The 85,519-nt window shown below is 69.3% G+C and carries 78 protein-coding genes, 1 tRNA gene and 1 other RNA gene; 45 read left to right on the top strand and 35 right to left on the bottom strand.

Annotation, left to right across the window (positions count from 1 at the left end; all coding sequences use genetic code 11):
- Window positions 1–195: 195 nt before the first annotated feature.
- From ABLI39_RS11985 to ABLI39_RS11965, 5 genes are all read left to right on the top strand, one after another.
- Entirely contained in the window at window positions 196–819 is a 624-nt protein-coding gene (locus tag ABLI39_RS11985) for a hypothetical protein (protein WP_349413652.1), read from the top strand.
- 121 nt (window positions 820–940) lie between these two features.
- Entirely contained in the window at window positions 941–1,750 is an 810-nt protein-coding gene (locus tag ABLI39_RS11980) for a YcnI family copper-binding membrane protein (RefSeq protein ID WP_349413657.1), read from the top strand.
- 131 nt (window positions 1,751–1,881) lie between these two features.
- The gene (locus tag ABLI39_RS11975) at window positions 1,882–2,523 is read left to right on the top strand and encodes a DUF4232 domain-containing protein (RefSeq protein WP_349413651.1); all 642 of its coding nucleotides are present in this window, start codon (window positions 1,882–1,884) and stop codon (window positions 2,521–2,523) included.
- Between the two features lie 72 nt (window positions 2,524–2,595).
- On the top strand, window positions 2,596–7,659 hold the full coding sequence (locus tag ABLI39_RS11970; protein WP_349413650.1) for an Lhr family helicase: 5,064 nt from the start codon (window positions 2,596–2,598) through the stop codon (window positions 7,657–7,659).
- Window positions 7,652–8,497 (top strand): DNA-formamidopyrimidine glycosylase family protein, encoded by an 846-nt coding sequence (locus ABLI39_RS11965; RefSeq protein WP_349413649.1) that lies wholly within the window; start codon window positions 7,652–7,654, stop codon window positions 8,495–8,497. Before ABLI39_RS11970 ends, ABLI39_RS11965 begins: the two co-directional genes overlap by 8 nt.
- 29 nt (window positions 8,498–8,526) lie before the next feature.
- Here the strand turns inward: ABLI39_RS11965 and yczE are convergent, their stop codons facing one another.
- Complete coding sequence (gene yczE, locus ABLI39_RS11960; protein WP_349413648.1) at window positions 8,527–9,174, bottom strand: membrane protein YczE; 648 nt, start codon at window positions 9,172–9,174, stop codon at window positions 8,527–8,529.
- Between the two features lie 61 nt (window positions 9,175–9,235).
- Between yczE and yczR the strand changes: the two genes are divergently transcribed.
- Entirely contained in the window at window positions 9,236–10,768 is a 1,533-nt protein-coding gene (gene yczR / locus ABLI39_RS11955; protein ID WP_349413647.1) for a MocR-like transcription factor YczR, read from the top strand.
- A 142-nt stretch (window positions 10,769–10,910) separates the two neighbouring features.
- Here the strand turns inward: yczR and ABLI39_RS11950 are convergent, their stop codons facing one another.
- Both ABLI39_RS11950 and ABLI39_RS11945 read right to left on the bottom strand, forming a co-directional pair.
- On the bottom strand, window positions 10,911–11,603 hold the full coding sequence (locus ABLI39_RS11950) for an SRPBCC domain-containing protein (RefSeq protein WP_349413646.1): 693 nt from the start codon (window positions 11,601–11,603) through the stop codon (window positions 10,911–10,913).
- Window positions 11,596–12,255, bottom strand: a complete 660-nt coding sequence (locus ABLI39_RS11945) for a helix-turn-helix domain-containing protein (protein WP_349413645.1) — start codon at window positions 12,253–12,255, stop codon at window positions 11,596–11,598. The genes ABLI39_RS11950 and ABLI39_RS11945 overlap by 8 nt, the downstream gene beginning before the upstream one ends.
- A gap of 94 nt (window positions 12,256–12,349) precedes the next feature.
- Between ABLI39_RS11945 and ABLI39_RS11940 the strand changes: the two genes are divergently transcribed.
- Entirely contained in the window at window positions 12,350–13,300 is a 951-nt protein-coding gene (locus tag ABLI39_RS11940; RefSeq protein ID WP_349413656.1) for an RluA family pseudouridine synthase, read from the top strand.
- Between the two features lie 80 nt (window positions 13,301–13,380).
- The gene (locus ABLI39_RS11935) at window positions 13,381–14,025 is read left to right on the top strand and encodes a DedA family protein (RefSeq protein WP_349413644.1); all 645 of its coding nucleotides are present in this window, start codon (window positions 13,381–13,383) and stop codon (window positions 14,023–14,025) included.
- A 10-nt stretch (window positions 14,026–14,035) separates the two neighbouring features.
- Here ABLI39_RS11935 and ABLI39_RS11930 read toward each other — a convergent pair whose 3' ends face one another.
- From ABLI39_RS11930 to ABLI39_RS11920, 3 genes are all read right to left on the bottom strand, one after another.
- Entirely contained in the window at window positions 14,036–14,341 is a 306-nt protein-coding gene (locus tag ABLI39_RS11930) for a hypothetical protein (protein ID WP_349413643.1), read from the bottom strand.
- A gap of 304 nt (window positions 14,342–14,645) precedes the next feature.
- Window positions 14,646–17,465, bottom strand: coding sequence for a phosphoenolpyruvate carboxylase (ppc, locus tag ABLI39_RS11925; RefSeq protein ID WP_349413642.1), 2,820 nt, complete (start codon window positions 17,463–17,465; stop codon window positions 14,646–14,648).
- 141 nt (window positions 17,466–17,606) lie between these two features.
- The gene (locus ABLI39_RS11920; RefSeq protein WP_349413641.1) at window positions 17,607–18,287 is read right to left on the bottom strand and encodes an NADPH-dependent F420 reductase; all 681 of its coding nucleotides are present in this window, start codon (window positions 18,285–18,287) and stop codon (window positions 17,607–17,609) included.
- A gap of 167 nt (window positions 18,288–18,454) precedes the next feature.
- Here ABLI39_RS11920 and ABLI39_RS11915 point away from each other — a divergent pair, with 167 nt between their 5' ends.
- Together ABLI39_RS11915 and ABLI39_RS11910 are read left to right on the top strand one after the other, a co-directional pair.
- A complete protein-coding gene (locus tag ABLI39_RS11915; RefSeq protein WP_349413640.1) occupies window positions 18,455–19,084 on the top strand; it encodes a TetR/AcrR family transcriptional regulator in 630 nt (209 codons plus the stop codon).
- A gap of 16 nt (window positions 19,085–19,100) precedes the next feature.
- The gene (locus ABLI39_RS11910; RefSeq protein WP_349413639.1) at window positions 19,101–19,928 is read left to right on the top strand and encodes a DUF1684 domain-containing protein; all 828 of its coding nucleotides are present in this window, start codon (window positions 19,101–19,103) and stop codon (window positions 19,926–19,928) included.
- Window positions 19,929–19,955: 27 nt separating this feature from the next.
- Here the strand turns inward: ABLI39_RS11910 and ABLI39_RS11905 are convergent, their stop codons facing one another.
- Entirely contained in the window at window positions 19,956–21,122 is a 1,167-nt protein-coding gene (locus ABLI39_RS11905; protein WP_349413655.1) for an acyl-CoA dehydrogenase family protein, read from the bottom strand.
- Window positions 21,123–21,196: 74 nt separating this feature from the next.
- Window positions 21,197–21,994, bottom strand: a complete 798-nt coding sequence (locus ABLI39_RS11900) for an SDR family NAD(P)-dependent oxidoreductase (protein ID WP_349413638.1) — start codon at window positions 21,992–21,994, stop codon at window positions 21,197–21,199.
- Window positions 21,995–22,155: 161 nt separating this feature from the next.
- On the opposite strand from ABLI39_RS11900, the gene ABLI39_RS11895 reads away from it, so the two are divergent.
- The 5 genes from ABLI39_RS11895 to ABLI39_RS11875 all read left to right on the top strand — a co-directional run bounded on the left by ABLI39_RS11895 (window position 22,156) and on the right by ABLI39_RS11875 (window position 29,412).
- Entirely contained in the window at window positions 22,156–23,442 is a 1,287-nt protein-coding gene (locus ABLI39_RS11895) for a glycoside hydrolase family 76 protein (protein WP_349413637.1), read from the top strand.
- A 164-nt stretch (window positions 23,443–23,606) separates the two neighbouring features.
- On the top strand, window positions 23,607–24,656 hold the full coding sequence (locus ABLI39_RS11890; RefSeq protein ID WP_349413636.1) for an iron ABC transporter substrate-binding protein: 1,050 nt from the start codon (window positions 23,607–23,609) through the stop codon (window positions 24,654–24,656).
- Between the two features lie 3 nt (window positions 24,657–24,659).
- On the top strand, window positions 24,660–26,252 hold the full coding sequence (locus ABLI39_RS11885; protein WP_349413635.1) for an ABC transporter permease: 1,593 nt from the start codon (window positions 24,660–24,662) through the stop codon (window positions 26,250–26,252).
- Window positions 26,249–27,424, top strand: a complete 1,176-nt coding sequence (locus tag ABLI39_RS11880; RefSeq protein WP_349413634.1) for an ABC transporter ATP-binding protein — start codon at window positions 26,249–26,251, stop codon at window positions 27,422–27,424. The genes ABLI39_RS11885 and ABLI39_RS11880 overlap by 4 nt, the downstream gene beginning before the upstream one ends.
- A 71-nt stretch (window positions 27,425–27,495) precedes the next feature.
- Window positions 27,496–29,412, top strand: a complete 1,917-nt coding sequence (locus ABLI39_RS11875) for a glycogen debranching N-terminal domain-containing protein (protein ID WP_349413633.1) — start codon at window positions 27,496–27,498, stop codon at window positions 29,410–29,412.
- Here ABLI39_RS11875 and ABLI39_RS11870 read toward each other — a convergent pair.
- Window positions 29,409–30,128: a phosphatase PAP2 family protein gene (locus ABLI39_RS11870; RefSeq protein WP_349413632.1), complete on the bottom strand. Its 720-nt coding sequence runs from the start codon at window positions 30,126–30,128 to the stop codon at window positions 29,409–29,411. The two genes, ABLI39_RS11875 and ABLI39_RS11870, sit on opposite strands and share 4 nt — an antisense overlap.
- 41 nt (window positions 30,129–30,169) lie before the next feature.
- Complete coding sequence (locus ABLI39_RS11865; protein WP_349413631.1) at window positions 30,170–30,787, bottom strand: YdeI/OmpD-associated family protein; 618 nt, start codon at window positions 30,785–30,787, stop codon at window positions 30,170–30,172.
- A 43-nt stretch (window positions 30,788–30,830) separates the two neighbouring features.
- Between ABLI39_RS11865 and ABLI39_RS11860 the strand changes: the two genes are divergently transcribed.
- The 7 genes from ABLI39_RS11860 to ABLI39_RS11830 all read left to right on the top strand — a co-directional run bounded on the left by ABLI39_RS11860 (window position 30,831) and on the right by ABLI39_RS11830 (window position 37,469).
- Entirely contained in the window at window positions 30,831–31,646 is an 816-nt protein-coding gene (locus tag ABLI39_RS11860) for a VOC family protein (RefSeq protein ID WP_349413630.1), read from the top strand.
- 37 nt (window positions 31,647–31,683) lie between these two features.
- Entirely contained in the window at window positions 31,684–32,223 is a 540-nt protein-coding gene (locus ABLI39_RS11855; protein ID WP_349413629.1) for an NUDIX hydrolase family protein, read from the top strand.
- Window positions 32,224–32,343: 120 nt separating this feature from the next.
- Window positions 32,344–33,399 (top strand): DUF6707 family protein, encoded by a 1,056-nt coding sequence (locus ABLI39_RS11850; RefSeq protein ID WP_349413628.1) that lies wholly within the window; start codon window positions 32,344–32,346, stop codon window positions 33,397–33,399.
- 46 nt (window positions 33,400–33,445) lie between these two features.
- The gene (locus ABLI39_RS11845; RefSeq protein WP_349413627.1) at window positions 33,446–34,171 is read left to right on the top strand and encodes an SRPBCC family protein; all 726 of its coding nucleotides are present in this window, start codon (window positions 33,446–33,448) and stop codon (window positions 34,169–34,171) included.
- A gap of 33 nt (window positions 34,172–34,204) precedes the next feature.
- Entirely contained in the window at window positions 34,205–35,503 is a 1,299-nt protein-coding gene (gene tgt / locus ABLI39_RS11840) for a tRNA guanosine(34) transglycosylase Tgt (protein ID WP_349413626.1), read from the top strand.
- Between the two features lie 70 nt (window positions 35,504–35,573).
- Window positions 35,574–36,323 carry a dienelactone hydrolase family protein gene (locus ABLI39_RS11835; RefSeq protein WP_349413625.1) on the top strand — a complete coding sequence of 250 codons (750 nt, stop codon included), beginning with the start codon at window positions 35,574–35,576 and terminating at the stop codon, window positions 36,321–36,323.
- A 183-nt stretch (window positions 36,324–36,506) separates the two neighbouring features.
- Window positions 36,507–37,469: a type IV toxin-antitoxin system AbiEi family antitoxin domain-containing protein gene (locus ABLI39_RS11830; RefSeq protein WP_349413624.1), complete on the top strand. Its 963-nt coding sequence runs from the start codon at window positions 36,507–36,509 to the stop codon at window positions 37,467–37,469.
- A 68-nt stretch (window positions 37,470–37,537) separates the two neighbouring features.
- Here the strand turns inward: ABLI39_RS11830 and ABLI39_RS11825 are convergent, their stop codons facing one another.
- Window positions 37,538–38,950, bottom strand: coding sequence for an MFS transporter (locus ABLI39_RS11825; protein WP_349413623.1), 1,413 nt, complete (start codon window positions 38,948–38,950; stop codon window positions 37,538–37,540).
- 142 nt (window positions 38,951–39,092) lie between these two features.
- Between ABLI39_RS11825 and ABLI39_RS11820 the strand changes: the two genes are divergently transcribed.
- The gene (locus ABLI39_RS11820; protein ID WP_349413622.1) at window positions 39,093–39,956 is read left to right on the top strand and encodes a hydroxymethylpyrimidine/phosphomethylpyrimidine kinase; all 864 of its coding nucleotides are present in this window, start codon (window positions 39,093–39,095) and stop codon (window positions 39,954–39,956) included.
- A gap of 110 nt (window positions 39,957–40,066) precedes the next feature.
- Here ABLI39_RS11820 and ABLI39_RS11815 read toward each other — a convergent pair whose 3' ends face one another.
- The 3 genes from ABLI39_RS11815 to ABLI39_RS11805 form a co-directional block, all read right to left on the bottom strand.
- A complete protein-coding gene (locus ABLI39_RS11815; RefSeq protein ID WP_349413621.1) occupies window positions 40,067–41,341 on the bottom strand; it encodes a serpin family protein in 1,275 nt (424 codons plus the stop codon).
- 143 nt (window positions 41,342–41,484) lie between these two features.
- Window positions 41,485–43,233: a pyruvate dehydrogenase gene (locus ABLI39_RS11810; protein ID WP_349413620.1), complete on the bottom strand. Its 1,749-nt coding sequence runs from the start codon at window positions 43,231–43,233 to the stop codon at window positions 41,485–41,487.
- Window positions 43,234–43,605: 372 nt separating this feature from the next.
- Window positions 43,606–45,117 carry a helix-turn-helix domain-containing protein gene (locus tag ABLI39_RS11805; protein WP_349413619.1) on the bottom strand — a complete coding sequence of 504 codons (1,512 nt, stop codon included), beginning with the start codon at window positions 45,115–45,117 and terminating at the stop codon, window positions 43,606–43,608.
- Window positions 45,118–45,257: 140 nt separating this feature from the next.
- On the opposite strand from ABLI39_RS11805, the gene aceA reads away from it, so the two are divergent.
- Both aceA and aceB read left to right on the top strand, forming a co-directional pair.
- A complete protein-coding gene (aceA, locus tag ABLI39_RS11800; protein ID WP_349413618.1) occupies window positions 45,258–46,574 on the top strand; it encodes an isocitrate lyase in 1,317 nt (438 codons plus the stop codon).
- Between the two features lie 205 nt (window positions 46,575–46,779).
- Window positions 46,780–48,444: a malate synthase A gene (aceB, locus tag ABLI39_RS11795; protein WP_349413617.1), complete on the top strand. Its 1,665-nt coding sequence runs from the start codon at window positions 46,780–46,782 to the stop codon at window positions 48,442–48,444.
- A 268-nt stretch (window positions 48,445–48,712) separates the two neighbouring features.
- On the opposite strand, the gene ABLI39_RS11790 is transcribed toward aceB, so the two are convergent.
- Window positions 48,713–49,015 carry a helix-turn-helix domain-containing protein gene (locus tag ABLI39_RS11790; RefSeq protein WP_349413616.1) on the bottom strand — a complete coding sequence of 101 codons (303 nt, stop codon included), beginning with the start codon at window positions 49,013–49,015 and terminating at the stop codon, window positions 48,713–48,715.
- Window positions 49,016–49,081: 66 nt separating this feature from the next.
- Between ABLI39_RS11790 and map the strand changes: the two genes are divergently transcribed.
- Entirely contained in the window at window positions 49,082–49,864 is a 783-nt protein-coding gene (gene map, locus ABLI39_RS11785) for a type I methionyl aminopeptidase (RefSeq protein ID WP_349413615.1), read from the top strand.
- A gap of 42 nt (window positions 49,865–49,906) precedes the next feature.
- Here map and ABLI39_RS11780 read toward each other — a convergent pair whose 3' ends face one another.
- Complete coding sequence (locus tag ABLI39_RS11780; RefSeq protein WP_349413614.1) at window positions 49,907–51,094, bottom strand: MFS transporter; 1,188 nt, start codon at window positions 51,092–51,094, stop codon at window positions 49,907–49,909.
- A gap of 153 nt (window positions 51,095–51,247) precedes the next feature.
- Here ABLI39_RS11780 and ABLI39_RS11775 point away from each other — a divergent pair, with 153 nt between their 5' ends.
- Both ABLI39_RS11775 and ABLI39_RS11770 read left to right on the top strand, forming a co-directional pair.
- Window positions 51,248–51,784 carry a GNAT family N-acetyltransferase gene (locus ABLI39_RS11775; RefSeq protein ID WP_349413613.1) on the top strand — a complete coding sequence of 179 codons (537 nt, stop codon included), beginning with the start codon at window positions 51,248–51,250 and terminating at the stop codon, window positions 51,782–51,784.
- A 72-nt stretch (window positions 51,785–51,856) separates the two neighbouring features.
- Window positions 51,857–52,558, top strand: coding sequence for a DsbA family oxidoreductase (locus tag ABLI39_RS11770; RefSeq protein WP_349413612.1), 702 nt, complete (start codon window positions 51,857–51,859; stop codon window positions 52,556–52,558).
- 43 nt (window positions 52,559–52,601) lie between these two features.
- Here ABLI39_RS11770 and ABLI39_RS11765 read toward each other — a convergent pair whose 3' ends face one another.
- On the bottom strand, window positions 52,602–52,859 hold the full coding sequence (locus ABLI39_RS11765; protein ID WP_349413611.1) for a hypothetical protein: 258 nt from the start codon (window positions 52,857–52,859) through the stop codon (window positions 52,602–52,604).
- Between the two features lie 200 nt (window positions 52,860–53,059).
- Between ABLI39_RS11765 and ABLI39_RS11760 the strand changes: the two genes are divergently transcribed.
- A complete protein-coding gene (locus ABLI39_RS11760; protein ID WP_349413610.1) occupies window positions 53,060–53,698 on the top strand; it encodes a TetR/AcrR family transcriptional regulator in 639 nt (212 codons plus the stop codon).
- 44 nt (window positions 53,699–53,742) lie between these two features.
- Here ABLI39_RS11760 and ABLI39_RS11755 read toward each other — a convergent pair whose 3' ends face one another.
- On the bottom strand, window positions 53,743–54,423 hold the full coding sequence (locus ABLI39_RS11755) for a LytR C-terminal domain-containing protein (protein ID WP_349413609.1): 681 nt from the start codon (window positions 54,421–54,423) through the stop codon (window positions 53,743–53,745).
- Window positions 54,416–54,715 carry a type II toxin-antitoxin system VapB family antitoxin gene (locus ABLI39_RS11750; RefSeq protein ID WP_175322235.1) on the bottom strand — a complete coding sequence of 100 codons (300 nt, stop codon included), beginning with the start codon at window positions 54,713–54,715 and terminating at the stop codon, window positions 54,416–54,418. The genes ABLI39_RS11755 and ABLI39_RS11750 overlap by 8 nt, the downstream gene beginning before the upstream one ends.
- A 141-nt stretch (window positions 54,716–54,856) precedes the next feature.
- Between ABLI39_RS11750 and ABLI39_RS11745 the strand changes: the two genes are divergently transcribed.
- A complete protein-coding gene (locus ABLI39_RS11745) occupies window positions 54,857–55,768 on the top strand; it encodes a Cof-type HAD-IIB family hydrolase (protein ID WP_349413608.1) in 912 nt (303 codons plus the stop codon).
- A gap of 64 nt (window positions 55,769–55,832) precedes the next feature.
- The gene (locus ABLI39_RS11740; RefSeq protein WP_349413607.1) at window positions 55,833–57,473 is read left to right on the top strand and encodes a stealth family protein; all 1,641 of its coding nucleotides are present in this window, start codon (window positions 55,833–55,835) and stop codon (window positions 57,471–57,473) included.
- 64 nt (window positions 57,474–57,537) lie between these two features.
- Here the strand turns inward: ABLI39_RS11740 and ABLI39_RS11735 are convergent, their stop codons facing one another.
- The 4 genes from ABLI39_RS11735 to ABLI39_RS11720 all read right to left on the bottom strand — a co-directional run bounded on the left by ABLI39_RS11735 (window position 57,538) and on the right by ABLI39_RS11720 (window position 62,045).
- Window positions 57,538–58,482, bottom strand: coding sequence for a phosphodiesterase (locus tag ABLI39_RS11735; protein ID WP_349413606.1), 945 nt, complete (start codon window positions 58,480–58,482; stop codon window positions 57,538–57,540).
- A gap of 207 nt (window positions 58,483–58,689) precedes the next feature.
- Window positions 58,690–59,901: a formaldehyde dehydrogenase, glutathione-independent gene (gene fdhA, locus ABLI39_RS11730; protein WP_349413605.1), complete on the bottom strand. Its 1,212-nt coding sequence runs from the start codon at window positions 59,899–59,901 to the stop codon at window positions 58,690–58,692.
- Window positions 59,902–60,165: 264 nt separating this feature from the next.
- Entirely contained in the window at window positions 60,166–60,651 is a 486-nt protein-coding gene (locus tag ABLI39_RS11725) for a glutathione peroxidase (protein ID WP_349413604.1), read from the bottom strand.
- Window positions 60,652–60,755: 104 nt separating this feature from the next.
- Window positions 60,756–62,045: a M23 family metallopeptidase gene (locus ABLI39_RS11720; RefSeq protein ID WP_349413603.1), complete on the bottom strand. Its 1,290-nt coding sequence runs from the start codon at window positions 62,043–62,045 to the stop codon at window positions 60,756–60,758.
- A 313-nt stretch (window positions 62,046–62,358) separates the two neighbouring features.
- Here ABLI39_RS11720 and ABLI39_RS11715 point away from each other — a divergent pair, with 313 nt between their 5' ends.
- Entirely contained in the window at window positions 62,359–63,270 is a 912-nt protein-coding gene (locus tag ABLI39_RS11715) for an oxygenase MpaB family protein (RefSeq protein WP_349413602.1), read from the top strand.
- Between the two features lie 209 nt (window positions 63,271–63,479).
- On the opposite strand, the gene ABLI39_RS11710 is transcribed toward ABLI39_RS11715, so the two are convergent.
- A tRNA-Ser gene (locus ABLI39_RS11710) sits at window positions 63,480–63,564 on the bottom strand.
- A gap of 385 nt (window positions 63,565–63,949) precedes the next feature.
- Here ABLI39_RS11710 and ffs point away from each other — a divergent pair.
- From ffs to ABLI39_RS11685, 5 genes are all read left to right on the top strand, one after another.
- An RNA gene (gene ffs / locus ABLI39_RS11705) (signal recognition particle sRNA small type) lies at window positions 63,950–64,046 on the top strand.
- 27 nt (window positions 64,047–64,073) lie between these two features.
- Window positions 64,074–66,884, top strand: coding sequence for a DNA polymerase III subunit gamma and tau (locus ABLI39_RS11700; protein ID WP_349413600.1), 2,811 nt, complete (start codon window positions 64,074–64,076; stop codon window positions 66,882–66,884).
- Between the two features lie 51 nt (window positions 66,885–66,935).
- Window positions 66,936–67,535 (top strand): recombination mediator RecR, encoded by a 600-nt coding sequence (gene recR / locus ABLI39_RS11695; RefSeq protein WP_146335883.1) that lies wholly within the window; start codon window positions 66,936–66,938, stop codon window positions 67,533–67,535.
- A gap of 6 nt (window positions 67,536–67,541) precedes the next feature.
- Window positions 67,542–68,120 (top strand): GNAT family N-acetyltransferase, encoded by a 579-nt coding sequence (locus ABLI39_RS11690; RefSeq protein ID WP_349413598.1) that lies wholly within the window; start codon window positions 67,542–67,544, stop codon window positions 68,118–68,120.
- 425 nt (window positions 68,121–68,545) lie between these two features.
- Entirely contained in the window at window positions 68,546–69,904 is a 1,359-nt protein-coding gene (locus tag ABLI39_RS11685) for an aspartate kinase (protein WP_349413596.1), read from the top strand.
- An 87-nt stretch (window positions 69,905–69,991) separates the two neighbouring features.
- On the opposite strand, the gene ABLI39_RS11680 is transcribed toward ABLI39_RS11685, so the two are convergent.
- Window positions 69,992–70,225: a hypothetical protein gene (locus ABLI39_RS11680; protein ID WP_349413595.1), complete on the bottom strand. Its 234-nt coding sequence runs from the start codon at window positions 70,223–70,225 to the stop codon at window positions 69,992–69,994.
- A 107-nt stretch (window positions 70,226–70,332) separates the two neighbouring features.
- Window positions 70,333–70,557: a hypothetical protein gene (locus ABLI39_RS11675; protein ID WP_349413594.1), complete on the bottom strand. Its 225-nt coding sequence runs from the start codon at window positions 70,555–70,557 to the stop codon at window positions 70,333–70,335.
- 75 nt (window positions 70,558–70,632) lie between these two features.
- On the opposite strand from ABLI39_RS11675, the gene ABLI39_RS11670 reads away from it, so the two are divergent.
- The 4 genes from ABLI39_RS11670 to ABLI39_RS11655 all read left to right on the top strand — a co-directional run bounded on the left by ABLI39_RS11670 (window position 70,633) and on the right by ABLI39_RS11655 (window position 73,127).
- The gene (locus ABLI39_RS11670) at window positions 70,633–71,133 is read left to right on the top strand and encodes a MarR family winged helix-turn-helix transcriptional regulator (RefSeq protein WP_349413592.1); all 501 of its coding nucleotides are present in this window, start codon (window positions 70,633–70,635) and stop codon (window positions 71,131–71,133) included.
- 104 nt (window positions 71,134–71,237) lie between these two features.
- Window positions 71,238–71,792: an SSI family serine proteinase inhibitor gene (locus ABLI39_RS11665; protein ID WP_349413590.1), complete on the top strand. Its 555-nt coding sequence runs from the start codon at window positions 71,238–71,240 to the stop codon at window positions 71,790–71,792.
- Window positions 71,785–72,750: a 3-methyladenine DNA glycosylase gene (locus ABLI39_RS11660; protein ID WP_497900271.1), complete on the top strand. Its 966-nt coding sequence runs from the start codon at window positions 71,785–71,787 to the stop codon at window positions 72,748–72,750. The genes ABLI39_RS11665 and ABLI39_RS11660 overlap by 8 nt, the downstream gene beginning before the upstream one ends.
- A complete protein-coding gene (locus ABLI39_RS11655; protein WP_349413586.1) occupies window positions 72,747–73,127 on the top strand; it encodes a serine protease inhibitor in 381 nt (126 codons plus the stop codon). The genes ABLI39_RS11660 and ABLI39_RS11655 overlap by 4 nt, the downstream gene beginning before the upstream one ends.
- Window positions 73,128–73,193: 66 nt before the next feature.
- Here the strand turns inward: ABLI39_RS11655 and ABLI39_RS11650 are convergent, their stop codons facing one another.
- Together ABLI39_RS11650 and ABLI39_RS11645 are read right to left on the bottom strand one after the other, a co-directional pair.
- Complete coding sequence (locus tag ABLI39_RS11650; protein ID WP_497898752.1) at window positions 73,194–76,298, bottom strand: S8 family peptidase; 3,105 nt, start codon at window positions 76,296–76,298, stop codon at window positions 73,194–73,196.
- A gap of 354 nt (window positions 76,299–76,652) precedes the next feature.
- Complete coding sequence (locus tag ABLI39_RS11645) at window positions 76,653–76,838, bottom strand: hypothetical protein (RefSeq protein WP_146335892.1); 186 nt, start codon at window positions 76,836–76,838, stop codon at window positions 76,653–76,655.
- Between the two features lie 228 nt (window positions 76,839–77,066).
- On the opposite strand from ABLI39_RS11645, the gene purS reads away from it, so the two are divergent.
- Genes purS through purL form a run of 3 tightly spaced genes read left to right on the top strand, consistent with a single transcriptional unit; the run spans window position 77,067 to window position 80,408 of the window.
- Window positions 77,067–77,318, top strand: a complete 252-nt coding sequence (gene purS / locus ABLI39_RS11640; protein ID WP_011690410.1) for a phosphoribosylformylglycinamidine synthase subunit PurS — start codon at window positions 77,067–77,069, stop codon at window positions 77,316–77,318.
- A gap of 1 nt (window position 77,319) precedes the next feature.
- Entirely contained in the window at window positions 77,320–78,078 is a 759-nt protein-coding gene (gene purQ, locus ABLI39_RS11635; RefSeq protein ID WP_349413585.1) for a phosphoribosylformylglycinamidine synthase subunit PurQ, read from the top strand.
- 14 nt (window positions 78,079–78,092) lie between these two features.
- Window positions 78,093–80,408: a phosphoribosylformylglycinamidine synthase subunit PurL gene (gene purL, locus ABLI39_RS11630; RefSeq protein WP_349413653.1), complete on the top strand. Its 2,316-nt coding sequence runs from the start codon at window positions 78,093–78,095 to the stop codon at window positions 80,406–80,408.
- A gap of 80 nt (window positions 80,409–80,488) precedes the next feature.
- Here purL and ABLI39_RS11625 read toward each other — a convergent pair whose 3' ends face one another.
- From ABLI39_RS11625 to ABLI39_RS11595, 7 genes are all read right to left on the bottom strand, one after another.
- Complete coding sequence (locus ABLI39_RS11625) at window positions 80,489–80,782, bottom strand: DUF503 domain-containing protein (protein WP_349413584.1); 294 nt, start codon at window positions 80,780–80,782, stop codon at window positions 80,489–80,491.
- Between the two features lie 31 nt (window positions 80,783–80,813).
- Entirely contained in the window at window positions 80,814–81,134 is a 321-nt protein-coding gene (locus tag ABLI39_RS11620) for a putative quinol monooxygenase (protein WP_349413583.1), read from the bottom strand.
- A 64-nt stretch (window positions 81,135–81,198) separates the two neighbouring features.
- Window positions 81,199–81,801 carry a hypothetical protein gene (locus ABLI39_RS11615; RefSeq protein ID WP_349413582.1) on the bottom strand — a complete coding sequence of 201 codons (603 nt, stop codon included), beginning with the start codon at window positions 81,799–81,801 and terminating at the stop codon, window positions 81,199–81,201.
- A 14-nt stretch (window positions 81,802–81,815) separates the two neighbouring features.
- Entirely contained in the window at window positions 81,816–82,364 is a 549-nt protein-coding gene (locus ABLI39_RS11610; protein WP_349413581.1) for a DUF1990 domain-containing protein, read from the bottom strand.
- A complete protein-coding gene (locus ABLI39_RS11605; RefSeq protein ID WP_349413580.1) occupies window positions 82,361–82,774 on the bottom strand; it encodes an MmcQ/YjbR family DNA-binding protein in 414 nt (137 codons plus the stop codon). The genes ABLI39_RS11610 and ABLI39_RS11605 overlap by 4 nt, the downstream gene beginning before the upstream one ends.
- Before the next feature lie 50 nt (window positions 82,775–82,824).
- Window positions 82,825–83,643 (bottom strand): polysaccharide deacetylase family protein, encoded by an 819-nt coding sequence (locus ABLI39_RS11600; protein ID WP_349413579.1) that lies wholly within the window; start codon window positions 83,641–83,643, stop codon window positions 82,825–82,827.
- Between the two features lie 105 nt (window positions 83,644–83,748).
- Complete coding sequence (locus ABLI39_RS11595; RefSeq protein WP_349413578.1) at window positions 83,749–84,174, bottom strand: CoA-binding protein; 426 nt, start codon at window positions 84,172–84,174, stop codon at window positions 83,749–83,751.
- Between the two features lie 337 nt (window positions 84,175–84,511).
- On the opposite strand from ABLI39_RS11595, the gene ABLI39_RS11590 reads away from it, so the two are divergent.
- A complete protein-coding gene (locus tag ABLI39_RS11590; protein WP_349413577.1) occupies window positions 84,512–85,366 on the top strand; it encodes an ABC transporter ATP-binding protein in 855 nt (284 codons plus the stop codon).
- The last annotated feature ends 153 nt before the right edge of the window (window positions 85,367–85,519 follow it).

Below are 85,519 nucleotides of genomic sequence, written 5' to 3'. Positions count from 1 at the left end.
ACTAGCGGGTCTGTCTCAAGGAGGTTGACAAGTTCCGGATCCCCGCAGCGCAGGTCCGTTTGCGCAGCGCGAATCCATTTGCGTAGCGCAGGACCGATTCCGTACCGCAACCCGCCCTAGCCATCCGGGCATCTTTCGACAGCCGGTAGAATTGGGGCATACCGCTGCCACCGTCGAGCCGTGAAGGAGGACTCCGTGCGCACGTCCCACGCCCGGACGCCTTTCCATTCACTCCGGGCAGCCATGGTCGCCACGACGATTGTGGTCCTCGCCGCGGCTGCGCACGTCGTCGGCGGCGGCCAGCTTCCCGCCCCCGCCATCCTGGCCGCGTTCTTTGCCCTCACCGGGCTGGCATCCACCGCGGCCACCCGGCTGAAACTAAACGTTCCCGCCATGACCAGCCTGCTGGGCGCCGGGCAGGTGGTGCTGCACGAAGCCTTCGCGGCGTTCAGCACACCTGTAGCCGGCGTCGGCCCCCTCGGTGCCCCCGGGCACCACGACGGCGTGGTCCCGCTTTTAGTCCCTTCGGCCGGGCCTCTTCAGTCCCACGCCCTGGATTCGGCCCTCGCACTCACCATGTTCGCCGGCCACGCGCTCGCGACGCTCGTCTGCGCACTGCTCCTGGCCCGCGGCGAGGACGCATTGTGGCAGCTCGCGGCGTGGCTCCGGCCGCTGGTCCAGCTCCCGTCCCCGGTAACACCGCGTCCCGTCGCCCTGCGCGCCCTGCCCCTGTGGCCCGCGGAGTCCCTGCCGCTTCCCTGGCGCAACCTCCGGCGCGATTGCCGCCGCGGGCCGCCCGCCGTCGTCGTCCTCTCCTAACCTCCCTTCCGGCAGCGGCCGGTCGTGCCCAAGAACCTGGGCCCCGCCGCGCCTCCCCCATTTCCGCGCGCCGCCCGAGTGCCGCGCGCACGCCTGAAAGGCACCCGTTTTGACGACTGCAATGCCCAAATCCACCCAGCCCAAATCCACCACGCACACCTCCACCCTCCGCCGCGCCCTGTCCGGCGCCGCCGTCGCCGGTGGCACCGCGGCCCTGATGCTCGCCGGCGTCGGCGGCGCCTCGGCGCACGTCGGGGTCTCCCCGGACCAGACCACCTCAGGCTCCCCCGCCCTGCTGACCTTCGCCATCCCGCATGGCTGCGAGACCTCCGGCACCACCAGGGTGACCATCACGCTGCCGCCCGAACTCAACGATGCGCAGCCCAACGTGAACCCCAACTGGACCGCCGCCAAGGTCACGGAGCAGCTGGCCGAGCCCAAGAAGCTGGCCGACGGCACGGCCATCACCAAGCGGACCAGCCAGATCGTCTACACCGCCAAGGTGCCCTTGAGCCCGGAGCTCCGCGACTCGTTGGTGCTCTCGGTCAAGCTCCCGGAGGCGGCCGGGAAGACGCTGTACTTCCCGACCCTGCAGAGCTGCGAAACCGGGCAGGTCGACTGGTCGCAGGTTCCGGTCGAGGGCCAGGACGCCCACGCCTTGAAGTCCCCGGCGCCGTCGCTGACCGTGACGGCCGGCGCCCCGGCAGCCGGCGGGCACGGTGCCGCAACGGACGGCCACGGTGCCGGGCACGCGGACTCCGCCGCCGGAGCGGCCCAGGCCACCGCGGTAACCGACGACGGCGGCCAGCTGCGCAGCTGGGCGGGACTGCTCGCCGGCGTCGGCGGCCTCGGCTTGGGCGGGCTCGCGCTGGCCCGGAGCCGCAGGCCCGCGCCCGCGCGGGTCCCTGCCGCCCCGGCCCGTCCCGAGTAGCCCGGCACCAAAGTAACCTGCACCGACACGGGGCCTGGGTTGGCGCCCGGAAATCACAATCCGGGCGTCAATCCGCGCCCTCTGTCGTGGCGTCGTTGACTCTGCCGTCCGCGCACCATAAAAGTTGAGCCATGAGGCCTCAGCAGATGAAACACAAACTGGTAATTACTTCGGTGACGGCGGCGGCCGCCGCGGCGATGCTGCTCAGCGGCTGTGGCCAGAGCCAGTCCCAGGGCGCCACGATGCCTGCACCGGCGTCGTCATCCCCGTCCAGCCAGACCCCTACCGCCAGCCCGGCCCCGAAGGCGTCCGGCGGGGCTGCCGCTTCCCCCTCGGCCGCCGCAGCGGCCGGTCCTGCCCTTTGCAAGGCCGCCAACCTCACGGCCAGCCTCGATGACAAGGGCGGCGGCGCGGCCGGAAGCGTCTACATGCAGCTGGTCCTGACCAACTCCGGTACGGAACCGTGCCTGCTGAAAGGCTTCGCCGGGGTCTCCCTCACCGCGAACGCCGAGGGCGGCCCGATCGGTGCCGCGGCCACACGCGACGACTCCACCCCCGTAGCCGACGTGCTGCTCGCCCCGGGGAAGGCCGGCAGCGCCACCCTGCGCTACACCCAGGCCGGCAACTACCAGGACTGCACCCGCACGCCGGCCGCAGGATTCCGCGTCTACCCGCCGGAGGACACCGCGTCGCTGTTCCTCACCGCGCCCAAGGACGCCTGCAGCGAAGCGGGCATCAACCTGCTGGCCATCGGGGCCTTCACCGCGAAGTAGCGTCCGCCTGATCGCGCATCATGCCTTAAGGCACCGCCAAATGCTGTCGGTGCCTTAAGGCATGATGGAGGAATGAAGGGGCAGGGACTCGCCGGCGGCACACTCGCAGCCGTTGCCATGGACCGGTTCAGCCGGCCGACCCGGGAGTGGTTCCTGGGCGCCTTTTCCGCGCCCACCCCGGCTCAGAACGGCGCCTGGAACGCCATTTCGTCCGGTGCACATGCCCTCGTGGTGGCCCCGACCGGTTCCGGCAAGACCCTCGCTGCCTTCCTCTGGGCTCTTGACCGGCTCCTGGTCTCCGCACCCGGGGAACCGCCGGAGCTGCCCGGCTTGGACGCCGCTGCCGCGAAGGCCGTCCGGCGGAAGGCACCGAAGCGGAAAACCCGGGTACTGTACATCTCCCCGCTCAAGGCCCTCGGCGTCGACGTCGAACGCAACCTCCGCGCACCGCTGATCGGCATCACCCAGACCGCCAAGCGCCTCGACCTGCCCGCGCCGCTGATCACCGTGGGCGTCCGTTCCGGGGACACGACGGCGGCGGACCGCCGCTCCCTGCTGAGCCACCCGCCGGACATCCTCATCACCACGCCCGAATCCCTCTTCCTGATGCTCACCTCGAAGGCGCGGGAGACCCTGGACGAGGTGGACACCATCATCGTGGACGAGGTCCACGCCGTCGCCGGCACCAAGCGCGGCGCGCACCTGGCCGTCTCGCTGGAACGTCTCGATGCCCTGCTCCCCAAGCCCGCCCAGCGGATCGGCCTCTCCGCTACGGTCGAGCCCAAGGAACTCGTAGCGCAGTTCCTCGCGGGCTCCGCCCCGGTGGAAATCGTGGCACCGCCGTCGAAGAAGACCCTGGACCTGACCGTTTCCGTGCCGGTCGAGGACATGTCCGACCTCCAGGGCGCCGCGGGGGCTTTCGACTCCGGGCCGGCCTCCGGTCTTCAGCCGCACGCCTCCATCTGGCCGCACGTCGAGGAAAAGATCGTGGACCTGGTGCTGGCCAACCAGTCCACGATCGTGTTCGCGAACTCGCGCCGGCTGGCCGAACGGCTCACCGCCCGGCTCAACGAAATTTACGCCGAACGCCAGCTGCTGGCCACCGGCGACGGCTGGGACGAGGCCGGAGGCGCGGCTCCCGACTTCATCGATGTCACGCCCACGTCGACCGCGACGCCGGCACACATGATGGCCCAGGCCGGCAGCACCGCGGGCGCGGACCCGGTCCTGGCCCGGGCCCACCATGGATCCGTGTCCAAGGACCAGCGGGCCATGATCGAGGATGACCTGAAATCCGGCCGGCTGCGCTGCGTCGTGGCCACCTCCTCGCTGGAACTCGGCATCGACATGGGCGCCGTGGACCTCGTGGTGCAGGTCGAGTCGCCGCCCTCGGTGGCCAGCGGGCTGCAGCGGGTGGGCCGCGCCGGCCACCAGGTCGGCGAAGTCTCCCAGGGCGTACTCTTCCCCAAGCACCGGGCGGACCTGGTCCACACCGCCATCACCGTGGAGCGCATGCTGGACGGCAAGATCGAGCGGCTCTACATCCCGGCCAACCCGCTGGACATCCTCGCCCAGCAAACCGTCGCCGCGACCGCCCTCGGCTCGATCGACGTCGAGGAATGGTTCGCCACCGTCCGCCGCTCCGCCCCTTTCGCCTCGCTCCCGCGCTCCGCTTTCGAGGCGACCCTTGACCTGCTCGCCGGACGCTACCCCTCGGACGAATTCGCCGAACTGCGGCCCAGGATCGTTTGGGACCGCAATGCCGGCACCATCGAGGGCCGCCCGGGCTCGCAGCGGCTGGCCGTGACCTCCGGCGGCACCATCCCGGACCGCGGCATGTTCGGGGTGTACATCATCGGTACCGAGGTGGAGGGCACCGGTTCCGCCGGCGGCTCCGCGGACGGGAAGCCCGCCAGCCAGGCGTCCACGGCCAAGGGCGGCCGCCGGGTGGGCGAGCTCGACGAGGAGATGGTCTACGAATCCCGGGTCGGGGACATCTTCGCCCTCGGCGCCACCAGCTGGAAAATCGAGGACATCACGCACGACCGCGTCCTGGTCTCCCCCGCCTTCGGCCAGCCCGGCAAGTTGCCGTTCTGGCGGGGTGACTCGCTCGGCCGGCCGGTGGACCTGGGCCGGGCCCTCGGCGCGTTCATGCGCGAACTCTGCGCGTCCGACGTCGGCCCGGCCACCGAGCGCTGCAAGGCCACCGGCCTGGACGACTTCGCCGCCAACAACCTGATCCAGTACCTCGCCGAGCAGAAACTCGCTACCGAGGTGGTCCCGAGCGACACGACCCTGGTGGTGGAGCGGTTCCACGACGAACTCGGCGACTGGCGGGTGGTGCTCCACAGCCCCTTCGGCATGCCGGTGCACGCCCCCTGGGCCCTCGCCGTCGGCCAGCGGCTGCAGCAGCGCTACGGCATGGACGGCTCCGCCATGGCCGCCGACGACGGGATCGTGCTGCGCGTACCGATGATGGAGGACGAACCGCCCGGCGCCGAGCTGTTCCTCTTCGAGCCCGAGGAACTTGAACAGATTGTCACCGCCGAGGTCGGCGGCAGCGCGCTGTTTGCCTCCCGTTTCCGCGAGTGCGCGGCCCGGGCCCTGCTGCTGCCTCGGCAGACCCCCGGCAAGCGCCAGCCGCTCTGGCAGCAACGCCAGCGCTCGGCCCAGCTACTGGACGTCGCCCGGAAGTACCCGACCTTCCCGATTGTGCTCGAGACCGTGCGCGAGTGCCTGCAGGACGTCTATGACCTTCCGGCCCTGAAGGACATTGCGGCCTCGATCGAGCGGCGCGAACTGCGGATCCTGCAGACCACCACTCAACAGCCCTCGCCGTTCGCCAAGTCCCTGCTCTTTGGCTACGTGGCGCAGTTCCTGTACGAGGGCGATTCACCGCTGGCCGAGCGCCGTGCCGCCGCACTCGCCCTGGATTCGACACTGCTCAATGAACTGCTGGGCCGGGTGGAGCTGCGCGAACTGCTCGACGCGAAGGTCATCGAGGCCACCGAACTGGAACTGCAGCGCCTCGCCCCGGACCGGAGGATGCGCGGGCTGGAGGGCGTGGCCGACCTGCTCCGGCTGCTAGGCCCGCTCACCCCCGAGGAAGTCGCCGCCCGGCTGCAGGCGGAAGGGGACGCGGAGGGTGAGGCAGCGGCGACCGGAGCGCCCGACCCGGACGCCGGGCCCGAACCGGACGCAGGGTCCGAACCGGAGGCCGCGGTGGCCGAACCCGCGGTACCCGGTGCCGAAGCCGCCGACGCCGCAGCCCATCTGGCCGCGCTGCTGCGGGCCAACCGCGCGATCAAGGTCAACATCGGCGGCGTGGAACGCTTCGCCGCGGTGGAGGACGCCGCGAGGCTGCGCGACGCCCTGGGTGTCCCGCTGCCGATGGGTGTGCCGCTCGCATTCATCGAACCCGTCGCGGACCCGCTGGGTGACCTGGTCTCACGCTACGCCCGCACTCACGGGCCCTTCACCGCCGCTGAGGCGGCCGCCCGGCTGGGACTCGGCGTCGCCGTCGTCGGCACGGCACTGAAACGGCTGGCCGCGGACGGGCGCGTAGTCGAAGGTGAGTTCCGGCCGCATGCCGCGCCGCCGGAAACGGCGGAGGCCGCGGAACGTGTGGACCCGGCAGCCGCCCCGGCGGCGTCACCGCCGACTGTTCTTCCCGTCGTTCTGCCTTCGGCAAGCGCCAGCGAATGGTGCGACGCCGAGGTGCTCCGCAAGCTCCGGCGTCGTTCACTCGCCGCGCTGCGGGCCGAGGTCGAACCCGTAGACAACGCCGCGTACGGGCGGTTCCTGCCCGCCTGGCAACACGTGCGGACGCCCGGCGGCCGGGGCCAGTCGGCGCTGCGAGGTCTGGACGGCATCATCACCGCCATTGACCAGCTCTCCGGCGTGCCGATACCGGCCTCCGCCTGGGAACCGCTGGTCCTGGCCAGCCGCGTCTCCAACTACCAGCCGGCCATGCTGGACGAGCTTATGGCCGCCGGCGAGGTCCTCTGGTCCGGGGCCGGCTCGCTGCCCGGCAATGACGGCTGGGTCAGCCTGCACCTGGCCGATTCCGCCGAACTGACGCTGAACCCGGCCCTGGACTTTGTGCCCGGCGACGCCCAGCAGCGGCTCCTGGACCACCTGCGGGACAACGGCGGCGGCTACTTCTTCCGGCAGCTGACCGACATCGCCGGCGGGATGGACACGGTCCTCAGCGACCAGGACGTCATGTCCGCGCTCTGGGACCTGGCTTGGGCCGGCCGGATCACCGGCGACACCTTCGCCCCGGTCCGGGCCCTCATCGCCGGCGGCCACACCGCGCACCGGCAGGTCGGCCGCGCGCCGCGCGCCCGCGCGCCCCGGCTCAGCCGGCTGGGCCGCGCCCACGGGACCGGACTGCTCGGCTCGCCCGGCCTCACCGGCGGCCGTTACGGCTCCTCCGCCGGCGCCGCCGCCACGCCGCCGCTGGCCGCCGGACGCTGGTCCGCGCTGCCCGCCCCCGAGCTCGACGCCACCATCCATGCCCGCGCCACCGCGGAACTCCTGCTGGACCGGTACGGCGTGGTGACCCGGGGTTCGGTAATGGCGGAGAACATCCTGGGCGGCTTCGGCCTGATGTACAAGGTGCTGGCCCGGCTCGAGGAGGCCGGACGCTGCCGCCGCGGCTACTTCATCGAACACCTCGGCGCCGCCCAGTTCGCGGTGCCGGCCACGGTGGACCGGCTGCGCTCCTACGTCGAGGACGCCCAAGTGCACAAGGCCGAGCCGGTCGCCCTGGCCCTCGCCGCCACCGACCCGGCGAACCCCTACGGCGCGGCGCTGCCCTGGCCGGCCCTCGACGTGGAAGCGGGCACCGGCCACCGCCCCGGCCGGAAGGCCGGCGCCCTCGTGGTGCTGGTCGATGGCGCGCTGGTCCTGTATGTGGAACGCGGCGGCAAGACCCTGCTGGCGTTCAGCGCCGACGCCGACACCCTGGCCGCCGCCGGGGCCGCCCTCGTCGGCGTGGTGACGCGCGGCGCCATCGACAAGCTGATCATGGAAAAGGTTAACGGCCATGGCATCCTGGACACACCCGTCGCCGCCGCACTCGCCCAGGCCGGCGCCTACTCCACCCCGAAGGGACTGAGGATCCGTGCCTGAGGGCGACTCCGTCTTCCGTGCCGCCGCGCAGCTGCACGCCGCGCTGGCGGGCAAGGAGCTGCTCGGCTCCGACTTCCGGGTGCCCCGTTTCGCCACCCTCAAGCTGGGCGGCTGGACCGTGGAGGAGGTGGTCCCGCGCGGCAAGCACCTGCTGATGCGCGTGGCCGGCCCGGCGCCCAAGGACCGGCTCACCATCCACTCGCATCTGAAGATGGAGGGAACCTGGCAGATTTATCCCTCCGGCGGGCGCTGGCGCAAGCCGGGCTTCACCGCCCGCTGCGTGCTGCGGACGGCGTCGGCGGACGCCGTCGGGTTCTCGCTCGGGCTACTGGAGGTCATTCCGACCGCCGAAGAGGCCGCCGTCGTGGGCCATCTCGGGCCGGATCTGCTAGGCCCGGACTGGGACATGGCCGAAGCCGAGCGTCGCCTGCTCGCGGCGCCCGAGGTGCCGATCGGCGTCGCCCTCCTGGACCAGCGCAACCTGGCCGGCATCGGCAACATCTACCGCTGCGAGGCGTGCTTCCTCTCCGGGGTGCACCCTGCGACGCCGGTCTCCGCGGTGCCGGACCTGGCGGCGATGATCACCGACGCGAAGGTCCTGCTCACGGCCAACCTGGGCCCCGGCCGCCGTGTCACGGTGCTGAATGCGCGCGGCGTGCCGGTGGGCCGGACGGCCGGACGGCCCGGGTACTGGGTGTACCGGCGCGAGCACCAGCCCTGCCTCAAGTGCCGCACCCCCATCCGCCGCGGGGTCCTCGCCAAGGACACCGGGGCAGAGGAGCGCGACATCTACTACTGCCCGACCTGCCAGCCACTGCCGGGCGCCTCGCCGGATTGACGCCGGGCGGTGTAATTCCGGGGCTGACCCTACGACGCCGGTGTGGATGCCCCGGCCACGGCGGCCTCCGCTTCGGCCCGGGCCTCACCGGCCGACTTGGGTTCCGGCACGGTAAACCGCGGCAGCAGCAGCTGCACCAGGGGGCCGATCGCCAAGGCGTAGAGCACGGTGCCCACGCCCACCGAGCCGCCCAGCAGCCAGCCCGCTCCCAGCACCACCACCTCAATGCCGGTCCGCGCGCCGCGCACCGGCCACCCGGTCCGGCGGGCGAGCCCGGTCATCAGACCGTCCCGCGCCCCCGGCCCGAGGCGCGCACCGATGTACATGGCCGAGGCCACGCCGTTGAGCAGCACGGCCCCGACCAGCAGTCCGGCCTGGCCGCCCAGGTGCGAGAACTTCGGGATCAGCGCCAGCCCGACGTCGGCGAATACCCCCACGAGCACGGCGTTGCAGACGGTCCCGACCCCCGGCCACTGGCGGAGCGGAATCCAGAGCAGCAGCACCAGGAAGCTGACAATGATCACCACCGTGCCCAGGCTCAGCCCGGTCCGTCCCGCCAGTCCCTGATGGAAGACGTCCCACGGCGCCGTCCCCAGGCTCGCCCGGATGACCATGGCCAGTGATACGCCGTAAGAGGCAAGGCCGATCAGGAGCTGGAGGAGTCTGCGCGTCATCATGACCACCATCCTCCCGGACAACTGGCCTTGCAATCCATAGCCAGTTTGAAATACTGGCCCTATGTCCGGTTCCCTGAATCCGAGTTCGCTGATCCGACTGCTGGGCGGATGGAACGTCGGCGCCTCCCCCGCGTACCGCGAGCTGGCCGACGTCGTGCGCCTGCTCATCCTGGACGGCCGCGTCGCGCTCGACGTCGCCCTGCCCAGCGAGCGGGCGCTGGCCGCGGCCCTCGGCATCAGCCGCACCACGGTGACCGCCGCCTATGCCCTGTTGCGCGAGCAGGGCTTCCTCAGCACCGGCCAGGGCAGCCGGAGCCGCAGCTGCATCCCCGGCAACAGTCCGGTCCACGCCGGAGTGAACGACGGCGGCCTGCGGCTCAGTGGCGCCCCTGGCCTGGCGGTTCCGGACGGGATCGTGGACCTGGCCTACGCTTCGCTGCCCGCGAGCGGCGAGGTGGTGCACCGCGCCTTTGCCGCTGCGCTGACGGAACTGCCCGCCCTGCTGCCGGGTTTCGGCTACGACGCGCTCGGCGTGGGGCCGCTTCGGGAGGCAATCGCGGCCCACTACACGGCGGCCGGGGTACCCACCACGGCCGGGCAGATCCTTGTCACGTCCGGGGCGCAGCACGCCCTGAACATCGTGCTCCGGACCCTCGCCGGCCGTTCCGAAAAGGTGCTCGTGGAAAATCCGAGCTACCCGAACGCCCTCGACGCAATCCGGGCAGCGGGCTGCCGCACGGTGGCGGTGGCCATGCCTGCGGCGGCCCGGGCCGGCGCCCCCGCAGGTTCCGCCGTGCCCGCTGGCCCGGCGGCCGGGGACGCCGGCTGGGATCTGGAGGCGATGGAGTCGGCCCTGCTGCAGCAGCGGCCGGCAGTGGCCTATGTGGTGCCGGACTTCCACAACCCCACCGGCCGGCTGATGCCCGATGCCCAGCGGCGTCGCCTCGTGGCGGCGGCCGCGGCGTCGGGCACCGTGCTGGTGGCCGACGAGACGCTCCGCGAGCTGAACCTGGACGGCCTCCGCTCCACCCCCATGGCCGCGTTCAGCCCGGCGGTGGTGTCCCTCGGGTCCCTCAGCAAATCCCACTGGGCCGGGCTGCGTACCGGCTGGATCCGAGCCAGTGAGCCCCTGATCCGGCGCTTCGCCGCCGCCCGCACCACCCTTGACCTCGGCGGCCCGGTGGTGGAGCAGCTCGCCGCCGCGCACTTGGTTAGCGACCTCGCCGAACCGCTGCGCGCCCGGCTCGCGGCGCTGCGCGGGAACCGGGAGGTCCTGCTGGACCTGATCCGCGGGCACCTTCCGGATTGGGAGCCGGAACGCCCCGACGGCGGCCTGTCCGTCTGGTGCCGGCTGCCGGCGCCGGTCAGCACCGCACTCGCGGTGCTCGCCCCGGAATTCGGGATCCGGCTCGCCGCGGGACCCAGGTTCGGCGTCGGGGGCGCCTTCGAGCACTACCTGCGCCTGCCGTTCACCCTGCCGCCGGAGAAGCTGGAGTCCGCGGTGCTGGCACTGCGCGCGGCCCAGGGCCGGCTGGAGCGCTCCCCCCAGCTGCGCCGGAACCTCCCCGCGCCGCCTGCCGCGGCCATCGCCTGACCTCCCCGGCCGGTCTCCGCGCTCTGCCTCCCCCGGGCCCGTTTCGACGGTTCCGTGCCCACTCGACGCGCGAACACATCGAACGGGCACGGAACCGTCGAAGCGGCGCAGCGGGGCAACGGCGCAGCGGGGCAGCGCGGGCCTAGGCGTAGACCTTCTCGAGGAACCCGGCCCAGGCTTTCGCCGTCGCCCCCGTATCCCCGCGGCCGCTGAAGTCGTGGACGGTCATGCCGACCGGGGCGCCGAAGGAGTTGCGCCCGAAGAAGCGGTACAGAGTGTCCGCGGTCCGCAGCCCGAGGAAGTTCTCGTTGGCGAAATCCACTTCGGCGGACAGCCGCCCGACGCCGTCGACGTCCAGGTCCACCGCGTCCCCCTGCGCCGAGCCGGCCACGCCGAGGGCCTGCTTGAGCCGGTCGAAGCCGTCAGGGGCCTGCGACGCGGCCGGTGCCTGGACATCGGTGAAGACCACGGGCCGGCCGTTGAAGTGCGCCAGGTACTGGCCCAGGGTGTGGAGGTAGAAGGCGGTGTGCTTGCTGGCGCCGTCGTACTGCCCGTCCCAGTCGTCCGTGAAAATGCCGCTGTGGACATAGTGCAGCCGCGCCCGGCCGCCGTCGAGCGGTTCGAGGACGTGCTCGAGCTGGTTGAACCAGCCGTCCGGGCCCTCCATCCGGGAGACCAGATGCGAGGGGCGCTCCTCCACGGTCTTCACGGCCGGCCACTGGTCCGTCGGGAACATCCAGGCCGGGGTGTCCTTGGTGACCGCCTCCCACACCTGTTCGGGGGTGCCGGGCAGTTCGGTGTCATAGACGATCTCGAATTCGCGTTTGTCAGTCATGGTCCTGCTCCTTGGATTTTAGGGATTTGGATGGTGTCTTCAGGGCCGGGTGAAGGGCGACGACGAGCCGGTGCCTGCGCCCCGCCGCCCGGGTCTGCGGTGCAGCCGGGCTGCCGGACGGGACTGCGCCGCCGCCGTCGTGGTACTTGTCCACCAGCCGGGTCACGGCGACGCCGAGTTCCTCGGCGAAGGCTGCCCTGTCGGCCGCGGACCGGAAGGTGATCTCGCCGTCGATCGCGAAGGTGGCGAGTTTTTGTTTCGCCGCGGCCGCGCCGGCGATCAGCTGGCCCAGCTCCTGGACCATGCGGGCCGCCAGGGCCAGCAGCCAGAACGCGGAGAAACGGTCCGAAAACCGGTGCGGGTCCGGGGCTACGGACGCCAGCGCCGCTGGCGAAATCAGGTACGACGCCGCCGTCGCGCGCAGGATGCGCTCGGTGACGTTGCCGCGCCGCCGCTCCTCGACGAGCTCGACCAGTCCGTGCCGTTCGAGGGCCTTCAGGTGGTAGTTCACCTTCTGCCGCGGCAGGCCAACCTTCGCGGCGAGCTGTGTGGCGGAACCGGGCTCGGCCAGTTCCCGCAGGATCCGGGTGCGGATCGGGTCCAGGGATGCCTCCGCGGCGGCCGGGTCCTCAATCACTTCGATGTCCAACATGCTCCCAGTGTGCCCACCGACAGTTTTATCTGTCAAGAATATTTTAGTCGTCGGTCCGAAGGTGGGCGGGCGGGCAAAGTAGAATGGACCGGTGATGCAATCCCCCCTGCCCGTGCGCGACGGCGTGAACGCGACCCGCCTGCGCCTGCCGGACGAGGGGCCGTGGGAGACCGCGATGGACTACATGATGCACCGCTGGGGCCACATCGACCCGCAGGGCATTGAGGACCGGTTCGACGCCGGCGAGATTGTGGGCGAGGCTGGCATCCCGCTGGACCGGACCACCCCGCTGCAGCGCCACACCTTCATCTGGTACTACCGCTCGCTGCCGCCGGAGACCCGGATCCCGGTGGAGCTGACCATCCTGCACCAGGACGAGCACCTGCTGGTGGTGGACAAGCCGCACTTCCTGCCCACCACTCCGGGCGGCACGTACATCCAGGAATCGGCCCTCGTGCGCCTGCGGAACCAGCTGCAGCTGCCGGACCTGATTCCGATGCACCGCCTGGACCGCATGACGGCCGGCATCCTGCTGCTCTCCACGAACCCCGACACCCGCGGGAAGTACCAGGTGCTCTTCGAGAAGCGCCAGGTCCAGAAGGAATACGAGTGCGTGTCCGCCGCGGAGCCCGCGCCCGGGCATCCCGCCGTCGAATTCCCCGTGGTGGTGCGGAACCGGATGACGAAGTCCCGCAGCTACCTGCTGGCCGAGGTCATTGACGGCGAACCGAACGCCGAAACCCGGATCGAGCGGCTCCGGACCTTCGCCGCGCCGGCCGCCGGCACCCCCGACGCCGGCACCCCGCGCCGGGCGCTGTACCGGCTGGAGCCGCACTCGGGGAAGACCCACCAGCTCCGGGTGCACATGGCCTCGCTGGGACTCGGGATTGTGAACGATGCGTTTTACCCCGAACTGCTGGACAAGGCACCGGACGACTACGCGAAACCCCTCCAACTCCTGGCGCGCGGCATCCGCTTTATTGACCCCATCACCGGCAGCCCGGTGGAGTACCGCAGCCGGCTCGAGCTCTCCGAGGCCCGCTAAGCCGCACGGCACCGGCCGGAACCGGCCCCGGGCGCCGCGGGCACCCCGCCGGACAGCCTCATATGGGGTACCTTGTGCCCATGGACCTGGCCAATGCGGACACCTGGGGATCCGCCATCTATTTCTGGATCATCCCCGTTGTCCTCGGCGACGCCATCTTCCCGCCGGTACCCTCCGAAATGGTGGTGATCACCGCCGGAGCACTGTCGGCTGACGGCCGCGCCAACGTGTTCCTCGTGGCCACCCTCGCCGCGCTGGCCTCCTGGCTCGGCGACCTGATGGTCTTCCAGCTGTTCAAGCGCCGCCTCAGCCACGTGCTGGACCGCTGGAGCTGGGGCCGCAAGTTCCACAGCGCGGTGCACCTGGCCATCGCCAAGGCAGGCCGCTCGTCCACTTACGGGGCCATCATCGGGATCCGCTTCATCCCCGGCGGCCGGCTGGCCACCACTGCCGCGGCGGGCATCGCCAACGTGTCCACCCGCGGCTTCAGCTTCTGCGCAGCCTTGGGCGGCATTCTCTGGGCAGTCTGGTCCGTGGGGCTGGGCTACGTCACGGGTTCGGCCACCCGCCTGCCGTTCTGGGCGAGCTCGCTGATCGGGGTGGGCGTCGGCCTGGCGATCGGCGCCGCCGTCGGACTCGTGGTCACGCGCCGCCGGGGCAGCCGCTCCCCCGTCGTCGAGCCCGGCTCCGCAGCGTCGGACCCGGACGAGGAGCTGGACTTCTAGACCGGCGCTTCTACACCGGTGCCCAGCGGCCCCGGTTGCGCCGCAGCACGGTCAGGTTCCCGGTCACCGCCACGCGTTCGACGGCGTCGCGCATCATGGCTGCCGACTCCAGCGCCTGGCTGTTCTCGGTGGCGTAGGCGGTGGCATCGACCAGGAAGCGCAGGTTCAGCTGCGGGACCCCGCCGGCGAGCTCGAGCTGGTTGGCCTCCACGTGGTGCCGCGTCCCGAGCGCCTCGACGGCCGCCGCCATCACGGCCTCCGGCGGGTTGCCCGGCTTGAGCCCGGTGATTTTGAGTCTGGTCTGGAACGACGGCATGGAACAACCCTAGCCGCCAGCTCCGGCAGCATTCCCACCCAACCCTCCCGCAGCTCCGGCAGCATACAAACCGACGCTCCCGCAGCTCCGGCAGCTTTCCTGCCAACCCTCCCGCAGCTTCGGCAGCATTCCCACCGAACGTCCCGCCACACGTGCGGGAGCGTCCCGAAAAGACCCGCCACACGTGCGGGAGCGTCCCGAAAAGACCAGCCACACCTGCGGGAGCGTCCCGAAAAGACCAGCCACACCTGCGGGAGCGTCCCGAAAAGACCCGCCACACCTGAGGGAGGATGGCCGGGGAGGGCTATCCGGTGTTGCGCAGGCCCGCCGCGACGCCGTTGACGGTGATCAGCATGGCGCGCTGAAGCCGCTCGTCGATTTCGGCGTTGGGCATGCCCTCCCCGGCCGCGGCCTCGGCACGGACCCGGCGGAGCAGTTCCACCTGGAGGTAGCTGATCGGGTCGAGGTACTGGTCCCGGATTTCCAGCGAGCGCTTGAGCGTCGGCTGCGCGTCGAGCAGCAGGTCCTCGCCCGTGAGGTTCTGGATCTCGGCGACGGTGAGCTCGTACTCGGCGCGGATGGCCCGGAACAGGTGGTGCAGTTCCTCCGGGACCAGGGTGGAGACGTAGTAGCCGGCAATGTCCATGTCCGTCTTGGCGAGCGTCATTTCCACGTTGGAAAGCACCGAGCGGAAGAAGTGCCAGCCGTCCATCATCTCCACCAGCTGGGCCGAGTGGCCAGCCTCGCGGGCGGCCTTGAGACCGGAACCGACGCCGAACCAGCCCGGCACGATCTGCCGCGACTGGGTCCAGCCGAACACCCACGGGATGGCGCGCAGGCCCTCGAGTCCCGCCCCGGAGTCGGGGCGCTTGGACGGCCGGGAGCCGATGTTCAGCGAACCCAGCTGCTCCACCGGGGTGGAGGCCATAAAGTAGGCCGGCAGGTCCGGGTCATCGATCAAGGTCCGGTAGCGGGCGAACGCGGCATCGGAGATGGTCTCCATCACGTGGCCGTAGCGCTCGCGTTGGTCCTCCGAGGTGCGCGGGGCGCGGTGCAGCGCCGAGCCCTGCAGCACCGCCGCGAGGGAAAGCTCCAGGTTCTCGCGGGCAAGCTCGGGCAGCGAATACTTGTCGGAGATGACCTCGCCCTGTTCGGTGAACTTGATTTCACCCTCCAGCACACCGTTGGGCTGGGCCATGATCGCGTCGTAGGTCGGACCGCCGCCGCGGCCCACAGAACCGCCGCGGCCGTGGAAGAGCCGCACCCGCACACCGTGCTTGGCCGCGACGTCGCGCAGCTTCCGCTGCGTCTTGTGGATCTCCCACTGGCTCGTCATCACGCCGGATTCCTTGTTGGAGTCCGAGTAACCGAGCATGATCTCCTGCACGTCCCCGCGCAGCCGAACCAGCTCGCGGTAGGAGGAGTCGGAGAGCAGCGCGTCCACGATCTCGGCCGAGGCGCGGAGCTCCTCGACGGTCTCCAGCAGCGGGGCGAACCCGATTTTCGCGTACGGCGCCTCGCCGAAGAGGCTCACCAGCCCGGCCTCGCGGGCCAGTACGGCCGCGGCCAGGACGTCGTCCGCGCCGCGGGTCATGGAGATGATGTAGGTCTCGATCACGTCCGGGCCGTAGGCGCGCAGGGCGCGGCGGATCTCGCGGAACACGTCGTAGGTGCCGTCGGCGACGCCGTCGAGCTTGATCGGGTGGCCGGAGAGCGGCCGGCGGGAGGCCAGCTCGGAGCCCAGCACCTCGAGCCGCTCGGCGCGGCTGAGCTCGGCGTACCGGACGCCGGGTCCGCCGAGCCGGTCCATCAGTTGCCCGACGGCGTCGTGGTGGTGGTCGGCGTGTTCGCGGATGTCCAGGGTGGCCAGGTGCAGGCCAAAGGAGGCGAGGGCGCGGCGGACCCGGGCGAGGGCGCCGTCGGCGGCGAGACCGGCGTGGTGGTTCCGCAGCGAAACTTCCAACAGGCCGAGTTCGGCGAGCAGCTCGGCGGTGGCGGCGTAGTCGCGGCCCGGCTCGTGGGCCGCGCCGGCGGCGACCCGGCGGCCGGTGTTGAGCAGCTTGGCCTTGATGCAGGTGAGTTTGAGCCGGTAGGGCTCTTGCGCGTTGAGCTCCAGGACGCGGCGGTCCAGGCCTGGCAGGTTCCGCAGGTCGACGTCGATCGAGTCCAGCAGCGCCTGGTCCGCCCCGGCCAGCGCGGTGGAGTTGGACAGGATGGAGATCAGCCCGTCGATCAGGCCGATGCTGATCCGGATGGCATGCTGGTTCTGGATCTGCAGGATTTCGCGCGTGACGGAGGCCGTGACGTTGGGGTTGCCGTCCCGGTCGCCGCCGATCCAGGAGCCGAAACGGATCGGCGCCTTGGTGACCGGCAGGGTGACGCCGTGCTCGGAGAGCAGTTCGGAGAGGTCGGAGAGCATCTCCGGCATGGCGTCGCCGAGGATTCCGGTGAGGTAGTAGATGGCGTTGCGGGCCTCATCCACCGGGGTTGGCCGGACCTGGCGGAGTTCATCCGTCTGCCACATCTGGTCGATAACCTCCGCCAGCTGGCGGTCCTGGCGGCGGCGCGCCGAGGTGCCCTCAAGGGTGGGTTCGGCCAGCACGTCGGAAAGCCGGCGGACCTTGTCCAGCACCGAACGGCGGGAGGCCTCGGTGGGATGGGCCGTGAAGATGGGCCGGACGTCGAGTTCGTTGACGACGTCCTGCAGCACGGCGGATCCGGCCTGTGCCGCGATCTCCTCGACGGCCTTGGCGAGCCAGCCGTCCTTCTCCTGCCGGGTGCGCAGCCCGCGGACACGGTGGACCTGCTCGGCGGCGTTGGCCAGGTGGAAGTAGAAGGCGAACGCGCGGACTAGGTCGGTCGCCTGCTCCAGCGGCAGGGAGCCGAGCAGTTCGCGGACCTGGGCGACGACGTCGTACGAGCTCCACGGCCCGGTGGCATCGGCGCCGCCGCGGGCGGCTTCCTTGGACTCCTTGGTCAGCAGGCGCACCTGCTCCACGAGGTCCAGGAGCCCGGGCCCGTGCTGGCGGACCAGGGATTCGCCGAGGAGGGTGGACACCCGGCGGACGTCGGCGCGCAGTTCGGAGGCCAGATCCGTGCCGGAAGTGAATGCAGTGTCAGCCATGGAAACTATCTTTCGAGGGTTCGACGTGGCTCGTACACTGCGCTGGATACTGTGAGCCGGGTTACTTGTACCCATGGGATGTTACCCGGCTCACGGGCCGCCCGGGAATCCGTCTCAGATAGTGTCCGGACCCTGCGGGGCCTAGCGGGCAATCTTGAAGTTGAAGTCCGCGTTCCCGAAGGCGCCCCACAGCCGCAGCCAGATCGGCAGGAGCATTTCCGTGCCGCGGGCCGTGGTGATGTCGCCCAGGTCGATGATGTCGCGGTGGCCGAGGTCCGCCAGCAGGCCGGCAACCACCGATTTGGCGTCCGCGTCGTTGCCGGAGACAAACACCGAGTGGTCCCCGCCCGCCACGCTGGACGGGTCCACCATGACGGTGGCGTTCATGGTGTTGAGGGTCTTGACCACGCGCGCGTCCGGGAAGGCCCGCTGGAGCTGCTCGCCCAGGCTGTCCGTGTTGACCGGGTTCAGCGACGGCGGGAAGCCCTGGGAGAAGTCGAGCGGGTTCGCGATGTCCATGATGACCTTGCCGGCCAGGTTGGCGGCGCCGGCGGCGGTAAGCGCGTCCAGCGAACCGGTGCCGTTGGTGGCGTTGACCACGAGCTCGCTGCCGGCTGCGGCGTCGGCGAAGGTGGCCACGGGGATGTCGCCGTGCTCCGCGTGCCACTGGGCGAACGGCACGCCGCCCGTCGGCCCGGCCTCGGTGCGGGCCAGCGTGGCCTGCGGATCGCGGGTTCCGACGACGACGTCGTGGCCGAGTGCGGCCAGGGCGCCTGCGACGGTGGGGCCGACCATGCCGGTGCCAAAGACTGCAATTTTCATGGGGACCTCATTCAGTAAGGGTTCTCGAGTTTTCGGAGAGTAGACAAGTCCGTCTACCGCTGCCCGAGACGTTATCAGACAGAACTGTCTACGGCAACCGAGGGCCGCACCGGTGACGTCCGCGACATCCGCGAGACTGGACAGACTGGTCTGTGTACCATGAAGTTATGACGCCGACTGCAGCCACCGCCACAGCCGCCGGGCCGCGGGCGGCCCGGACTCCGGCCGGCCAGGCCAAGGACAAGATCCTGGCTACGGCGTTCCGGCTCTTCTACGCCCATGGCCTCCGGGCCGCCGGCATCGACACGATCATCGCCGAATCCGGGGTCGCCAAGGCCACGTTCTACAAGTACTTCCCGGCCAAGGATGACCTGATCCTGGCCTATCTGGAGCAAGTGGACGGCGTCTGGACCGGGCAGCTGCACGCCGCCGCCGAGGCCGCCGGGCCGGACCCCGCGGCCCAGCTGGTGGGCCTCTTCGACGCGCTGTCAACGGCCTGCCGCCGCGACGGCTACCGCGGCTGCGCGTTCATCAACGCGGCCGCCGAATCAGCCACCGGCACCCGCGTGCATGAACGGACGGTCGCGCACAAGCAGGACATCCTGGCCTGGATCCGGGACCTGGCAGACCGGGCGGGCGCGCCCGATCCGGACGGCCTGGCCCGCAGCCTGACCCTGCTCCTGGACGGCGGCCTGGCCAGCGGGGTGCTCGACGCCGACCCCGCCGCGGCCGCGGCCGCCCGCACCACCGCCGGCCAGCTGGTCGCCGCCGCCCTGTCACCTTCGTCCGCCCCTTGATCCCCTGGAGGGTTCCTTGACCACCGACGTGTCCCCTGCCGACCCGCAGCTTGCCCGCTGGCAGCGCTTCCGGAAGAGCCGCAACGAAGCCCTGGCCAGCGACTACGGCTGGCTCACCCTGACGTCCTTCCAGTGGCTGGCGGATTCGCCGGCCGCCGTCGAACTCGTCCCCGGGCTGTGGTCCACGGACGGCACGACGGCGTTCCTCACCGCTACGGCAGCCGACGGGCTGACGCTCGTGGACGGCGGTGCTCCGGTAGAGGGGACCATCAGCGCGGACCTGGCCGATGAGCAGTCCCTGATGTGGGTCCAGTTCGGCGGTGCCGACGGCCACCAGGTGGTGGTGGAACTGGCGATGCGGGCCAACAAGTACGCCATCCGCACCCGGGATTCGGCCTCCCCGGTGTTCACCGGGTTCGACGGCGTGCCCACCTTCGACTACCGGCCGGACCTGGTCATCGAGGCGCGCTTTATCCCTTATCCCGCACCGGTGGAGGTCCCCATCGGCACCGCCAACCCGCTGGTGGACGGCGTGCACCGCTCCGTGGGCGAGCTTGTCTTCCGGCTGCCGGGCCAGGAGCATGAGTGCCGTCTGCAGGCCGAGGAGGAGAAGCTCGGCGCCCTGACCGTGACGTTCCACGACGAGACCAACGGGCTGACAACCGATGAGTGGCGCAAGGTCTCCACGGCCCGGCCAAGGCCGGATGGCACCGTGGTCCTGGACTTCAACCGGGCGATCAACTACCCCAGCGCGTTCACCCCGTACGGCACCTGCCCCATGCCGGTGAAGAACAACAGCCTGGACTACCGGATCGAAGCAGGCGAAAAGCAGCCCTTCGCCTAGGCCCACGGCCACGGACACACAGCCCGCCTAGACGATCGCGGACACCCCGGTCACGGCGCGGCCCACGATCAGGGTGTTGATCTCGTACGAGCCCTCGTAGGTGTAGATGGCCTCGGCGTCCGCGAAGATCTTGGCCATCCGGTAATCGGTGACAATCCCGTTGCCGCCCAGCAGGGACCGGCCCATCGCCACGGTTTCGCGCATCCGGGCGCTGACATAGGACTTCGCGAGCGCCACCTGGGGCATGTCCGCGGCGCCGGCATCCTGCAGCTGGGCAACCCGGACCATCATGCCCATGCTGGCCACCGCGTTGCCGAGCATCGTCACCAGCTGCTGCTGGACCAGCTGGAACTTCGCCAGCGGCCGGCCGAATTGCCGGCGTTCGACGGCGTACTGCCGGGCGACGTCGAACGCGGCCAGTTGCTGGCCCACGCCCTGCCAGGCGACCATGATCCGGGAACCGCGCAGCAGCTCGTTGGTGTCCTCGAAGCTGTTGATCCCGGCGAAGCGGTCCGCCTCGGCCACGCGCACGTCGGTGAACACGATGTCGGCGTTTTGCACGGTCCGCAGCGCGATCTTGTTTTCGATCCGGCTCCGGCTCACACCCGGAAGCGTGGCGTCGACGATGAAGCCGCGGATGCCGCCGTCGGCCTCGTCCCGGGCCCAGACCAGCATGTAGTCGCAGAACGTCCCGTTGCCGATCCAGCGCTTGGCGCCGTTGAGCACCCAGTGGTTGCCGCCCGCCCCGCCGGAGACACGCCGGGCGGTGGTTTCCATGCCGCCGGCGACGTCGGAGCCGTGGTCCGGCTCGGTCAGCGCAAAGGCCCCGGTGGTCCGCAGGTTTGCCGCGTCCTCCAGCAGACGGGCCTTCTGTTCCTCCGAGCCGAAGCCGTAGAGCGATTCCACGAACAGGTCGTGGTGGACCAGGAAGAACGTCGCGAGCGAGGTGTCCACCCGGGTCATTTCGGCGATAACCAGGCCGGCGAACAGGTTGCTGTAGCCGCGCTGGGCCGGGGCGCTGAGTTCCAGCGCGGCCAGCTTGGGCAGGATGTGCGCGGGGAACTCGGCGTCGTTCCACCACCGGGTGGCGAACGGCGCCACCTCGCGGGCCAGGAACGCCCGGAGTTCGGCCAGTTTCGCCTGCTCGGCGGCGCTGAGCAGCGACTCGAAGTCAAAGAAATCGGCCGTTGGCAGCCCGGCGAGCGCCGGGTCAGCCGGGCCTACCGGTGCACCGGGGTCAACCGGGGCAGAGGCGTCCACGCCGTGCGTCACTTCGGTCCCATCCGGATGGCGCCGTCGAGCCGGATGGTCTCGCCGTTGAGCATGGCATTCTCCACAATGTGCGCGGCAAGGTTGGCGTACTCGGCCGGGCGGCCCAGCCGGGACGGGTGCGGCACCTGCGCACCGAGGGAGTCCTGGGCTTCCTGCGGGAGCCCGGCCATCATGGGGGTCTCGAAGATGCCGGGGGCGATCGTGACCACGCGGATCAGCGAGCGCGCCAGTTCCCGGGCGATCGGCAGCGTCATGGCGGCGACGGCGCCCTTGGAGGCGGCGTAGGCCGGCTGGCCGATCTGGCCGTCGAAGGCCGCGACGGAGGCGGTGTTGATGATGACGCCGCGTTCCGGGCCGCCCAGTTCGGTGGCAACCGGCTCGTTGGCGGCCATCGCTGCGGCGGCCAGGCGGATCACATTGAACGTCCCCACGAGGTTGATCTGGATGACCCGGCTGAAGGTCTCCAGCGGGAGCACGCCGTCGCGGCCCAGCACCTTCCCCGGGGTGGCGATGCCGGCGCAGTTCACCACGATCCGCAGCGGGCCGAGGGCGACGGCGGCGTCGACGGCGGCCTGCACCTGCTCTTCGCTGGTGACGTCCGCGGCGACAAAGACCGCGCGGTTTCCGCCTCCGCCGGCAGACGCGTTCAGCTCTGCGGCGAAGGCTTCCCCGGCCGAGCCCGGCAGATCCACCAGCACCACGGAGGCGCCGCCAGCGAACAGCCGGCGCGCCGTCGCGGCCCCCAGCCCGGACGCGCCGCCCGTAATCAGCGCGACAGTACCCAAGACGTCCATGCATCCTCCTTGATGTGGAACCGCGGCCCCGGCCGTGACGCTGTGCGCAGCCCACCGGCACCAGGGAACATTAGTTAGTTCAGGTTAACTGGAATGCAAACATTGCGCACCTCGGCCCCGCCGTTCCGCGCTTGAGCCGGCCTCGCCACTAGGCTTGGTCCATGACCGCAGCAGCTGCCCACTCCCCCGCCCCGAACTGGTCTTTCCGCGCCGACGAGGCCGCGCGTTCGGTGACCCGGCTGTTCGGGCAGCGCCTCTTTTTCCTGCCCGGCACCCACATCGCCGCGATCACCCGCCCCTCCGGCCGGCTGAAGAACCTGGCCCGGCCGTGGCACTACTGGTGGCAGGCGCACTACGTGGACTGCCTTGTGGACACCGGCCGCCGGGAACTCGGCGGCGAGGGCCACACCCCGGCCAAGTTCGACGGCGACAACCTGCCCAGCGCCGGCAAGCTGGCCTCCCGGCTGGTCACCGGTATCCGGCTGCGGAACTTCCTGACCGTGGTCAACAGCTATTACGACGACATGGCCTGGCTGGCCCTGGCGACCCTGCGGCTGGAGAAGCTCGCCGAGGACACCCGCAAGAGTTCCGGCCGCCGCCGCAACGCCAAGGTCCTCAAGAGCCTCACCCTGCAGTTCGACTCGGCCTCGACCGACGACCTGGGCGGCGGCACGTTCTGGAGCAAAAAGCGGGACTTCAAGAACACCCCGGCCACGGCCCCGGTGGCCCTGTATTACGCCCGGACCGGTCAGGCGGCCAAGGCCCAGTCCCTGCTGGACTGGCTGGACGCCAAGCTCTACGACCCGGAACAGGGCATGTACCGGGACGGGCTGCGGATCGCCCCCGGCGGCGAACTGGTGCTCGAGAGCGCCATCTACACCTACAACCAGGGCCCGGTCCTGGGCGCCCTGCTGGAACTGGGCGGCGAGGCGAACCTGGAGCGGGCGGCGGCCCTCGTGGCGGCGGTGGAACGCCACCTCACGGTGCAGGCTCCACTGCTGGGGCGCAAGGCCGCGGTGCTCCGCTCCGAGGGAACCGGCGACGGCGGACTCTTCACCGGGGTCCTCGTCCGCTACCTTGCCCTGGCCGCCGTCGACGAACGGCTGCCCGCCGAGGCCCGGGCCACGGCGGCACTGCTGGTGACGGATACGGCGGAGGCCTTCTGGGAGGGCCGGCGCCTGGTGGGGGCGCAGGAGCCGCTGGCGCGGCGGGGTGCCCGGCTGGTCTTCTCGGCCCGCCCGGAGCTGCCGGCGCGCCGGAGCTACCCGGCGGGGTCCGCCGTCGAACTCTCGACCCAGCTGCAGGCCTGGATGGTGCTGGAGGCCGCGGCCGCGATCGCCGGGAAACTGCCCGCCGTCGGTAAGCCCGCCAGCGACCCCGCCGGGACCGCGGAACCGTCAGCGGAAATACCCCCGGAAACTGCCCCGGAACCCACCCCGGAGAATTAAGTCACGCAATAGTTTCGTAATTCGTGTGATCCTCCTCACTTAAGGCGCTCTTGGCTTGGTTGCTTAGGTTTGGCTAACCTACAGTTTTTCGTAGTGAGCATGCCCTAACCTCCCGCTCACGGAGGTTAGGCACCTACGACCTTTTCCTTGCAGAAAGTAGCCTCATGAAGATCCGCAAAAATGCGCTGGCGGGCATTGCCCTCGCTGCCACCGCCGCGCTCAGCCTCGCCGCCTGCGGCTCCGGCGCCTCGACCTCCGGCAGCACCGGGGGCGACGGCAAATCCGCCGGCGAGATTACGGTCTACAACGCCCAGCACGAATCCCTGACCAAGGAATGGGTGGACGCGTTCACCGCGGACACAGGCATCAAGGTCACGCTGCGCCAGGGCGATGACACCGAAATGTCCAACCAGATCGTCCAGGAGGGGGCCGCATCCCGCGCCGATGTATTCCTCACCGAAAACTCCCCCGCCATGGCCCAGGTGGAAAACGCCGGCCTGTTCGCGGACGTGGACAAGGCCACCGTCGACCAGGTTCCGGCCGAATTCCGGCCCTCCACAAACAAGTGGACCGGCATCGCCGCCCGCTCCACCGTGCTGGTCTACGACAAGGCCAAGCTGAGCGCTGACAAGCTGCCCAAATCCATGCTCGACCTGGCCAAGCCGGAGTGGAAGGGCAAATGGGCGGCATCGCCGTCGGGCGCCGACTTCCAGGCAATCGTCTCCGCCCTGCTGGAACTCAAGGGCGAGGCCGCCACCGAGGAATGGCTCAAGGGCATGAAGGAAAACTTCAAGGCGTACAAGGGCAACAGCACGGCCATGAAGGCCGTCAATGCCGGCGAGGTGGACGCCGCCCTGATCTACCACTACTACTACTACGGCGACCAGTCCAAGACCGGCGAGAACTCCAAGAACGTCACGCCGTACTACTTCAAGAACCAGGACCCCGGCGCGTTCGTGTCCGTCTCCGGCGGCGGTGTGCTCAAGTCCTCAAAGAATGCGGCGGCCGCCCAGGCCTTCCTGAAGTACATCACCGGTAAGAAGGGCCAGGAAGTGCTGCAGAAGGGCACCTCCTTCGAGTACGCGGTCGGCTCCGGCGTTCCGGCCAATGAAAAGCTCGTCCCGCTCCCGGAACTGCAGGCCCCCAAGGTCGATCCGGCCAAGCTGAACTCCGCCAAGGTCACCGACCTGATGACCAAGTCGGGACTGCTCTAACCATTGACTAAAACTCTGGCGGCTCCCGGATCCACCGGAAGCACGACGACGGCGGGCAGGGGCAAGCGCCCCCGCCCGCCTTTCGGCGTCTCCGTGGTGTCGATCCTGGCTGTCCTGATCGCCCTCATTTCCCTGATCCCCCTCGGCTATGTGGCGTTCATGACGGTGGCCACAGGCTGGGACACGGCCATCGGCCTGATCTTCCGGGCCCGGGTGGGCGAGCTCCTGCTCAACACGGTGCTGCTGATGGTGATCACCGTGCCGCTCTGCGTGGTCCTCGGCGTGGGCGGCGCCTGGCTCGTGGAACGCACCAACCTCAAGGGCCACAAGGGGTGGGCCGTCCTGCTCGCCGCTCCGCTCGCGGTTCCGGCGTTCGTCAACAGCTACGCCTGGGTCTCCGCCGTGCCGTCGATGGGCGGGCTCTGGTCCGGTGTGCTGATCGCCACGCTCTCCTACTTCCCGCTGGTCTACATCCCGGCGGCCGCGACGCTCAGCCGGCTCGACCCGGCGATCGAGCAGTCCGCCGCGTCCCTGGGGCTCGGGGCCTGGCGTGCCTTTTTCCGCGTGGTGCTGCCCCAGCTCCGGATCGCGATGACCGGCGGCGCGCTGCTGGTCTCGCTCCACCTGCTGGCCGAGTACGGCGCCTTCGCGATGATCCGCTTCGACACCTTCACCACCGCGATCATGGTCCAGTACCAGTCCACCTTCAACGGGACGGCCGGGAACATGCTGGCCAGCGTGCTCGTCTTCTTCTGCCTGATCCTGCTCCTGGTCGAGGTCCGCAGCCGCGGAACCGCCCGCTACGCCAGGGTCGGTTCCGGCGCCCAGGCCCGTGCCCTGCGCCTGCCGCTGCACGCCTACCAGCTGCCCGCGCAGCTGTCCCTGCTGGCCCTGACCGCGCTGGCGTTCGGGCTGCCGCTGACGTTTGTGCTGCGCTGGATCTACGCCGGCGGGCCGGACATCTGGGCGGCCGAGGCCTTCCTGCCGGCGCTGCTGCAGACCCTCGGCTACGGCCTGGCCGGGGCCGCGGCCACCACGGTGGTCGCTTTCCCGATGGCGTACCTGGCCGTGCGGCACCCGGGCTGGTTCAGCAAGGCCCTGGAGCTCTCCAACTATGTCACCAGCTCGATGCCCGGGATCGTCGTCGGCCTGGCCTTCGTGACCGTCAGCATCCGGATGATTCCGGACCTCTACCAGACCACCTGGGTGCTGGTGGCCGCCTACGTGCTGCTGTTCCTGCCGCGGGCGCTGGTGAACCTCCGCTCCGGGCTCTCCCAGGCGCCCAAGGAACTCGACGAGGCCGCGCAGGCCCTCGGCAAGCCGCCGCTGCTGGCGTTCCTCCGCGTCACCCTCCGACTCACCGCCCCGGCCGCGGCCGGCGGCGCCGCGCTGGTGTTCCTCGGGATCGTCAACGAGCTGACGGCCACCCTGCTGCTCTCGCCAAACGGCACCCGGACCCTCGCCACCGAATTCTGGAGCAAAAGCAGCGAGATCGACTACGCCGGCGCCGCACCGTACGCCCTGCTGATGATCCTGATCTCGGCGCCGATGACCTACCTCCTCTTCCAGCAGTCCAAGAAAGCAGCGGGACAGTGACCGAACAGAACCCCTCCCGGCTTCCGGAACCCCGGATCGCTCCCTCCGTGGCGCCCAGCACCAACAGCCACCTGGAGGTCGACGCCGTCACCAAGAACTTCGGATCCCAAGCCGTCCTGAAGGGTGTCAACCTCTCCGTCGCCAAGGGCGGGACGACGGCGATCGTAGGCCCATCGGGCTCGGGCAAGACCACGCTGCTGCGGCTCATCGCCGGCTTCGAACACCCGGACACAGGCAGCATTTCCCTGAACGGCAGCAAGGTGGCCGGCGACGGCGCCTGGGTTCCCGCACACAAGCGGCATGTCGGCTACGTGGCCCAGGACGGCGCCCTCTTCCCGCATTTGACCGTGGGCCAGAACATTTCCTTTGGCCTGGACGCCGGCAAGCTCCCCGGCGGCCACCGCGGCATCAAGGCCCGGGTCTCGGAGCTGCTGGAGATGGTCGCGCTGGACCCGGCCATGGCCAAACGCAGGCCTCACCAGCTCTCCGGCGGCCAGCAGCAACGGATCGCGCTGGCCCGCGCCCTGGCCCGTGAACCCGAGCTCATGCTGTTGGACGAACCGTTCTCCGCGCTCGACGCCGGGCTGCGCGTCGCCACCCGCCGCGCCGTCGGCAAGGTGCTCCACGACGCCGGCGTGACCACCATTCTGGTCACCCACGACCAGGCCGAGGCGCTCTCCTTCGCCGACCAGGTGGCAGTGATGCGCGGCGGCAAGCTCGCCCAGATCGGCAACCCCTTTGTGGTCTACACCCGCCCGGCGGACCGCGCCACCGCCGAGTTCCTGGGCGACGCCGTCATCCTGGACGCCTGGATGGAGGGCTCGCTCGCCACCTGCTCGCTGGGCGGCATCCCGGTCCGACGTCCGCCGGCACAGGGCCGCGTGCAGCTGATGCTCCGTCCCGAGCAGATCCGGATCGCGGAGGACGGCCCCATCCGCGGCACCGTAGTGGACACCGACTACTTCGGCCCGGAGACCACAGTCCGGCTCAAGCTCGCCGTCCCGCCGGTCCTGGCCGAGGGCGCCGTCGCAGACCACCGCTACCCCGGCGGCGGGGAGATCATCACCATCCGGCACTGGAACGCCTCCATCGCCCGGCCCGGCACCGAGCTGTGCCTGCGGGTGGTGGGCGAGGCCGTGGCCTTCCCGATGGAAGACGACGCGCAGGACTGACGCCGGCCCCACACGGCCCGCCCCTCGGGCAGGCCTAGTTCGGGCCCTGCCCTCGGCATAGGCTGGGGCCCATGACTGTTCAGCCAGCCCTGCACCGCCAGCACTGTTCCGTGGCCGCCCCCACCCAGGTGTGGCTCGATGCCGACGGCCGGCTGGGCGGCGGCGCGCCCGCCGCACCCGGCCCGGGCGCCGCTACCGGCGCCGGTGAGTGGTTCACCGGGCTGCTGCACGGGGACACCCGGCTGCTGTGCCGGGCCGAGGTGACCGTCAACGGGTTCGCGCCGGAACCGGCCACGGTGGAGGCCTGCCCCGGCGGTGTGCTGAAGGTCCGCGGGCTGGTGCGCGGGATCGAGGGCCCCACCGAGGATCCCGCCGTCGAACTCCTGCAGACCTGGACCGTCACACCCGGCGCCGTCCGCGTCGCGCTGCGCCTGAGCACCTCGCTGGAGTCGGTGGACGCCGAGATCGAGGTGCGGCTGGCCGCGGACTTTACCGACATGGCCGCCATCCGGCTCGGCCGCTACCGCGAACCGCTGCAGCCCACCGCGGCTGACGCGTCCACACTGCGCTGGAGCGAGGACGGCAAGACCCTGACCGTGGCCGCGCCGGGACGGGTCGGTCCCGGCGAGCGCCTCAGCTGGCGCGGCACCGCGGGCCGCGGCAGGCCGCTGGAAGCGGAATGGCAGGCCGTGCTGACCGACAGCGGGGACGCCGTGGTGGCCGCGCCGCTGCCGGCCTCCCGGCGTCTCCGGGCCGCGCCGGAGGGGCCGCTGGGCCAGCTCTTGGACAACTCACTCGACGAACTCGACGGGCTCCGGCTCGCCACCCAGCAGGCCCCGGACGCCCCCTTCCTGGCCGCCGGGGCACCCTGGTACTTCACGCTGTTCGGCCGGGATTCGCTCTGGGCGGCCCGGATGCTGCTGCCGCTCGACGCAAGCCTGGCCGCCGGGACCCTGCGCGCCCTCGCAGCACACCAGGGCACCAAAACCGACCCCGCCGCGGCCGAGGAGCCGGGCAAGATCCTGCACGAACTGCGGGCCAAGGAACTCGTGCTCGAAAGCCAGGCGCTGCGGCTTCCGCCGGTGTACTTCGGCGCCGTGGACTCCACCCCACTCTGGCTGTGCCTGCTCGGCGAGCTGGGCCTCGCCGGTACGGACGACGGCGCGGTCCGATCCCTGCTGCCCAGCGCCGCCCGCGCCGCAGAGTGGCTGCTGGCGGCCGGCGCAGCTGCGGGAAATACGGCCAACGGCGGATTCCTCAGCTACCAGGACACGTCCGGGCACGGCCTGAGCAACCAGGGCTGGAAAGACTCCCGGGACGCCATGCAGTTCAGCGACGGCCGGCAGGCGGACGGCCCGATCGCCCTCTCCGAGGTGCAGGGCTACGCCTACCAGGCAGCCGTGCAGACGGCGGACCTGTTCGACTCCTATGGCGAACCGGGCGGCCGGCAGCTGCGCGACTTCGCGGCGGCGCTAAAGCAGAACTTCCGCGAGCGCTTCTGGGCGCAGGACGACGCCGGCAGCTTCCCGGCCATGGCGCTCGACGGCCACGGCGAGCCGCTGGACATCCCGGGATCCAACATGGGGCACCTGCTGGGCACCGGGATCCTCGATGCCGCGGAGGCGCGGCTTGTGGCGGACCGGCTGCTGGGCCCGGAGCTGTTTTCCGGCTACGGCCTGCACACCCTGTCCCGGCGGGCGGCGGGGTTCTGGCCCTTCAGCTACCACTGCGGCTCGGTCTGGAGCCACGACACCGCCGTCGCGGTCCGCGGCCTGCTCGGCGAGGGATTCACCGCCGAGGCGCGGGTCCTCGCCGAGGGCCTGCTGGCGGCTTCCGGCGCGTTCGGCCACCGGCTCCCGGAACTCTTTGCCGGGGTCACCGCGGCGGAGTCCGGGCGCGCGGTGCCCTATCCGGCCTCCTGCCACCCGCAGGCCTGGTCCTCGGCCTCGGCCGTGGTCATCGCCCAGGCATTCGGCGTCGAATTCTAGGCCGCCGGGACTGCCTTCCGCGCGTCCCGCAGGCCGTCCACCAGGACCACAAGGCCCGTCACGGCGACGGCCAGCCCCAGCGAGGCCACCACGTCCGTCAGCCAGTGGTAGCCGAGGTAGAGCCGGCTGAACGCGACCAGCAGCGTTCCCAGGGCCGCCCCGGAGAACGCCAGCACCGCCGTCGAACGGCGCACCGTCCGGACCCCGCCGCGCCCCATCAGCAGGTACACCAGCACCAGCAGGAACACGCCGGTCCCGAACGTGTGGCCGGACGGGAAGGACAGGGCATCGTCCGGGCCCATCAGGAAGTCGGCGGCCGAGGGCCGGGCGCGTGCGATCTGGTGCTTGATCAGGGTGGAGGCGCCGAAAGTGGCCGCCATGGCTCCGAGGAGCAGCGCCGGCCGCCAGATTTCGCGTTTCCGGACGGCCCAGCCGAAAGCCAGCATCCCCCCGATGACCGCCATCCAGGTCGGCGAGGTGACCGTGCTGACCGCCGCCAGGATCGCCGTGGCGACGGGCGTCCGGCCCGCGACGAGGGCGTCGTGGACCCCGCCGTCGACAAGCGCGAGCCCGGAGTTCGTCTGGACCGCGGCCAGCATCAGCCAGAAGACCGCCTCGCCGGCGACCAGCAGTCCGGCGGCGGCAAAGAACGCCGTGCGCTGGGAGCGCACGGCGGGCAGGGAGCCCAGTGGCTGCTCAGGATGGGTGGTAGGCATCGGCCTACTATGCCAGTCCAGCCTGTCGGTAGCCCGGACGGTTACTGGGAAGTCGCTGAAGGCCCCGGGTCGGGCCGCCGTTTCTGCGGGTACGGCGTTTCAAAGTGGGCCAGCATCTCCACAAAGCCCGCGATCTTGCGCTCCCGCGTGGCCGGCTGCTTGACGGCGTTGGTCCGGTAGATCAGCGCGAACCGGTTCACCGAGGTTAGGACGTCGAACATGGCCTGTGCCCGCGGTTCCGCCGCGATGGCCGCGGCGAGATCCTCCGGCACCTCAGCGGTGGCCTGTCCCGAATAGGCCGCCTCCCAGCGACCGTCCGCCTTCGCGCTCTCGACGGCGGCCCGCCCGGCCGGGGCCATCCGCCCCTCCGCTTCCAGGCGGCCGATGCGCTCCACGTTCCGGGCCGACCAGACGCTTTTCGGGCCGCGGCGGGTCATCCGCTGGTAGGAAGTCTCGGCGTCGCGGCGCCGGCCCTGGCCGTCGATCCAGCCGAAGCAAAGGGCCTCCTGCAGGGCGGCCTCGTAGTCCAGCTCCGTCACCGAACCGCCCTTCTTGTGCAGCACCAGCCACACCCCTGGGCTGTCCGTGTGGTGCGCCTCCAGCCAGGCGCGCCATTCGGCGGCGTCTTTGACCAGCAGTTCCTTTAGCTCAGCAGCCATGGCACCATTGTGCTCCCGGCCCCGAACCTTCAGGGAGATCCCCATGCTGCGTGTCCGCCCCATCCACTTCACCTCCCGGCCGGACCAGTGGGAGCGCCTGCTGGAGGATCTGGGCATGGTCAAGACCGTTGACGAGCCTGCCTGGCGGGAGTTCGACGCCGGCGCCGGACGCCTGGCGCTGCACGTCGTCGAGGCCGGCTCGGCGGAGGACGGCACCACGGCGTTCGGCGTCGAGGCAGGCGACCTCGCGGAGTTTGCCCGCCGGACCAACGAGGCCGGCGCGGGCATCCGCGCGCAGGCCAGAGCGGACGTGCCCGGCACCACCGCCGAGCTCATCGAGGCGGACCACGGCCCCTCGTGCCGGATCACCGCCGCTGACGGGTTCAGTTTCATCGCCGACCCCGCCACCCGCGCGCCGGACGGCACCTGGGCCGGCTCCGCGGAGGCGGACCCGGATCTCGCCGTCGTGGGCGTCTGGTTCGCCGCGGATCCGACGGCGGCGGCCCGGGCACTGCGGGACATCGGCGCCCGCCCGCGCCCGGTACCCGGAGGTGCCGGGAGCGGCAGCGCGGACGCGGACGCCGTGGAGACGGAGGCCTTCACGGCGAAGAACGGCGGGGTGCTGATGGTCGGCACCGCCGGGGCTGACGCGGGAACCGGAAGCGCCGGGCTGGGCTTCGAATACGGCGGCGACCTTGAGCTGCTGCGGGAACGGCTCGCCGGGGCGGGGCACGAGGTGGCGGTGGTGGAGGAGGCGGCCGTGGCGCTCCTGCACGTCGGCAACCCCGACGCCGGCGGTGCGGCCCAGGCGCACGCCGTCTGGATCTCCGCAGCCCCCGCCGGTGGCCGGCCCGTGTGACCACGCCCGGCGCCCGGGGATGCGGTAGAACTTAACCATGAACGTTCGCACTCCCGACCCCAATCCCGGCTGGCTCTCCGACGACGATCTTTTCGAGGCCCGCGGCCGTCTGCCCATGGTCTACGTCGAGGCCGTCCCGGTCCGACTGGACCCGCTCGGGTTTGTGAACGAGGTCGGCACCCTGCTGCAGGCCGACGAGGACGGAACCATGATGCGCTCCCTGGTCTCCGGCCGGGTCCTGTACCGCGAGACCATCCGGGCCGCCCTGCTGCGCCACATGGAAAAGGACCTCGGCCCGCTCGCCTTCCCGCAGCTCCCGATCAGCCCGGTCCCCTTCACGGTGGCTGAATACTTCCCGTCCCCCTCGCACACCGGCTTCACGGACGACCGGCAGCACGCCGTCGCGCTGGCCTACATCATCCCCGTGACCGGCGAATGCTCGCCTCGGCAGGACGCCCTCGAGCTGACCTGGATGACGCCGGAGGAAGTCATGAGTTCGGACGTTCAGCTGGAATTCAGCGGCGGCCGTGGCGCGCTGATCCGCCAGGCGCTGGCGTTCGCGGGCGTGGGCCACTAGGGGCCTCCGCCCCGGGCCGCCGGAACCGCTGGGACGCCCGGAGCACCCCGGCGTCCCCGACTTCGCGCGTCGGCCTTTGTAGACTGGTGAGCGGACCGAAAGAGAATTTAAGGATTCCAGATGACCCACCCCACAGCCTCCCTGAACTACAGCGAACGGCAGGCGGGATCTCTGCGGACCGGGGATCTCCTGCTCCTGCCCGACGCCGAACGCACCGCCGAGATCGTGCGCGTGGACATCGACAACGACGATTTCGGTTCCCCCGCCATCGTGCGCGCCACCCTCACCGGTGGCGGCGTGCTGCGGATCGCGGCCGGCTCCGTGGTCCTGGTCCTGGACCCCGTGCCGGACTCACCGGAAGCTTCCCCCGCCGCCACAATCCCCGCGGACGGCGCGGATGCCCCGGCCGATTCCCCGGCCGATTCATCGGACGACGGCGGCCCCGGACTGCAGCTGGTTGAGCACCTTCCCGCCGGCGACGGCGGCCCGGAGGCGGCTCCCGCCGTCGTTATCCCTCCCCCGCCGGTGGCCCCGCCGGTGGCCAGCGGCCCCAGCGAAGCGGACCTGGCCCTCATCCCGGCCGCGGAGGGAACCCCCGAGTCGGTCGTGGAGGCCGCGGCCGAAGCGCATCCCGATGCGCTGGGGGTGTTGCTGCTCAGCGACCGGCTCACCAAGGGCATCAACACCAAGTCCGGCAGTTGCCTCAAGGACCTCAGCGACCTGGCCCATGAACTCTTTGTGGTGCTCAAGGACGCCGAGAACGCCCTCGCCGTCGCGGACCTGCTCAACGTGCTCCCCTTCGACGGCAACCCGGGCCGCTGGGCCTCGGTGGAGGCATCCCTGGCACTGGCCAGCTACATTTGCCGCCAGCGCGGGGAAGAAGAACGCGCCGAAGTCTACGAGAAGTTCCTCCGGGCGCCGGACGAGATGGAGACGGACCCGTTCAAGGCCCGGATCAACGCCAAGGTGCGCCAGCGTTCCCTCAACGAGCCGAACCTGTACGACAAGGAAATCTTCCGGGCGATCGACAACTCCAACCCGGACGCCGAACGTGAGTGGCGGCTGCTCCGGCTTGAGGCGCTGCTCTTCCTGCGCGCGCACGGCGGCTCCCAGACCATCGGCGGCCCCGAACTGGAGCTGCGGATCGGCAACGAGCTCGAGTCGGTCCGCGCCTGACCGTTTGGCCCTACCCCGCCGCCGTCGCGCGTTGTAGATTCACCCCATGACGAACAATCTCAGCGTGGTGATCAACTCCGACGCGCCGCAGGTCTGGACGATGCTGCGCGAACCCGCGAAGGTGGCCCAGTGGCACGGCTGGGAGGCCGAGGACCAGGCCGCCGAGATCAACGCGATCTACTTCGGCCCCAACGTGGTCGAGAGTGCGGACCATACCTCCCTCGTCGTCGACGGCGGCGACATTTTCACCCTGAAACCGGTCCCCACCGGCACGGAAGTCAGCGTGACGCGTGCCGCCATCGACCATGACTCGGAGTGGGCGGCCTGGGACGAGGACATCACCCAGGGCTGGCTGACGTTCCTGCACCAGCTGCGGTTCGCCCTGGAGCACCACCCGCACGGCAAACGGCGGACGTTCTTCTTCTCGGTCCCCGGCACCGCGGGCTCCGCGATCGACAAGCTGGGCCTGTCCGACGTCCCCAAACCCGGCGAGCCGTATGCGCTCACCCTGGCGACGGGCGAGGAAATTTCGGGCAAGGTCTGGTTCCGCAGCAACCACCAGGTGGGCCTGACGGTGCACAGCTACGCCGAGCACGGCGACGGACTGGTGATTGTGGCGGACCAGCCGGTCATCCCCGACGTCCGGCCCGACGGCGGCTCGCTGGCCATCGTCTCGACCTACGATCTCGGCGCGCACCAGCTCGAGACCATCCGCGGCCGCTGGGATAACTGGCGGGCTGAGAACTACCCCACATCGGACCCGCTGCACTAAGGCTTCCGCGGTGTTAGCTGGCACACTTGAACGGTGCCAGCGAATCCTGACTTTGCCTCCGTGCCCCCCGTGCCTGCCCGGCAGGCGGAGTTTTCCTTCCAGGTGGGCAAACGCCTAAGCGAAACGTGCGCGCCGTCGGGCTCCCAGGTTGCCGAAAACGGCGGCGAGTTCCTGGGCCGCACCGGCACCATCACCACCCCGCACGGCGAGATCCAGACCCCGGCGTTCATCGCCGTCGGCACCAAGGCCACCGTCAAGTCCGTGCTGCCGGAGTCCGTCGCCGAGCTCGGCGCTCAGGCCGTGCTGGCCAATGCGTACCACCTGTACCTGCAGCCCGGCGCGGACGTCCTGGACGAGGCCGGCGGGCTGGGCGCCTTTATGAACTGGCGCGGCCCGACGTTCACTGATTCCGGCGGGTTCCAGGTGATGAGCCTCGGCTCCGGGTTCAAGAAGGTCATCGACATGAAATCGGTGGACACGTCCGGGCCCGACGACGCCGTCGCCCCCGGCAAGGAACGCCTGGCCCACGTGGACGAGGAGGGCGTCTGGTTCAAGAGCCACCTCAACGGCGACCGGCACCGCTTCAGCCCCGAAATCTCCATGAACGTCCAGCACCAGATCGGCGCGGACATCATGTTCGCGTTCGACGAGCTGACCACGCTGCAAAACTCCCGCGGCTACCAGGAGGAGTCCCTGGAACGCACGCGCCGCTGGGCCGAGCGCTGCATCACCGAGCACTTCCGGCTCACGGAGGAGCGCGTGGGGAAGCCCTACCAGGCCCTGTTCGGCGTGATCCAGGGCGCCCAGTACGAGGACCTGCGCCGCAAGGCCTGCCGGGATCTGGGCGCGATGAACTTCGACGGCTTCGGCATCGGCGGGGCGCTGGAGAAGGAGAACCTGGGCACAATCGTGCGCTGGTGCAACGAGGAGCTGCCGGAGAACAAGCCGCGGCACCTGCTGGGCATCTCCGAGCCGGACGACATCTTCACGGCCATCGAGAACGGCGCGGACACCTTCGACTGCGTCTCCCCCACCCGGGTGGCCCGCAACTCGGCGTTCTACCACCCCACCGGCCGGTACAACCTCTCCGGCGCGATGTACAAACGCGACTTCGGACCGCTTCAGGAAGGCTGCGACTGCTACGCCTGCCTGAATTACTCCCGGGCCTACATCCACCACCTGTTCAAGGCCAAGGAAATGGTCTCCGCGACCCTGATCTCGATCCACAACGAGCGCTTTGTGGTGAAGATGGTCGACGACGCGCGCCGCGCCATCGAGGACGGCACCTTCTTCGAGTTCAAAGCCGAGACCCTGGGCCGGTACTACTCCTAGGCTTCTGTCGGGGCTCATCCGGGCGCCAACCCTGGGAGGGGCTCCTAGCTGCGTCGGCTATCCTGACCGGATGTTTATCGAGATTCCTGCCGCTGACGGCCCAGCCGAGGCCCTCGTGGCCCGTCCTTCGACCGGCGAGGGCCCCTTCCCGGGCGTCATCCTCTACATGGATGCCTTCGGCCTGCGCCCGCGTATCCAGGAGATGGCCCAGCGCGTCGCGGACTGGGGCTACGTCGTCCTGGCCCCCAACGTCTTCTACCGCGAGGGGACGGCAACCGAATTGGCCCCAGCCGGGGACATGACTACCCCGGAGGGCCGCGAGGCCGCCGGCGCCGCGGCGTTCCCCCGGGTCGGGCGACTCACGAGCGACAAGGCCGTCCTGGACATCGACGCCTGGCTGCGTGATCTCCGCGAGCTCGACGGCGTCGCGGACGGCCCCATCGGCGTCACCGGTTATTGCATGGGTGCACGCCTCGCGGTCCGCACCGCCAACGCCCACCCGGATCAGGTGGCGGCGTGTGGCGGCTTCCACGGCGGCGGCCTGGCCACCGACGAGCCGGACAGCCCGCACCTGGGGCTGGAGCACGCGCGTGCCCGGTTTGTCTTCGGCCACGCGGACAAGGACCGCAGCATGGACACCGACGCCGTCGCTCGATTCGGTGCGGCGCTCGACGCTGCAGGGCTGACCGCCAGCAACACGATTTACAACGGCGGCCCGCACGGCTACTCGATGGCGGATACTTCAGCGTTCCACCCGGAAGCCACCGAACGGCACTTCCGCGAACTCCGCAACCTCCTCGACGGGACACTCAAGGCCTGACCGGCGCCGCTTCCGCGCGCGGCGCGATGCCTCGGGGGCGCCGCTCCATCCCCCCGTTTCGACGGGAGGGTGCGGGCTCGACGTAAGGCAACGTCGACCGGGCACGGAACCGTCAAATCGGCGTTGTCCACATACCGGAAGAGTGGCCGTGGCGGCAGGGCGTGGGCGGTTGACACTGGACCCATGCTCCCTGAACTCCCCGCAGCTCCGAATCTCTGGCGCACGGACCAGCTCCTGGCGGCCGGGCTCAATACCCGGGCCATCGCACGGCTGGTCCACGGCGGCGCGCTCGTCCGGCTGCGCCGGGGCTGCTACGCCCGCGGGGACTGGTGGCGGGGCCTGAACGGCGCCGCCCGACGTCGGCAGCTGATTTCTGCGCACGCGCTGGGGACGCTGACGACGTCGCCGGGAGGGTTCGTTTACAGCCACGTCTCAGGTGCCAGCCTCCACAGGCTGCAGCTCTGGAACGTCAATGACCGCGTGCACCTCACCCAGAAAGGCTGCCCCTCGGGGATTTCGCACGGGCACGACGTCGTGGCCCACACCCGCCGCTTGGACGCCCGCGAGATCTGCTTGGTCGACGGGCTCCCCTGCACATCCCTAGAGCGCACGGTGGTGGATTGCTGCCTGATGTTCACCGTGCCGCAGGCGGTGATCCTGATCGATCACGCGGCCCGGCTGGGAGCGGATCTTGGCCTGCTCCGCGCCCGGTGTGATGCCCTTGCCGGCCGCAACGGGGTGGTGGCGTTGCGCCGGGCACTCGAACTGGCTGATCCCCGCTCCGAATCAGCCGGCGAAAGCCTGACGCGGGAACTGCTGCACAGGGTCGGGATTAGGCCACCGGACTTGCAGTACCCCGTCTGGACTCCCCACGGGGAATACCGGCTGGATTTTGCCTGGCCCGAGTGTAGGGTTGCCCTCGAGTTCGACGGCAGGAGCAAGTACTTCGACTACCGGCCCACCGCAGAGGTCCTCTTCGCGGAGCGGCAACGCGAGAAGGCGTTGACCGAGCAGGGCTGGTCGTTCCTCCGCATCGAGTGGAAGCACCTGTTCAATGAAGTGGAGTTCAAGTACCGGGTCCTGCGGGCGTTGAACCGTGGCGCAGGGGCTGATTCGTCGCCGTTTCGACGGCCCGCTACCGGTTAGACGCTTCGCAGCGTCGAGTGGGAACGGAGCCGTCGAAACGGCGGCGCGGGGATCCGGGGCGGGGGACCCTAGCGGCGCGAGGCGTCCACGAGGTCCTTGTCGTCGTCCCGGCGGCCGTCGCCCGTCCCAGTCGCGGCGGCGGCGGGCTCCCAGGCGTGGCCCTGTTCGTGGTCCAGGTGCGTGGACTTCTTGTTCTTCAGCGCGAAGATGTAGACCAGCAGCGAGATGGCGATGGCCACGGTGACGTAGGTGAAGAACAGCTCCTCCTGGCCGGACTTCTGCAGCGCCGCGCCGATCAGCGGGACGGTGCCGCCGAAGAGCGAGTTGGCGATCGCGTAGCCCAGGCCGACGCCGAGAGCGCGGATGGAGGCCGGGAACAGTTCGGCCTTCACGAGGGCGTTGATCGAGGTGTAGCCGCCGACGATCAGCAGGCCGCCCATCATCAGCAGGAAGGCCGTGAGCGGGTCCTTGGTCCCGGCCAGGGTGGAGAGCAGCGGCCAGGTGAACAGCACACCGGTGATGCCGAACCAGAGCAGCAGCGGCTTGCGGCCCACCTTGTCCGAGATGATGCCGTAGACCGGCTGGAGCAGCATAAAGATGAACAGTGCCCAGAAGTTGATCACCGAGGTGTCGGTCTTGGCGATGCCGGAGGTGTCATTCATGAACTTCAGGATGAAGTTGGTGTACGTGTAGAACGCCACGGTGCCGCCGAGCGTGATGCCGATGCAGATCAGCAGGGGCTTCCAGTAGCCGGTGAACAGGAGCTTCATGGTGCCCGGCTGCGCTTCGCCGGCCTGTGCGGGGGCCTTGGCGGCCTCGAGCTGTTCGGCCGAGACGGTCTCTTCCATGGAGCGGCGCAGCCACAGGACCACGAGGGCCGCGACGCCGCCGATCGCGAACGGGATCCGCCAGCCCCACTCGCCGAGGTCTGCCTTCGGCATCACGTTCTGCAGGATCACCAGGACCAGCAGGGCCAGCATCTGGCCGCCGATCAGCGTGACGTACTGGAAGCTGGAGAAGAATCCGCGGCGCTTGGAGGTGGCGGCCTCGGACATGTAGGTGGCGCTGGTGCCGTACTCGCCGCCCACGGAGAAGCCCTGGATCACGCGGATGAGGACCAGCAGGATCATGGCCCAGAGGCCGATCACGTCCTGGGTGGGGAGCACCGCGATGGCGAAGGAGCCGGCGGACATCATTGTCACGCTCAGCGTCAGCGCGGACTTGCGGCCGCGGCGGTCGGCGTAGCGGCCGAAGAACCAGGCGCCGATCGGGCGCATCAGGAACGACGTCGAGAAGACCGCCATCGCCTCGAGGCCGGCCTGCAGCTCGTCCTTGGAGTTGAAGAAGTGCGCCTGGAAGTAGGCCGCGAAGACTGTGTAGACGTACAGGTCGTACCACTCGACGAGGTTGCCTGCCGAGCCTTTGAGGATGTTGCCGACGGCTTTTCGGGTCTGGGCCGCTTCGGACAGTTGGGTGCTCATCAATGAACCTTCCTGGATCCGGCGTCGCAAGAGAGCAACACCGTCCGCCACCGTAGTCCCCGTGATCCAGAACACCCGGGTTTTGGTCATATTGGTCATACGCACAATGCGGGCGGGTTTCGGCGGCTGGCAGGATGGGTCCATGACTTTTTACGCCGTGGACAACGTGACCTCCGACGCCAGCGCCTACCCCGCCGTCGCCCTGACCATCGCCGGCTCCGAGGCCACCGGCGGCGCCGGCGCTCAGGCGGACCTGAAGACCTTCCAGGAGCTCGGCGTCTTCGGCATCGCCAACCTGACCTGCATCGTGTCCTTCGACCCGAAAGACAACTGGAACCACCGCTTCGTTGCTGTGGACGCCCAGGTCATCGCCGACCAGCTGGAGGCAACGACGGCGGCGTACGGCGCCGCGTCCGGCGCGCCGTCCGTGCTGGACACCGTGAAGATCGGCATGCTGGGCAGCCCGGCGACGATCTCCACGGTGGCGTCCGCGCTTACCGGCGGTCAGTTCGCCAATGTGGTGCTGGACCCGGTGCTGATCTGCAAGGGCCAGGAGCCGGGCCACGCCCTGGACACCGACCAGGCCCTCAAGGCGCAGATCCTGCCGCTGGCCACCTTCGTCACGCCCAACCACTTCGAGGCCGAGTCGCTTTCCGGCCTGGAGATCACCGACGTTGAATCCCTCAAGGCCGCGGCCGTCCGCATCCATGAGCTCAGCGGCGCCGCCGTGCTCGCCAAGGGCGGGGTGCGCCTGTCCGGGCCGGACGCCGTCGATGTCTACTACGACGGCGAGACGCTGGAAGTCCTCTCCGCACCCAAGGTGGGCGAGGTGGCCGTCTCCGGCGCCGGCTGCTCGCTGGCCGCCGCGGTGACCGCCGAGCTGGCCAAGGGCGCCACCCCGCTGGAGGCCGCCCGCACGGCGAAGGACTTCGTCACCGCGGGGATCCGGAACCGGGTGGCCTCGGGCGCACCGTTCGACGCACTCTGCCAGGGCGGCCCGCGCTAACCCTTCCTTCCTTCCCGGACGCTCCCTCACCTCTGGCAGCTGCCGCCCCGACGCTCCCTCATGCGCTGAGGGAGCGTCCGGTTTTTGCCTGCAGAAGGTGAGGGAGCGTCTCAGGATGGGCGCGGGTCCGACACCCTGCCCATAAAGAGCGGCAGCCCGGTCTCGACGTGGATGATCTCGTACTGGAAGGGCCGGTCGAACCGGATCACCTGCGTGAATGCCGCGCCGCTGACGGCGCGGGCGTTGATCTGGGTCACGGCGGCGGCAACCGTACCCTTCTCCGCCACCGTGATGTTGGCGGACTGGCCCGCCTGCGTGATTTCGAGTCCGGGCTGGATCGCGTTGAAGTCCGTCACGGTCTGGAGCATTTCGCGCAAGCCCAGGGCTGCGAAGACTTTGCGCAGCTCGAAGCTGCTCTTGTGGTCCCAGCGTGGCAGGAAGATCTGGGTCGGGGCGCGCGCCGCCGTCTCAAGGTCCGCGGCGGCGTCGGTGAGGGCCTGCGGGCCGGGCATGGCGGCACCGGCATCGGGCAGCACCAGCCGCATCACAAAACCCTCGGCATAGGGCAGGTCCACGGCCTGCCATCCCGTACCCCGGGCGGACGCGAGCTCCTGAACCGCGGACATGGTGGGGACGGTGACCGGCCCGCCGGCCGCCGTCGTGAAGGGCAGGTCTGAGGTGTCGGCCGGGTCGAAGGGGACGTTCCAGGCCGAGGCGAAGTACACCGTGTTGAGCAGGCTGAGCGTGTTGTCCTTGCTGTACTCCGCGGGAGCTTTTTTGATCCGGCCGCCGGTGTTCTTGTTCACCCAGGCGTCGATGGCCGGTTTGGTGGTGTTCTCGTCCTGAAAGTCCACCGGGTACACGCCCGTCCCGTAGTAGCGGGCCAGGGAACGCAGGTAGCCCTCCCCGGTGGGCACGCCCCGGTCCACGAACAGGCCGTTTGCGCTGTGCAGGAGCGGCTTGCGCGGCGGGTTCTTTTCGTCCACGGAGCCGGGGTCGCCGTCGAAGGCTTCCAGCGATCCGAGCAGCGCATTCAGGGCCTCGTCCCGGTGTTGTGCGGGCAGGCCCAGGGCGCTGTCCATCTCGGTGGCCGTCGTCCCCGACGCTCCCGCCCGCAGCATGGCCAGGGCGATCAGCAAGCTGCCCGGCGACGCGACCACGTTGCCGTTGCCGGCGTCCCCGCCGTCCGCGAGGAGCGCGGCACCCAGTTTCCGCGCCGATGTCCGGAGCTGGTCCAGCTCGGCCGGGTAGGCGGACCGGTCCACCGAAGCGCGTTCGACGCCGTCGGCCTTCAGCAGCGCCGGCGGCGAGGCGGCACAGGCTGCCAGGACCAGCGCCACGCCAGCCGCGGCCGCCATAAACCGCGCCGGAATCTTCTGTTTCATCGCGCCCCCAAGGCCCGCAACCGCGTGGAAAGGCGGGGATGCCGCCTACGGCCAGTCAAGCACCCGCACCGCGGAAGCGCGACAACACCCGGGTCACGATTTGGCGCCGAATCATTCGGACACGAAGGCCGCGCTGGGTCGGGTCAGCGCCGCGGGATATTCCGCAGGTTGCTCCGGGCCATGCTCACGGCCTCGCCCGCGCCCCGGTTCAGCACCACCTTGGACATGGCCGTGGCGAAGCCCAGGATCTGCGCGCCCTTGATCTTTGGCGGGATCGAGAGGGCCTTGGGGTCCGTGATCAGTTCCACCAGCGAAGGCCCCTGGTGCGCGAACGCCTCCCGGTACGCGGCCTCGATTTTCGCCGGGTCAGTCACCCGGACGGCGTGGAACCCCAGGGCCCGTGCGACCTCGGCGTAGTTGGCGTCAGGCACGTCCACCCCGAAATCCGGCAGCCCGTCCACCAGCATCTCCAGCTTGACCATTCCGAGGGTGGAGTTGTTGAAGACCACCACGTTGACCGGAAGCCGGTGCGCCGCGACTGTGATCAGCTCCCCCAGCAGCATCGACAGGCCGCCGTCGCCGGAGACCGAGACCACCTGGCGTCCCGGGTACGCGAGCTGGGCGCCGATGGCCTGGGGCAGCGCGTTGGCCATGGAGCCGTGCAGGTAGGAGCCGATCAGCCGCCGGGTGCCCAGCGGGTTGATGTACCGCGCGGTCCAGACGTTGCACATGCCGGTGTCCGCCGTGAAGACCGCATCCTCCGCCGCCACCTGGTCCAGCAGCGACGCCGCGTACTCGGGGTGGATCGGCTGGGTTTTCTCGACCTTGCGGGTGTACGCCCCGACGGCCTTGTTCATCAGCCGGTCGTGCTTTTTGAGCATCGCGTCCAGGAAGCGGCGGCTCTTTTTCGGCTTCAGCAGCGGCATCAGGGCGGCGAGCGTGGGCAGCACGTCGCCGTGCACCGCGACGTCGACGTCGGTCCGCCGGCCCAGGTTCTGCGCGGCCCGGTCCACCTGCGCGGTCCGGGTACCGGGGAGGAACTGGTCGTAGGGGAAGTCCGTGCCGAGCAGGATCAGCAGGTCCGCGTCCTCGATCCCCTCGGCGGCGGCGCCGTAGCCGAGGAGCCCGGTCATCCCGATGTCGTAGGGGTTTTTGTACTGCATAAAGTCCTTGCCGCGCAGCGAGTGCCCGATCGGCGCGGCAAGGAGTTCGGCGAGCGCGATCACCTCGTCATGCGCGCCGTCGACGCCGGCCCCGGCGAAGATGGCGACCTTCCCGGCGTCGTTGATGGCGTCCGCGAGTTCGCGCACACTGGCCGGGTCCGGCACCAGCGCGGCCGGCCGGAAGGCTGCCGGCGCCGGCGTTTCGGCGGTCGCCTCCAGCCCGGCGATATCGCCGGGCAGGGTCACGACGGCGACGCCGCGAAGCGCGACCGCGTGCTGGATGGCGCTATGCATGACCCGCGGCGCCTGCTCGGCCGTGCTGACGAGTTCGGAGTAGACCGAACATTCGTTGAAGAGCCGGTCCGGGTGGGTCTCCTGGAAGAAGCTGCTGCCGATCTGCTTGCTGGGGATGTGCGAGGCGATGGCCAGGACAGGGGCGCCGGAGCGGTTCGCGTCATAGAGGCCGTTGATCAGGTGCAGGTTGCCGGGCCCGCAGGATCCGGCGCACACCGCGAGTTTTCCGGTCAGCTGTGCCTCGGCCGCGGCGGCGAACGCGGCAGCTTCCTCATGCCGGACGTGGATCCAGTCGATTCCGCCCTTCGCGGCACCGCCGGTCTTGCGGACCGCGTCGACGATCGGGTTCAGGCTGTCGCCCACAATCCCGTAGATCCGCTGCACGCCGGCAGCCTGGAGTTGTTCGACAAGCTGGGTGGCAAGTTCCTTGGCCATGGGTGCACGCTCCCGCGAGATGGATCGATGAGCTGACACTGGCCAATATAGTCCGCCGGGCTCCGGGCCTCCCTCAGATGACGCTCCCTCAGTTCCGGCAACTAACCACCAGACGCTCCCTCAGCTCCTGTGGCCAAAGCACCGACGCTCCCGCAGATCCGCCATCAAACCAACCGACGCTCCCTCAGATCCGGCAACTAACCACCAGATGCGCCCGCACAAAAGGTGAGGGAGCGTCACCCGAGTACACGCACGACGTGAGGGAGCGTCCCGCCAGAAGCCGCCACATCTGAGGGAGTGTCGGAAGAAGAACCGCAGGACCTGAGGGAGAGTCCCGCCAGAAGTCGCCACATCTGAGGGAGCGTCGGGAGGTCAGTTCCCCGAGTGCGCCTGCAGGAAGGAGTAGACCTCGGTCTCGTCAACGCCGGGGAAGGCTCCCGGCGGCATCGCCGCCAGCAGGTGCGAATGCGCCCGCGCCGAGGGCCACGCATTGCCCGCCCACTCGGAGGCCAGGGCGGCCGGCGGGCGCTTGCAGCAGCTCTCATCCGGGCAGGTGGACTTGGAGCGCTCCGTAGTGTCGCGGCCGCGGAACCACTTCACCTGGGCGTAGGGCACCCCCACGGAGAGCGAGAACTCCCCGTTGGCGGACCGCTCCGTCCGGGCCGTGCACCAGTAGGTCCCGGCCGGGGTGTCCGTGTACTGGTTGTAGGCGCTGAACTTGTCCGGCACGTCGAACACCACGCGGGAGGTCCAGTTCTTGCAGGACGGCTGGCCCTCGATGGCGCCGGTGTGGTCCTGCGGGAACGTCACGCCGTCGTTCTCGTAGGCCTTGTAGATGATGCCGCTCTTGTGTGTCTTCTGGAAGTGGGTGCGCAGGTCCAGGTGCTGCGTGGCGAGGTTGGTGAAGCGGTGCGCGGCGGTCTCGTAGGACACGGCGAACGCGTCGCGGATGTCCTCCACGGCGATTTCCTTGGCGGCCTTGGCCTTCTGCAGGAAGTCGACGGTGGCCTGCTCGGGCAGCAGCAGCGCTGCGGCGAAGTAGTTCGTGGCGACGCGCTGCATGAGGAAGTCGCCGTAGTTGGTGGGTGTCTGGTGGCCCAAGACGTAGTGGCCCAGGGCCTGCAGCAGCACCGACCGGGGGTCGTGGTCGCTGCGGGCGTTCTGCGTGAGGTAAATTCGGCGGTTCTTCAGGTCCGTCACGGAGCGGGTGGAATGCGGCAGATCGCCCACGTGGTGCAGGCTGAAGCCGAGGTGCCCGGCGATGTCCGCAATCACGTGGTGGGACAGCGGGCCGGACGTGTGGCCCACCGACGCCAGGACCTTCTGCGCCTCCGCCTCGTACTCCGGGAAGTAGTTGTTGCGCTCACGCATCATGGCCCGCAGTTCACCGTTGGCGCGGCGTGCCTCCTCCGGGGTGGCCACCTGCTCATTGAGCCTGCGTTCCAGCTCGTGCTGCAGCCCCACCATGGACTCCAGCACGTCCATGGGCAGCCGCGAACTGATGCGGATCTTGGGCAGCTTCAGGGACTCGTAGATGGGGCTGCGCTGGTACCGCTCCAGCTCGATCTCCAGGGCTGCGCGACGGTTGGGCGGTTCCGCGCCGAGCAGTTCGTCGATGCTGACGCCCAGCGCCGCGGCCAGTTGCTGGAGCAGGCCGAGCTTGGGTTCGCGCTTGCCGTTTTCTATCAGGCTCAGCTGGCTGGGGGCTGTTCCGACGGCGGCGCTCAGGTCATCGAGCGTCAGCCCGGCCGCCTTGCGCAGATGCCGGACCCTCCGTCCCATGCTGATGACGTCCACCTCGGGTTCGGCGGGGACGGAAGGGGATACGACCTGGCGGTTCCAGCTGCTCGGATGCATTTCTTGAGAATACGGGAAGAAGTGCAATTCTTTCCAGACTTTCCCCCTAGAAAGCCCCTTGGAAGTGAAGAAAAGTAGATCTCACAGAAAGATTCACAACCCCGGAACAACCGGCGGAACCCGCGCTGAAGCGGTCCCCGCCGGCCCGGCCCACCAAGGAGACAAAGATGACTGCAGCATTTGAGCCCGCCCAGCAGACGCCCGAAGCCCAGGCTTCCGCCCTGGAGCTCGAGTGGGCCGCCAACCCGCGCTGGGAAGGTGTCACTCGGGATTACTCAGCCTCCGACGTCGTCCGCCTCCGCGGCCGGGTCTCCGAGGAGCACACCCTGGCCCGCCGCGGCTCGGAGAAGCTGTGGAAGCAGCTCACCGAGGAGCACAAGGAGGGCAAGTACACCAACGCCTTGGGCGCCCTGACCGGCAACCAGGCCGTGCAGCAGGTCAAGGCCGGCCTCCGCGCCATCTACCTCTCCGGCTGGCAGGTCGCCGCGGACGCCAACAACTCCGGCCACACCTACCCGGACCAGTCGCTGTACCCGGCGAACTCGGTCCCCACCGTGGTCCGCCGCATCAACAACGCGCTGCTCCGCGCGGACCAGATCGAGTTCTCCGAGGGCATCCAGACTGTTGAGGACTGGATGGTGCCGATCGTCGCCGACGCCGAGGCCGGCTTCGGCGGCCCGCTGAACGCCTACGAGCTGATGAAGTCCATGATCCAGGCCGGCGCCTCGGGCGTGCACTGGGAAGACCAGCTCGCCTCGGAGAAGAAGTGCGGCCACCTCGGCGGCAAGGTCCTGATCCCCACCCAGCAGCACGTCCGCACGCTGAACGCGGCCCGCCTCGCCGCCGACGTCGCCGGCACGCCGTCGGTCATCATCGCCCGCACCGACGCCGAGGCGGCCACCCTGATCACCTCCGACGTCGACGAGCGCGACCAGGAATTCATCACCGGCGAGCGCACCGCCGAGGGCTTCTACAAGGTCCGCAACGGGATCGAACCCTGCATCGCCCGTGCCAAGGCCTACGCCCCGTACTCCGACCTCATCTGGATGGAGACGGGCACCCCGGACCTGGAGCTGGCCCGCAAGTTCGCCGAATCGGTCAAGGCCGAGTTCCCGGACCAGATGCTCTCCTACAACTGCTCGCCGTCGTTCAACTGGCGCAAGCACCTGGACGACGCCACGATCGCGAAGTTCCAGCGCGAACTCGGCGCCATGGGCTTCACCTTCCAGTTCATCACCCTGGCCGGCTTCCACGCCCTGAACTACTCGATGTTCGACCTAGCCCACGGCTACGCCCGGGAAGGCATGAGCGCCTACGTCGAACTGCAGGAGAAGGAATTCGCCTCCGAGTCCCGCGGCTACACCGCCACCAAGCACCAGCGCGAAGTCGGCACCGGCTACTTCGACGACATCGCCACCGCGCTCAACCCGAACGCATCCACCCTCGCCCTGGTCGGATCGACCGAAGAGGGACAGTTCCACTAACTCCCGACGACGGCAGTCGCCTACGGCCTTCGGTCCGGCATTGCTCTGCCTGCTATTCCCCATGTCCGGGTCCGACCTCGCTGAGCGAGGACGGATCCGGACACAGGGCCCCTTTTACGCAGGCTGCCGCAATCCCGGCACCTTCGGCCTCGCGCTTGAGTCACCACCCGCCGTCGAACTTGCTTCTTCGCTAAGGAGATTTGAAATGAACAGCTTCACTGACAACTTCACGATCAACGGGGTTACGTTGACGGCCCAGCCGATTTGCCGGCAGAGCGAGGTCCTGACGCCGGACGCGCTGGCGTTTGTGGCCAAGTTGCACAAGGCGACGGCGGGACGGCGGCAGGAGCTGCTGCAGGCACGGCGGGAACGCCGGCAGCAGATCACCCGGGGCCAGGACCCGCGTTTCCTTCCCGAGACCGCCGCCATCCGGAACGACCCCGAGTGGCGCGTCGCTCCCCCGGCGCCGGGCCTGACCGACCGCCGCGTCGAAATCACCGGCCCGGTGGACAAGAAGATGGCCATCAACGCCCTGAACTCCGGCGCCAAGGTCTGGCTCGCGGACATGGAGGACGCCTCCACGCCGTCGTGGCGCAACGTCATCCAAGGCCAGCTGAACCTTACCGACGTACTGGAACGCCGGATCGACTTCACCACTCCGGAAGGCAAGGAATACAAGCTCCGCGCCGCCGAGGAGCTGCCGACGATTGTGGTCCGGCCCCGCGGCTGGCACCTGCCGGAGAAGCACATGCTCATCGACGGCACCCCGGTGGCCGGCGGCATCGTGGACTTCGGGCTGTACTTCTACCACAACGCCCGCCGCCTGATCGCGCAGGGCAAGGGGCCCTACTTCTACCTGCCGAAGATCGAGAACCACCTCGAGGCAAGGCTGTGGAACGACATCTTCATCCTGGCCCAGGACCTGCTCGGCATCCCGCAGGGCACCATCCGCGCCACGGTGCTGATCGAAACCATCACGGCAGCGTTCGAGATGGAGGAGATCCTCTACGAACTGCGCGAGCATGCCGCGGGCCTGAACGCCGGCCGCTGGGACTACATCTTCTCGCTGATCAAGAACTTCCGCACCCGAGGCCCGCGCTTTGTCCTGCCGGACCGCGACCAGGTCACCATGACCCAGCCGTTTATGCGGGCCTACACCGAACAGCTGGTCCGGGCCTGCCACAAGCGCGGCGCCATGGCGATCGGCGGGATGGCCGCGGCCGTTCCCAACCGCAAGGACCAGGCGGCCAACGCCATCGCCCTGGAGAAGGTCCGTGCCGACAAGACCCGCGACGCCGCCGACGGCTTCGACGGTTCCTGGGTGGCGCACCCGGATCTGGTGCCGGTCTGCCGCGAGGTGTTCGACGGCGTCTTGGGCGACCGCACGGACCAGCTGGACCGCCTCCGCGAAGACGTCACTCCGGACGACCGCGCGCTGATCGACATCGCCTCCACCATGGGGACGATCACGGAACGCGGTGTGCGGATCAACATCGAGGTCGGCATCCGCTACATCGAATCCTGGCTGCGCGGCAACGGCGCGGTGGCCATCCACAACCTGATGGAGGACGCTGCCACCGCGGAGATCTCCCGCTCGCAGCTGTGGCAGTGGATCTTCGCCCGGGCCATCACGGACGCTGGCGATGTGATCACGCACGAATGGGTCGAGGACATGCTGGACGAGGAGTTCGCCAAGCTGGAACGCTTCGAGGGCGACCGTTTCTCCGACGCCCGGGACATCTTCGAGGAGGTCACGCTCAGCAACGAGTTCCCCGCCTTCCTGACGCTCCCGGCGTACGACCGTTACCTGCACGAGGCCCGCGACGGCGCCGACACCGCGATCGACGCCGCCGACCTCGTCGCGGCCTAAGCCCGCGGCCTAAACCGCGGCCTAACCCCCGCAGCCCGGGACCGGGCGCCGCTGACGTCGCCCGGTCCCGGTCCTCCAGATTTCCGTCCGCCGGGCTGCCACGCCCTTCGCAACAGGCTCCCCGAGATCCGGGGCGGCAGCCCGGCAACGGAACACTCTCCCCCGTCACCCATAACCCGTCACCCGATACCCGTGCGCGAACGGACACTTGAGGCCCATGTTTTCTCGGAAAACATGGGCCTCAAGTGTCCGTTCGCGCTTTCGGGGTCTAGGAGGCCAACCGCTGCTGTCCGGCGTCGTCGGGGCCGGGCAGTTCAACGTCAGGATCGGGCCGGCAGATCTCGCCCCACACCTCGTCGAGGGACAGACCCAGGACGTCGGCGATGGCCGCAATGGTGGGAAATGCCGGCGTCGCCACCCGGCCCGTCTCAATTTTCCGAAGGGTCTCGGGTGAAACGCGCGCCGCCAGGGCGGTCTCGAGCATGGGGCGCTCCCCCCTCGCGCGGCGCAACAGGGCGCCGAGGCGCTGTCCGCGCTCGACCTCTTCGGATGTAAGGGGCAACCTGACCATGGATCCGATTATAGTACCGGGATAATATGGCCGGTATAGTTATTGGAAACCAGTGAAAGGCTCCGCATGATTGAGATCCTGAACCCAGCCGAATTGGCCCGGGCAAGAGAAACCGGCGCGCTCGTCGCCGACATCCTGCAGTCCCTCAAGGCACGGAGCACTGTCGGCACGAATCTCCTGGACATCGACCGGTGGGCCGCGACCATGATTGCCGAGGCCGGTGCGCAGTCCTGCTATGTCGATTACGCGCCGTCGTTCGGGCGCGGGCCGTTCGGCCACTACATCTGCACGGGCGTCAACGACGCCGTGCTCCATGGTCGCCCCCACGACTACGCCCTGGCCGACGGCGACCTGCTTACACTCGACCTCGCCGTCGCCAGGCACGGCGTCGCGGCAGACTCTGCCATCAGCTTCATCGTGGGCGCATCAAAACCGGCCGAAAGTGTCGCCATGATCGAGGCGACCGAGCGCGCCTTGAACGCGGGGATCGCGGCCGCCGTGCCCGGGGCCCGGATCGGCGATATCTCCCATGCGATCGGGACGGTCCTCGGCGCGGCGGGGTATCCGGTCAACACCGAGTTCGGGGGACATGGCATCGGGTCGACGATGCACCAGGACCCTCACGTTTCGAACACCGGACGGCCCGGCCGCGGCTACACCCTTCGCCCCGGACTATTGCTCGCCCTGGAGCCATGGGTCATGGCCAACACCGCGGACCTCATCACCGACGACGACGGGTGGACACTCCGCAGTGCCACCGGCTGCCGGACCGCTCACAGCGAGCACACAATCGCCATCACCGACGACGGAGCCGAAATCCTCACCCTGCCTACGCGGCCGCACCCGTGACACCGGAAACGCGGACCGGCGAGCACGGGTTCTGTGGACCGGCTAGTGCGCCTTGGGGATGTGGCGCAGGGACAGCGCACAGCCGAGGATGAACAGGGCCACGGACCCCAGGATCATCAGCAGCGGCCCGGTCCACGAGTCCGAGACGCCGTGCACGTAGCCCAGCAGCGTAGGGGCCACGGCGCCGAAACTGTAGCCGGCGCCCTGGACGACGGCGGACATCCGGCCCGCCGATGCCTGGTCGCGGGCCAGCCGTATGATCGCAATAAAGATCAGGGTGATGCCGCCGCCCTGCGCCACCCCGCCGAACGATGACCAGAGCCACCACAGCTCGGGGGCCAGCAGCAGTCCCACGGGCACCGTCAGCCACAGCGCCCCCAGGGTGAGGCCCACCGCCGTCGTGCTGGCGAAGCGCGCCGCGAGCGGGACGCCCAGCCCGCCGGCGATCGCCAGGATCTGGAACAGTGAGGAGCCGGCCCCGGCCGCCGACGGCGCCAGGCCCAGTTCGTCGGCGAGGAGGCTGGGCAGCCATGCAGTCACGCCGTAATAGGAGAACGCCTGGCCGGCGAAGCCCGCGGTCAGTGCCACGGTGATCCAGCGCGAGGCCGGCCGACCCGCTGCCCGGGTGGGATCCGTCCCCGGGATCGCCTCGGGCCGGAAGGAACGGGCCCCGACGGCCAGCACCCACACGGCGCCCGCCGCGAGCGCGAAGAGCGCGCACGCCGCGATCGCCGGACGCCAGCCGAGCAGTTCCGCCAGCGGAGCCGTGATCATGGACGTGGCAAAGGACCCGATGTTCAGCGCGGCGGTGTAGGTGCCCATGGCTGCGCCCTGCTGCGACGGGCTGAAGTCGCGCCGGATGATCAGCGGAACCACGATATTGCCGATCGTAATGGCGACGCCCAGGATCACGGTGCCCAGCATCACCAGCGCGCCGCCGTCCGCGGAACGGACCACGACGCCGAGGAGCACACCCAGCAGGGTGAGCGTGATGGCGAACTCCGGGCCCAGCTTCCGGCCGGTCAGCGAGGCCAGCGGGGCGGCGAGCGCGAAACAGAGCACCGGGATGCCGGTCAGGAAGCCGATTTCGACCGGCGAGAAGCCCAGGTCGCGCCGCATGTCGCCGACTACGGGCGCCACCGCGACGAACGGGCCGCGCATGTTGAGGGCGATCAGTCCGATCGCGATCATCAACAGCCAGCCACGTGGGCTCTTCACCACCGCGTTCATCCGGCGATCCGCGGCCCGGCGGCGGACCAGAAATATGTTTTCATCAGTCCCATTGCTATCACGGGCCGCCGCGGCCCGCGCGGCACCTCCGGAACATGACGGCCTGCGCTTCACGAACGGCGGGCCCCCGGCCGGCGGACTAGGGTTCTTGGCATGACGCACCTGATCCGGCGGGCCACCGCCGACGACGCCGCCGCGCTGGCCGAACTCGCCGCCGTCACCTTCCCGCTCGCCTGCCCGCCGGAATCCCGGCCCGAGGACATCGACGCGCATCTGGCGAACACCCTCAGCGAGGCCAGCTTCCGCGGCTATCTCGCCGACCCGGATGTCACGGTGTTTGTGATCGACGCCGGCGGGGAGCTTCGCGGCTACAGCCTGCTCGTGGACAGGCGCACGCAGGATGCCGAGGTGGCCGCGGCCCTGGGCGGTGGGCGGAGTGTGGAGCTGAGCAAGTGCTACGTCCACCCCGACCATCACGGGATCGGCGCAGCGGCCGAACTCATGCACGCCAGCGTGGCCGCGGCAGAGGGCATGGGCGCCGCCGGCCTCTGGCTCGGCGTCAACAGCCAGAATGCCCGGGCCATCAGGTTCTATGAGAAGTCGGGCTTCCGGAAAGTCGGCACGAAGTCATTCACGCTGGGGGTCACCGTGGAACACGACTTCGTGATGGAACGCCCGATCGCCCCCTGACGCGGTCCCCCACGCGCGAACGCGCGAACGGGGTGCGGGAATGGTCCGGGCGCGTGCGCGGTTGTCGCCAGCATGAAGATTGAGATCTGGTCCGACGTGGCCTGCCCCTGGTGCTACATCGGCAAGCGCCGCTTTGAAACCGCCCTCGCGGCGTTCGCGCACCGCGACGAGGTCGAGGTGCAGTGGCGCAGCTTCCAGCTGGATCCCTCCCTGCCCGAACACTACGACGGCACCGAACTGGACTACCTGAGCACCCGCAAGGGCATGGCCCCGGACCAGGTCGCCGGCATGTTCGAGCACGTGGCCTCCCTGGCCGGCGCCGAGGGACTCACCTACCGTTTCGACGCCGTCGTGGTGGCCAACAGCTTCACCGCGCACCGCCTGATCCACCTCGCCGCGGCCCACGGGAAGCAGGACGCGGCGAAGGAACGGCTGCTCAGCGACCACTTCGAGCACGGCAAGGACATCGGCGGCCGCGAGTACCTGACCGCCCTTGGCCTGGACCTCGGGATCGACGCCGGCGAACTGGACGAGCTGTTCAGCACCGACAAATACGCCGACGACGTCCGGCACGACTTCGCGGAGGCCCGCGCCCTCGGCATCAGCGGAGTGCCGTTCTTCGTGATCGACCGCAAATTCGGGCTCTCCGGCGCCCAGGCTCCGGAAACCTTCAGCGCCGCCCTGGACCAGGCCTGGCAGGAAAGCCACCCGCTCGTGATGGCCGACGCCGGCGCGGACGCCGGTGCGTGCGGCCCGGACGGCTGCGCCGTCTGAAGCCCCGGGCTGAGGCCCGGGCCGCCGCCAGCCAGCCCGTAGCCTAGGCGGGCTGCGCCAGGCCGGCCGCGACGTCTGCCTCGAGGCCCGGCATTGCGGCGCACCGGACAATGTCCAGCGCCTCGACATCGAGCAGCTTCCGGGCGCCGGTCCGGGCGTCCAGGATCCAGAACAGTTCCATCAGCGGGATGGTCTGCATGACCCGTCCGCGGTGGAACAGCTTGCCGTTGTGCCACGCCTCGATCTGGTCCCCCGCGGCCAGTTCCCCGCACGTCCGGATCGTCGTGCCATTCGCATCCATTGCCAGTTCCTCCCCCTCGGCGCCCCGCCGTCGGGGAGCCGTTGCCACCAGCATGCCCGGGCGATGTTTCGCCCGGGTTTCCGGGGTGTGAGGTTCTCGCGTCGCGAAGATCGAGGCGCGGGCAGGCTACCGCGGGACTGCCCCGCCACCCGGGCCGGAACCTGGCCGCTTTTACTGACAGATGGGACTAAAGTGTCCGTATGCCCAGGATTTCGGCCGCGAGCAACGCCGCCCAACGTGCCGAGACGCAGCGCCGCATCCTGACCGCCTTCGGCGAACTGCTCTTCACGCACGGGCTGCCGGGCCTGACCATGACCGACGTCGCCCGGCACGCCAGGATCGGCCGCACGGCCGTCTACAACTACTACGCGGACATTGAAGAACTGCTCATCGCCTACGCCCTGGATGAGACCGAGCGCTTCCTGGTCGAGCTGCGTGATTCGCTCGCGTCGCTGGAGAACCCGGTGGAGCGCCTGGCCCTTTATGTGCGCGCGCAGGTGGCCGACCTGAGCCGGCGGCACCTGCCGCCGGGGCCGGCCATGGGCGCCGTCCTGTCCCCGGCGTCCTTCGCCAAGCTGGCGGACCACGTGGGCGAACTTAGCCTCCTGCTTCAGGACATCCTGCGCGACGGCATGGCACAGGGGTACCTTCCCGAGGCGGACATCACCCAGCTCGCCCAGCTCATCCACGGCACTCTCTCCTCAAGCGCCGCGCGGGGCGACGGGGCCGGCGCGGAGCCGGAGGCGGAAGCACGGATCGCACGGACGGTGCGGTTCATCCAGCTGGGCGCCGGTGCCAGGTTCGACGACGCCGGCCGGCCCCTCCGCAGCGCCGCGTAGCCGCGTTCGTTGTCGGACCGCTCAGCCGCCAGCGCGGCGGCGGCTCAGGGGTTCGGGCTGGGCGGCACGAGGGTCGGCACGACCGGCCATTTGGGGTCGTCCACGACGCGGCGGGTTTCCCGCGGGCAGCTGAGCTTGCCGGGCGTCTGGTCCACGAGTTCCGGTTTGGCCAGGTCCTTGAAGTCGCCGGTGATGAGGACGTCCACGCTCGGGTCGCTACGGCCGTCCTGGACGTAGTCCGAGCCAGGAAGGTTTCGCTGGACGCTGAACGCCGCGGACTGGCCGGCGGCGCCGGACACCACGAGCGCCACCCCGCGGTAACCGGACTGGGTGTTGCCCACCGCACCCACCACGAACTTGCGGGCCACAAACTCATCGGCCACCGTCCGGGCCAGCCCCGGGCGGCTTGTCGAGTTGTAGACGTTCAGGTTGATCTTCTCGTGCGGTGTGTAGTCGAACGACGCATCCGGGCACTGCGACGCGGCCGCCTGGCTTCGTTCCGCCGTCGGGATCTTGATTTGGCCGTTCATGATGGCGAGGGCCACCACAATGGCGGCGGTGACCAGGCCAACCAGGAGCACCAGGACCACCCCGTGCAGGATCCGCCGTCGCATCCGCACCGGGTTTTCCAGCTCGTCCTGCTCCACGAACGTGGCCCGCAGCTCGGAGCCGGTGATGACGTGGTGCCCGTGCAGGACAGTCGGGTCCTTTGGCGTCCTAGCCATTTATCACCAGGACGCGGGCGTGGATCGCGGTGCGCTGGTGCAGTGCGGTGCGGACTGCACGGTGCAGCCCGTCCTCGAGATAGAGCACGCCGCGGAACTCCACCACGTGCGGGAACAGGTCCCCGAAGAAGGTCGAGTCCTCGGCCAGCAGGGCCTCAAGGTCGAGGGTGCGCTTGGTGGTCACGAGTTCGTCGAGCCGGACCGGGCGCGGCGGCAGCGCCGCCCAGTCCTTGGGCGTGTTGAAACCATGGTCGGGGTAGGGGCGTCCCTCGCCCACAGCTTTAAAGATCACCATGCAAGCCTATGGAAGATCCCTGGCCAGGGGAATCACAGAGGCCACGGCGCCGGAGGTTGTGGCCAAACAGTGACCATTTGTCACTCCGTTGCCGTAACGGCCGGGGCGAACCGGCGTCCCGGCTGAGAGAATGGGGGCATGACTGCACCCGAGACCTCTGCCCTGCCGCCCTCGGCCCCGCCGCTGGCGCTGCTGCTCGACGTCGACGGTCCGGTGGCGAGCCCGCAGACCCGCACCGTCCAGCCCGGCATCATCGCGGACCTCCTTGCCCTGGCGTCCGCCGGGATTCCGGTCATTTTCAACACCGGCCGTTCGGACGCCTTTATCCGCGAGCAGGTGATGGAACCGATGATCGCCGCCGGAATGCCGGCGGGGCTCCTCATCCACGCCATCTGCGAGAAGGGCGCGGTGTGGTTCAGCTATACCGCCGCCGGGCCCGGCCCTGTCCATGTGGACCGGGACCTCGCCATCCCCACCGCGTTCGGCGACGACGTGCGCCGGCTCGTGGCGGAGGACTACGCCAGCCACATGTTCTACGACGAGACCAAGCTGGCCATGGTCTCCGTGGAGCAGCACGTCGCCGTCGCCAACTCCGACTACCGCGAGGAACAGGCACTGTTCGACGCCGACGCCATGGACCTGATGCGCCGCCACGGCCTGGGGGTGGTGCGGCTGGACCACCACGCCCCGGACAGCGACGACCAGGTCGACTACCGTGTGGACCCCACCATCATCTCCACCGACATCGAATCCGTCCGGCTGGGCAAGGACCTGGGCGCCAGCCGCGCCGTCGAGCTGCTGGCGGCCCAGGGCATCACCCCGCAGGCCTGGCGGACCGTCGGCGACTCGCGCACGGACTACGCCATGGCCGACTGGCTGCACCACAACGACCACCCGGTGAAGCACGTGGACGTCCGTCCCGCCGACGGCATTCCGGTCAAGCCCTACGCGGTCCTGACCGCCGCCGACCTGGGCCTGGGCGCCGAGGTCATCCACGACGACGCCGGCGCGGCGTTCCTAAACCACTGGCGCGCCGCCCTGGCCGGCTGATTTTCCGGCTGGTTTTCTCGGCCGGGACGCCGGTTTAGCGGGCGTTTTTGTGCCCCGCGATATCATGCAGTTAAAGATCCACGCACCTTCCACAGCTCGGAGAAACGACATTTCAGACGCATTGATCCAGGACGAGATTTACTACGGCAGCCAGGCCGGCGACGAGGACCACGCCCACGCGGAGGTCACTTCGGCGGCCGCCGTCGCCAGGTTCCGCACCCGCCCCGACGTGGTGCGCCGGCACGGCCGGTATGCGCTGATCAATGACAACCGCACGCCGTACCAGGCCATGGTTGAGGACCTGTTGTTCCTGCGCTCGGTGCTGGCCGGGGCCAACCTGGACTACCTGCTGGTCCGCGGCAACAACGACCGTCCGGTCATTGCGGTGGACTGGAAGAACCGCCGGGAGCTGCGCGCCGCCCTGGTCGAGGCCTGCCGGGACGAGCCGTTCTACTCCATGACCGTGGACGCCAAGAAGAAGTCCTCGGTGCTGGTGGCCGACGGAGAGCTGTCGCCGAACCGCCAGGGCCGCATCTTCCGCCTGTACCGGCCCCGGGTGGAACCGGAGGGGGGCCTCGAGTTCGGCGCCTCGGCCGGGGTCCAGCTTGAGCTCTGGAGCTTCGAGGGCGACCAGCTGATCCTGCCGATCGAAAACTCGCTGACCCGGCGCACCCTGCTGGCCCAGGACGCGGTCCGCGGCACCGTGGAACGCTACGGCCACACGTGGCCCACCATCGAGAACATGTTCGCCGACCATGCCAGCGACATCAACTTCGATATCGATCTGGTGTTCTCGTGGGTCGACGGCAGCTCCCCCGAGTACATCGCCGCCCGCCGGGCCCGGATGGCGGGCGTCACCGTGGGCGAGGGCGATGACCACGAGGCCCGCTTCCGCCAGATCAACGAGCTGAAGTACGCGCTGCGCTCGGTCTACATGTTCGCGCCGTGGATCCGGCGGATCTTCATCGCCACGGACTCCCCCGCCCCGTCCTGGCTCGCGGACCACCCGAGCGTCACGATCGTGCGCAGCGAGGAGTTCTTCGCCGATCCTTCGGTGCTGCCGACGCACAATTCCCAGGCGGTTGAGTCCCAGCTCCACCACATCGAGGGCCTGTCCGAACATTTCCTGTATTCCAATGACGACATGTTCTTTGGCCGTGCCGTGCGGCCGGACATGTTCTTCACCCCGGGCGGGATCACCAAGTTCATCGAGGCGGAAACGCGCATCGGCCTCGGCGACAACGCCGCGGAGCGCAGCGGCTTCGAAAACGCCGCGCGGGTGAACCGGAAGCTGCTCTGGGACCGTTTTGGCCGGATCACCACCCGCCACCTCGAACACACCGCCGCGCCGCTCCGGCGCAGCGTGGTGGCCCGGATGGAGCAGGAGTTCCCGGACGAGTTCGCGAAGACGGCGGCCAGCAGGTTCCGCGGCGCGGACAACATCTCGGTGACGAATTCGTTCTACCACTACTACGCGCTGCTGACCGGCCGGGCCGTGACCCAGACGGCGGCGAAGGTGAGGTACGTGGACACCACGGCGCGGGCCGGCCTGAACTACCTGCCCAAGCTGCTCTCGAAGCGGAACATGGACTTCTTCTGCCTCAACGACGGAAGTTTCCCGGAGGTACCGGCCCAGGAGCGCGCCGAACTCGTGACGGAGTTCCTGGAGAAGTACTTCCCGATCAAGGCGCCCTGGGAAAAGTAGCGGCGCGGCCTGTCACAGCGCTGCCCCTCACAGCGGGAACCGTTGCGGCGGGATAGGCGGGCGGCTAGTTGAGCGTCGTCATCCGGCGGTCCCGGGATGCCTTCGCCGGGTCCTCCGGCCGCGCCTGGGCCGGGATCCGGATGCCTGCGGCGGCAATCCGCCGCTGGGTTTCCTCCGCGGTAACGAACTCGCCCACCGCCGGCAGGGTGTCCCCGACTTGCACCACGGAATGCACAATCGTGTGCTCGTAGACGTGGACCAGGTTGAAGGACTGCCCGCTGTCCCGGCCCCGGCTTCCGCCCACGGGCACATTCAGGTCCTGGGTGTAGCAGGTGGCCGACGCAACCGAGACGGGGATGCCGGCGAAGGTGGCCGACGTCGAATAGTGCAGGTGGCCGCCCAGGATGGTGCGCACGTCGGAGTTGCGGAGCACGCCGGCGAGCGCCGATTGGCCGCGGAGTTCAACCAGCACGGCCAGGTCCAGCACGGAGGGCACCGGCGGGTGGTGCAGGGCCAGGATGGTTCCGTCGGGCGCCGGGGTGGCGAGTTCCGCGGCGAGCCATTCCAGCTGCGCCGGGCTCAGCTCACCGTGGTGGAAGCCCGGCACCGAGGTGTCCAGGGTGATGATCCGCAGGCCGTCGATGAAGTAGCTGTGGTCCACGGGGGCGTCGTCGGCCGGCTGGTCCAGGAGCCCGGTGCGGAAGTTGGCCCGGTCGTCGTGGTTGCCCATCGCCCAGATGACCTTGGCGCCCATTGCCTTGCAGGCCGGGTCCACGATGGTGCGGAGCTTCGCATACGCCTCCGCTTCGCCGCGGTCGGCCAGATCGCCGGTGAACACGACGGCTTCGGGGCGCGCGCCGGAGGCGCGGACCTGGTCGAAAAGTTGTCTGAGCCGGGAGTCGCTATCCACCACACCGTGCAGAGGATCCGGGCCTCCCAGCAAATGCGGATCGCTCAAGTGGAGTAGGAAATGCCGTGGCCGGGGGTGCTCGGCCTCGATGAGCTCCATTGCAACCTTCCTGGTTGGCTGGAGGCAGATGTCTCCAGCGTCCCTCTCAGTAATATCTATCCAACCAGACATTCGGCCAGCAATGTGCAAACTCAAGTAGGCATGTTTGGAAAAAGGCAATAATCGGGTGTTCCGGCGGACACATACCTACTCTGGCATATGTAGGTTGGTGTCCGCCGGAAAGTGGATTACTCGGTCGGTTGGCGGCTAGCTCAGGTAGCCGTTCGGATTGAGCACATACTTCGTTGCGGCGCCAGCGTCGAACTCGGCGTAGCCCTTCGGAGCGTCCTCCAGGGTGATCGACTTGGCATTGACGTTTTTGGCGATGTGGACCCTGTCGTGCAGGATCGCCATCATCAACCCGCGGTTGTACTTCATCACCGGGCACTGCCCCGTGGTGAAGCTCAGCGATTTAGCCCAGCCGGTGCCCAGGCTGAGCGAGAGGGCACCCTTCTTGGCCGCCTCGTCCACCCCGCCCGGGTCGCCGGTGACGTAGAGCCCGGGAATGCCGAGCGCGCCGCCCGCCGCGGTGAGTTCCATCAGGGAGTTCAGCACCGTCGCCGGCGCCTCCTTGGCATCGTGGCCGTGGCCCTTGGCCTCGAAGCCGACGGCGTCCACGCCGCAGTCGACCTCGGGCACGCCGAGGATTTGCTCGATCTGGTCGGCCGGGCCGCCCTTGGACAAGTCGACCGTCTCGCACCCGAAGCTGCGTGCCTGCTTCAGCCGGTCCTCGTTCATGTCACCGACAATGACGACGGCAGCGCCCAGCAGCTGCGCGCTTGTTGCGGCCGCCAGCCCAACCGGGCCGGCCCCGGCAACATAAACAGTGGAACCGACGCCGACGCCGGCAGTGACGGCGCCGTGGAAGCCGGTGGGGAAGATATCCGAGAGCATGGTCAGGTCCATGATCTTCTCGAGGGCCTGGTCCCGGTCCGGGAACTTCAGCAGGTTCCAATCCGCATAAGGGACCAGCACGTAGTTGGCCTGGCCGCCGACCCAGCCGCCCATGTCCACGTACCCGTAGGCGCTTCCCGGGCGGTCGGGGTTGACGTTCAGGCAGATGCCGGTCTTGCGCTCCTTGCAGTTCCGGCAGCGTCCACAGGCGATGTTGAAGGGGACGGAACAGATGTCCCCCACCTTGATGAATTCGACGTCCGGGCCCACTTCCACGACCTCGCCGGTGATTTCGTGGCCGAGCACCAGGTCGGTAGGGGCGGTGGTACGGCCGCGGACCATGTGCTGGTCCGAGCCGCAGATGTTCGTGGCAACGGTTTTGAGGATTACGCCATGGCGTACCGAACGGCCCACGTTGGCGGGGTTGACCCCCGGGCCGTCTTTGAGCTCGAAGGTGGGGTAGTCGATGTCGATCAGTTCGACTTTTCCTGGCCCCTTGTAGGCAACGGCTTTGTTTCCTGTCATCACTTTCCTCCTGGTTTCACGGACCCCAATGCTGAGTGCCCAGTTGTGATTCACGAAGCTTGCTGATGCGCCCTCCACGGGCCTGCGTCGGCTGCGCTGCCAACGGGCGGACGCGTTCGCGCCGCGGGTGAGGCCGGAATGTTGGAGGGTTTCGTCAGTCTAGGCCGCAAGCATGCTTACAAATAGGGTCCGTTGTCCCCTTGCGCTTCCGGCGGTCTTACCGGAAGCGCCGCCAGGCGGGGCAGGGGGATGCTCAGGCGGGGCTCAGGCGAGGGCCTGCCGGACCGCCTCGATGACCTCCGGCGAGTCGGGCTCGACGGTGGGGGCGAAGCGGGCGACGATCTCGCCGTCGCGGTTGACCAGGAACTTTTCGAAGTTCCACTTCACCAGCCCCGGCAGCAGGCCGTTCTTGAACTTGGTCAGCCGGGCGTAGAGCGGGTGCTGGCGCCGGCCCCGGACGTCCGCCTTGGTGGTAAGCGGGAACGTCACCCCGAAGTTGCGCTGGCAGAACTCCGCGATCTCGTCGTCCGCGCCCGGCTCCTGCCCGGCGAACTGGTTGCAGGGGACGCCGAGAACCGTGAAACCTTCCTCGCGGAACTTGTTGTGGAGGGCCTCCAGGCCGGCGTACTGCGGCGTAAAGCCGCACTGGGAGGCCACGTTAACCACCAGCACCACCTGGCCCCGGAAACGGCCAAAGTCCGTTTCGGTGCCGTCGTTGAGGGTCAGCGGGATGGAGTGCAGGGCTGTCATGGGGAGATTCCTCGCGGGTTCGGGTGCAGGGGGCAGTTCACCCTGTGATTCGACGCCGGGGCGCCCCCGTATGGGTCCGCGCGCTGCCGCGGATTTCGGCCTGGTTACGGCGTCGGCGGGGCGGTGGGCGCCAGGGATGCTGTCGGCTCCGTCGCGGCCGTCTCCTGCGGGGTCGCCGTCACGGTCGGCGCCGGCGCGGTCGCGGGCGCTGTGGAGGGCGCGGTGGAGGGCGCGGTGGCCGGCGCGGTGGCCGGCTGCGTCACCGCGGCGGCGGGGGCCGACGACGGTTCGGTCACTGTCGGCGTCGGCACCGGCATGGGCACCGGCGTGACGGTGGCGGCGGGCGCCGCAACCGTCGGGGTGGGCGTTGTCGTCGCGGTCTCGGTCGGCGTCGGCGTGACAGTGGGCGTCGCGGTCTCGGTCGGCGTCGGCGTGACGGTGGGCGTCGCGGTCTCGGTCGGCGTCGGCGTCGCGGTGGGCGTCGCGGTCTCGGTCGGCCTGGGGGTCGCGTTTGTGGCAGTCGGCGTCGGCGTGGTTCCCGCCAGCGGGGCCGTCGTCGTCGATCCCTTGACCGCGGAAACCGGTGACTCCTGCACCCCGCCGGTCACTGCGCGGGGACGGTTTTCGGTGACGGGGACCGCCCAGTCCGTACCGGTGCTGTCCGTGGTGCCGGCGTTCGGGCTGTAGCTGACCATCTGGATGTCATCGAGCCGGTCCACCTGGCGGGTGGGCAGGAACTGCCAGTCCAGCGGGTTGGTGTGCGAGCCGTTCACGATCGTTTCGAAGTGGAGGTGGCAGCCGGTTGAGGAGCCGGTTGTGCCGACCTTGGCAATGACCTCGTCCACCCCCACCGATTCGCCCTTCTTCACGGCGATGCCTTCCAGATGGTTGTACGTGGTGATCAGGCCGTTGCCGTGGTCGATTTCCACCCGGTTTCCGCCACCCCAGGGATGCCATCCGACCGCCCGGACCACCCCGGCGTCGGCCGAATACACCAGGGTTCCGCATGGGGCGGCAAAGTCCTGGCCCCAGTGGAATTCCCCGGCGGTTCCGGTCAGCGGACTGGTGCGCAGGCCGAACGGGGACGATTCCACGAGCACTTCGAGCGGAGCCATCAGGAAGCCTTTGGGCGGACGCGACAGACCAGCCGAGGCCACACGGAGCTCGACCTTGCCTTCCTTGGACGCAGTCTGCACCGCGGTCCGGGCGAAGGAAACGAGGGCGCGGGCGTCCGCGGTCAACGCATCGGGAGCAGCCGGGGCAGGCGCCCGCACCTCCGGCGCGGTACTCCCGGGCTCCAGGAGTCCCGGTCCCACCGACCCCGTGGCCATCGTCGGCTGCGGCGCTACCCGCGCGGAGGTTCCAGCTGGCGCGGGGGAACCAAAGACAAGCACGGCCAGGCTAAGGCCTGTTGTCGCCGCGAGGGCGCGGCGGACTACCCTTGCAGTTTTGGACAGCTCACTCGTTGAGTTTCCCCAGTGTTTTCCCACGACGTGACTCCTGCATTCTGTCCGCCAGACCCCAATCTCGACGGGCTCACCCTCCTATGGGACCACAATCGACCGGGTCTGTGAACCTCCGAAATCCTCGGTTTCCGGCGACTCCGCGGCATCTTCCGGTCGCCGTTCGGCGACTTGGGTGCTGTCCCAGTAGCGCCCCGCAGGCAAGCGCGTAGGACCCCGGCCCGGGGCGGGTAAGAATAGGAGTATGCGCAATGTCCTCAGGCAGTGGCAGGCCGAGCTCAAGCAGACGTTCACCGGGACCAGGGATGCAGTGCCGGAATGGGTGCCGCGGCTGGCCGACGGCGACGACGCCGGCTATCACCTTCCCGGCTCCGCCGTCTGGGCCGTGCACGGGGACATGCCAACGATTGTCGCCGGCATCCGTGCACTGCTGATGCAGGCGCTGCACCCCGGCGCGCTGGCCGGTGTGCACGACCATTCCCGCTTCCGCGAAGACCCGTTGGGCCGACTCGCCGGGACCATCCGGTGGATCTTCACCGTCACCTACGGGTCCACCGATGCGGCCCGTGCCGCCTCCGGCTGGGTGCTGCGTGTGCACGAGTCGGTGCGCGGGGACTACCTCGACGGCCACGGGGTGCGCCGGCCCTACGCGGCGAACGACCCGGAACTGCTCCGCTGGGTGCACATCGCCTTCACCGATGCCTTCCTGTCCGCGCACAAGCTCTGGGGAAGGCCGATCCCGGGCGGCCCGGACGCCTATGTGCGCGAATGGGCGCAGGCGGGAAGACTGATGGGGGTCGAGTCACCGCCGCTGAGCGAAGCGGAGATGCGCCGGCAGCTCGAACGCTGGTACGACGACGGCGAACTGAGTTCCGGCGACAAGGTCGCTGAAACCGTGGCCTTCATCCGCGATCCCCCGCTTCACCCGGTCCTCAGGCCCGGATACCGGGTACTATTCGCGGCGGCGGTGGCCAGCATCGAGCCCAAATACCGGGACATGCTGGGGCTGCGGCCCGCACGGCTGGGGCCATTCCCGCTGCCGGTAAAGCTGGCGACGAAGGTCACGCTCGGCGTCGTCCATCTTGCCCTGGGCAGGGTTGGCCCCAGCGAACAGGCCGCCCGCCAACGGCTTCGCCGCCTGGGGTACCGGGGTTAGCTAGGCAGGTTAGCCGGGCGTGGCGGGCCTGGCCAGGCTAACCGGGGCGAGGCTAACCGGGGTTGGCCCGGCCTGCTCCGGTGGCGGCGGCGGGGTTTCCGCTGCGGTTTCAGACGGGCGCTCCCCGGATCCGGGCCGCGTGGGTCCGAATCCGTAGCGCATTCGGGGTTAAGCAAAAAGGCCCCGGTCCAAGGGACCGGGGCCAAGCGCGGAGAATGGGGGATTTGAACCCCCGAGGGCGTTAACCCAACACGCGTTCCAGGCGTGCGCCATAGGCCGCTAGGCGAATTCTCCAGTAGCTTCTGAATCAAAAGCAGATACTAGACTACCTGACATTCCCGGCTTCGCCCAATTCAGCCCTCCGGCCCGCCGCCACCGGACATGTCCAGCGCTCACGGCGGACATTGGACATAATCGGCATATGCCCACTCCACGGCTCGAAGAATGGGCATGCCCAACCCTTCCCGTCCCGGCCACACTCCGACGCGGGATGGACATGTCCGGCGCTCACGGCACAGGTTGGACATAGCCCCAATCTGCCCACTCCACGGCTCGAGGAATGGGTATGCCCAACCCTTCGCCGTCCGGCCAGCCTCCCCGAAGGATGGGCATGCCCGTCGGGCCACCCAAGCCCAATGAGCCGGATTCGGGGCACACCCGATCGTCGGGTAAAGTAGTCGTCGGCCCCTCATGTGGCGTCATCCTGTTGAACTCCCCCAGGACCGGAAGGTAGCAAGGGTAAATGGGCTCTGGCGGGTGCATGGGGGGTCTTTTATGTCTGAGCCGATTGGTAGGGTTTAGCTGTGACTGTTACTACCGCTCTTTACCGCAGATACCGCCCCGATTCGTTCGCGGACGTTATCGGGCAGGAACACGTCACCGACCCGCTGATGACGGCCCTGCGGAAGAACCGCGTCAACCACGCCTACCTCTTCTCCGGCCCCCGCGGCTGCGGCAAAACCACCTCCGCCCGCATCCTGGCGCGCTGCCTGAACTGCGCCGAGGGCCCCACGGACACCCCCTGCGGCGTCTGCCCCAGCTGCGTTGAACTCGCCCGCGGCGGTGCGGGCTCGCTCGACGTGATCGAGATCGACGCCGCCAGCCACGGCGGTGTGGACGACGCCCGCGACCTGCGCGAACGCGCCACCTACGCCCCGGTCCGCGACCGCTACAAGATCTTCATCATTGACGAAGCCCACATGGTCACTTCGGCCGGCTTCAACGCGCTGCTCAAAATCGTCGAAGAGCCGCCGGAACACATCAAGTTCATCTTCGCCACCACGGAACCGGACAAGGTGATCGGCACCATCCGGTCCCGCACCCACCACTACCCGTTCCGACTGGTCCCGCCGGAACCCCTCATGGCGTACCTTGAACTGCTCTGCAAGCAGGAGAACGTCCCCGTGGCTCCCGGCGTGCTCTCGCTCGTCATCCGCGCCGGCGGCGGCTCTGTGCGCGACTCGCTCTCCGTGCTGGACCAACTCATGGCCGGCGCGGGCGCGAACGGACTGGACTACGAACTGGCCGTGGCCCTGCTGGGTTACACCCACGCCTCCCTGCTCGACGACGTCGTCGAGGCCGTGGCCGCCTCCGACGCCGCCACGGTGTTCCGCGCCGTGGACCGCGTCATCCAGACCGGCCACGATCCCCGCCGCTTCGTCGAGGACCTGCTGGAGCGCTTCCGGGACCTGATCATCGTGCAGGCCATGCCGGAGAGCGCCCAGTCGATCCTCCGCGGCATGCCCGCGGACCAGATCGCGCGGATGCAGAACCAGGCCCACAACCTCGGCGCGTCCGAACTCTCCCGCGCGGCCGACGTAACCAACACCGCCCTGACCGAGATGACCGGTGCGACGTCCCCGCGCCTGCACCTTGAGCTGCTCTGCGCCCGCATCCTGCTGCCCAGCTCGGAGCAGACCGAACGCGGCATCGCCGCCCGCATCGACCGGGTGGAGCGGCGCCTGAACTACGCCGGGAACGACGTCGGCGCACCCGCCGCGGGACCAGCCCCTTCCGCGCCGGCCGCGGCTCCCGCCCCGGTTTCGGCACCCGCGGCCCCACCCGGCGAGGTAAGCCGCCCCGAGCAGGCGCCGCGCGCTTCCGCGCCGGCGGACGCGGCCACGACCACCCCGGCACCCTCGGTGCAGACCGCGCGTCCGGCGGCCGACGGCCGAGCAGACGCCCCCGCCGCCGCGCCCGCAACGGCACCCGCCCCGGCAGCCGCCGCACCCGTTGCCCCGGCAGCCGCCGCACCTGCCGGCTCCGGCCCCGACGTCGAGGTCCTCCGCCGCGCCTGGCCCGAGATCCTGCAGACCCTGACAAAGATCAAGCGCAGCACGTGGGCACTCGTCGAACCCAACGCGCAGGTCGGACACTTCGAGGGCCAGGAACTGACACTGTCCTTCACCACTTCCGGGCTCGCGGGCGCCTTTGGCCGCGCGGACCACGCCGAGAACCTGCGTCAGGCGATCCACAAAACGATCGGCATCGACTGCCAGATCACGGCCGTGGCCGGCGGAACCAACAGCGCAGCGAGCTCTGAGCCAAACCCAAAAGCGCGTGCTAGCCGGGAGGACGGCCCGGCCACGGAGGCGGATGTTGCGTGGGGCCTGGCCCCAGCCATGCCCGGCGCGCCGGCAGCCCCGGTGGCGGCCGGAAGAGACGCGAGCCCTACGCCCGCTTCGGCTGCGACGTCGGCCGCCCCGGTACCGGAGCCGGCGCCGCAGCCCGCACCCCAGCCCGCCGCGGCGTCCGGAGGCGCGGATCCGGACGCAGGCGGTTCGTACTCCTACCCTGATGACGACTGGGGGCCGCCGCGGGACGAAGACGCGCCTCCCCTGGACGAGGTGCCGCCGATGGACTGGGACCCCCAGGCCGCGGCGTCAGTCCGGCCTTCGTCCACTGTCCGCCCCGCGGCGTCCGCACCGTCCACGCCCGGGCGTACCGCGCCACGTGCCCGCTCCGGCAGCAGCGCGGCAGGCACAGCGCCCGCACCGGCCGACATCGCGTCCGCCCCGGATACCTCCGCTGACCCGTGGGCACGCGCCGTCGAGCAGTCCCCCGGGGTCTGGAGCGTCGGCACAGAACTGAACGTGGGGCGGCACTCCGTCCCGGAGGCCACACAGGAGGCCACCCAGCAGGCCGCTCCGCAGCCCGCGCAGCGCAGTGCGGAGCCGGAGTCGCCGCATTACGAACCTGCGGCTGCGCAGATTCCGGAGCCTGTCGGCGCCGTCCCGGGCGGATCAGGTCATGCCGGTGCCACGCAGCGTACGCCCGCGCCGCAGCCCGTCCCGGCTGCCGCCGTGTCCGCCGTCATCACGGCGGCAGCCTCCCCGGTGGTGGCCACGGCTCCGGTCGGCGCGCCGGCTGCGTCCGCGCGGCAGAGTCTCTACCAGCGACTGTCCAACAGCCCCGAGGCGGAGGCCGGGCGGGCCAAGGCACCCGCCCGCGCCACCGTCGCCGCCACGAGCTACGAACAGGACGTGCCCAGCGCTGACGACGAGACGATCGAGGAATCGGGCGTCTTCGGCCGCGCCGCCGTCGAGCGTATTCTGGGCGGGAAGCTGCTTGAGGAACGTTCGCTGGACGGAAGCCCGCTGGCGCCGCGCTTCTAGCCTTTTGGCGGCCCCCACGGCCCGCTACTCCCCCAAACGAACGAGGACATTGTGTACGAAGGTGCAGTTCAGGAGCTGATCGATGAGCTCGGCCGCCTCCCCGGCGTCGGGCCCAAGTCGGCCCAGCGGCTGGCCTTCCACATCCTCGAAGCCGACCCGCAGGATATGAAGCGCTTGGTTGAGGCCATCACCACGGTCAAGGAGCGGGTGAAGTTCTGCACCGTCTGCGGCAACGTCACCGAGCAGGAACTGTGCAACATCTGCCGGGACCCGCGCCGCGACCCCTCGGTGATCTGCGTTGTGGAGGAGTCCAAGGACGTCCTGGCGGTGGAGCGCACGCGGTCGTTCCGCGGCCGGTACCACGTGCTCGGCGGCGCCATTAATCCGATTGCCGGGATCGGCCCGGAACAGCTGCGGATCCGGGAGCTGCTCACGCGGCTTAACGACGGCGCCATCCAGGAAATCATCATCGCCACCGACCCCAACCTTGAGGGCGAGGCGACCGCCACCTACCTCGCTCGGATGCTCAAGTCCATCGGCATCGCCGTCACCCGGCTCGCATCCGGGCTTCCCGTCGGCGGAGACCTCGAGTACGCCGACGAAGTGACCCTGGGCCGCGCCTTCGAGGGTCGCCGCAACGCCCTGAGCTGACGCTTAGTGACGGTACTCCGCGGCGTCCCCGCGCCCCTGCGCACCGAACGCCTGATCGTGCGGCCGTTGACCGCCGACGACGATGCAGCCGTCCTGCCGTTCCGCGGCGACCCGGAAGCCGTGCGGTACCTCTCCCACACGGCACTCAGCGCGGAGGAGAACACGGCCCGGGTGCGGAAGGTGCTGGCGGCATCGGCCGCGTCCACCCCGGAGTGGTTCAACTTCGGCTGGGTCATCCAGCTCCAGTCCACCGGCGAGGTGATCGGCGACGCCCGGACGTGGAACTCCGACGCACCCCCTGCGCCCGGCCGGGTCCCGGCGCACGCGGCGAGCCTCGGCTACATCCTGCACCCGGACCACCACGGCCGGGGCCTCGGCCGGGAAGCCGCCGCGGCCCTGGTGGAGTGGTTGTTCAGCGCCCGCGGAAGCCGGACCGTCTTCGCGGGCGTTTACGAACCGAACCTGCCCTCGCGCAGGCTGCTCGAAAGCCTGGGGTTCCGGCAGGACCACTACTTCACCGCGGCCGAGGACAGGGCCGGAAAGAGCCTCCCGTCCTGGCGCTACCGGCTCGACCGGCCCGAATAACCGGGCTGGCACGTCCGGCCCGCGACCCGAATGGCGCCTGCGCCGCATGCCCGCCGGTCATGCCCGTCCGGTCCGCCCAGGATTGGACATGTGCAACGTCCCCGCAGGGCATGCCCAACCGGTCCGCCCAAGAATGGACATATTGGCACTATGTCCATTCCCCGTTGCGAGGACTGGGCATGTCCGTACGTAGTCCGTCTGCCCAAGCCCGCACACTCAGCCAGCCCCGCCCCGGAGCCCGGAGTCCGGAGCAAGCCAGCCAGCCAGCCCACCCCGCCGCCCCCAGCCAGCACCACCGTCCGGTCACAATTCAACGCCGGGCCACTACCGGCGATAAACTTGGCTAAGAAGCCGCCGTCGTGCCGTTTGGCCGCGCCGAGTAGTAGCTTCGCCCAGAACCCCGATGATCCAGTGAGGGTGCGCGCATGAGTTTGCCCACGACCGAAGTCCACCCCGGACCGCAGCCTCAGGTGCTGCCCGCGGTTCCCGCTGTCACCAAGCACCTCGTTGTGAAGAAGTTCGGCGGTTCCTCCGTGGCCGACGCCGAGGGCATCAAGCGGGTCGCCCGGCGCGTTGTGGACGCCCACAACGCCGGCGACGAAGTCGTCGTCGTGGTCTCGGCCATGGGCGACACCACCGACGAACTCCTTGACCTGGCCGGCCAGGTGACCGACTCGGCCCCGGCCCGGGAAATGGACATGCTCCTCTCCGCCGGTGAGCGTATCTCCATGGCCCTGCTGGCAATGGCGATCAACAAGTACGGCGCCTCCGCCCAGTCGTTCACCGGTTCCCAGGCCGGCATGATCACCGACGGCATCCATGGCAAGGCGCGGATCATCGACGTCGACCCGCACCGGATCCGCACGGCCCTGGACAAGGGACACATCGCGATTGTGGCCGGCTTCCAGGGCATGAGCCGGACCACTAACGAGATCACCACCCTGGGCCGGGGCGGTTCGGACACGACGGCGGTGGCCCTGGCCGCTGCCCTCAGCGCCGATGTCTGCGAGATCTTCACCGATGTCGACGGGATCTACACCGCCGACCCCCGCGTTGTCCCTTCCGCCCGGAAGATCGACCGTATCTCCAGCGAGGAAATGCTCGAGCTCGCGGCCTCCGGCGCCAAGATCCTGCACCTGCGTTGCGTGGAATACGCGCGCCGCTTCGGGGTGCCGCTGCACGTCCGGTCCTCTTTCAGCCAGAACGAAGGCACCTGGGTCCTGCCCAGCGCCGATGACAAGATCACGATTCAAGAGGGAGTTGCCTTGGAGCAGCCAATCATCTCCGGCGTTGCACATGACCGTTCCGAAGCCAAGGTCACGGTGGTGGGCGTCCCGGACATCCCCGGCAAAGCCGCGGCGATCTTCCAGGTCATCGCCGATGCGCACTCCAACATCGACATGATCGTCCAGAACGTCTCCACCCACGGCACCGGTCGGACGGACATCTCCTTCACCCTGCCCATCGTCGAAGGCGCCGACGCCCTCGCAGCCCTCCGCGCCGCCCAGGACGAGATCGGCTTCGAGAACATCGAATACAACGAGAAGATCGGCAAGCTCTCCCTGATCGGCGCCGGCATGCGCTCCCACCCGGGCGTCTCGGCACGGTTTTTCGCCGCGCTTTCCGAGGCCGGCATCAACATCAACATGATCTCCACCTCGGAAATCCGCATCTCGGTGGTGACCCACGCCGACCTGCTCGACGACGCCGTCCGCGCCATCCACAGGGCGTTCGACCTGGACAGCGACGACGAGGCAACGGTGTACGGCGGCACCGGCCGCTAGGACAGCTCCGGGGCCCGCAACCGGGTGCCAGCGCGCACAAGGGCGCGGCAACCGTGCCGCGCCCTCTGCCTGCCCCTCGAAGCCCGGTCAGACCTGCTCCCTAGGCAAATCCTCCCGGCGGACCGCGTAGTGGTGTCCCTGCGAATCGGTCTCGACTTCGAAGCCGGCGAGATCACTCTCCGAGGCCTGCTCGAAGTCATCGTGCCGGTGCACGACCGGCGCGGAATAATCCCCGCGCGAAGCAGGGCCAAAAAGGAACCGCGCCCAGTTCGACGGGTGCAGGTGCCGGCGCAACGCAGCCGCTCTCAATGCACGTGCCATGTTTCCCACCCCCTTTCCTGCTGACAGGCCTAGCGAAGGGTGGCGCGGGCGGCGCCAGTGACCCCATTTTACGCCCGACGGCGGTCAAAAGGGCAGGGCGGGGCAGCCTAGCGCAGCGACTTGTCTCCGGGGTGGCGGGGCACCACGTAGGTGCTGCCGTCCGGCCGGTGCAGGGTTTCCCACTGCTGGGTCTCGGCCTGCCGCTGGGCCAGCAGCAGGCGGTTTTGCTCGGTCATCTCATGGCCGATCGAGGTCCGGCTGGCGGGGCCGAAGACCGCCCTGAGCTTTCCGGTTGCTCGCATAAACCGCTGGGCGGTGCTTTCCTTGGCCATGACCCACTCCTTCGAAACGGATGTAGTACCAGTGTACGCTAATCATTAGCGCACTAACTATTTGAAGGAGGCCAGATGACTGTCGCCGATCCCACCGCGGCCGCACCGCCGGAGGCCGGAGCCCCCTCGGACGAGGACCTCCTGCTGGAACACCAACTCTGCTTCGCCCTGACCGTCGCGTCCCGCAGCGTCGTGGGCGCCTACAAGCCGGTGCTGGACAAGCTGGGCCTCACCCACCCGCAGTATCTGGTCATGCTCTGCCTGTGGGAATCGAGCCCCCGCACGGTCCGGGAGATCAGCGATGCCCTCGCCCAGGAGCCCGCCACGATCTCGCCGCTACTGCGGCGGCTGGAAGCGGCGGGCTACATCACGCGGCAACGGGCCGAAGGCAACGAACGCAGTCTCGCCGTGCGGCTGACCGCCCGCGGGGCGGCGCTGCGGGAACAGGCGACGGCGGTCCCCGGCACCATGATGGCGCGGCTTGGCCTGGACCGCGAACAGGTCGGCGAACTGCATGCCGCCATGATGCGGCTCATCGCAGCCACCCGGACCGCGGACCCCGGCGACGGCGGCTAGGTCCGCCCTTTGCCCGGTCCACGCTCCCGCCCTGAGGCGCCCGTCCCGCCTGCAGCGCACGGTTGGCCCGGCGCTAGAATGAGTGAAAGCGAGGAGAGCCGACCATGCGCAAAACCCTGATTCCCACCCTGCTCGCCCTGCTCTCGATTGCCGGGCTGGCAGCTTGCTCGCCGGGTGCCGGACCCACACCGAGCGCGTCGCCCACGGGCACCGCCTCCGCCTCCGCCAGCAGCCCGGGCACCCCGTCCGCCGACACCGATACCACCGCACCGGCGCCGTCGCCGTCGGCCGCGGCCCCCAGCGCCGGGCCGGGGCAGGGCAACGCCGAACTGGCCATTATGGTCACGTCCGCCGAAGGCGGGAAGGCCACTAATTACACCCTGGTCTGTCAGAACGGGGTTCCCGCAACGGAAAGCCAGCACCCCACCGCCGCCGCCGGCTGCGCCGCCCTGAAGGCGAATGCGGCCCTCCTCAGCCCCGCTCCGCGTCCAACGGACCAGGCCTGCACCCAGCAGTATGGCGGCCCGGAGGAAGCGACGGTCACGGGCGCGGTGGACGGCAAGGCTGTCGAAGCCAAGTTCAGCCTGCGCGACGGCTGTGAGATCGCCCGGTGGAAGGCCGCAAAGGACATTCTGGGATCCACCGGCGGGGCTGTCTAAGCCGGTGGAACTGCAAAACCTCCCGCAGGACGAGTGGCTCCGGCGTGAAGCCGCACATGCCCGGCGCGTCCGCGCCTACGCCGACCCGTACCTGGCCCGGAGATCGGCCGGGCAGAAGCACCCGGTGGAGGACTTCCTCTTCACCTACTACACCCAGAAGCCCGGCCAGTTGCTGCGCTGGCATCCCGGCGCCGGCGTTGTGCTCTCCGGCGCCGCGGCAGCGGCGCGCGCCGGCTGGAAGTACTACCGCACGCCCGACGACGGCGAACTCGCCGCCGCCGGCCTGCCGCCGGGCACGGACGCGGCGACGGTCGACGTCGAACGGTTCCTCAGCGAACGCCGCGACGCCGTCCAGTTTGCCGGCATTATCCTGGCGGGAACGGCTGCCCGGCCGGCGCAGTTCGGCTGCTTCGGCCTGCACGAGTGGGCCATGGTCTACCGGCAGGACAAGTTCGAGCTGCGGCACGAGTACCTGAAGCTGCGGCTCGGTTCCGAGGGGACGGACAAGGTGGTGGAGGACAACCGGATCCGGTGCTCGCATTTCGACGCCTACCGGTTCTACACTCCGGACGCGGTGCCGCTCAACACGCTTGAGCCGAGCCGCGAGAACCAGCGGAGCATGGAACAGCCCGGCTGCCTGCACGCGAACATGGACCTCTACAAGTGGGCCTACAAGCTGGCGCCCGCGCTGCCCAGCGAACTGGTTATGGACTGCTTCGAACTGTCCTGGCGGATCCGCGCCATGGACATGCGCGCCTCCCCCTACGAGCTGAGCGAGTGGGGCTATCCGCCGATCCGGATCGAGACGCCGGACGGGAAAGCCGAATACGTGGACCAGCAGCGGGAGTTCGCCGCAGCCTCGCAGGAGCTGCGCCGACGGCTGCTGGTCGAACTCACGCCGCTGCTGCAGACCGCCGCGGCGCGCCCGCTCCCCGCGGCCCAGGAAGGACACCCATGACCGCCCCCGGCGAAGAAAACGCACCGCACGAAGTGGACCTCACCGTCCGGCTGACGGAGGCGCCGGGCGCCCCCGAGTACAGCTTCCGGCTGGTCGCCGACGGCGGGATCCCCGGCCCCGGGTGCACCCTGCCGGACCCCGCTGCCGCGCTCGAGGCCCTGCGCCTGCACGGCGAGGGCATCTTTTTCCCGGTGCCCGGACCGCCGAAGCTGTGCACCCAGCAGTATGGCGGCCCGCAGGTGGCTGTGGTCACCGGGAACTACCGGGGCCGGGACGTCCACTGCGAATTCAGCCGCACGGACGGCTGCGAAATCGCCCGCTGGCGCGCCCTGGCGCCCCTGCTGGGCGGCACCTCGGGATCCACCGGCGCCGTCTGAGGCCCTGGGCTTAAACGGCAATGGCCGGCGGTACCGACCGCCGGCCATTGCTGTTTTCAGATGTTGCTAGACCGCGTTGTTCCAGGCCTGTCCCAGCTCCTGGTTCGCCACGGTAGCCGGGGCCCCCGCTGCGGGAGCCACCACGGCGGCGCCTGCTGCGTTCACGACGAGGCTGACGAACGTCGGCTCGCTGGCACCGGCGAACGTGATCCGGCCGATGTAGGAGCCGGGCTGAAGTCCGGTCCAGTTCAGCGTGATCTTGCCCGTCTCCCCGTTCGGCAGCACCAGCGGGTTCGGCGTGATCGTCGCATTGCCCACGTTGGCGCCAAGGATCGCGGCGTCGACGGATGCCTTGCGGGCCTTGCCGTCCGGGCTGGAGTACAGGTTGGCGTAGATCGTGTACTTGCCAGCGGCCGGGTTAGCGATCGAGAGGGACTCGCTGGAGGAGGAGGTCGCAACCTGCTCCACACCCCTGGGCGTCACGACCCACATGTCGAAGTCGGAGTTCGGGTCCGAGGAGAGGACCGAGAACTTCGCCAGCGGCACGCCGGCCGGAACCTGGACGGTCTTGACGTAGGTCGAGGCATCGGAAACGCCAGTGAATCCCCTGAACGCACCCGGGACGAGTTCCACCGCGGAGGAATCAGCCTTGGACAGGCCGTCCAGGGTCATGTTGGTGGGGCCGTCGGTTCCGGAGACGACGCTGATGTCAGCGGAGCCGGTGCCGGCGTCGGTGCTCAGGAAAACATCCTTGGCGGCGACGACGGACTGCGGGCGGACTGAGATCGGCGAGCTAACGGTCTTGCCTGCACCCTCCCAGCGCAGGGTGCCCATGGCGAACTTGCCCAGGGCCGCGCTCTTGTTTTCAAACGTGACCTTGAACGTCTTCGTTTCGCCGGCCGCCTTGAAGTTCAGGGCCGCCGGAGCAACGTTGACCTGGATCCCGGGTACATCGGCCTTGACCTTGTACACACCCGGAGTCAGGGCGGTCACCGTGCGGGTGACCTCGATCTTGCCGGTGAGGTTACCCAGCGCGAAGGACGGTACGTTCATGTCCCGCGGCTTGGTGCTGGACGCCAGGCCCAGGTTGACGCCGGTGCCCTGGATGAACTTCAGGTAGTCCTCGAAGTCGGCGTCGTAGACCAGGCCCGGATCAACCATGCGGGCCGGATCGACCTGGCCCGCGCCGGTGGCGTGGACGTCGGTGTTCTTGGACCCGTCGGCGAGCTTGACCTCTGACGCGGACGTCATCATGGCGGACTTCACCATGGCGGGCGACCAGGTCGGGTTCTTGCCCAGCAGCAGCGCGCCGAAGCCGGCTACGTGCGGGGCGGCCATCGAGGTGCCGGACATAAAGCCGAACTTGGCCCCGTCAGCACCGATCGGCGAGACGCCGGCCAGGACGGCAACACCGGGAGCAGCAACGTCCGGCTTCAGCAGATCCGACTGGGTGGCCAACAGCGGGCCACGGGAAGAGAAACCGGCAATCTGCGGCTGGGCTTCGAGCGGGAGACCGGTGGTGTCCTTGTTGACCAGGGAAACCTTGATGCCCGGGGTGGCGGTGACCTTGTCCTTGATGGCCTGGGTGGCCGGCGGGTTCACGTGCACGGTCGGGACCGCGTGCTGGTCCGTGTCCAGCGAGGAGTTGCTGAGGTTCACCAGGATCATGCCGACGCCGCCGCCGCGGGCAACCTCGGCGCTCTTGTCGACGCGGGCAACGACGCCGCGGTCGCAGACGACAACCTTGCCGGCAACCTTGGCCGGGTCGAGCGTGCCGGGGCCGCACAGGGCCGGGGACGACGGCGGGTTCGCGGCGGCCGCGCTGGCAGCCAGCACAACGCCGGCGTCCTTGACTTCCTTGTTCATAATGCTGGCGCCGCGGAACTTGGTGCCGTCGGCGAATTCCACGGTCCCCTGGAGCTCCTGGGAGAAGCTGCTGGCGGCGACGGTGGTGACCCAGGGTGCGCCGTGGTTCACGGTGCTGGCCGTGGGGCCGGAGTTGCCGGCGGAGGCGGCAACGAAGATGCCGGTGGAAGCGGCGTTCAGGAACGCCACCGAGACCGGGTCGATAACCGAGGTCGCGGAGCCGGAGATCGAGTAGTTCAGGACGTCAACGCCGTCCTCGATGGCCTGCTCTACAGCGGCGACCGAGGAGGAGCTGTAGCAGCCGCCGGTGTTGGGATCGGTGTCTTCCCAGCACACTTTGTAGACGGAGAGCTTGGCAGCGGGTGCGATGCCGCTGGTCAGGCCGAAGCTGCGGCCGTCAACGAACGTCTCGACGCCCTTGTTGCCGGCGGCGGTGCTGGCGGTGTGCGTGCCGTGGCTGGCGACGTCGACCGGGGAAAGCTGCTCTTCGGGGGCGCGGTTGCCGGCCGGAACGTAGCGCAGGAAGTCCTCGGCGAAGTAGTGCGCGCTCAGAACCTTGGAGTTGCAGGCGGAGCCGTCGAAGGAGGCGCCGGTTCCGGTGCCCTTCTGGCACTCGCCGACGAAGGTCTCGCCGTCGGCCTTGAGCATGGCGATCTTGCCGTCCGCCGTGCGGTAGGGAACGCCGACGACGGGCTGGCCGACCAGCGGCTTGACCTCTTCGCCGGCGAAGAACGCGCTGTCCGGGGTGTAACCGGTGTCAATGACGCCGACGACGACGCCCTTGCCCGCTGCGTCCTGGCCGCCGAACTTGGTGTTCCAAGTTCCGTCGGGGCCGCTTAGCTTGAGGAAATCGGTGCTGGAGTAGTCCGGGGCGTTTTCCGTATCCGGGGCAACCGCCAGGACGCTCGGATCCTTGGCGAGCTTGATGGCCTGGTCCGTGGTCAGCGTGGCGCTGAAGCCGTTGACCGCGGCGGAGAACTGGCGCTGGATCTGGACGTTCTGCTTCGCGGCAACTTCCGTCTGCTTCTTCTCCAGGTGGGCCCGGTAGTTCTTCACCTCGGCCTTGTTGGCGTCGAGCTTTTTGCCCTTGGCCGGTTTCGTGGCGGGCAGTCCGTCCGTGGAGCCTTCATAGGTGGCGGCCGGCTTTTCGGCCAGCATGACGATGTAGCGGCCGTCCGGGTAGCTGGCGGGGTCAAGATTCTTCTGCGCGATCCCAGCGACGGTGGAACCCTGGCCCGGCGCAGCAATGGCGGGCGATATGGCAACTGTGGAGAGGAGAACCGGCAAGCCCAGGGTCAGTGCCACTGCCCTCCGGAGTCCCCCGCTTCGAAGGAAGCTCTTTCCTGGTGATTTCACGAGTGATTTGAACCTTTCAGAAGGAACGGTCCCGGCGCCATTGCCGGGGACGACGTACTGGTACGGGAGCGGGATCAGGAGTTGACTCTCGCCCACCGGCGGATACCAGCCGATTCATACAGTACAGACTGAGAGCCAGATATGACATAGACCACAACTACAAATCTGGTTTGGTCATATTGGTCGTCAAACCGGGTGGTGCCGGAGGCATGGCAACGCCGGGACGGCAGCGCCGTCCCGGCTCGGGTCCCGCCCGGCGGCGGGCATTACGGGGGTTGTTACACGCTTATGACAAGCGGCTGGCTACTGGCGGGGCGTCCGGACGACCTCGCTGATCCAGGCTTTGGTCTTCTCGTCCAGCGGGCCGGCCACGTTGCTCGCCCTGGCCGCGCGGTCGGCTTTGACCTTCTGCAGGACCATCCGGCCGAGGCCCGCGAAGACGGCGGCGGCGACCACGGGAAGCAGGACGGATCTCGGTTTCTCAGCCATCCCCACATCCTACTGAGCGCCGCCGTCGCAGACCATAGCCGCACGCCGGCCGGGGTGCGCGCGGCCGCCGACCGGTCACGAATGCGGCAAGGCGCACCGCGGCCGGTAGAATGGGCGTGCAAGCTCGCGGAGCGCCCGTACCACGTCGTCACCACCACACGTCGGATCGGCGTGAGACGGCACCACTCCGCTGCGCCCTTACCCAAGCTCACGCACAGGAGTTGCCGGATGCCCCGGATCGTTGTCGACGTCATGCCCAAGCCCGAGATTCTCGACCCGCAGGGGAAGGCCATCGTGGGCGCACTGCCCCGCCTGGGCTTCACCGCGTTCAGCTCTGTCCGCCAGGGCAAGCGCTTCGAACTGACCGTCGACGGCGAGGTGACCGAGGAGATCCTGGCCCAGGCCCGCAATGCCGCGGAGACCCTGCTCTCGAACCCGGTGATCGAGGACGTCGTCAACGTCGAGGTCGTCGAGGCCTGAGATGACTGAACTCCCCCTGATCGGCGAGGCTGTTGCCCTCGCCGCCAACCCCAGGCTCGCTGGTGCGCGGATCGGCGTCGTCACCTTCCCCGGCACCCTGGATGACCGCGACGCCGCCCGCGCCGTGCGCCTGGCCGGCGCCACCCCGGTGGCGCTCTGGCATGCGGACACCAGCCTCGGCGACGTCGACGCCGTCGTCATCCCCGGCGGTTTCTCCTACGGCGACTACCTCCGCGCCGGCGCGATCGCCCGGTTCGCGCCGCTCATGGCCAAGATCATCGACGCCGCCAACTCGGACGCCAGGCTGCCCGTCCTCGGCATCTGCAACGGCTTCCAGATCCTTACCGAGTCGCACCTTCTGCCCGGCTCGATGATCAAGAACGACCACCTGAAGTTCCTTTGCCGCGACCAGGTCCTGCGGGTGGAAAACAACACCACCGACTGGACCGGCGACTACACCGCCGGCCAGGAAATCACCGTGCCGCTGAAAAACCAGGACGGCCAGTACCTCGCGGACGAGAAGACCCTCGACGCCCTGGAGGCGGAGGGCCGCGTGGTGTTCCGCTACGTCGGCTGGAACCCGAACGGCTCACGCCGCGACATCGCCGGCATCTCCAACGCCGCCGGCAATGTCGTGGGCCTGATGCCGCACCCGGAACACGCCGTCGAGGCCGGTTTCGGCCCGGAGACCGGCGCCGGCACCGAAGGCCTCGGCGTCTTCACCTCTGTCCTGAACACGATCGTGGGAGACAACAAATGACGGACACCCCCGCAATGGCGGCGCCCGCGCAGACCGCCAAGAAGTTCAACATCGACACCGTTGAGAACGCGGCGAAGACCCCGGACGTCGAGCTTCCCTGGGCCGAGCTGGGCCTGAAGCAGAACGAATTCGACGAGGTCGTCAAGGTCCTGGGCCGCCGCCCGACCGGCGCCGAGCTCGCGATGTACTCCGTGATGTGGAGCGAGCACTGCTCCTACAAGTCCTCCAAGAACCACCTGCGCCAGTTCGGCGAAAAGGTGACCGAGGAGATGAAGAAGGACATGCTCGTCGGCATCGGCGAGAACGCCGGCGTCACGAACCTGGGCGACGGCTGGGCCGTGACGTTCAAGATCGAGTCGCACAACTCGCCGTCGTTCGTGGAGCCCTACCAGGGCGCCGCGACCGGCATCGGCGGGATCGTCCGCGACATCATCTCCATGGGCGCCCGCCCGGTGGCCGTGATGGATCCGCTGCGCTTCGGCGCCATTGACCACCCGGACACGGCCCGCGTTATGCACGGCGCGGTGGCCGGGATCGGCGGCTACGGCAACTCCCTGGGCCTGCCCAACATCGGCGGCGAGATGGTCTTCGACTCGGTCTACCAGGGCAACCCGCTGGTCAACGCCCTCGCCGTCGGCGTCATGCGCCACGAGGACATCCGCCTCGCCAACGCCTCCGGCAAGGGCAACAAGGTGGTGCTCTTCGGCGCCCGCACCGGCGGCGACGGGATCGGCGGCGCCTCCGTACTGGCCTCCGAGTCCTTCGACGACACCAAGCCGTCCAAGCGTCCCGCCGTCCAGGTGGGCGACCCCTTCGCCGAGAAGGTCCTGATCGAGTGCTGCCTGGAGCTGTTCAAGGGCTCCCTCGTTGAAGGCATCCAGGACCTCGGCGCCGCGGGCATTTCCTGCGCCACCTCCGAGCTCGCCTCCAACGGCGACGGCGGCATGGAGGTCGAGCTGACCTCGGTCCTGCTCCGCGACCCCACCCTGACCCCGGGCGAAATCCTGATGTCCGAGTCGCAGGAACGCATGATGGCCGTGGTCACCCCCGAGAACATCGCCGCGTTCGAAGCCGTAATGGACAAGTGGGCCGTGGAGTACTCCTGGCTCGGCGAGGTGACGGACACCGGCCGCCTGATCATCACCTGGGAGGGCGAGGTGATTGTCGACGTCGACCCGCGCACCGTCGCCCACGACGGCCCGGTCTACGACCGCCCGTACGCCCGTCCCGAATGGCAGGACGCCATCCAGTCCGACTCCTTCACCGGCTCCGTGCAGGACACCGCGCGCCCGGCCGCCCCAGGGGAACTGGCAGCCGCCATCACCGAGCTCGTCGCCTCGCCGAACATGTGCAGCAAGTCCTGGATCACCAAGCAGTACGACCGCTACGTCGGCGGCAACACCGCCATGGCGTTCCCGGACGACGCCGGCGTGGTCCGGGTGGACGAGGAAACCGGCCTGGGCGTTGCCCTGGCTACCGACGCCAACGGCCGCTACACCTACCTCGACCCGTACCACGGCGCTCAGCTGGCGCTGGCCGAGGCGTACCGCAACGTCGCCACCTCCGGCGCCGTGCCGATGGCGGTCAGCGACTGCCTGAACTTCGGCTCGCCCGAGGATCCGGATGTGATGTGGCAGCTGGCCGAAGCCATCCGCGGGCTCTCCGACGCCTGCATGGTCCTCGGCATCCCGGTCACCGGCGGCAACGTCTCGCTGTACAACCAGACCGGCAGCGTCCCGATCCACCCCTCCCCCGTGGTGGCCGTGCTGGGCAAGCTGGACGACGTCGCGCGCCGCACGCCCTCGGGCTGGCGCGAGGACGGCCAGGCCATCTACCTGCTCGGCACGACGGCGGCGGAACTGGACGGTTCGGAGTGGTCCAACCTGCGCGGCCACCTGGGCGGCCTGCCGCCGAAGGTCGACCTCGCCGCCGAACGCGAGCTCGGTGAAATCCTGATCAATGCCTCCCGTGACGGCATGGTGGATTCCGCGCACGATCTCTCCGAGGGCGGCCTCGCGGCGGCCCTCGTGGAGTCCGCGCTGCGCTACGGCACCGGTGCCCGGATTTCACTCCAGGACGTGATGGACCGCGACGGCGTGGACCTGTTCACTGCGCTGTTCTCCGAGTCCCAGGCCCGCGCCATCGTGGCGGTGCCCCGCTCGGAGGAGATCCGGTTCAAGGACATGTGCACCGCCCGCGGCTTCGCGCACGTCCGGATCGGCGTCGTGGACGCCGAGAGCGGCCAGCTGGAGATCAACGGCGTCGAGACGATGAACCTCGACTCCCTCCGCGAAGCCCACGAGGCGACCCTGCCGAAGTACTTCGGCTGACCCACCCCACCAAGCAACGCGGGGTCACTTACCGCCCAAAAATCCCATCGGGATGGGCGCTTAGTGACCCCGCGTTGCTTTTAGTCGTCGCTGCGGAGTTCGCGCTGGCGGGCGCTGAGGAGTTCGAGTTCGGGACGGGCCGCGACAAAACGTTCGACGGCGGCCAGCACCTCCACGAGGTGCGCCCGGTCCGCCGCGACCAAGCCCGCGCCGATCACGGTGCGCCGGTACTGGTCGTGATACCCGGCCTCGGTCACGGAAACGTCGAAGCGGCGCTTGAGCTCAGCCAGCACCGGCCGCACCACGGAACGTTTCTCCTTCAGGCTGTGCACGTCGCCCAGGAGGACATCGAATTCAATCCAGCCGATCCACATGCCTGAATTTTCCCATCGATTGCTGGACGGCCTAGGCGATGGTGAGTTCGCCCATCCGGTCCCAGCCTTCGCCGTCGAGCTGGCGGCTGATGATCCGGGGTGTCTCGGCGAGGGCCTGGGGCATGTCCGCCATGGCTTGCTTGAAGTGGGCGCTGTTGACGTGGTCCCCGGCGGCGTCGTCTTTGAAGGCCTCGACCAGGACGAATTCGTTGGGATCCTCCACGCTGCGGGACCAGTCGAACCACAGGTTGCCGGGTTCCTGCCGGGTGGCCCGGGTGAAGTCGTCCACGAGGCCGAGCCAGCGCTCGGACCAGTCGGGCTTGACCTTGAATTTAACGACGATGAAGATCACGGGTGTGTGCCTTTCAGTGTTGGTGCATCGGTCTTCCGTTGTTGCAATGAGGACAACGTGGGGCTCAGCAGGCGTCGATGGCCGCCCGGGCCCGTTCCTGCTGCTGGAGTGTGCCCACCCGTTCCGCCCACTGCTCGGCAAGCTGGAACTCCACCATGGCCTCGGTGCAGCGTCCGTCTTCGTGCAGGCTCCAGCCGAGGTTGTTGTGGAGCGCCACCATCCAGCGCTTGGTCCGGGCGTCGTGCGCCGTGGACGCGTATTCGAGCGCGCTGCGCGTCCAGGTCTCGGCGTGGGCCGCGTCGGCGATCGCCAGCATGTGCAGGGCATCGACGGCGAGGAACTCCTCGCCCAGGTGGTCGGCGAGTTCGGCGGCCTGCTCGAACAGCGGGACCGCCATCTCTGCGTGGCCGCCGGAATTGAGCACGCGGCCGCGTTCCAGCAGGACCCGAACCGCCACCGTGGGCTCGTCGCCGTCGATCGAGTCCAGCAGGGCGTCCGCTTCCTCGAAACGCCCCTGCAGCCCGATGGCCCGGCCCAGCTGGGTGGTGAACTCGGCCCGTTCGTCGTCGTCGTAGGCCGGATCGGTGGCCGCCGCACGGAAGCGGGACTCCGAAAGGGCGGGGTCGTCAAAGTTCCACAATCGGTCAAGGGTCTGTTGGTTCAGCATCTACCTGCTCCTCCTCAGTTCACACCTGCGGCCAGTTCCTGTGCACTCCTAAGGTATCGGGAAGTGACCAGCCGGCGCGCCCGGGCGGTGACGGCCCCGCCGGCCGCATAGAACCAGTTGGCCGGCACACCGAACGCGGTGACCTTGATCAGCACCAGGCCGTTTTCGTCGAGCGAGATTTCGAATGACTCCTCGCCGCGGACCGGATGCCCGGGCAGCGTCCCGTAGCCGAAACCGGCGGATTGCGGGCCGCCGCCGGGGACCGGACGGCGCACCCAGACCACCTCGCAGGGCGCGTCAATGCGGAACGGCCCGATGCCGAAGCCGCTCACCACCCGCGTCCCGGGGAGCACGACGTCGGACTCGGCGCGCACGCGCAGCCCGGCCCGCTTCTGCAGCTGCCAGGTCAGCATTCCCTGCACCGCGCGGCGGTAGGCGGCCTCGCCGTCGCCCAGGTAGGCCTGGGTGACTTCGCCGCCGCTGCCTTCGGGCAGCAGCCCGGTCTCGGTGGCCCCGATTCCTTCGTAGTTCAGTTCGCCGCCGGCGATCCGCGGGGCGCTCATGGCCGGGTCTGTCCGCCGGCGAGCCGGGCCCAGCCGAGTTGCTCCTGCTGGCGGCGGCTCAGGGTGGCGACCACGAGGTCATAGGAGTCCTCCACCATGTCGCGGACCATGGCGTCGGGCAGCGCGCCGTCCAGCCGGACGCCGTTCCAGTGCCGCTTGTTCAGGTGCCAGGCACCGGTGATTTCCGGGTGCGCGGAGCGCAGCTGCTCGGCGAGGGCCGGTTCGCATTTCAGGCTCACGGCGAAGTCGTCCGGATCCAGAGCGGACAGGGCGAACATTTTGGCCTCATGCCGGGCCCCGCCCGCCACTGCCGCGCGTACCTTGAAGACCGCTGTGTCAGGGCCGAACGGGTAGTCCTCGAAAGCGCCGGGGAAGCCCAGGCAGATCCGGCGCAGCGTGGCGACATTCATAGACCAAGCCTACTTTTATCCCCCGACATTCTTCGGCCCTCGGGAGCTGCTCAGGCGACGCCGAGGAAGTCTTCAAGCAGCACGACCTCAAGGCCGGCGGCCTGCTGGGCAGCCCGAAAAGCAGCCAGGTCTGCGGCGAACTCCGGCCGGAAGTGCATGAGCACGATGTCCCCCGGGCGCAGGGCCTTGCCGTACTGGTAGTCCATGTGGCCGACGTTGGATTTGGCCTCCCACGTGACGATCGCCTTCATTCCCGCAGCCGCGACTGCCTGCCGCATGACCGTGGAGTAGGCGCCCCCGGGCGGGCGGAACAGCGTGGGGCGGCGGCCGAACTGCTGCTGGGCGTAGTCCTGCATGCCGTTGATTTCCGCGAGCTGCTGCTGGTAGCCCATTTGGCTGACCATATTGATGTTGTGAGTAACCGTGTGGTTTTCCACCAGGCTCCCCTGGGCGGCGAACCGCTTGAAGAAGCCCGGATCGGCCTGGACAAAATTCCGGGTCAGGAAGAGGGACACGGGATAGTCGTACTCGGCCAGGAGCCGGACCATCTCGGGAGTCCTGGTGACGCCGTCGTCGATGGTCAAGAACACCACCGGATTCTTCGTCTCAATCTTGGTGATGACGGGGGCGAGCCCGTTTTGTACTGGCGGCAGTTTGAAGTCCGGGGTGAACTGTGCGCGGGGCCGCCGGGCCGGGCTCTCGTCGGGGAGAAGCGGCGACTGCAGGCGGCCGGGCCGGACGGGCCCGGCAGTGGACGGCGCAGCGGTTGGTTCCGGCGCCGACGGGCCGTCAGGAGCCGAGCACGCTACCAACGCCGATACCATCGAGGCGCCCAGGAACCCCAGGGCGCTCCGGCGACCAAGGGTCACAGGGGGCGCAGTCGGGTGGTGCCCACACATGTTTGATCCCAGCATCCGCGAAATAAGACAGGCGCAGAATACCAGAGCGAAGTGACTTCCCGTGGACGGCCGTCCCTAGAGACCGAAGCGCGGCGCCTCCTGGGCCGGGCAGGCGTTCATCACAACGTCCAGGCCCGCTGCCGCAGCCCGGGCCGCGGCAGCCTCATCGATCACACCGAGCTGCAGCCAGACGGCTTTTGCTCCGGCGGCGATCGCCTGGTCCACCACGTCCCCCACTTTCCGGGAATTCACGAAGCAGTCCACGACGTCGAGGGGTTGCTTCGCCGCCGGGATGTCCGCCAGCCTGGCGTAGCCGGTCTCGCCGTGGACCGGGTCGGCCGGAAGATTGACCGGGATGATCTCCATGCCAAGCCGGTCCCGGATGTACAGGGAAGTGTCATAGGCGGCGCGCCACTCGTTGGTGGTCAGGCCTACGATCGCCCATCGTCCCTTGGTGCGCAGGAGCCGTTCGATGACTGCGGGGTCGTTCACGTGGGTCATGCGCCCAGCCTACGGGCCGCCCGCTCGGGAACGCGGCGGACCTGCCGCCAGGGCGAATGCCCCGAACAATCGGTCGCCGGACCGCCGCGCGGCGGCGGGTGTCCGAATATTACGCGCCCGGTTTGGGGAAAACCTTCGTTTCCGTTTTAGTGGGTAGTGACCATCCCGAGCGGCTGAGAGACCTGGATCGATGAAGCCGCAGCAACCCTGGTCGTCGGAGTTCCTCCCCGGAATCCGCCGACAGCAAGGTGGCGAGCCGCGGGAGCGGCCGGACTGACACCCCGGCTAAGAGGCTCGTTCCGTAGGGTGCTACTGCCAGGACCGATGGAGTAACCCTATGACTGCTGTCCTGTCCCCCTCCGCTGCCGGGGCGTCCGCCGACACCCCCGTCGGGGCGCCTGAGCGTACCCCGGCCCTGCCGGTGTCCTTCCGCGGCCTGCGCCGGACCTTCGGCTCGGGCACCGAGGAACACACCGTGCTGCGGGACGTAAACTTCGACATCCGGGCCGGTGAGGTCCTCGCCATCCTCGGCACGTCCGGCTGCGGGAAGTCCACCCTGCTGCGCGCCGCCGCGGGCCTTGATGCCCCGAGCTCCGGGAGCGTGGAGATCGACGGCGCCCCGGTCCAGGGCGTGGATTCCCGCTGCGCTTTTGCCTTCCAGGAGCCTCGCCTGCTGCCGTGGCACACCCTGCAGGCCAACATCGCCATCGGCCTGCCCACCGGCGTCAGTGCCCGCGACGGCAAAGCCAAGGTTGCCCGGCTCCTCGGGCTCGTGGGCCTGCAGGACTTCGCCAAGCACCGGCCCCGCGAAGTTTCCGGCGGCATGGCCCAGCGCGCGTCGCTGGCCCGGGCGCTGGCCCGCAACCCCGGCATCCTGCTGCTTGACGAACCCTTCGGCGCCCTCGACGCCCTGACCCGGATCAAGATGCAGGACCTGTTGTTGGAGGTCCACCGCGCGGAGCCGACCACCGTGCTGCTCGTGACCCACGACGTCGACGAGGCCCTGCAGCTCGCCGACCGCATCATCGTCCTGGGCAAGGAAAGCAGCGCCGGGCCGGCGGACACGGTACCCGGCGCCACCATCATCCGGACGGTGGACGTGCCCGGAGACCGCCCCCGCGACCGGGCATCGGCCGAGCTGGCCACGCTCCGGGCCTCACTCCTGGCAAGCCTCGGCGTCGACAGCCACTAGCCGCACCGCACCCGGCTCCGGCCGGACCCGCCGCCGGAAGCGCCGGCGGCGTCCGCCCGCAGTTCCGTTCTTCCCATCCGTTCGCACAGTTTTCCAAAGGAACCTCCATGCCCTTCGCCCGTACCATCACCCGCCGCCCTGTCTCCCGCCGTG

This window comes from Pseudarthrobacter sp. B907 (genome assembly GCF_040137805.1).
In the GTDB taxonomy this organism is placed as follows: Bacteria; Actinomycetota; Actinomycetes; order Actinomycetales; family Micrococcaceae; genus Arthrobacter.
This window is presented reverse-complemented; position numbering and strand designations above follow the sequence as displayed.

Bases quoted from the DNA above. Each gene is read 5' to 3' on its own strand.
- ABLI39_RS11980 (WP_349413657.1), top strand. From the start codon at position 941: ATGCCCAAATCCACCCAGCCCAAATCCACCACGCACACCTCCACCCTC.
- ABLI39_RS11975 (WP_349413651.1), top strand. From the start codon at position 1,882: ATGAGGCCTCAGCAGATGAAACACAAACTGGTAATTACTTCGGTGACG.
- ABLI39_RS11970 (WP_349413650.1), top strand. From the start codon at position 2,596: ATGAAGGGGCAGGGACTCGCCGGCGGCACACTCGCAGCCGTTGCCATG.
- yczE (WP_349413648.1), bottom strand. From the start codon at position 9,174: ATGATGACGCGCAGACTCCTCCAGCTCCTGATCGGCCTTGCCTCTTAC.
- yczR (WP_349413647.1), top strand. From the start codon at position 9,236: ATGTCCGGTTCCCTGAATCCGAGTTCGCTGATCCGACTGCTGGGCGGA.
- ABLI39_RS11950 (WP_349413646.1), bottom strand. From the start codon at position 11,603: ATGACTGACAAACGCGAATTCGAGATCGTCTATGACACCGAACTGCCC.
- ABLI39_RS11945 (WP_349413645.1), bottom strand. From the start codon at position 12,255: ATGTTGGACATCGAAGTGATTGAGGACCCGGCCGCCGCGGAGGCATCC.
- ABLI39_RS11940 (WP_349413656.1), top strand. From the start codon at position 12,350: ATGCAATCCCCCCTGCCCGTGCGCGACGGCGTGAACGCGACCCGCCTG.
- ABLI39_RS11935 (WP_349413644.1), top strand. From the start codon at position 13,381: ATGGACCTGGCCAATGCGGACACCTGGGGATCCGCCATCTATTTCTGG.
- ABLI39_RS11930 (WP_349413643.1), bottom strand. From the start codon at position 14,341: ATGCCGTCGTTCCAGACCAGACTCAAAATCACCGGGCTCAAGCCGGGC.
- ppc (WP_349413642.1), bottom strand. From the start codon at position 17,465: ATGGCTGACACTGCATTCACTTCCGGCACGGATCTGGCCTCCGAACTG.
- ABLI39_RS11920 (WP_349413641.1), bottom strand. From the start codon at position 18,287: ATGAAAATTGCAGTCTTTGGCACCGGCATGGTCGGCCCCACCGTCGCA.
- ABLI39_RS11915 (WP_349413640.1), top strand. From the start codon at position 18,455: ATGACGCCGACTGCAGCCACCGCCACAGCCGCCGGGCCGCGGGCGGCC.
- ABLI39_RS11900 (WP_349413638.1), bottom strand. From the start codon at position 21,994: ATGGACGTCTTGGGTACTGTCGCGCTGATTACGGGCGGCGCGTCCGGG.
- ABLI39_RS11895 (WP_349413637.1), top strand. From the start codon at position 22,156: ATGACCGCAGCAGCTGCCCACTCCCCCGCCCCGAACTGGTCTTTCCGC.
- ABLI39_RS11890 (WP_349413636.1), top strand. From the start codon at position 23,607: ATGAAGATCCGCAAAAATGCGCTGGCGGGCATTGCCCTCGCTGCCACC.
- ABLI39_RS11875 (WP_349413633.1), top strand. From the start codon at position 27,496: ATGACTGTTCAGCCAGCCCTGCACCGCCAGCACTGTTCCGTGGCCGCC.
- ABLI39_RS11870 (WP_349413632.1), bottom strand. From the start codon at position 30,128: ATGCCTACCACCCATCCTGAGCAGCCACTGGGCTCCCTGCCCGCCGTG.
- ABLI39_RS11865 (WP_349413631.1), bottom strand. From the start codon at position 30,787: ATGGCTGCTGAGCTAAAGGAACTGCTGGTCAAAGACGCCGCCGAATGG.
- ABLI39_RS11860 (WP_349413630.1), top strand. From the start codon at position 30,831: ATGCTGCGTGTCCGCCCCATCCACTTCACCTCCCGGCCGGACCAGTGG.
- ABLI39_RS11855 (WP_349413629.1), top strand. From the start codon at position 31,684: ATGAACGTTCGCACTCCCGACCCCAATCCCGGCTGGCTCTCCGACGAC.
- ABLI39_RS11850 (WP_349413628.1), top strand. From the start codon at position 32,344: ATGACCCACCCCACAGCCTCCCTGAACTACAGCGAACGGCAGGCGGGA.
- ABLI39_RS11845 (WP_349413627.1), top strand. From the start codon at position 33,446: ATGACGAACAATCTCAGCGTGGTGATCAACTCCGACGCGCCGCAGGTC.
- ABLI39_RS11835 (WP_349413625.1), top strand. From the start codon at position 35,574: ATGTTTATCGAGATTCCTGCCGCTGACGGCCCAGCCGAGGCCCTCGTG.
- ABLI39_RS11830 (WP_349413624.1), top strand. From the start codon at position 36,507: ATGCTCCCTGAACTCCCCGCAGCTCCGAATCTCTGGCGCACGGACCAG.
- ABLI39_RS11825 (WP_349413623.1), bottom strand. From the start codon at position 38,950: ATGAGCACCCAACTGTCCGAAGCGGCCCAGACCCGAAAAGCCGTCGGC.
- ABLI39_RS11820 (WP_349413622.1), top strand. From the start codon at position 39,093: ATGACTTTTTACGCCGTGGACAACGTGACCTCCGACGCCAGCGCCTAC.
- ABLI39_RS11815 (WP_349413621.1), bottom strand. From the start codon at position 41,341: ATGAAACAGAAGATTCCGGCGCGGTTTATGGCGGCCGCGGCTGGCGTG.
- ABLI39_RS11810 (WP_349413620.1), bottom strand. From the start codon at position 43,233: ATGGCCAAGGAACTTGCCACCCAGCTTGTCGAACAACTCCAGGCTGCC.
- aceA (WP_349413618.1), top strand. From the start codon at position 45,258: ATGACTGCAGCATTTGAGCCCGCCCAGCAGACGCCCGAAGCCCAGGCT.
- aceB (WP_349413617.1), top strand. From the start codon at position 46,780: ATGAACAGCTTCACTGACAACTTCACGATCAACGGGGTTACGTTGACG.
- ABLI39_RS11790 (WP_349413616.1), bottom strand. From the start codon at position 49,015: ATGGTCAGGTTGCCCCTTACATCCGAAGAGGTCGAGCGCGGACAGCGC.
- map (WP_349413615.1), top strand. From the start codon at position 49,082: ATGATTGAGATCCTGAACCCAGCCGAATTGGCCCGGGCAAGAGAAACC.
- ABLI39_RS11780 (WP_349413614.1), bottom strand. From the start codon at position 51,094: ATGAACGCGGTGGTGAAGAGCCCACGTGGCTGGCTGTTGATGATCGCG.
- ABLI39_RS11775 (WP_349413613.1), top strand. From the start codon at position 51,248: ATGACGCACCTGATCCGGCGGGCCACCGCCGACGACGCCGCCGCGCTG.
- ABLI39_RS11770 (WP_349413612.1), top strand. From the start codon at position 51,857: ATGAAGATTGAGATCTGGTCCGACGTGGCCTGCCCCTGGTGCTACATC.
- ABLI39_RS11765 (WP_349413611.1), bottom strand. From the start codon at position 52,859: ATGGATGCGAATGGCACGACGATCCGGACGTGCGGGGAACTGGCCGCG.
- ABLI39_RS11760 (WP_349413610.1), top strand. From the start codon at position 53,060: ATGCCCAGGATTTCGGCCGCGAGCAACGCCGCCCAACGTGCCGAGACG.
- ABLI39_RS11755 (WP_349413609.1), bottom strand. From the start codon at position 54,423: ATGGCTAGGACGCCAAAGGACCCGACTGTCCTGCACGGGCACCACGTC.
- ABLI39_RS11745 (WP_349413608.1), top strand. From the start codon at position 54,857: ATGACTGCACCCGAGACCTCTGCCCTGCCGCCCTCGGCCCCGCCGCTG.
- ABLI39_RS11740 (WP_349413607.1), top strand. From the start codon at position 55,833: ATGCAGTTAAAGATCCACGCACCTTCCACAGCTCGGAGAAACGACATT.
- ABLI39_RS11735 (WP_349413606.1), bottom strand. From the start codon at position 58,482: ATGGAGCTCATCGAGGCCGAGCACCCCCGGCCACGGCATTTCCTACTC.
- fdhA (WP_349413605.1), bottom strand. From the start codon at position 59,901: ATGACAGGAAACAAAGCCGTTGCCTACAAGGGGCCAGGAAAAGTCGAA.
- ABLI39_RS11725 (WP_349413604.1), bottom strand. From the start codon at position 60,651: ATGACAGCCCTGCACTCCATCCCGCTGACCCTCAACGACGGCACCGAA.
- ABLI39_RS11715 (WP_349413602.1), top strand. From the start codon at position 62,359: ATGCGCAATGTCCTCAGGCAGTGGCAGGCCGAGCTCAAGCAGACGTTC.
- ABLI39_RS11685 (WP_349413596.1), top strand. From the start codon at position 68,546: ATGAGTTTGCCCACGACCGAAGTCCACCCCGGACCGCAGCCTCAGGTG.
- ABLI39_RS11680 (WP_349413595.1), bottom strand. From the start codon at position 70,225: ATGGCACGTGCATTGAGAGCGGCTGCGTTGCGCCGGCACCTGCACCCG.
- ABLI39_RS11675 (WP_349413594.1), bottom strand. From the start codon at position 70,557: ATGGCCAAGGAAAGCACCGCCCAGCGGTTTATGCGAGCAACCGGAAAG.
- ABLI39_RS11670 (WP_349413592.1), top strand. From the start codon at position 70,633: ATGACTGTCGCCGATCCCACCGCGGCCGCACCGCCGGAGGCCGGAGCC.
- ABLI39_RS11665 (WP_349413590.1), top strand. From the start codon at position 71,238: ATGCGCAAAACCCTGATTCCCACCCTGCTCGCCCTGCTCTCGATTGCC.
- ABLI39_RS11655 (WP_349413586.1), top strand. From the start codon at position 72,747: ATGACCGCCCCCGGCGAAGAAAACGCACCGCACGAAGTGGACCTCACC.
- ABLI39_RS11645 (WP_146335892.1), bottom strand. From the start codon at position 76,838: ATGGCTGAGAAACCGAGATCCGTCCTGCTTCCCGTGGTCGCCGCCGCC.
- purS (WP_011690410.1), top strand. From the start codon at position 77,067: ATGCCCCGGATCGTTGTCGACGTCATGCCCAAGCCCGAGATTCTCGAC.
- purQ (WP_349413585.1), top strand. From the start codon at position 77,320: ATGACTGAACTCCCCCTGATCGGCGAGGCTGTTGCCCTCGCCGCCAAC.
- purL (WP_349413653.1), top strand. From the start codon at position 78,093: ATGGCGGCGCCCGCGCAGACCGCCAAGAAGTTCAACATCGACACCGTT.
- ABLI39_RS11625 (WP_349413584.1), bottom strand. From the start codon at position 80,782: ATGTGGATCGGCTGGATTGAATTCGATGTCCTCCTGGGCGACGTGCAC.
- ABLI39_RS11615 (WP_349413582.1), bottom strand. From the start codon at position 81,801: ATGCTGAACCAACAGACCCTTGACCGATTGTGGAACTTTGACGACCCC.
- ABLI39_RS11610 (WP_349413581.1), bottom strand. From the start codon at position 82,364: ATGAGCGCCCCGCGGATCGCCGGCGGCGAACTGAACTACGAAGGAATC.
- ABLI39_RS11605 (WP_349413580.1), bottom strand. From the start codon at position 82,774: ATGAATGTCGCCACGCTGCGCCGGATCTGCCTGGGCTTCCCCGGCGCT.
- ABLI39_RS11595 (WP_349413578.1), bottom strand. From the start codon at position 84,174: ATGACCCACGTGAACGACCCCGCAGTCATCGAACGGCTCCTGCGCACC.
- ABLI39_RS11590 (WP_349413577.1), top strand. From the start codon at position 84,512: ATGACTGCTGTCCTGTCCCCCTCCGCTGCCGGGGCGTCCGCCGACACC.